Annotated in this window: 116 protein-coding genes and 4 pseudogenes (2 of these 120 running past the window's edge); 80 read left to right on the top strand and 40 right to left on the bottom strand. The window is 39.7% G+C overall.

The window, feature by feature from the left end:
• Positions 1-168, bottom strand: the beginning of a protein-coding gene (locus ACE1CA_RS19310) for a tetratricopeptide repeat protein (RefSeq protein ID WP_413281166.1). The gene continues 3,279 nt to the left of window position 1, outside the view; the window shows 168 of its 3,447 coding nt (coding positions 1-168); it begins with the start codon at positions 166-168; its stop codon lies off the left edge, out of view.
• A gap of 255 nt (positions 169-423) precedes the next feature.
• On the opposite strand from ACE1CA_RS19310, the gene ACE1CA_RS19305 reads away from it, so the two are divergent.
• From ACE1CA_RS19305 to ybiA, 3 genes are all read left to right on the top strand, one after another.
• Entirely contained in the window at positions 424-1,221 is a 798-nt protein-coding gene (locus ACE1CA_RS19305; protein WP_413281165.1) for a Uma2 family endonuclease, read from the top strand.
• A 95-nt stretch (positions 1,222-1,316) separates the two neighbouring features.
• Positions 1,317-2,237 carry an ADP-ribosylglycohydrolase family protein gene (locus ACE1CA_RS19300; RefSeq protein WP_413281164.1) on the top strand — a complete coding sequence of 307 codons (921 nt, stop codon included), beginning with the start codon at positions 1,317-1,319 and terminating at the stop codon, positions 2,235-2,237.
• 133 nt (positions 2,238-2,370) lie between these two features.
• Positions 2,371-2,811: a riboflavin biosynthesis intermediates N-glycosidase gene (gene ybiA / locus ACE1CA_RS19295; RefSeq protein WP_413281163.1), complete on the top strand. Its 441-nt coding sequence runs from the start codon at positions 2,371-2,373 to the stop codon at positions 2,809-2,811.
• A 510-nt stretch (positions 2,812-3,321) separates the two neighbouring features.
• Here ybiA and ACE1CA_RS19290 read toward each other — a convergent pair.
• Together ACE1CA_RS19290 and ACE1CA_RS19285 are read right to left on the bottom strand one after the other, a co-directional pair.
• A pseudogene (locus tag ACE1CA_RS19290) lies at positions 3,322-4,570 on the bottom strand (ISNCY family transposase).
• Positions 4,571-5,073: 503 nt separating this feature from the next.
• The gene (locus ACE1CA_RS19285) at positions 5,074-5,253 is read right to left on the bottom strand and encodes a hypothetical protein (RefSeq protein ID WP_413279548.1); all 180 of its coding nucleotides are present in this window, start codon (positions 5,251-5,253) and stop codon (positions 5,074-5,076) included.
• A gap of 790 nt (positions 5,254-6,043) precedes the next feature.
• Here ACE1CA_RS19285 and ACE1CA_RS19280 point away from each other — a divergent pair.
• The 17 genes and pseudogenes from ACE1CA_RS19280 (at position 6,044) to ACE1CA_RS19200 (ending at position 24,095) form a co-directional block, all read left to right on the top strand.
• Complete coding sequence (locus ACE1CA_RS19280; protein WP_193978763.1) at positions 6,044-6,400, top strand: carboxymuconolactone decarboxylase family protein; 357 nt, start codon at positions 6,044-6,046, stop codon at positions 6,398-6,400.
• 44 nt (positions 6,401-6,444) lie between these two features.
• A pseudogene (locus ACE1CA_RS19275) lies at positions 6,445-7,155 on the top strand (EthD domain-containing protein); the annotation flags it as partial.
• A 297-nt stretch (positions 7,156-7,452) separates the two neighbouring features.
• Positions 7,453-8,019: a hypothetical protein gene (locus ACE1CA_RS19270; protein ID WP_459563664.1), complete on the top strand. Its 567-nt coding sequence runs from the start codon at positions 7,453-7,455 to the stop codon at positions 8,017-8,019.
• Positions 8,020-8,152: 133 nt separating this feature from the next.
• A pseudogene (locus tag ACE1CA_RS19265) lies at positions 8,153-8,503 on the top strand (carboxymuconolactone decarboxylase family protein); the annotation flags it as partial.
• Positions 8,504-8,527: 24 nt separating this feature from the next.
• The gene (locus ACE1CA_RS19260) at positions 8,528-10,576 is read left to right on the top strand and encodes an EthD domain-containing protein (RefSeq protein ID WP_459563665.1); all 2,049 of its coding nucleotides are present in this window, start codon (positions 8,528-8,530) and stop codon (positions 10,574-10,576) included.
• A 55-nt stretch (positions 10,577-10,631) separates the two neighbouring features.
• Positions 10,632-11,393 (top strand): nuclear transport factor 2 family protein, encoded by a 762-nt coding sequence (locus ACE1CA_RS19255; RefSeq protein ID WP_413279551.1) that lies wholly within the window; start codon positions 10,632-10,634, stop codon positions 11,391-11,393.
• 90 nt (positions 11,394-11,483) lie between these two features.
• The gene (locus ACE1CA_RS19250; RefSeq protein WP_413279552.1) at positions 11,484-11,900 is read left to right on the top strand and encodes a nuclear transport factor 2 family protein; all 417 of its coding nucleotides are present in this window, start codon (positions 11,484-11,486) and stop codon (positions 11,898-11,900) included.
• A gap of 69 nt (positions 11,901-11,969) precedes the next feature.
• Complete coding sequence (locus ACE1CA_RS19245) at positions 11,970-13,535, top strand: hypothetical protein (protein WP_413279553.1); 1,566 nt, start codon at positions 11,970-11,972, stop codon at positions 13,533-13,535.
• A gap of 57 nt (positions 13,536-13,592) precedes the next feature.
• Positions 13,593-14,216: a DJ-1/PfpI family protein gene (locus ACE1CA_RS19240; RefSeq protein WP_413279554.1), complete on the top strand. Its 624-nt coding sequence runs from the start codon at positions 13,593-13,595 to the stop codon at positions 14,214-14,216.
• A gap of 65 nt (positions 14,217-14,281) precedes the next feature.
• A complete protein-coding gene (locus ACE1CA_RS19235) occupies positions 14,282-16,105 on the top strand; it encodes an AGE family epimerase/isomerase (protein ID WP_413279555.1) in 1,824 nt (607 codons plus the stop codon).
• Positions 16,106-16,194: 89 nt separating this feature from the next.
• Positions 16,195-16,590: an anti-sigma factor antagonist gene (locus ACE1CA_RS19230; protein ID WP_413279556.1), complete on the top strand. Its 396-nt coding sequence runs from the start codon at positions 16,195-16,197 to the stop codon at positions 16,588-16,590.
• A 368-nt stretch (positions 16,591-16,958) separates the two neighbouring features.
• Entirely contained in the window at positions 16,959-18,389 is a 1,431-nt protein-coding gene (locus ACE1CA_RS19225) for a PP2C family protein-serine/threonine phosphatase (protein ID WP_413279557.1), read from the top strand.
• A gap of 77 nt (positions 18,390-18,466) precedes the next feature.
• Complete coding sequence (gene glgX, locus ACE1CA_RS19220; RefSeq protein WP_413279558.1) at positions 18,467-20,590, top strand: glycogen debranching protein GlgX; 2,124 nt, start codon at positions 18,467-18,469, stop codon at positions 20,588-20,590.
• 186 nt (positions 20,591-20,776) lie between these two features.
• A complete protein-coding gene (locus ACE1CA_RS19215; RefSeq protein ID WP_413279559.1) occupies positions 20,777-21,115 on the top strand; it encodes an anti-sigma factor antagonist in 339 nt (112 codons plus the stop codon).
• Positions 21,116-21,188: 73 nt separating this feature from the next.
• Positions 21,189-21,608, top strand: coding sequence for an ATP-binding protein (locus ACE1CA_RS19210; RefSeq protein ID WP_413279560.1), 420 nt, complete (start codon positions 21,189-21,191; stop codon positions 21,606-21,608).
• Positions 21,609-21,910: 302 nt separating this feature from the next.
• Positions 21,911-23,341 carry a PP2C family protein-serine/threonine phosphatase gene (locus tag ACE1CA_RS19205; RefSeq protein ID WP_413279561.1) on the top strand — a complete coding sequence of 477 codons (1,431 nt, stop codon included), beginning with the start codon at positions 21,911-21,913 and terminating at the stop codon, positions 23,339-23,341.
• 67 nt (positions 23,342-23,408) lie between these two features.
• Entirely contained in the window at positions 23,409-24,095 is a 687-nt protein-coding gene (locus tag ACE1CA_RS19200; protein WP_413279562.1) for a tetratricopeptide repeat protein, read from the top strand.
• Positions 24,096-24,130: 35 nt separating this feature from the next.
• Here ACE1CA_RS19200 and ACE1CA_RS19195 read toward each other — a convergent pair whose 3' ends face one another.
• Both ACE1CA_RS19195 and ACE1CA_RS19190 read right to left on the bottom strand, forming a co-directional pair.
• The gene (locus ACE1CA_RS19195; protein WP_413279563.1) at positions 24,131-24,670 is read right to left on the bottom strand and encodes a hypothetical protein; all 540 of its coding nucleotides are present in this window, start codon (positions 24,668-24,670) and stop codon (positions 24,131-24,133) included.
• A gap of 1 nt (position 24,671) precedes the next feature.
• Positions 24,672-25,988: an AAA family ATPase gene (locus ACE1CA_RS19190; RefSeq protein WP_413279564.1), complete on the bottom strand. Its 1,317-nt coding sequence runs from the start codon at positions 25,986-25,988 to the stop codon at positions 24,672-24,674.
• A gap of 75 nt (positions 25,989-26,063) precedes the next feature.
• Between ACE1CA_RS19190 and ACE1CA_RS19185 the strand changes: the two genes are divergently transcribed.
• Positions 26,064-27,659 (top strand): Hsp70 family protein, encoded by a 1,596-nt coding sequence (locus tag ACE1CA_RS19185; protein WP_413279565.1) that lies wholly within the window; start codon positions 26,064-26,066, stop codon positions 27,657-27,659.
• A gap of 69 nt (positions 27,660-27,728) precedes the next feature.
• Here ACE1CA_RS19185 and ACE1CA_RS19180 read toward each other — a convergent pair whose 3' ends face one another.
• The 3 genes from ACE1CA_RS19180 to ACE1CA_RS19170 all read right to left on the bottom strand — a co-directional run bounded on the left by ACE1CA_RS19180 (position 27,729) and on the right by ACE1CA_RS19170 (position 30,010).
• Positions 27,729-28,214, bottom strand: coding sequence for a L,D-transpeptidase (locus ACE1CA_RS19180; RefSeq protein WP_413279566.1), 486 nt, complete (start codon positions 28,212-28,214; stop codon positions 27,729-27,731).
• Positions 28,215-28,344: 130 nt separating this feature from the next.
• Positions 28,345-29,217 carry an LPS biosynthesis glycosyltransferase gene (locus ACE1CA_RS19175; protein WP_413279567.1) on the bottom strand — a complete coding sequence of 291 codons (873 nt, stop codon included), beginning with the start codon at positions 29,215-29,217 and terminating at the stop codon, positions 28,345-28,347.
• A 46-nt stretch (positions 29,218-29,263) separates the two neighbouring features.
• Positions 29,264-30,010 carry a creatininase family protein gene (locus tag ACE1CA_RS19170; protein WP_413279568.1) on the bottom strand — a complete coding sequence of 249 codons (747 nt, stop codon included), beginning with the start codon at positions 30,008-30,010 and terminating at the stop codon, positions 29,264-29,266.
• A 97-nt stretch (positions 30,011-30,107) separates the two neighbouring features.
• Between ACE1CA_RS19170 and ACE1CA_RS19165 the strand changes: the two genes are divergently transcribed.
• From ACE1CA_RS19165 to ACE1CA_RS19125, 9 genes are all read left to right on the top strand, one after another.
• Positions 30,108-30,428: an ArsR/SmtB family transcription factor gene (locus tag ACE1CA_RS19165; RefSeq protein WP_413279569.1), complete on the top strand. Its 321-nt coding sequence runs from the start codon at positions 30,108-30,110 to the stop codon at positions 30,426-30,428.
• A 98-nt stretch (positions 30,429-30,526) separates the two neighbouring features.
• Complete coding sequence (locus tag ACE1CA_RS19160) at positions 30,527-31,549, top strand: PstS family phosphate ABC transporter substrate-binding protein (RefSeq protein ID WP_413279570.1); 1,023 nt, start codon at positions 30,527-30,529, stop codon at positions 31,547-31,549.
• A gap of 30 nt (positions 31,550-31,579) precedes the next feature.
• Positions 31,580-32,293, top strand: coding sequence for an MIP/aquaporin family protein (locus tag ACE1CA_RS19155; protein WP_413279571.1), 714 nt, complete (start codon positions 31,580-31,582; stop codon positions 32,291-32,293).
• 29 nt (positions 32,294-32,322) lie between these two features.
• A complete protein-coding gene (gene arsC / locus ACE1CA_RS19150; RefSeq protein WP_413279572.1) occupies positions 32,323-32,730 on the top strand; it encodes an arsenate reductase, glutathione/glutaredoxin type in 408 nt (135 codons plus the stop codon).
• A gap of 11 nt (positions 32,731-32,741) precedes the next feature.
• The gene (locus ACE1CA_RS19145) at positions 32,742-33,203 is read left to right on the top strand and encodes a phosphatase domain-containing putative toxin (protein ID WP_413279573.1); all 462 of its coding nucleotides are present in this window, start codon (positions 32,742-32,744) and stop codon (positions 33,201-33,203) included.
• Positions 33,200-34,585 carry an FAD-dependent oxidoreductase gene (locus ACE1CA_RS19140; protein WP_413279574.1) on the top strand — a complete coding sequence of 462 codons (1,386 nt, stop codon included), beginning with the start codon at positions 33,200-33,202 and terminating at the stop codon, positions 34,583-34,585. Before ACE1CA_RS19145 ends, ACE1CA_RS19140 begins: the two co-directional genes overlap by 4 nt.
• A 6-nt stretch (positions 34,586-34,591) precedes the next feature.
• Positions 34,592-35,260, top strand: a complete 669-nt coding sequence (gene arsH, locus ACE1CA_RS19135) for an arsenical resistance protein ArsH (protein ID WP_413279575.1) — start codon at positions 34,592-34,594, stop codon at positions 35,258-35,260.
• A gap of 238 nt (positions 35,261-35,498) precedes the next feature.
• Positions 35,499-35,741 (top strand): thioredoxin family protein, encoded by a 243-nt coding sequence (locus tag ACE1CA_RS19130; protein WP_413279576.1) that lies wholly within the window; start codon positions 35,499-35,501, stop codon positions 35,739-35,741.
• A 6-nt stretch (positions 35,742-35,747) separates the two neighbouring features.
• Entirely contained in the window at positions 35,748-36,737 is a 990-nt protein-coding gene (locus tag ACE1CA_RS19125) for a permease (protein ID WP_413279577.1), read from the top strand.
• A gap of 16 nt (positions 36,738-36,753) precedes the next feature.
• Here ACE1CA_RS19125 and ACE1CA_RS19120 read toward each other — a convergent pair whose 3' ends face one another.
• Entirely contained in the window at positions 36,754-37,362 is a 609-nt protein-coding gene (locus tag ACE1CA_RS19120) for a cyclin-dependent kinase inhibitor 3 family protein (protein ID WP_413279578.1), read from the bottom strand.
• Positions 37,363-37,607: 245 nt separating this feature from the next.
• On the opposite strand from ACE1CA_RS19120, the gene ACE1CA_RS19115 reads away from it, so the two are divergent.
• From ACE1CA_RS19115 to ACE1CA_RS19080, 8 genes are all read left to right on the top strand, one after another.
• On the top strand, positions 37,608-38,360 hold the full coding sequence (locus ACE1CA_RS19115) for a winged helix-turn-helix domain-containing protein (RefSeq protein ID WP_413279579.1): 753 nt from the start codon (positions 37,608-37,610) through the stop codon (positions 38,358-38,360).
• Positions 38,361-38,444: 84 nt separating this feature from the next.
• Positions 38,445-39,833 (top strand): ATP-binding protein, encoded by a 1,389-nt coding sequence (locus tag ACE1CA_RS19110; RefSeq protein ID WP_413279580.1) that lies wholly within the window; start codon positions 38,445-38,447, stop codon positions 39,831-39,833.
• 39 nt (positions 39,834-39,872) lie between these two features.
• Complete coding sequence (gene phoU, locus ACE1CA_RS19105) at positions 39,873-40,541, top strand: phosphate signaling complex protein PhoU (protein WP_413279581.1); 669 nt, start codon at positions 39,873-39,875, stop codon at positions 40,539-40,541.
• A gap of 181 nt (positions 40,542-40,722) precedes the next feature.
• A complete protein-coding gene (locus tag ACE1CA_RS19100; RefSeq protein ID WP_413279582.1) occupies positions 40,723-40,953 on the top strand; it encodes a translation initiation factor IF-2 in 231 nt (76 codons plus the stop codon).
• A gap of 175 nt (positions 40,954-41,128) precedes the next feature.
• On the top strand, positions 41,129-41,620 hold the full coding sequence (psbV, locus tag ACE1CA_RS19095; RefSeq protein WP_413279583.1) for a photosystem II cytochrome c-550: 492 nt from the start codon (positions 41,129-41,131) through the stop codon (positions 41,618-41,620).
• 282 nt (positions 41,621-41,902) lie between these two features.
• Positions 41,903-42,319, top strand: coding sequence for a plastocyanin (gene petE / locus ACE1CA_RS19090; protein ID WP_413279584.1), 417 nt, complete (start codon positions 41,903-41,905; stop codon positions 42,317-42,319).
• Positions 42,320-42,484: 165 nt separating this feature from the next.
• The gene (petJ, locus tag ACE1CA_RS19085; RefSeq protein WP_413279585.1) at positions 42,485-42,817 is read left to right on the top strand and encodes a cytochrome c6 PetJ; all 333 of its coding nucleotides are present in this window, start codon (positions 42,485-42,487) and stop codon (positions 42,815-42,817) included.
• 208 nt (positions 42,818-43,025) lie between these two features.
• Positions 43,026-43,739 carry a rhomboid family intramembrane serine protease gene (locus tag ACE1CA_RS19080; protein WP_413279586.1) on the top strand — a complete coding sequence of 238 codons (714 nt, stop codon included), beginning with the start codon at positions 43,026-43,028 and terminating at the stop codon, positions 43,737-43,739.
• Between the two features lie 47 nt (positions 43,740-43,786).
• Here the strand turns inward: ACE1CA_RS19080 and ACE1CA_RS19075 are convergent, their stop codons facing one another.
• The 7 genes from ACE1CA_RS19075 to ACE1CA_RS19045 form a co-directional block, all read right to left on the bottom strand.
• Entirely contained in the window at positions 43,787-45,976 is a 2,190-nt protein-coding gene (locus tag ACE1CA_RS19075; protein ID WP_413279587.1) for a GumC family protein, read from the bottom strand.
• Between the two features lie 98 nt (positions 45,977-46,074).
• Positions 46,075-47,331, bottom strand: a complete 1,257-nt coding sequence (locus ACE1CA_RS19070) for a polysaccharide biosynthesis/export family protein (RefSeq protein ID WP_413279588.1) — start codon at positions 47,329-47,331, stop codon at positions 46,075-46,077.
• A gap of 27 nt (positions 47,332-47,358) precedes the next feature.
• On the bottom strand, positions 47,359-48,048 hold the full coding sequence (locus ACE1CA_RS19065; RefSeq protein ID WP_413279589.1) for a cyanoexosortase B system-associated protein: 690 nt from the start codon (positions 48,046-48,048) through the stop codon (positions 47,359-47,361).
• Between the two features lie 113 nt (positions 48,049-48,161).
• Positions 48,162-49,082, bottom strand: a complete 921-nt coding sequence (gene crtB, locus ACE1CA_RS19060; protein WP_413279590.1) for a cyanoexosortase B — start codon at positions 49,080-49,082, stop codon at positions 48,162-48,164.
• A gap of 108 nt (positions 49,083-49,190) precedes the next feature.
• Entirely contained in the window at positions 49,191-50,336 is a 1,146-nt protein-coding gene (locus tag ACE1CA_RS19055; protein ID WP_413279591.1) for a DegT/DnrJ/EryC1/StrS family aminotransferase, read from the bottom strand.
• Positions 50,337-50,890: 554 nt separating this feature from the next.
• On the bottom strand, positions 50,891-52,597 hold the full coding sequence (locus tag ACE1CA_RS19050) for an IS1634 family transposase (RefSeq protein ID WP_486517450.1): 1,707 nt from the start codon (positions 52,595-52,597) through the stop codon (positions 50,891-50,893).
• 15 nt (positions 52,598-52,612) lie between these two features.
• Positions 52,613-53,005, bottom strand: coding sequence for a hypothetical protein (locus ACE1CA_RS19045; RefSeq protein ID WP_486517449.1), 393 nt, complete (start codon positions 53,003-53,005; stop codon positions 52,613-52,615).
• Positions 53,006-53,403: 398 nt separating this feature from the next.
• Here ACE1CA_RS19045 and ACE1CA_RS19040 point away from each other — a divergent pair, with 398 nt between their 5' ends.
• The 9 genes from ACE1CA_RS19040 (at position 53,404) to ACE1CA_RS19000 (ending at position 60,077) form a co-directional block, all read left to right on the top strand.
• Positions 53,404-54,516 (top strand): IS630 family transposase, encoded by a 1,113-nt coding sequence (locus tag ACE1CA_RS19040; protein WP_486517970.1) that lies wholly within the window; start codon positions 53,404-53,406, stop codon positions 54,514-54,516.
• A 164-nt stretch (positions 54,517-54,680) separates the two neighbouring features.
• Positions 54,681-55,553 carry a hypothetical protein gene (locus tag ACE1CA_RS19035; RefSeq protein WP_413279917.1) on the top strand — a complete coding sequence of 291 codons (873 nt, stop codon included), beginning with the start codon at positions 54,681-54,683 and terminating at the stop codon, positions 55,551-55,553.
• Positions 55,554-55,567: 14 nt separating this feature from the next.
• Positions 55,568-56,539, top strand: coding sequence for a hypothetical protein (locus ACE1CA_RS19030; RefSeq protein WP_413279918.1), 972 nt, complete (start codon positions 55,568-55,570; stop codon positions 56,537-56,539).
• Between the two features lie 12 nt (positions 56,540-56,551).
• On the top strand, positions 56,552-57,274 hold the full coding sequence (locus tag ACE1CA_RS19025; protein WP_413279919.1) for a flagellar basal body-associated FliL family protein: 723 nt from the start codon (positions 56,552-56,554) through the stop codon (positions 57,272-57,274).
• 68 nt (positions 57,275-57,342) lie between these two features.
• Positions 57,343-57,516: a hypothetical protein gene (locus ACE1CA_RS19020; protein WP_486517448.1), complete on the top strand. Its 174-nt coding sequence runs from the start codon at positions 57,343-57,345 to the stop codon at positions 57,514-57,516.
• 347 nt (positions 57,517-57,863) lie between these two features.
• On the top strand, positions 57,864-58,091 hold the full coding sequence (locus ACE1CA_RS19015) for a hypothetical protein (RefSeq protein ID WP_413279920.1): 228 nt from the start codon (positions 57,864-57,866) through the stop codon (positions 58,089-58,091).
• Positions 58,088-58,369 carry a type II toxin-antitoxin system RelE/ParE family toxin gene (locus ACE1CA_RS19010; protein ID WP_413279921.1) on the top strand — a complete coding sequence of 94 codons (282 nt, stop codon included), beginning with the start codon at positions 58,088-58,090 and terminating at the stop codon, positions 58,367-58,369. The genes ACE1CA_RS19015 and ACE1CA_RS19010 overlap by 4 nt, the downstream gene beginning before the upstream one ends.
• A gap of 202 nt (positions 58,370-58,571) precedes the next feature.
• Complete coding sequence (locus tag ACE1CA_RS19005) at positions 58,572-59,258, top strand: Uma2 family endonuclease (RefSeq protein WP_413279922.1); 687 nt, start codon at positions 58,572-58,574, stop codon at positions 59,256-59,258.
• Between the two features lie 78 nt (positions 59,259-59,336).
• A complete protein-coding gene (locus ACE1CA_RS19000) occupies positions 59,337-60,077 on the top strand; it encodes a Uma2 family endonuclease (protein ID WP_486517447.1) in 741 nt (246 codons plus the stop codon).
• A 254-nt stretch (positions 60,078-60,331) separates the two neighbouring features.
• On the opposite strand, the gene ACE1CA_RS18995 is transcribed toward ACE1CA_RS19000, so the two are convergent.
• A complete protein-coding gene (locus ACE1CA_RS18995) occupies positions 60,332-61,465 on the bottom strand; it encodes a geranylgeranyl reductase family protein (RefSeq protein ID WP_413279924.1) in 1,134 nt (377 codons plus the stop codon).
• A 512-nt stretch (positions 61,466-61,977) separates the two neighbouring features.
• Between ACE1CA_RS18995 and ACE1CA_RS18990 the strand changes: the two genes are divergently transcribed.
• Complete coding sequence (locus tag ACE1CA_RS18990) at positions 61,978-62,157, top strand: family 2 glycosyl transferase (protein WP_413279925.1); 180 nt, start codon at positions 61,978-61,980, stop codon at positions 62,155-62,157.
• Between the two features lie 26 nt (positions 62,158-62,183).
• Here ACE1CA_RS18990 and frr read toward each other — a convergent pair whose 3' ends face one another.
• Complete coding sequence (frr, locus tag ACE1CA_RS18985) at positions 62,184-62,732, bottom strand: ribosome recycling factor (protein WP_413279926.1); 549 nt, start codon at positions 62,730-62,732, stop codon at positions 62,184-62,186.
• Positions 62,719-63,447, bottom strand: a complete 729-nt coding sequence (gene pyrH, locus ACE1CA_RS18980) for a UMP kinase (RefSeq protein WP_413279927.1) — start codon at positions 63,445-63,447, stop codon at positions 62,719-62,721. The genes frr and pyrH overlap by 14 nt, the downstream gene beginning before the upstream one ends.
• A 197-nt stretch (positions 63,448-63,644) precedes the next feature.
• On the opposite strand from pyrH, the gene ACE1CA_RS18975 reads away from it, so the two are divergent.
• Positions 63,645-64,547: an alpha/beta fold hydrolase gene (locus ACE1CA_RS18975; RefSeq protein ID WP_413279928.1), complete on the top strand. Its 903-nt coding sequence runs from the start codon at positions 63,645-63,647 to the stop codon at positions 64,545-64,547.
• 62 nt (positions 64,548-64,609) lie between these two features.
• Here the strand turns inward: ACE1CA_RS18975 and ACE1CA_RS18970 are convergent, their stop codons facing one another.
• From ACE1CA_RS18970 to ACE1CA_RS18960, 3 genes are all read right to left on the bottom strand, one after another.
• A complete protein-coding gene (locus tag ACE1CA_RS18970) occupies positions 64,610-66,025 on the bottom strand; it encodes an LCP family protein (protein ID WP_413279929.1) in 1,416 nt (471 codons plus the stop codon).
• 337 nt (positions 66,026-66,362) lie between these two features.
• Positions 66,363-66,737: a hypothetical protein gene (locus ACE1CA_RS18965; RefSeq protein WP_413279930.1), complete on the bottom strand. Its 375-nt coding sequence runs from the start codon at positions 66,735-66,737 to the stop codon at positions 66,363-66,365.
• Positions 66,738-66,887: 150 nt separating this feature from the next.
• Positions 66,888-68,477 (bottom strand): S8 family serine peptidase, encoded by a 1,590-nt coding sequence (locus ACE1CA_RS18960; protein WP_413279931.1) that lies wholly within the window; start codon positions 68,475-68,477, stop codon positions 66,888-66,890.
• Between the two features lie 249 nt (positions 68,478-68,726).
• Here ACE1CA_RS18960 and rpe point away from each other — a divergent pair, with 249 nt between their 5' ends.
• The 4 genes from rpe (at position 68,727) to ACE1CA_RS18940 (ending at position 70,280) form a co-directional block, all read left to right on the top strand.
• Entirely contained in the window at positions 68,727-69,428 is a 702-nt protein-coding gene (gene rpe / locus ACE1CA_RS18955) for a ribulose-phosphate 3-epimerase (protein ID WP_413279932.1), read from the top strand.
• Between the two features lie 125 nt (positions 69,429-69,553).
• Positions 69,554-69,766 carry a DUF2283 domain-containing protein gene (locus ACE1CA_RS18950; protein WP_413279933.1) on the top strand — a complete coding sequence of 71 codons (213 nt, stop codon included), beginning with the start codon at positions 69,554-69,556 and terminating at the stop codon, positions 69,764-69,766.
• Between the two features lie 23 nt (positions 69,767-69,789).
• Positions 69,790-70,023, top strand: coding sequence for a hypothetical protein (locus tag ACE1CA_RS18945; RefSeq protein WP_413279934.1), 234 nt, complete (start codon positions 69,790-69,792; stop codon positions 70,021-70,023).
• Between the two features lie 56 nt (positions 70,024-70,079).
• Positions 70,080-70,280: a type II toxin-antitoxin system HicB family antitoxin gene (locus tag ACE1CA_RS18940; RefSeq protein WP_413279935.1), complete on the top strand. Its 201-nt coding sequence runs from the start codon at positions 70,080-70,082 to the stop codon at positions 70,278-70,280.
• Positions 70,281-70,282: 2 nt separating this feature from the next.
• Here ACE1CA_RS18940 and ACE1CA_RS18935 read toward each other — a convergent pair whose 3' ends face one another.
• From ACE1CA_RS18935 to ACE1CA_RS18895, 9 genes are all read right to left on the bottom strand, one after another.
• A complete protein-coding gene (locus tag ACE1CA_RS18935; RefSeq protein WP_413279936.1) occupies positions 70,283-71,065 on the bottom strand; it encodes a DUF4058 family protein in 783 nt (260 codons plus the stop codon).
• 87 nt (positions 71,066-71,152) lie between these two features.
• Positions 71,153-72,523 carry a diguanylate cyclase domain-containing protein gene (locus ACE1CA_RS18930; protein WP_413279937.1) on the bottom strand — a complete coding sequence of 457 codons (1,371 nt, stop codon included), beginning with the start codon at positions 72,521-72,523 and terminating at the stop codon, positions 71,153-71,155.
• Entirely contained in the window at positions 72,513-75,320 is a 2,808-nt protein-coding gene (locus tag ACE1CA_RS18925; protein WP_413279938.1) for a hybrid sensor histidine kinase/response regulator, read from the bottom strand. Before ACE1CA_RS18925 ends, ACE1CA_RS18930 begins: the two co-directional genes overlap by 11 nt.
• Entirely contained in the window at positions 75,298-77,955 is a 2,658-nt protein-coding gene (locus tag ACE1CA_RS18920; protein ID WP_413279939.1) for a hybrid sensor histidine kinase/response regulator, read from the bottom strand. Before ACE1CA_RS18920 ends, ACE1CA_RS18925 begins: the two co-directional genes overlap by 23 nt.
• 42 nt (positions 77,956-77,997) lie before the next feature.
• Positions 77,998-79,251, bottom strand: a complete 1,254-nt coding sequence (locus tag ACE1CA_RS18915; RefSeq protein WP_413279940.1) for an urea ABC transporter substrate-binding protein — start codon at positions 79,249-79,251, stop codon at positions 77,998-78,000.
• A 107-nt stretch (positions 79,252-79,358) separates the two neighbouring features.
• Positions 79,359-79,898 carry a hypothetical protein gene (locus ACE1CA_RS18910; protein ID WP_413279941.1) on the bottom strand — a complete coding sequence of 180 codons (540 nt, stop codon included), beginning with the start codon at positions 79,896-79,898 and terminating at the stop codon, positions 79,359-79,361.
• A gap of 317 nt (positions 79,899-80,215) precedes the next feature.
• A complete protein-coding gene (locus tag ACE1CA_RS18905) occupies positions 80,216-80,740 on the bottom strand; it encodes a hypothetical protein (RefSeq protein WP_413279942.1) in 525 nt (174 codons plus the stop codon).
• 22 nt (positions 80,741-80,762) lie between these two features.
• On the bottom strand, positions 80,763-81,197 hold the full coding sequence (locus tag ACE1CA_RS18900) for a hypothetical protein (RefSeq protein WP_413279943.1): 435 nt from the start codon (positions 81,195-81,197) through the stop codon (positions 80,763-80,765).
• Between the two features lie 86 nt (positions 81,198-81,283).
• Entirely contained in the window at positions 81,284-81,472 is a 189-nt protein-coding gene (locus ACE1CA_RS18895) for a CsbD family protein (RefSeq protein ID WP_413279944.1), read from the bottom strand.
• Positions 81,473-81,710: 238 nt separating this feature from the next.
• Between ACE1CA_RS18895 and uvrB the strand changes: the two genes are divergently transcribed.
• Complete coding sequence (gene uvrB / locus ACE1CA_RS18890) at positions 81,711-83,708, top strand: excinuclease ABC subunit UvrB (protein WP_413279945.1); 1,998 nt, start codon at positions 81,711-81,713, stop codon at positions 83,706-83,708.
• A gap of 63 nt (positions 83,709-83,771) precedes the next feature.
• Here uvrB and ACE1CA_RS18885 read toward each other — a convergent pair whose 3' ends face one another.
• The 3 genes from ACE1CA_RS18885 to ACE1CA_RS18875 form a co-directional block, all read right to left on the bottom strand.
• A complete protein-coding gene (locus ACE1CA_RS18885; RefSeq protein ID WP_413279946.1) occupies positions 83,772-84,200 on the bottom strand; it encodes a hypothetical protein in 429 nt (142 codons plus the stop codon).
• A 4-nt stretch (positions 84,201-84,204) separates the two neighbouring features.
• Complete coding sequence (locus ACE1CA_RS18880; protein WP_413279947.1) at positions 84,205-84,543, bottom strand: hypothetical protein; 339 nt, start codon at positions 84,541-84,543, stop codon at positions 84,205-84,207.
• 61 nt (positions 84,544-84,604) lie between these two features.
• Complete coding sequence (locus tag ACE1CA_RS18875; protein ID WP_413279948.1) at positions 84,605-84,958, bottom strand: hypothetical protein; 354 nt, start codon at positions 84,956-84,958, stop codon at positions 84,605-84,607.
• 159 nt (positions 84,959-85,117) lie between these two features.
• On the opposite strand from ACE1CA_RS18875, the gene ACE1CA_RS18870 reads away from it, so the two are divergent.
• Both ACE1CA_RS18870 and ACE1CA_RS18865 read left to right on the top strand, forming a co-directional pair.
• Positions 85,118-85,612, top strand: coding sequence for a helix-turn-helix transcriptional regulator (locus ACE1CA_RS18870; protein WP_413279949.1), 495 nt, complete (start codon positions 85,118-85,120; stop codon positions 85,610-85,612).
• Positions 85,613-85,654: 42 nt separating this feature from the next.
• Complete coding sequence (locus ACE1CA_RS18865; RefSeq protein WP_413279950.1) at positions 85,655-85,939, top strand: DUF433 domain-containing protein; 285 nt, start codon at positions 85,655-85,657, stop codon at positions 85,937-85,939.
• 151 nt (positions 85,940-86,090) lie between these two features.
• Here the strand turns inward: ACE1CA_RS18865 and ACE1CA_RS18860 are convergent, their stop codons facing one another.
• From ACE1CA_RS18860 to ACE1CA_RS18850, 3 genes are all read right to left on the bottom strand, one after another.
• On the bottom strand, positions 86,091-87,434 hold the full coding sequence (locus ACE1CA_RS18860; RefSeq protein ID WP_413279951.1) for a cytochrome P450: 1,344 nt from the start codon (positions 87,432-87,434) through the stop codon (positions 86,091-86,093).
• A 187-nt stretch (positions 87,435-87,621) separates the two neighbouring features.
• The gene (locus ACE1CA_RS18855; protein WP_413279952.1) at positions 87,622-88,995 is read right to left on the bottom strand and encodes a cytochrome P450; all 1,374 of its coding nucleotides are present in this window, start codon (positions 88,993-88,995) and stop codon (positions 87,622-87,624) included.
• A gap of 128 nt (positions 88,996-89,123) precedes the next feature.
• Positions 89,124-90,509: a cytochrome P450 gene (locus ACE1CA_RS18850; protein WP_413279953.1), complete on the bottom strand. Its 1,386-nt coding sequence runs from the start codon at positions 90,507-90,509 to the stop codon at positions 89,124-89,126.
• 184 nt (positions 90,510-90,693) lie between these two features.
• Between ACE1CA_RS18850 and ACE1CA_RS18845 the strand changes: the two genes are divergently transcribed.
• From ACE1CA_RS18845 to ACE1CA_RS18770, 16 genes are all read left to right on the top strand, one after another.
• Positions 90,694-92,934, top strand: a complete 2,241-nt coding sequence (locus ACE1CA_RS18845; protein ID WP_413279954.1) for a phosphoketolase family protein — start codon at positions 90,694-90,696, stop codon at positions 92,932-92,934.
• Between the two features lie 402 nt (positions 92,935-93,336).
• Positions 93,337-94,248: an Rpn family recombination-promoting nuclease/putative transposase gene (locus ACE1CA_RS18840; RefSeq protein WP_486517446.1), complete on the top strand. Its 912-nt coding sequence runs from the start codon at positions 93,337-93,339 to the stop codon at positions 94,246-94,248.
• Between the two features lie 151 nt (positions 94,249-94,399).
• Complete coding sequence (locus ACE1CA_RS18835) at positions 94,400-95,563, top strand: HNH endonuclease (RefSeq protein WP_413278331.1); 1,164 nt, start codon at positions 94,400-94,402, stop codon at positions 95,561-95,563.
• 303 nt (positions 95,564-95,866) lie between these two features.
• A complete protein-coding gene (locus tag ACE1CA_RS18830) occupies positions 95,867-96,337 on the top strand; it encodes a Panacea domain-containing protein (RefSeq protein WP_413278330.1) in 471 nt (156 codons plus the stop codon).
• Positions 96,338-96,565: 228 nt separating this feature from the next.
• Positions 96,566-96,808: a hypothetical protein gene (locus tag ACE1CA_RS18825; protein ID WP_413278329.1), complete on the top strand. Its 243-nt coding sequence runs from the start codon at positions 96,566-96,568 to the stop codon at positions 96,806-96,808.
• A 23-nt stretch (positions 96,809-96,831) separates the two neighbouring features.
• Complete coding sequence (locus tag ACE1CA_RS18820; protein WP_486517445.1) at positions 96,832-96,957, top strand: hypothetical protein; 126 nt, start codon at positions 96,832-96,834, stop codon at positions 96,955-96,957.
• 170 nt (positions 96,958-97,127) lie between these two features.
• Positions 97,128-98,069, top strand: a complete 942-nt coding sequence (locus ACE1CA_RS18815) for an Rpn family recombination-promoting nuclease/putative transposase (protein WP_486517444.1) — start codon at positions 97,128-97,130, stop codon at positions 98,067-98,069.
• A gap of 373 nt (positions 98,070-98,442) precedes the next feature.
• The gene (locus ACE1CA_RS18810) at positions 98,443-98,676 is read left to right on the top strand and encodes a hypothetical protein (RefSeq protein WP_413281794.1); all 234 of its coding nucleotides are present in this window, start codon (positions 98,443-98,445) and stop codon (positions 98,674-98,676) included.
• A 281-nt stretch (positions 98,677-98,957) separates the two neighbouring features.
• Entirely contained in the window at positions 98,958-99,209 is a 252-nt protein-coding gene (locus tag ACE1CA_RS18805; RefSeq protein ID WP_413281795.1) for a hypothetical protein, read from the top strand.
• Between the two features lie 41 nt (positions 99,210-99,250).
• Entirely contained in the window at positions 99,251-99,616 is a 366-nt protein-coding gene (locus tag ACE1CA_RS18800; protein WP_413281796.1) for a YkvA family protein, read from the top strand.
• A gap of 103 nt (positions 99,617-99,719) precedes the next feature.
• A complete protein-coding gene (locus ACE1CA_RS18795) occupies positions 99,720-100,064 on the top strand; it encodes an MliC family protein (protein WP_413281797.1) in 345 nt (114 codons plus the stop codon).
• 112 nt (positions 100,065-100,176) lie between these two features.
• Complete coding sequence (locus ACE1CA_RS18790) at positions 100,177-100,848, top strand: hypothetical protein (RefSeq protein ID WP_413281798.1); 672 nt, start codon at positions 100,177-100,179, stop codon at positions 100,846-100,848.
• Entirely contained in the window at positions 100,841-101,524 is a 684-nt protein-coding gene (locus ACE1CA_RS18785) for a hypothetical protein (RefSeq protein ID WP_413281799.1), read from the top strand. Before ACE1CA_RS18790 ends, ACE1CA_RS18785 begins: the two co-directional genes overlap by 8 nt.
• 8 nt (positions 101,525-101,532) lie before the next feature.
• The gene (locus ACE1CA_RS18780) at positions 101,533-102,918 is read left to right on the top strand and encodes a four-carbon acid sugar kinase family protein (RefSeq protein ID WP_413281800.1); all 1,386 of its coding nucleotides are present in this window, start codon (positions 101,533-101,535) and stop codon (positions 102,916-102,918) included.
• Between the two features lie 223 nt (positions 102,919-103,141).
• Entirely contained in the window at positions 103,142-104,155 is a 1,014-nt protein-coding gene (locus tag ACE1CA_RS18775) for a hypothetical protein (RefSeq protein ID WP_413281801.1), read from the top strand.
• On the top strand, positions 104,131-104,547 hold the full coding sequence (locus ACE1CA_RS18770) for a mCpol domain-containing protein (protein ID WP_486517443.1): 417 nt from the start codon (positions 104,131-104,133) through the stop codon (positions 104,545-104,547). Before ACE1CA_RS18775 ends, ACE1CA_RS18770 begins: the two co-directional genes overlap by 25 nt.
• A gap of 16 nt (positions 104,548-104,563) precedes the next feature.
• On the opposite strand, the pseudogene ACE1CA_RS18765 reads toward ACE1CA_RS18770, so the two are convergent.
• A pseudogene (locus tag ACE1CA_RS18765) lies at positions 104,564-104,769 on the bottom strand (hypothetical protein).
• A 103-nt stretch (positions 104,770-104,872) separates the two neighbouring features.
• On the opposite strand from ACE1CA_RS18765, the gene ACE1CA_RS18760 reads away from it, so the two are divergent.
• Complete coding sequence (locus tag ACE1CA_RS18760) at positions 104,873-105,103, top strand: helix-turn-helix domain-containing protein (protein ID WP_413281804.1); 231 nt, start codon at positions 104,873-104,875, stop codon at positions 105,101-105,103.
• A 2-nt stretch (positions 105,104-105,105) separates the two neighbouring features.
• Complete coding sequence (locus tag ACE1CA_RS18755) at positions 105,106-105,648, top strand: type I restriction endonuclease (protein WP_413281805.1); 543 nt, start codon at positions 105,106-105,108, stop codon at positions 105,646-105,648.
• Here the strand turns inward: ACE1CA_RS18755 and ACE1CA_RS18750 are convergent.
• A complete protein-coding gene (locus tag ACE1CA_RS18750; protein ID WP_413281806.1) occupies positions 105,638-106,957 on the bottom strand; it encodes a site-specific DNA-methyltransferase in 1,320 nt (439 codons plus the stop codon). The genes ACE1CA_RS18755 and ACE1CA_RS18750 overlap by 11 nt on opposite strands.
• Before the next feature lie 299 nt (positions 106,958-107,256).
• Between ACE1CA_RS18750 and ACE1CA_RS18745 the strand changes: the two genes are divergently transcribed.
• On the top strand, positions 107,257-109,170 hold the full coding sequence (locus ACE1CA_RS18745) for a transketolase C-terminal domain-containing protein (RefSeq protein WP_413281807.1): 1,914 nt from the start codon (positions 107,257-107,259) through the stop codon (positions 109,168-109,170).
• A gap of 246 nt (positions 109,171-109,416) precedes the next feature.
• Here ACE1CA_RS18745 and ACE1CA_RS18740 read toward each other — a convergent pair whose 3' ends face one another.
• Positions 109,417-110,022: a hypothetical protein gene (locus ACE1CA_RS18740; protein ID WP_413281808.1), complete on the bottom strand. Its 606-nt coding sequence runs from the start codon at positions 110,020-110,022 to the stop codon at positions 109,417-109,419.
• Positions 110,023-110,154: 132 nt separating this feature from the next.
• Here ACE1CA_RS18740 and minC point away from each other — a divergent pair, with 132 nt between their 5' ends.
• The 5 genes from minC to ACE1CA_RS18715 form a co-directional block, all read left to right on the top strand.
• Entirely contained in the window at positions 110,155-111,009 is an 855-nt protein-coding gene (gene minC, locus ACE1CA_RS18735; RefSeq protein ID WP_413281809.1) for a septum site-determining protein MinC, read from the top strand.
• A 55-nt stretch (positions 111,010-111,064) separates the two neighbouring features.
• A complete protein-coding gene (gene minD, locus ACE1CA_RS18730; protein ID WP_413281810.1) occupies positions 111,065-111,871 on the top strand; it encodes a septum site-determining protein MinD in 807 nt (268 codons plus the stop codon).
• A gap of 138 nt (positions 111,872-112,009) precedes the next feature.
• Positions 112,010-112,447 (top strand): cell division topological specificity factor MinE, encoded by a 438-nt coding sequence (gene minE / locus ACE1CA_RS18725; RefSeq protein ID WP_413281811.1) that lies wholly within the window; start codon positions 112,010-112,012, stop codon positions 112,445-112,447.
• Between the two features lie 17 nt (positions 112,448-112,464).
• Positions 112,465-113,343 carry a sugar phosphate nucleotidyltransferase gene (locus tag ACE1CA_RS18720; protein ID WP_413281812.1) on the top strand — a complete coding sequence of 293 codons (879 nt, stop codon included), beginning with the start codon at positions 112,465-112,467 and terminating at the stop codon, positions 113,341-113,343.
• A gap of 178 nt (positions 113,344-113,521) precedes the next feature.
• On the top strand, positions 113,522-114,834 hold the 5' portion of the coding sequence (locus ACE1CA_RS18715) for a hypothetical protein (protein WP_486517442.1). 70 nt of this gene lie beyond the right edge of the window; only the first 1,313 of its 1,383 coding nucleotides appear in the window; the start codon lies at positions 113,522-113,524; its stop codon lies beyond the right edge, outside the window.

The following is a 114,834-nucleotide window of genomic DNA, read 5'->3' as shown; positions in this document are numbered from 1 at the left end:
AATCCCTTGCTGGAAGAATTGCTCTACCTCAGCTTCCTGTTCACTATTCGTCTGCGCCAAAACTTTTGGCACTGGCAAACTTGTCAACGAATAGAAACTAATAGAAGTATCTGCAACAACAGTGAGTAAAGCAATAACTGTAGCAATTCCGAGTTTTGGTAAACGCATGGTGGTTAATTAAAAAGCTCCTCAGTGGCATATATATCTAGCACCTGATAACCTATGCAGTTAAAAAGATTTTCCCAACCCAATATAATTCATCAACTCGTCTCTGTCATCCCTTACCTAATCCGTTAACCTAGCAATATATACATAACCTTTGCCAAATCCACTCTCATCTAAATCATGGTACAAACTCCCCCAAAAATCAGCTATATAATAAAGTAATTCCAACTCATTTTCTATGTGAATTACCTTAAACTTATGACCGAAATATTTACTAAATCTGATATACCTCCAGCATTTCCAGACCATACTCAACTACCAGAATCAGACGGTACATTCGTGAAGAATTTCCAAGAACATCCCCAGTGTATTATTCTCACTGAATCAATTACTCCTGTCTTGCAAAACTTACATCCAGATGGACAATATTGTATTGGTCAAGATTGCGGAATTTACTGGCGAGAAACTGAACCACCGGAAAAAGGTGCTGAAGCGCCAGATTGGTTTTATGTCCCTGGAGTACCACCAAGATTAGAAGGACAAATTCGACGTTCTTACGTATTTTGGCGCGAGTATACACCGCCAATGATTGCTATTGAATTAGCTAGTGGAAATGGCGAAGAAGAACGAGATGCAACTCCTTTATCTCGCACAGGAGAAGGTACTCGTCCCGGTAAATTTTGGGTTTATCAACAAATTATTCGCATTCCCTATTACGCCATTTATGAAGTGAATAATGGCAAATTGGAAGTCTATCATTTAACTGATTTTACTTACCGGAAAATTCCCCCAAATGAAAGAGGTCATTACCCAATTTTACCAATGGGTGTGGAATTAGGACTTTGGCAAGGAACTTTTTTAAATAACCCGGAACAACTTTGGTTACGCTGGTGGGATTTAGATGGTAATTTGTTACTTGTAGGTCAAGAAATTGCAGAATTAGAAAGACAACGTGCTGAACAAGAAAGACAACGTGCTGAACTAGCAGAAAGAAAAGCTGCAATTTTAGCCGAAAGGTTGAGGGAATTGGGTGTCGATCCAGATGTGGATCTTTAGAGAGAAAATAAATGAAGATTAGTTCGTTGTTCCCACTTCAGTGGGAAAAGCGCTGAAGCGCTTACAACAAACCTATTTTTTGCTTAAAAAATCAAATGGAAAAAATTACTAGATATCGTGGTTGTCTACTGGGTTTAGCAGTTGGTGATGCTGTAGGAACAACTTTGGAATTTAAACCACCAGGAACCTTTACACCGATTAATGATATGGTGGGAGGTGGGCCATTTGGACTAATACCGGGACAGTGGACAGATGATACTTCAATGGCGCTTTGTTTAGCGGAAAGTTTGATTGAAAAAAAGGGATTCGATCCGGTTCATCAACTGCAAAAGTATGTGCAATGGTATCGTCAAGGATATCTCAGTAGCACTGGAGAATGTTTCGATATTGGCAATACTGTTCAACAAGGACTTTGGCGGTTTGAAGATACAGGGGAACCTTTTTGTGGTTCTACAAATCCTAGAAATGCGGGAAATGGTTCGATTATGAGGTTAGCACCTGTACCGCTGTTTTATGCTGCTAATTTTGAAGAGGCGATCGCCAAATCCCAAGACAGTTCTCGCACCACTCACGGCGCTGCTACCGCTGTTGATGCTTGTCGATATTTAGCTACTTTAATTGTTGGCGCAATTAACGGAATTAGTAAAAAAAAATTGCTCGGAACTCGCTATTTTCCCATTCCTAACTATTGGGAAAATCACCCATTAGTAGCAGAAATTGACGAAATTGCTACAGGTTCTTTCAAACATCGCCAACCCCCAGAAATTAAAGGAATAGGTTACGTAGTCAAATCTTTAGAAGCGGCATTGTGGGCATTTTATCACAGTAATTCCTTTGCTGAAGGTTGTTTGTTAGCTGTCAATTTAGGCGATGATGCTGATACAACTGGCGCAGTTTATGGGCAGTTAGCTGGGGCGTTTTATGGAGAAGAAGGAATACCAAAAACTTGGCGAGAAAAGATAGCTAAATATGATTTAATTGTGTCAATGGCAGAACAAATTTTTGCTTTAAGTTAAGTTGGTAGTGATAAGTTTCAAACTTTTAGATCCCCCTAAATCCCCCTTACCAAGGGGGACTTTAAGTCCGGTTCCCCCCTTAGTAAGCTAGGGGGAATCTAATCAACAATATTTGTAACTTTTAGGATCATATATGCCAATTTATTTTTACGACATTGATGAAAAACCATTCGGCTGTTTTTCTAACTTTTCTCGTCATGGTTTTGAACTTGATGGCGAGTGGTGGAAAACTAGCGAACATTACTTTCAATCACAAAAGTTTGTCGGTACACCTTACGTAGAACAAATTCGCAAGTTACCTACCCCAAAAGCTGCTTTTGATTTTGCCCGTAGTCATCAAAGCGAAGTACGTTCTGACTGGAAAATGGTGAGAGATGATATTATGCGAAAAGCAGTGGAACGGAAATTTGAATTTAACTCGGAAATTCGCGCAATCTTACTTGCTACTGGCGATGTTTTACTGGTAGAAGATTCACCAGTTGATAGTTATTGGGGTTGTGGAAGCGATCGCCAAGGTAAAAATATGCTGGGTAAAATTCTCATGGAAGTGAGAGAAAATTTACGCAAGCGTTAGGGATATAAATAATTTACTTAATAACTATTTAACTTTATGAGCATTAATTATCTAATTGATAGTTATTCACAATAGTAAATTGAATTAGGTAACTTAAAGAAAATTATTATAAAATGCTATAACTCTTATGGTAAATCTTTAACAATAATGAATAACTTTGAGGAAAACAAGCTGCATAAAGTTTTATCAGCAATTCTCATTTTGAAAGAAAATCAGAGAAAATTCCCTTACTTAAATAGAGAACTTCTGTCGAAGCATTGTTTTTTGACAGATAATTATCATCCGATGCTGAAGATAGACAGATTTTCAGAAATTTGTCCATAAAAAATCGATTTCAACTGATAAATCCCGATGAAATTCTCAACAACTTTTTAGTTTTTTTTCATAAATAACTTTCAGTTCCTCTTTCAATATATTGACATTTTTAACTAGAATTTACTTTTTTTAATGGGACATATTCGGTGAGAATAAATGAGAACAACTCCACCCAACTCGGAAACCAAATAAATTTTAATAGGGTACGAATATCATTAAAGAAAGAAGTCCGAGTTACTAATAGCTCACGAATCTTTTGATAGGTGTAATTAACTAAATCCAAAACAGTATGAAATAAAAAAGCTAGTAAATTCAAAGACAATAAGAACTCGCACAAATGATTTTGACCATGACCAAAGTTATGCTCTAAATTATAGCCGTGATTTTTCAGAACGTTATTGCCTTCGTTCTCAACTTTCCATCTGCTGCGCCCAGCTTTGACAATTTCTTCAACATTATTTTCAGTGATTTTATGATTAGTGATCCAATTATTTTGGTAGATAATTTTCTGTGTTTTCTCCTCAATAACAGTCACTTCGCACCAATTAACTTCCAGACTTGAGTCTTCATCTTTTAAGGGAACTCTAGAAGCATAACGATAACGATAAATTAGATTTTTTCGCCCAGACCATTGTTTCTTTTCAACGGTGGTAACTTCTCCACTTCTTTCTAAAAACTCTAGCCATTCATATAAAGTTTTATGTGAATTTTCCAGACAAACAAAAATAAAATTATACCCTTGTTTTAGAGCTAATTCACAAATAGGTTGGTGAGAATATAAGTCATCCCCTAAAAGGGTTACAGGATAACCATACTTATTTTGATTATTTTTATTTAACCATCTTTTTACCGCCGCATTTTCACAATCTTGCTTTTGATATCCATCGGGTTTTTTAATAAATTCTGGTTCTAAATTAATTACTTGTTTTTGATTAGGAGAAACCACTATAGGTGTGACACAGCCATGAAAATAAGTTGTCGTTCCATTTCGATGATTACGACAATTACAATGAGGGCAATTAATTTTTGATGATGAAAAATATTCTGTGCCATCTAACGCCACTAAAATTCCTCCATTTAAGTAGAGGAACTTGTTCAAAACTCCCTTTGACTCTAACCATTGATAGACTTTTTGAAAAGTCATAGACAGAGTAGTTGCTGGCACTGGATCTAACAGGTTTCTTATTTGATTATCTCCGGGAATTTTCCCAATTGAAAATAAACTTTCAGCATTATCTTTTCCCTTATTGCTTTTCATTAAACGTTGATGGTCTAAAAAAGATGGTGACTGCGTAAAAAACACTGAAAACGCCGCCATCACTGCATCTTCTACCCGATATTTGGTATTATTTCCCGGCTTCCTTTCATCGGGTAAGTCATGTAATTCTTCACGGAGAAATTGGATTAATTCAGAAATTTCAAGGGTCGCTGCTTTTTGGGTCATCTTGGAATAATTTGACGCGAGTTGAGGATGCTAGCTCACCAATTTTACCTTAGCTGACAATAATTATAAATTTTTATTTCCGTTGAATTTTCTTTTCTCAAAACCGAACTATTTTCCTGACTTTCCCCCTTCGTTGTTAGCCAATTCCCGCCAATAAATTGAGTATTTATACTTGATTTATTGGGTCAAATGTTTTTTAGCCATAGCTTCGCTCGCCGCAAGCATCGCCTCTCTCTAAAAAACTAGTTATTTTGTACTATATTTTGAATTTCAAAATGGAGGTTAATACTCTGTTTATTTCAAAATGAGAATTGCTGAAGTTTTATGTAGAAACTAGGTAGGTATTAAATTGTAGCTGAAAAAACATCGGGTAATAAGGAGGAAAAATAAAAGTGTGGTTTTGCAATAAAATCTTTCTGCTTGTCCTGTAACTTTTGCAATCCAAGCTACAGGAATTGATACTTAGTAAGGCTTGTTACTCTTGCCTTTTGTCCACCTGTGGACTAAACTATTGCATTAATAATTTTTTGATGTACTAAACCTAAAAAGGCGATCGCAAAATTTATAGATAAGTGATAGAAATCACTGCGATCGGTTGAATAATCCCAGATGCTAGAGCCAGTGAAAAACTTATCTCCTAGCACGAAATAAAATGTAAATTGTAGATCACAAATTTTTTCCAAAAATTTCCTGAATTGAGGGTGTGAGGATTGTAGTTTGTTGCTCGATGTGGAAATGAGGAGACAATAATGCTGTGAGTAAAATTCTCAAGACTAATTCAATGTTGGCTGCTTTACCAGTTATACTCAACCTTAATAGCATCTGCCCAGCTTGAATCAGTATAAAGAACTTAAAAGCAGGCAATCTTAACCCAATTAGCAAGCGAAATTCTGCTGTCTGTCTGACAAAGAAGAAAACCAATTTTTATTCCAGTACAAAAACTTAGTTAGCCGGAATAAATCTATAACTATGGATAGATAGAGCAGATAAACTTGCACAAAAAATAGATCCTACCATTGTTAGCAACCTCATACACTAAGGAAAATAAATTCTCGATTTCCCTAAAACTTCCCGATTTATTTGAATACTTCAAGTAAAGTGCAGTTAGCAATCAGGAGCAGCATGGAAACACAGTCTATCAGAAGCTTGAAAGAGGCTATTGAAGAACGACATTTGTTACTGCCCAAATTAGAGAAATCTTCCAGATTCTAGAACATTTAGATATTTACTGTTTGTTGCCCCTTGGTTATGCAGCTGAACCATTTAAACTATATGGAGGACGCTTTAACCTTGAGCAAGTTTGTTACAGCGAAAGCTACGGTGAAATCTTCAAACTTTAGAAATTTTTAAGTTTTTTACTTCCCATTATTTGCCAATATAACCAACGAAAGAGCAAATAATAAACATCATTATCTGGTGTTTTATAATTGGCAAATAAAGCAAAAAGTAACTGTTCCCAACAAGTGTGAAAGTATGATGACAACGCCTTACAAAAATGCTGTATTGGACGATAAAGAACTACAAGCAGCTTTGAGTCAAATTAACCCAAAATTCGGTGATTTTGTGACTCGCGTAGCAGGAGAAGCTTGGGGTTTGCCATTAATCGATCAAAAAACCAAAGCTTTAATTACCGTCGCTGTTGATGTAGTAATTCAAGACCAAGTAGGGCCAGGAAGCCCTTTTGGAGCGCACGTTAATATGGCGATGAAACAAGGAGCAACACGCGCTGAAATTGAAGAATTACTGTTATTTATGTGCGTCTATGCAGGCTTCAATAAAGTAGCGGGTTGCTTTGGGGCATTGAATGAAATTTTAGGTTCGCAATCCTAAGTAAAGTTAAATTCAGTTTCTTGTAAGTGACATCAATTACGCTTATGCTGTTAGCAAAACAATCACTAGAATCAACGATTACTAAGGCTGATTATTCAGCACGCGATCGCGAAGGAAAAGTTGCCTTTTACGTGCTGTTGTGGAAAAGAAAAGGCATCAGCTTAGAACTTTTTGATGATTATTGGCGAAATGTTCACGGCCCCGTTTGTGCGAGGTTGCCGGGACAACATCAATATTGGCAATTTCACGTTGCCCAAAATGAAGGCGGTTTGTGGCCTAGTTTAGGTGGTTTGGTGCAAGCTTCTCCAGAAGATGAACAATTTCATGGAATAGCTGAGTTAACTTTTAGAAGCGAACAAGACCGTCAAACTTGGTTTACATCTGCTGCCATTTTGATGGATGACGAGCACAATATCTTTAGTAAAGCGATCGGATATAACAGCAGTCCTGGGAATTCTATTACTTATGTCGATCGCATTGATAACGGCGTTCCCAACGGCAAAGTTGAAGCCGAAAAATTCCACGTCATGGTGAGAAAAGCTGATGGCGCAAGCGTAGAAGAATTTCGCAGATACATGAAAGACACTTTTGCGCCCGCCATTGCTAAACATCCCAGAGTCGTAAAATTCCGCCTTCATTTATTTGATGAAGTCGATCTTTCTCGCCCAGATGCAGCAGGAGTAGCTCATTCTGAACCCAGAGAAAAATCTTATGATGCGGCTTTTGAAATTGCTTTTTGGAATCGTTTAGACTTGGAAATAGTTTTAAACTCTCCAGAATGTCAAGTAATAGTTAAAGACCTGCCTAAATATGTGAAAGCTGTTAGACCATTCCCCGAAAGAACAGCTTACGCATTCGTTTATAACGACGAAATGACCTTAGCAGGACAACGCAGTTCTTCAGTCGCAGAATTAATTTCTAACATCGGTGCAACCAACCAATTACAGAAGGATATCGAATCACTTATGCTCTATCAACAACTAAATTCCACCACTACAAATGGCAATGCTTCCGGTAACGGACATCAAACTTCTCAAAATGGGCAAACAGCAGTGAGAAAGCGCCAAAATTATTACAAAGACCTCTCAGCAGACTATTCTCGCCCCGGACTTGTTAGCTCTTATGTTGCCAAAAAACTGATTGAAGATGCCGAAAGATATGTGGCAATGAAAGAGCGATTTCTGCCAGAAATTGGCCCCAATTACACCTTAGAACAAATTGAAAGAGAAAACAGAGAATGGTGGCCTACTCACTGTGAAGCTTTGCGCCAAGGCAGAGGCGATATCTTAACAGGTGAATATCGCGATGACCTAGTTTATTTGTGTCAAGATGGGCCTTATTTTGGCTTGGATCAACAAAAAGAACGGGAAAAACATTGGTGGGCTTTAATTGCCCAACCGGGGGTAACAATGTGTTGGCCGATCGTGATGTTTCACGGCGAAGTTACATACTTTGAATGGAAGTGTGTAGACGACGAAACTAACGAAACTCTTGCCAAAGGAAATGTTACTTGGGTACGTCGCGGACATCGCGGAGCTTGTTACTTGAAAACCGAACAATTGACTTTCTATCGTGATGTTTACGCACCCAATGAATTGATTCAATTAATCACCACATAGGGGAGATGGGGAGATGGGGAAATGGGGAGATGGGGAGAGATCTAGAACTAAAAACTCCCCCCAGTCCCCAATCCCCAATCCCCAGTCCCCAGTCTCAACTCAAAACTAAAAACTTTTTTAATCACCGCCTAAGATGACAAATAACCAACCTTATAAAAATGCGGTTTTAGATGACAAAGAACTGCAAGATGGTTTAAAAAAAATTAATCCAAAGTTTGGTGACTTTGTTACTCGCGTAGCTGGTGAAGCTTGGGGTTTGCCGTTAATTGACCAAAAGACTAAAGCGTTAATTACGATCGCAATAGACATAGTTAATCAAAGCCATAATGGTCCCGGCAACCCCTTCCCTGCACACATAGATATGGCTCTCAAACAGGGAGCAACTCGCGAAGAAATCGAAGAATTACTATTATTTATGTGCGTTTACGCGGGATTTAATAAAGTTGCAGGTTGCTTCGGAACACTTAAGGAAATTTTTGGGAAATCCGGCGAACAGGGGACGGCAGAAATGACACCTGATTATGCAACACGCGATCGCCAAGGAACAGTCGCTTTTTACGCTCTTTTGTGGAAAAAGAAAGAGCTAAACACAGCACTTTTCAGTGATTATTGGAGGAATGTTAACGGCTCATTAGGAGCAACATTACCAGGTCAATATCAAAATTGGCAACATCATTTAGATCCGCAACCGATCGATATTTGGCCTAGTTTAAATGGGATTAAATCAACTGCTACAGAAACCGATCGCTGTGATGGGATTGCTGAAGTAACTTTTGCTAGTGAGAGCGATCGACAAACTTATTTTCAATCAGCTTATTTGCTGGAAAATGACGGACAGAATTTGTTTAGTAAAGCAGTTGGATATACTACTAGTCCGGGAAATTCGATTACTTATGTCGATCGCATCGAAAAAGGCGATTTTAATGGAGCAATAGACGCAATTAAACTCCATGTTTTAATTAAAAAAACTGATGGTGCAAGTTTGGCAGAATTTCGCCAATATATGAGCGATACCTTTGCTCCAGCTATCAGCAAAAATGCAGGAGTTTTAAAATTTAGGTTGCATTTATTTGACCCTCGTCCAAACCCTCCCAGCGATCCACATTATGAACCACCGGAAAAGCAATATCAAGCAGCTTTTGAAATTGCTTTTGCTGACCATCATGAAATGCAGCAATTTTTTACATCACCAGACTATTTAGCTGCCACTAAAGATCAGGGAAAGTATATCAAAGAAATTAACGTTCTACCAGAACGAGCTACTTACACCTTTGTTTATGAAGGGCAAATTACTCAATTAGGAAAAGGTAGTTCCAGGGTAACAGAAATGATTGCAAATGTTGGTACAAATAATTACAATTCTGATTCGCCTTTAAGCAATACTCATCAAAACGGAAAATCTAGTTTAGCGCAACACCTCCAAGGTGTACAACACTTCGGAATTACTGTAGACGATATGGAAAAAGCCATAGAGTTTTATACCGAAGTCTTGGGGGGAAAAATTGCGATCGGAGGCAACGGATTTTATGGCGAAGACCTGCATAATCTCCTCTTCCAAAAAGATGAATTAGAAGCCATTCAAAAAGGTATCGACCCCCGCAGTATTGGCGTTCCCAACATCAGAGATAATACCAAAGAATCACTAGATGTTCGGTTTATTTCTTTTGGCAATACTTGTGTAGAAGTGATTCACTTCCGCGATGCCAAACTATCACATAAAGCCCCCAATGTTTTCAGCAAAGTACCTTCTTCCGTTGGTTTTGCGAACGTCCCTCATATCTCTTTCCACGTTAAAGATGATATAGATTTAAATCAGTTCGCCCAAATGTTAGAAGACGAATGTCAAAAGCGGGGAATGACCAATGTTGTAGTTAACAAAACCATTCACGTTAACTCAGAAACCGAAAGAAGAAAAGCCGGACTTTCCTTTGCTAAAACTGAATTTCCCGGAGATTTCGACGGGTGGGCATTATTTTATTGCAAAGGGCCAAATGGCGAACAATTAGAATTTAACCAAGTCAGAAGAACCGCATTAAAAAACTTCAAACGAGCACAACAAGAATACAACCAACAAACAGACAGAAACTTTCCTTGGGCATCAGACGCTATTAGGGAGAATGGAACTATGATGACAGCAACAGCAACCAAATGGGAATGGCCTCATACTAAGAAATGGCCCAATTTTTTCGGCTCAAAAATTGATATTCTCAAGCAACTTTTCCTTGCTGGTGAAGCGATGAATGTCAACAATTTTGTAGAATTCTTTACAGAAGATTGCCTCTATCAATTCGGTAATTTCCCAGTAGTTCGCAGCAAACAAGGAATTAAAGATTCTTCCACAGGTTTCTTAGAAAAATGTGAAGGATTGCACCACCACATTAAAAATATGTGGCAACTTTCCGAAGAATTAGTAATTATCGAAATGGAAGTTACCTACATTCGTCATGATGGCAAAGTGTTTACCTTGCCTTGTGCTGATACCGTGCGTTTTCAAGGCGACAAAATCAGCGAATTAAGGATTTTTATGGATATCATGCCCATGTTTACTACTCCATAAATCCTAAAAATTAAAGCAGTATTTGCGAGAAAAATAGTAACGACACGGAGGAATTATGACTACTACAATGTTTCCCGGAACTAGAGCAGCGATCGTCAAAAATTTGATTGGGTTGTTTGAAAGAATGGATGTAGATACAGCCCTGACTAACTTTACTGAAGACGCACATTACCGCTTTGGAAACTATCCTCCTGCTATTGGCAAAAAAGCCATTCGGGAAGCAACAATGGCAAGTCATCTTGACTATATCAAAGGTATTTCTTTTGATATTAAATCCATGTGGGAAAATGCCGATTCAGTAATCTGTGAATTGGAAATTAACTACATTCGTAATGATGGCAGCGTGCTGACACTTCCTTGCACAGATATTTTCCGCATGGAAGGCGACAAAGTGAAGGAAATGTTGGTTTATATGGACCCATCTCCTTTATTTGTTGCACCGGAAACTAAGCAAGAAACAATTTTAGATGTTGCCAAGCGCTTGATTGCAGCTGTAGAAGCAAATAACGTGGAAGAATATGTTACTTATTTCGCTCCCGATGGGGCTTACAAAATTGCCAATAATCCCCCAATAATCGGCCCTCAAGCTATCAAAGACTTCGCCATACCAATTATGGGAATGTTCAGCAAAGTTTCCCATGATGTGCATAATATGTGGCAAGTGGATGCCAACACGGTAACAGTAGAATTAGATGTTACTTACTTCCGCAAAGATGGCAAGGTCTTTAAGTTTCCTTGTTTGAATATTATTCGTTTCCAAGGCAACAAAGTTCAGGAATATCAAGCTTTCCTAGATGCTAATCCCGCTTTTTCATAAGCAAAAGCCCGGTTTCTGTAGTAGATTATCAACCAAAAAAATCAATTAAGAAACCGGGCTTTTATTCACCAGTCCTAACAGATAAAGAGAATGACTGAACAGCAGGATATACTAAGCGGAAAAAGTTCGACATCTGTAATTTTTCCGGGAGATAGGGCGAATATTGTCCAACGGTTTTTAACTACTACTAGAACCGCTGATGAATTTGCCTCTTACTTTACTGAAGACGCATCTTTTCGATTTGCTAATGCGCCAGAAGTTGTCGGACGTAAAGCGATCCATGAATCTTCAGTTGCTTTCCGCCAAAAACTGAAATCCGTCACCCACGATATTAAATCAATGTGGGAAATGGGAGATGTTGTTGTTTGTGAAATGGAAGTTACTTACACTCGACATGATGGCAAAACCTTGAAAATTCCTTGCTGTGATATTATCCGATTTGATGAGATAAATTTGATTCGATCGCTGCAAGCATTTCTAGATATTAGCCCCTTGTTTAGTTCCTAATTTCTGACAAAATTCGTCACTAATCCAGATCGATCGACATCAACAAAACTTGAGCGAAAAAACACTGCCATGACAAATTTTATAATTGCGCCACAAGACGATCCCAGTCGTCCAGCGGTCTATACATCCGGGGATTTATATACCTTACTGGCTACCTCGCCAGAAACTAACTTTGCATACAACGCCTTTGATTTCTTTGCTCCAGTTGGAGGTGGACCACGACCTCATTTTCACGGTTATGAACATGAGACGTTTTATATAGTGGATGGAGAATTTAATTTTTCATTTGGTAACGAAGTTGGCATACCCAACAGTCCAAATCAAGTTCTTTTAGATTCTTTACCCGAAGGAACTTTTATTTTCGGGCCAAGATTAAGACCTCATGGTTGGAGTAACCCCGACTCAACCGCAGCAAATTCAGGTACAAATCCAGGGGCTCGGATTCTCTCAGTAACTACTCCGGGAGGGCTAGATCTTTTCTTTCAATATGCAGGTCAGCCAGTAGTTGACAGAAATCAGCCGATTCCACCCCCGTTTCCAGGTGTTGACCCTAAACAATTAGAATTTGCTTTGTTAACAAATAGTGGTCTACCATTTCCAGGCTATACACCACCTACCAATGTTGATTATTTATTGGTGTTACCAGAAGACGCATCTGCGGAATTAACATCCAGAATACAGAACACAGTGGCAGGGGTTGATAATCTACAATTGTGGAGTTTTAACCAAAGACCGAAATATATAGGGCCTTTTGGAATTGAATACACTTCTTTAGCCAACTTTCAAGAAACGACTGGTGAATTTTCCTACTCTCAGTTTTCCTTAGCACCGCAACCGCCTAATATTTTTCCTACTCCAGTCACTAGTGAACGCTATCAAGCTTTGTTTGTGAAAGATGGGGTATTAACTATCAATATTGATGGGCAAATTCAGGTAGCACAAGCAAACACTTTTATTGGAGTAGCACCAGGTCAGTCCTATTCTATTGCTAACTTTGGCAACCAAACAGTAAAAGCTTTATCGGTCGATATACCCCCATTTTCTCAAACAATAATTGGTAGTCTTAGTGATGACTATCTAACTTTTAACGGTGGAGATAATGTATTTGGTGCTGAGGGTAATGATGTCATAGTTTCCCAAAAAGTTCTCGGTGGAAATACTATCAATGGGAATCAAGGCAACGATATGATCGTCGGCTACGAAAACGACATTCTCATGGGTGGTAAAAATGACGATATAATCATGACTGACTCAGGCAAAGGTAACAACCGTCTTTTAGGTCAATTGGGTAACGATATCCTAATAGCTGGTAGCGGCGACTTCTTAAATGGGGGAGAAGGGTCAGATTTGTTTATAGTTGCTAATGGAACAAGACCAACAGCAACTAATACTGTTGAAGACTTCCAAGTAGGTGTTGATAAGATTAGTATTAGGGGAATTCCTGAAGTCACATCAATTAATAATTTGAAATTGATGTCTACGCCAGATCTAGGAAGCACTGCTATTTATACTGCCGATCAAGATTTCTTCAGATTTGAGAACGGACAGTTAATCATTTTAAATGTGCAGCCACTAGCAATTATCCAAAACCTTTTGTTCACTAGCTTAACTGCTAATGACTTCGTTTTTTCCTAGTCCAAGCAGGAATTTTGTTTCTAGTTCTAAATTAAACCTCCAAGGAGTCATCAAATTATGACACAAAGTAAAGGTAAAATCGGCGTACTCATTGAAGAACATTTTGACCCAACTGAGTATAAAAAGTTCAATGAATACTTCCCGCAACAAGGTTATGAAGTGGAATATATCTCTCATTTGTGGGGTCAACCTTCATTGACTTTTGGTTCTAATCCCGAAAATGATCAAATTGAATTTCATGTCACTGTAACTACGGAAGTTAATGATATCGATCCGGCAGATTATAAAGGGATAATTTGCATTGGCGCTTATGCAATGGATCGATTGAGATATCAGGTGAATGTCAAGAAAGGCGAGAAAAATCAAGCGCCAGCAGTGGCATTTATCAGAAAAGCTATGGATGCGGGAAATGTGAAAGTTGGGACAATTTGCCATAGCTTGTGGTTGTTATGTGCCGATCGCGATTTGCTCACAAATCGTAAAGTGACTTGCGCCCATAACATTGTTTGTGATGTGGAAAATGCGGGGGCGGATGTGGTTTTTGACGGTGAAGTAACGGCAGATTTAGTTATTGATGACAATTTGATTACTGGGAAACATCCTGGAGTAGTCGATGAGTTCATGGCAGCTTTTGTTGCCGAAATTGAAAAAACGGAAAAAGCCCAAACCGTAGCGGTTTAAAATGCAAATTCTGCTGATTATTTAGCTTTAGCAACTTTGTTCAATTATCTTTGGAGAAGATGCCAATGGAACGCATGAATTTTACTTTTTCTGACACTATTGGTGGGTATGTTACTCACTTCGATCGCCATAATAAATGCTTCGGCATCAAAACATCCGATGGGCGAGAATATACTGCATATTTAACACCGACAGCTTGGGGAAGAATTGCTCAAAATCTAGGTGAATCTTACATCGATGCTACCCAAAGATTGGCGGAATTACTCACACCCGGACAACATATTTTTGCTTATGGCGTGTTCTATCCTCAAGGAGACGGACACAAATTTGAAGTGAAATCTTTTGTGTTTCCCGGAGAAGCACCTAATAAATATCGCCACGAAGAACCAGATTGGTGGGTAACACAAATTAAATCCCTCGCAGATTGTTATTTAAAATGGCAATTTGGTTATCCCGAAACAGAAATCGATTATCATAACTATCGCACCATGCTAAATTTAGCTGGTACAAAAAAACCTGATGATTATCTGCAAGAAACTGATACGATTTCTCGCATGGTTTATGGGTTAGCTTCTGCTTATTTACTAACCGGAGAAGACCGCTTTTTAGAAGCTGCGGAAAAAGGTACTAATTACCTGCGAGACCACATGAGGTTTTATGATACTGAAGAAGATTTAATTTACTGGTATCACGGGATTAAAGTTACAGGAAATCGGGAACAAAAATTGCTGGTTTCTGAGTTTAGCGACGACTATGATTGTATCCCAGCTTACGAACAAATTTATGCTTTAGCTGGACCAATTCAAACTTACAGAATTACTGGCGATCCTCGAATTTTAAAAGATGCGGAAATGACAGTAGATTTGTTTGACAAATTCTACTTAGATAAAGAGCAAGGCGGCTATTTTTCGCACATCGATCCGATTACTTTAGATCCTCGTGCTGAATCTTTGGGACGTAACCGAGCTCGGAAAAATTGGAACTCTGTGGGCGATCATGCTCCAGCTTATTTGATTAACTTGTGGTTGGCAACTGGCGAGCAAAAGTATGCTGATATGTTGGAGTATACTTTTGACACGATCGAGAAATATTTCCCAGATTACGAAAATAGCCCATTTGTTCAGGAAAAATTCCACGAAGATTGGAGCAAAGATCAAGAATGGGGATGGCAACAAAACCGCGCTGTTGTGGGGCATAACTTAAAAATTGCCTGGAATTTAATGCGGATGCAAAGCTTAAAAGCTAAGGACAATTATGTAGCTTTGGCAGAAAAAATTGCTCAGTTAATGCCAGATGTGGGTAGCGATAAACAACGCGGTGGTTGGTATGATGTGGTAGAACGGGTGTTAGCACCTGGAGAAGAACATTACCGTTTTGTGTGGCACGATCGCAAAGCTTGGTGGCAACAAGAACAAGCAATTTTAGCTTACTTAATTCTCAACGGTACGCTAAAAAATTCAGAATACTTACGCCATGCCCGTGAAGCTTCTGCATTCTACAATTCTCACTTTCTCGATCATGATGACGGTGGGGTATACTTCAATACTTTGGCAAATGGCCTGCCTTTCTTAATGGGTACAGAACGCTTTAAAGGCAGTCACTCCATGAGTGCTTATCACTCAACTGAACTTTGCTATTTGTCAGCTGTTTATCAGAATTTGCTGATCTTCAAATACCCAATGGACTTTTACTTTAAGCCCATGCCTGGAGCATTTAAAGATAATATCTTGCGGGTTTCGCCAGATATTTTACCTGCGGGAAGTATTAGTATCGGTCAAGTGTGGATCGATGATGAACCGTACAGCAATTTTGATGCGGAAGCTTTGACAGTGAAATTACCAGATACTCAGGAACAGGTCAAAGTGAAGGTGCAAATTACCCCTCACTAGAAAGAGAAACTTGGATTTATGATGGCAAGTTGAACTAATTTTTAATTTGCCATCTACAATCAACTGTTGACGATTCATCAAAAAACAAGATGGACATTACTATTAAAGATTCCCAAAATGTAACAGTCGTTGAATTAGTTGGCGAAATTGATGCGAGTACAGCACCCGATGTTCAGAAAGAGGTTTTACCTTTAGCGCAGTCGGGAAATAAAATTCTTCTCGATATGAGCAAAGTTCCGTACACATCTAGCGCTGGGTTACGATTCTTACTCTCTCTGAGTCGGCAGGTAACTGCTCAGAACGGTCAGCTGGTGCTGGTGGGAGTTTCTGAAGAAATTCAGGATACTATGTCGGTGACTGGATTCCTCGATTTCTTCACCTTATCTGATGACCAAGAGGAAGGATTACAAACACTTTCTGACAAACAAACACCGGATACTTCTCGCCAAGACAAAGCTAAAGGTTCCAAGGCTGAACGATCGTAGAAGGGCTAAGGAAGAAAAGTTCAATAACTGTATAGGTGGGAATACTCCAATGCAACATAGGTGCTACGGCAATGCTAGTGATTAATTCTTTCGGAGTTCCCCCCTTGAGTAAGGGGGGTTAGGGGGAATCTAACGCTTTGATTACTAAGTTTTATCCCCCCAACCCCCCTTGAGTAAGGGGAGTTAGGGGGGATCTAACGCTTTGATTACTAAGTTTTGATCCCCCCAACCCCCCTTAATAAGGGGGGCTAAGAAAGAGCAAATTGAGTTATTAGCCTTAGCACCTATGTCAAGAGTCGCAAGCACGATCGCCTCTGCTTCAGGAATAATAAAGATCTAACGAAAAAATATAACGGCTGAAGCGGTTTATGGATGCTCAGATTCAATCTATCGAAAATTTATTAGAGCAAATGGCAGCACTGCAAAAAGAAGTAGCGGAATTAAAAATTGCCAAACTCGCCCTAGAAGCCCAAAATCGGATGCAGGAAAATCTGCTGAATATGGCAGAAAGTCCCAAGCCAGAGGAAATGCTGGCAAGTATCCTCCAGCAGGCTTTTGAAATTTCCTGCAAACTAACAGGGGCGGAAAGTGGTTGTTTGGTGTTTTTAAATGCTAACGGTGCTGTACAACAGAGCATCCCCAAAGAGGAAGATTTAACTCCTGTGCAGTTGATTCTCACCAGTCCAATGTACATTGATTGGGCTAATAGTCATCACCAAGTAATCCCGATCGCAGATGTCCAACAAATCGAAGGTTTGCGATCGCTCTTTGATCATTCCTCCCTGCGCTCAATGCTCAGTATACCCATCCTCAGAAAGGGAAAATTACTCGGTGTCCTGACTTTAATGCACTCTCAGCCGGGATATTTCGGCACTGTAATTGCTGAGTTCATGCAGTCAGTAACTAGGCAAATCGCCCTGGCTACAGAGTACGCTCGCTGTTATGAGGAACTAGACAACTATTCCCATAAACTCAAACAAGAACTAGAAAGAGCTAGAGAAATTCAGCGAGATTTTCTGCCCAATCCAATGATAAGCGTTCCAGGATGGGAATTTGTGGCTTGTTTCTATCCCGCACGTCAAGTAGCTGGCGATTTCTACGATACTTTCCGGTTTCCTGATGGTTCAATTGGTTTAGTTGTCGGAGATGTTTGCGATAAAGGAGTGGGAGCAGCTTTATTTATGGGCTTGTTCCGCAGTTTATTGCGGATTTTTTCTGGTTATTATTCCTTCCAAGTACCGAGCCAAACTGATGAAGTTTTGGCAAATAGTGAAGTAGAAGTAGCGGAAGTTCCACCCAATACAGTCAAAATAATTGATGCACTGAAGGCGATCGTCCTAACTAACAATTACATAGCCCAAAATCACGAACGTTTATGTATGTTCGCCACCATCTTTTTCGGAGTACTAAATCCTACAACTGGCATACTTACTTACATTAATGGTGGGCACGTACCGCCAATTATTAAACGTGCTTCTGGTACTTTAGAACGTCTCAAACCAACAGGCCCAGCCGTTGGCACAATTTATAACATTGATTACGAAGTTAAACGAGTGCAACTAGAACCGGGAGATATTGTTCTCAGTTTCTCAGATGGTGTTCCAGATGCCCGTTCTTCAGAAAATGTTCCCTTTACAGAACAGCGATTGCTCTCACTATTAGAAGAACCTGTTCCCTCTGCTGTTTCTTTGGTGGAGCGACTCAAAACTGAGATCCGATCTCATATCGCCGAAGCCGATCCTTTTGACGATATTACAGTATTAGCTGTGCGACACAATTTACCATTAACAACAAATTAAAGGAGTAAAATTTCTGATTTGCAGCGATCGTCCATTGTTCTTTAATGTTTAACTAACCAAACTAATGCTCAACCTTTATGGACATAAGAATTGATAGTCATCCTACTCACACTTACGGAAAATTTAAACTGCGTACTGGGCGACCTTTCCCCTTTGGTGCAACGATCGTCCCTGGTGGAGTCAACTTCTCAATTTTTTCCTCCCACGCCAAATCCTGTACTTTAGTGCTATTCAAAAAGCACGCTAAAGAACCAATGGCGGAAATTCCCTTTCCTGACGAATTCAGGATTGGTAATGTTTTTTGCATGATTGTATTCGATTTAGATTACGAAAATATCGAATATGGTTATCGCATGGAAGGGCTTTTTAATCCGAAAGAAGGTCATTGGTTTGACCCCGGTAAAATTCTCATGGACCCTTATGCCAAAATCATTGGCGGTCGAGATGTTTGGGGAGTAATTCCTGATTGGGATGATATTTATCATCATCGTGCTAGAATCGCTCCCGATGATTTTGACTGGGAAAATGACCGACCTTTAGAGATTCCCCCGGAAGATTTAATTATTTACGAAATGCACGTTCGTAGTTTTACTCGCCACCCTTCGTCGCAGGTCAAACATCCGGGAACTTTTGCGGCAATTCGGGATAAAATTCCTTACTTGAAAGAGTTGGGTGTTAATGCGATCGAACTAATGCCCATCTACGAATTTGACGAGTTTGAAAATTCTCGTCCTAATCCCAATAACCCTGATGAATTACTAGTAAATTATTGGGGTTATAGTACCGTTGGTTTCTTTGCCCCAAAAGCGGGATATGCGGCAACTGGAAAATTGGGAATGCAGGTAGATGAATTAAAAGCATTAATTAAAGACCTGCATAAAAACGGAATTGAAGTAATTCTGGATGTGGTATTTAACCACACGGCAGAAGGCAATGAGTATGGCCCAACAATTTCTTTGCGAGGAATTGATAACAAAACTTACTATATGCTGACACCAGAAGGTTATTACTTCAATTTCAGTGGTTGCGGCAATACTTTAAATTGCAATAATCCGATCGTGCGGAATATTGTACTAGACTGTCTGCGCTACTGGGCAAGTGAATACCACATCGACGGATTCCGCTTTGACCTTGCTTCTATTTTAGGGCGCGATCCTTGGGGTGCTCCTTTGGCAAATCCACCCTTATTGGAAACTCTCGCTTTTGACCCCATTTTGGCAAAATGCAAACTAATTGCTGAAGCTTGGGATGCAGGCGGACTTTACCAAGTTGGTTCTTTCCCCGCTTACGGACGTTGGGCGGAGTGGAATGGCAAATATCGGGATGGGATTCGCAAGTTCCTCAAAGGCGATGCAGGGCGAGTGGGCGACATGGCACAACGCCTGCAAGGTTCGCCAGACCTTTACGCTTGGGAAGGTCGAGGCCCTGCCACTTCGATTAATTTTATTACTGCCCACGATGGTTTTACCTTAGCTGATTTGGTTTCCTACAACGGCAAGCACAATGAAGCTAACGGGGAAAACAATCGGGACGGTTCTAACGATAACGATAGTTGGAACTGTGGCGCAGAAGGTTGGACGGACAATCCAGGGATTAATGCTTTGCGTCAACGGCAAATGAAAAATGCTGTGGCGATGCTGATGGTGTCTACTGGTGTGCCGATGATTTTAATGGGCGATGAAGTAGGACGTTCTCAGAATGGGAACAATAACACTTACTGTCACGACAATGAATTAAACTGGCTGGATTGGTCGCTTTTGGAGAAAAATGCTGATTTATTCCGCTTTTTCAAATATTGCATCGCTTTCCGCAACGCCCACCCAGTATTGAGGAGTAAGTATCACTTTAGCAATCGGGATTACAAGAATAGTGGCTACGCCGATATTACTTGGCATGGAACTCAAGCTTGGAATGCTGATTGGTCTAATTCTAGTCGAGTGCTGGCTTTTATGTTGTGTGGAAAACACGCGAAGTCGGGAATGCTAGAGGATAACTATGTTTACGTGGCGATGAATATGCACTGGGACACCCATTGGTTTGAAGTTCCTGGGTTAAGAAATGGCATGAAATGGCACGTTTTTGCTAATACTGCTGTTGCTTCTCCTGGTGATATTTGTGAACCGGGTCAGGAACCGTTGTTAGAAAATCAATCGGGTTTGTTGGTGGGCGATCGATCGGTCGTTATCCTCGTCGGCAAGTAATAATTCCGACTCAATGTAAAACAGGACATTTTAGGGAAGGAAACAGGAAACAGAGAATAAATATTTCTTTTGCCTGGTTCCGGTAATAGTTGGCAGCTTAATAATTTGCCGCCAACTAAAGGCAGAATTTTAATTTTTCGCTCTGGTTTCATTACTGAACAATCAGCTAAATAACAGGAGAAAATCATGACTTTTAGTGCAATTTTGGAAATTGAAGAACCTACTGCTACAATCACATTAGAAGGTGCATTGGATGCCAGTACTGCACCAATTTTTAAGGCAGAAGTTGAGAAAGCTATTGCTACTGAAAATGTGAAAAATTTGGTTTTAGAAATGGAAAAATTGGAGTATATGGCAAGTGCTGGGTTGCGGGTACTACTTTTCGCTACCCAAAAAAAGGGCAAAGATATAGATAAAATTTATGTGGTTAATCCACAGGAAGGGGTGCTGGAAACTTTGGAAAAAACTGGAGTTATCCAAAGTTTGGAAGTGGTTGACGATTTGAAGGAAATAGAAAAAGTATAAATTACTGTTTGTTAGTGGTTGGTAATGGGAACAATAGAACTAACCACTAATTATTACACCCAAAAGTTATGCTATGGAACAATTAACTGTACCCGGAACTTTAGACTCTTTGAGTAAAATTTCTAAATATGTCTTGTCAGCTGCTTCTGCTGCTGGATTGGATAAGAAAGCATCTTATAGATTGCGTTTAGCAGTGGATGAGATTGCTACGAATGTGATTAGCTACGGTTATGAAGACGCTAAAATTCAAGGAAATTTGGATTTACAAGCTAAGATTGATGATTCTAGTTTGACAATTTTAATGGAAGATAATGCTGCTGCTTTCGATCCGACAACCAAATTTATGCTAGAAGAAGAGTCAATTAATCTACCAATGGAACAAAGAGCGATCGGAGGATTGGGAGTTTATTTGGCAATTCAAGGTGTCGATCGCTTTATGTATGAGAGAATTGGCGATCGCAATCGCAATATTTTTGTCGTCAATCGCCATTAATTATTGATAGAGATTGGGGTGCAGGGTAGTAGGAGATTTTTCTACTACCTCTTCTACAAAATAATAACTATGATGAGAAAATCATAACAATTATCATTGCCGATTCTGCGCTATTGTTCGATCGCTATCAAAAAGTACCCCAAATAAATTAGATTTACCACGATCGGGAACGGGAAATAGGTAGACTGGAATTGTATCTTGCTATAACGTCGATCGATTTGTGGAGTAACTAGTATAAAATCGCGATCGCTGGATTTTTATCATCAATAAAAAGACAAATAGAATCAGAGGCAAAAGCGAGTATGATCGTGCAAAAACAATCCATAGAACAACTACAGCAAGAACTAGAATCTTTGCGCCGGGAAGTAAATGAACTCAGGACTGCACAAGCTGCTCACCATGCTCAAAGTGAACTATTAGAAAACTTGGTAGCAATGGCGCGGTCTTCATCGGAAAAGGAAGTGCTCACAGCCACTTTAAAAAATACTATGGATCTCTCTACTCGACTCACTGGCGCACAAAGAGGTAGTTTGTTTATTTACAACAGTCATGGCGCTGTAGTTAATAGTATTTTGACTCGTGACGGTGCTACCCCAGAGGAAAGTACTAAACTAATTGGTTTAGTTTTGAAGGATGGACTAGCAGGTTGGGTAAGTCGTCATCGGAAAATAGGACTAATTTATGATACGGAAAAGGATGATCGCTGGGTAGACCTACCCAATCAACCTTATGTAGTAGGTTCAGCATTAGCTGTCCCTATCCTCCGAGGCGACAGGTTATTGGGTGTTATTACATTACTACACTCTCAAAGCGAACACTTTACCCCCGAACACGCTCATTTGATGGAAGTAACAGCCGATCAAATCGCTTTGGCTTTAGAAAATGTCCAACTCTACACCAAATTAGATACTACGAAAAAAGCACTAGAAAATGAATTAGAAAAAGGCAAACAAATTCAAAAAGACTTTTTGCCTGAAAAGCTAATTCAACCTCCTGGATGGGAAATTGCTGCTTACTTTTCTCCAGCAAGAGATGTGGCTGGTGATTTCTATGATGCGTTTGAACTTCCGGGCGGATATATAGGTTTAGTAATCGCTGATGTTTGCGACAAAGGCGTAGGTGCAGCACTATTTATGGCGTTGTTCCGCAGTTTAATTCGGATCTTTTCCGGTCAAATTCAATTACAAGAATCAGATGTAGTAAATGCTGAATTCTCAAAAAATTGTCCAATTAATCCACACCAAGCTGATTATTTAGCCGAAATTGATGCCTTAAAAGCGGTGTCGTTAACTAACAATTATATCGCTAAAATTCACTGTCAACTATGTATGTTTGCCACCATGTTTTTTGGGGTATTGAATCCTCAAACAGGTGTCCTAACATATATTAATGGCGGTCATGAATTTCCCATAATTATTGGTAAAGAGGGAATTAAAAAACGTCTATCAAAAACCGGGCCAGCCGTAGGCATGATGGAAAATGTTAAGTTTAAAGTTGAACAAGTGCAGTTAGAACAAGGTGATATTCTCTTATCCTACACAGATGGTGTGCCAGAAGCTCATAGTCTAACAGGGGAGTTTTTTAAGGAAAAAAATCTCTTAGCTTTGGTAGAACAACCAGCATCTTCTGTTGATGCTTTGCTGAAGCGGGTAGAAGAAAATTTGTGGTTACACATTGGAGAGGCACCACAATTTGATGATATTACAATGTTGGCAGTACGTTGGGTAGATTGACCTCTGTCAAGCTATACTGTAACAGAGGATTTTGGCTTTGGTTCGTAGTTGTTAAATATAAAAATCAATGTTACGGAGATTGAGTGTCATTGTCATAACTATTGCTACTCTCAACCCACAAATGAGTTGGGCAATGAATGCTGAAGAGTATCGATTGCTGGGAATAAAGTATCAGCAACAGGAGAGGTATTCAGAGGCGATCGATGTAATGCAAAAAGCCGTAAAACTACAACCTAAGAATATTAACGGGCGAGTATTACTAGGCTGGACTCAACACCTGGCTGGTCAGGAAGATGCGGCAACAAAAACTCTGGTAGAAACCTTTTGCCTCGATCCCTTTTATGTGCGAAATCTAAATGCTTTGGGTATTGTACATCTGGTTAGTGGTAGGTTATTTGAAGCGGCAGCGACTCATATTTGGGCGGTCGTCCTTAAACCCGATAACGAAATTGCTTACTACAATCTCAGTTTGACGATGGAACGTCTTAAGAAGTATCCTTGGGCAATTGGTAACGCTAAGAGAGCTAGTCAACTGGAGCCAAATAATCCTCATCCCCTAGTTGCTTTAGCGATCGCTTACTGGGGACAGGGCGATCGCACCCAAGCCAAAAAAGCATTTAGACAAGCCATTGCCCTAGACGGACGCTACAGAAACACAGAATTTCTCAATCACCTCAAAAAAGCAGGATTTAGCCCCACCCAAATCCAAACCACAAAACAGATTTTACAAAATCTAAAAAATAGGACTCTCTGAATAAATTTATGGGAAAATGCTTTTAGCACTTCATTTTATTTGGTGTAAAATCCTAGCATTCTTTCCAGTTCTGCTGCTGCGCCACTTTCTAACCAAGAAATTGCTTGTTCTTCTGGCTTAGCAGGATTAACCCAGACAATATTTCGGAGTTCTTCCACTTGTTCAGCTGCTTGATGAAAATATTTTCTGACTTTTTCATCAAGGGAAACTATAATTTTATCTGTCACCAGTGCTGCTTCAATCAAAAGTAAATCTTTAACCATTGCTTCGCGTTGGTTGTCGAATTCGGTAAAATCTTCAACTCCTTTCCATAATTCCTCATTTATTACAATATCGTTGCGATATTCCAGCTTCTTTTTTGCTACCATTGTGCGAAGCCATGTACGAGAAAAATTTGATTGATGTTTATCCCATTCTTTTCGGATATCTGGTGTCATCACAACTCGATGAGAGATATTCAAAACAGCAAGCAAAAAATCACGACAGTCTTTTGATTTACCGATCGCACTCTCTCCACCAGCAGAACGCGCAACAGAAGCATCAATTACTAGCAGCTTAGAGACTTTTTCTATCATCTTAATTATTGATCAACCGAGCCTCTGCTGCATCCAAATAACGACTTTCTAATTTCAAAGAAACATCGCTAAAATCTTCGGGCCAATCTCCAAAAGCTCCCGCTGCATCTAAATCAGTACTGCTAACTTCTGTAACCCCATCTTCTCGTCGTTTAAACCAATGAAGTTTTACCAAATCAGGCGATAATTTCCCCTCTGCAACTAAAGATTGAACTGCTAATAAAAGCAGTTCGCTGTGAGTTTCTAAAACTACTCTGACACCACGATTTGCTGCATCAGTTAATATTTCCGCCAAAGCAACTTGAGCACGGGGATGCAAGTGAATTTCTGGTTGTTCTAGGTAAACTAATTGTCCCAATTCTGCTACCAGTAAAGCAACTAAAACAGGTAAAGTTTGTGATACACCTAAACCAACATCCGCAATACTAACCATATCACTTGCTTCACTACTACGAGGTAAACGACCTACTCGCAATTCAATTTGTACATCGTTCAGCTGTTTAGCATCGACTTTCCAAGTTAATCCTAGTTTTTCTAAATTTGATTCTAATTCTTTCAGTCGATCGTCTTCTGTATTTTGCCAATGACTGATTACGCTGGCAACATAATTCTCAAAAGTACCAGGAAACTCCTGACCAACAGCTGTGGTATTGTAAGTCCGTTCGGGATTTCCTCTTAACCCAGGAACGTGGATTAAACGGCGAATTTGTTGTTGAAAATCGCTAGAAAATTTGGAAATAAAAGAAATAAATGAACCGATGCCTTGTTGAAATTCAAGGAAACCGCGCACTCTACTCACGTTCCATTCAAATGGATATTTGTTTTGGAGCCAATGTGGAATTATTGTGAGTAAATCTTCATGAGTCATTTCTGGTGAAATAGTGAAGTCAGCAACATAATATCCATCGCTGTCATCTACATGATAGGTTGATTCAATAACTTGAATACCTTGCTTTTTTTGCTTCGTAAATTTACTAATTAAGAAATTACCAAGTAAGTCAATCTTGATAGTAAAAGTTTCAGTATGATTTTTTCCAGACAATTTGGATAAAAGCTGATCTGCTGAAGTAAATTTAACATTAGGGCCATTGAGTAGCAGCGCACCTGGATCATAGCTGGCTTCCAGAGTTTGCTTTAGTAGCAGTAATGGCTGCATAATACTGGACTTGCCTGAACTATTGGCACCTGCAAGAATTGTTAGGGGACGAACTTCGATGCTGCACTCTTCGTAAAGAGACTTATAGCCATGTACTGAAATGCGATCGATTCCCCGTCCAGAAACTATAAAACCATTTTTTGAGGAATTTGATTCGCTCATAATGTTGTGTTTGTGTTTGGGCTGCTAAATACCATAATATGATTTAAACCTAATTCATTGATTGAATTTAGCTGAATGGCGATCGCAATTGATTTTGGTACTAGCAACACTGTAATTACTCGCTGGAACCCTGTCACCCAGCAACCAGAAACTTTGAATTTACCGGGAATTTCTGTCACTTTGGCACAAAATCCGCCCTTAATTCCCAGTTTGCTTTATGTTGAAGATGCTTACGCTGGTAAAGTTGTAGTTGGACAAGCGGTGCGCGATCGGGGTTTGGATGTTAAAACTGACCCTCGCTTTTTCCGCAGTTTTAAACGAGGAATAGGTGCAGATATTCAAGGTTTTCTCCCTGAATTAGATGGGCAAATTGTTACTTTTGAAAAAGTCGGACAATGGTTTCTCACTAATATTATTGAAAAGTTACAAGAAACTTTACCCGATGTCGGTCAATCTTTAATATTAACTGTTCCGGTTGATAGCTTTGAAGCTTATCGTAATTGGTTAGGTGAAGTATGTAAAACTTTGCCAGTAGAACAAGTGCGGATTCTAGATGAACCAACCGCAGCAGCTTTAGGTTATGGAATGAAGGATCAACAAATTATTTTAGTTGTTGATTTTGGTGGGGGAACGCTGGATCTTTCCTTGGTACGTTTGGATAGTACCGCTGCTAAAAAAACTGTAGGTTTTATTTTGAAATGGGGGCAAAAATCCCTAGCAGAAAATTCCGGGCAAAAGGTAAAAACTGCCCGTGTTATCGCTAAAGCTGGGCAAAATTTAGGCGGTACAGATATTGATAATTGGTTGGTTGATTACTTTGTTAAAACGCAGGGAATAGAAGCGACACCGTTAACAACTCGTTTGGCAGAAAAGTTGAAAATTCAGCTTTCTTTGCAAAGACAGGCAAGTGAGGTTTATTTTGATGATGAAACCTTTGAAAGTTACGAGTTGGAATTAGACCGCGATCGCTTTGAAACCATCCTTAAAGAACAACAATTTTTTGATAAATTGGATGATTCCATGACGCAAGTTTTGCAACAAGCAAGGCGACAAGGGATCGAAGTTACTGATATTGATGCAGTTTTGTTAGTCGGTGGAACAGTACAAATTCCCGCAGTACAAACTTGGATACAGCAATATTTTGATGTAACAAAGATTCGCTGTGAAAAACCTTTTGAAGCGATCGCGCAAGGTGCCTTACAACTCACTCAAGGTATCGAATTAAAAGACTTTCTTTATCACAGTTACGGCATTCGTTATTGGGATCGCAAACAGAATCGCCATAATTGGCATTCTCTCATTAAAGAAGGGCAACCTTATCCGATGAGCGAACCTGTAGAATTATTGTTGGGCGCTTCTGTGGAAAATCAACCCAGCATCGAATTAATTATTGGCGAATTAGGCACGCAAACTGGGGCTACTGAAGTTTACTTTGATGGCGATCGCTTAGTCACCCGAAATCTCGCCAGTGGAGAAACCCAAGTCAAACCTTTAAACGATCGCGAAGGTGCAAGAACGATCGCCCAACTAACACCACCTGGATATCCGGGAAGCGATCGAATTAAACTGTTGCTTCAAGTTGATGGCGATCGCTTTTTAAGAATTACTGTCGAAGATTTATTTACCAAACAAATCTTATTAGAAAATCAGCCAGTAGTTCAACTTAGTTAATCATATAAAATTGAATTGTAGAGACGTTTCATGAAACGTCTCTATGAGGATTTTAGGACTCCTAAGTTCCTAACGGCGAATTACCACTTTTGTTCCTGGACCCGCCCAATTAAATAATTTTCGGGCTTGACTGACTGGTAAATTAATGCAGCCATGACTAACTGGTGTACCAAAACGATTATGCCAATAAGCGCCATGAATCGCATAGCCTCCAGAATAAAACATAGTAAAAGGAACATTAGGAGCAACATATCCCGGTCCCCGCATCGTTTTATAGCGATACTTTGTTTGAATTGCGTAAGTACCGACACGAGTAGGAGTAGAACGCTTACCACTAGAAATAGGGATTGAGTAAATTCTTCTGCCATTTTGCCAAGCATATAAACGTTGACTGGATAGGTTAACTTCAATCCAACGACCTGAAACATTTCCGCTTGACTTTGATGTAGCCGAAGTAGGTACAGACCAAGCAAATAAACTAGTGATAAATAACGCTAAACTTACCCAAAAAACACTTGAACGACGTAACCAAGTTAAACGAATGATTGTTTTCATAAATTGACTTCCTCCTAAAAATTAGATTAGTACAAAAACTTAAAAAAGCAAATGAAAATTAAAAACTGAATCTTAACAAATTGCAAAGCCAAAGGATGATAATTTTTAACTTCCTTTGGCTTATTTACACTTATAGATGCAACGATAACTGCCTGCGAATAGCAAAACTAATCAATCTCGTTGGTACGCTAGAACCTTGAATTACAGGAATTCGTAAATATTTACCCAGTAATAATCGAGCAATTCCTTTAAAACGAGCTTGAATTCTTGCAATTAATAAATTCTCTTTTCCTCCCCTTTCTTCTGAAGCATAGAAAGGCAAAAATGCTAATTTTCCATATAAAACATCGGCTCGATGAGTTTTGCTCAAACCGTTTTTATAATGTTCTAAATTCGGCAAACCTCCATGTTCGCCATAATTCCGAAATGGTATGTAATTTTTTAAGGCTTTTTGTCTGAGAAATTTATCGATATCTGAATCCCAAGATGAGTAAGCATTTGTTCCGTATTTTTGGTTAATTTCTTCTGCTAATTCAATCAAATATTTTGCTGCTAATGGGGTGACAATATAGGCAACTGTAGAAACAGAAAACCCTTCAGCATAGCCTTTTTCTGAAACGCTGTAAACTTGGGAAGCGCAAGTGTATAACCAGGAAATTCCGACATCATTTTGATGAAGATCGAATGGTAAGGGAAGTTTACCAAAATCAACTACGGGAACAAAATCTGCTTCAATAACCAAAGTTGGTTTGTCTTCTTGAATTGCTTTTTCCCAAGCATTACAGTGATTCATCAAGCAGAGATAACTGCGAGAATAATTTTGATATTCTGGCTTGTGTTGTTGCCTAAGAACTTCGTATTGAAATTTTTCTTTACTTAAGATTTTTTCAAGTAATTCAGTTGGTTCTTTGTAGGCAATAATGAAGACTTTGCCGATCGAATCAACCAGCTGATTAGATTCACTTAGTTTGGTGGTAGGAGCGATCGCGTTCATACTAACCATGATAAACCTATTAAAAGTATAACCTCGAAAAATCAAAGGTCAACCCTTACTCAGCATTTAAAAATTCCAAATACCCATTACTTAACTCTTTCACCGCTAAATCATAAAATTGCTTTCCATGTTCCGGTGTCGCTAAAGCTGGGTTAGATCCCATCCTTCCATCTGGGTAATGTTTGCGAAAATCAACAGCACCATATATGGGGTGTCCCTTGCCAACTTCTTCCGCAAGTTGCCCTTGTTTAATTGCTTCTGGATAAACAAATTGAGTCACAGCTACTTCACTGGGAGTGGCATGAGAACCTTCTCGATCGCCATACAATTCCTTAGCTAATTTATAAACAGAACCACACATAAACCAGTTAGCAATTTGGCATTTTACTTGCTCATGATTTTTGATATTTAAATCTGCTAAATGAGCATAAGTTTCGGCAAAAGCGGCTTTCATTGTAGCAATATTTCCGCCATGTCCGTTAATAAAAAACAACTTAGTAAATCCGGCTTTTGCTAAACAAGTTACATAGTCTTTAATTAATAGAATCATCGTACTCGGACGCAAGCTAATTGTACCAGGAAAACCTGTATGATGTAACGCCATTCCCACATTAATAGTCGGCCCAACCATTGCCTTAATTTCTTCGCCAACACCTTTAGCGATCGCTTCGGCACAAATCGCATCCGTACCAATTAATCCTGTTGGCCCATGTTGTTCTGTAGAACCAATTGGCATTATTATGCCCGTAGAGTTTTCTAAATAAGCTTCTACTTCTATCCAAGTGCTTAAATGTAACAGCATTCCCAGTTGTCAATTGTTTTACAGATTTAATTCTAAAGAAATATTGCTGAAAGTGGCAAAAAAAGTTTAAGATTAGATGATGTATTAAAAAAAATTGATGGTACAGTCTTCCCTCATACCTACCCAAATCAGTGCCGGGTTTCATGCCTTGTCTGAGCCCTTGCGTTTGCAAATCATTGACTTACTGCAACACAGAGAATTGTGTGTCTGTGAATTATGCGAACAGCTAGAAGTCAGTCAATCTAAACTCTCATTTCACCTGAAAACCCTGAAAGAAGCGGGTTTGGTTCGTTCTCAGCAACAAGGACGCTGGATTTATTACAGCCTGAATTTGTCTAAATTTGTGGTTTTAGAGCAGTATTTGGCAGATTATCGCCGCTTTAGTTCGATCGCTCCCGCCCGCACCTGCCAGCAGTAAACCGCGATCGTCAAGTTTTGTTTAAATGTACTTGACAAATCAATTTTTTTTGAAATGATGGTTATTACCCCTTACATAATTTGACTGGGGGAGGCAAAATGAAAGTAACCGAAAAGCCCCAAGTTTTTAGATTAGGAACATTTGCTTTAATCGTCGGTGTAGCTGCGTTATTGAACTCATGTTCTCAGGTACAATCGCAGCAGAAACCAATTAAAATTGATGGTTCGAGTACGGTTTATCCGATTACGAATGCGATCGCCAAAAATTACCAAACAACCAATCCCAATGCCAAAGTAGAAACAGCTTTTTCTGGGACTACGGGAGGGTTAAGAAAATTCTGTGCCAAAGAAATAGATATTGCCGATGCTTCCCGTCCAATTAATGCCCAAGAGATGCAAACTTGCAATCAAGCTGGGGTAAGATTTATTGAATTACCCGTTGCTTTTGATGCTTTAACAATAGTAGTTAATCCGCAAAATACTTGGGCAAAAGATATCACTGTAGCCGAGTTAAAAAGAATTTGGGAACCAGCAGCAGAAGGTAAAATTACTAATTGGAATCAAGTAAGACCCGGATGGCCCGATCGACCTTTAAATTTATTTGGGCCTGGTAAAGATTCGGGGACATTTGATTATTTTACCGAAGCCGTAGTTGGCAAAGTTGATGCTAGTCGTAACGATTATACAGCTAGCGAAGATGACGAAGTAATTGCCAAAGGAGTAATCGCAGATCCTAATGCTTTAGGATATTTTGGATTAGCGTATTACGAAGATAATCCAGGTAAGTTAAAAGCAGTTCCAGTTAATAGTGGAAAAGGAGCGATCGCACCTTCTTTAAAAAATGTAGAAGCCAGTCAATATCAACCTTTAGCCCGTCCTTTATTTATTTACGTTAATGCTAAATCTGCCCAAGATAATCCGGCATTAAGAGACTTTGTAAAATTCTACATCAAGAATGCGCCAGAAACAGTAAAAGCTGTAGGTTATGTACCTTTACCAGAAGAAGGTTATCACCTGGCAGACGTGCATTTTAATCGAGCAAAAGTAGGAACAGTATTTGATGGTAAAGCCCAGCTAGATTTAACATTAGCTGAGTTATTACGCAAACAAGCGAAATTCTAGTTCCTAGAGGAACAAAGCAAGGTAAAAAGAATGGTAAAAATAGGTTTTTCCAAAGGTTTGAGGAGCAGAATTTCTTACTGTTGGCGAGAAGTATTAGTAGAAGCGATCGGCACCTTCATTCTAGTATTTGCTGGAACTGGAGCAGTAATGGTAAACCAGATTAGTAAAGGCGCAATAACTCATTTAGGAATTAGCTTTGTGTTTGGCGCAGTAGTAGCAGCATTAATTTATGGATTAGCTCATATTAGTGGCGCACATTTTAACCCAGCGGTAACTTTAGGATTTACCGCAACTGGGGTTTTTTCTAAACACAAAGTCCTGCCTTATATTCTGGCGCAATTATCAGGAGCGATCGCCGCCTCCGCAGTATTACGTTTAAGTTTTGGTAGAATTGCCAAACTCGGAGCTACTTTACCTTTAAATGGAAACTGGTCGCAATCTTTAGTCTTAGAAACCATTCTTACCTTCATATTAATGTTTGTGATTTTAGGCTCAGGATTCGATCGCCGAGCCCCCATAGGTTTTGCGGGAATAGCGATCGGATTAACCGTAGGATTAGAAGCAGCATTTATGGGGCCAATTACCGGAGCAAGTATGAATCCGGCGCGATCGTTTGGCCCCGCTTTTATTGGAGGATTTTGGCAAGACCATTGGATTTATTGGATCGCACCAATTTTAGGAGCACAATTAGCCGTAATTATCTATCGACAGATTTCCAACAACTTTCAGGACTTTTCGGATTAGATGAAATACTTAACAGGAGGATCGGGATAATGAAAAAAGTGATGTTTGTTTGTAAGAAAAACTCAGCCCGATCGCAAATGGCAGAAGGATTTGCCAAGCAACTTGGAGTTGGTTTAATTGAAGTTACCAGTTCTGGACTAGAAGCTTCTCAAGTTAGACCAGAAGCGATCGCCACAATGAAAGATGCAGGAGTAGATATTAGCCATCAAACCTCAAAAGCCTTAAGTGAATTTAAACCTGAAAATTTCGATGTCGTGATTTCCCTTTGTGGATGTGGTGTAAATCTTCCCCCCCAATGGCTAACAAGAGAAGTATTTGAAGATTGGCAATTAGACGATCCAGCCGAACAACCAGAGATTTTCCCCAGAGTGCGGGATGAGATTCGCGATCGAGTAGTTCGTCTGATTGAAACCTTACAAGTTTCCTCTGTTGCATAGGTATGTCTCTAATGGAAGAAACACAGCCAATTCTAGAAAACCTTTGGTGGGTGATTCCGGGAAAATTAGCCGGAGTACGGAAACCTCTGCCAGAGGAAATTGAGCAACTCAAAGCAGCGGGAATTGGAGCGATCGTTTCCGTAATGGATGACCCTTCAAATCTTGACTTGTACGAACAGGCAAACCTCGATTACCGCTGGCTACCCACAAAAGGCGGAAATGCTCCCACTGTAGAACAGATTCAAGCACTTCAAGCCTTCATCGAGCAGCAAAATCAATTAGGCAAAGCTGTTGCAGTGCATTGTACTAGTGGCAATCGCCGGACAGGAACAATGCTCGCAGCCTATCTGATTCTGACAGGCACTCCGTATGATGATGCAATGCAGATTATCCAAACCGCCAATCCCAATGCTGAGTTACGAGAGGCTCAACTCACCTTTTTGCAGTCGTTAGCGGGAAAAACATCAACATGACTCAATTACTGATCGTCGGTGGTAGCGATGCAGGAATCAGTGCTGCTTTACGCGCCAAAGAGCTAGACTCTACGGTTACTCCAATCATCGTCATGGCAGATGATTTTCCCAACTTCAGTATCTGTGGGTTGCCGTTCTTCCTGAGCGGTGAAGTCGCAGACTGGCGAAATTTGGCACACCGGACAAAAGAAGATATCACTCTGGCAGGAATTCAACTGCTAACTAATCACACCGCTACAGCAATTCGTCCTCAAGAAAAAGTTGTTATTGCTGTTGATATAGAAGGAAACGAAAAACTGCTGACATACGATCGCCTGCTCGTTGGGACAGGAGCCTTATCAAACCGTCCCCATATTGCAGGGATTGATTTACCGGGAGTGTATTTTCTGCGTTGGATGGCAGATAGTTTTGCTGTAGAGAAACACATCGCCCAGTTCCATCCAAAATCTGCGGTTATTGTGGGGGGTGGTTATATCGGCTTGGAAATGGCAGATGCTTTAGTGTTACGTGGATTGAATGTAACGCTAGTTGAACACAATCCAAGCGTTCTCAAAACCGTCGATCCCAGCTTAGGAGAAATGGTTCGGGCTGAACTCCAACGACATCAGGTAACGGTGGCAACAGGGGTGTCGCTCGAAACCATTCAACAACAAGGGAATCAGCTAAAAGTTTTTGGCTCCAATGGGTTTGAGGCGATCGCAGATTTAGTTTTGGTTGCTGTTGGTGCCAAACCAAATACTCATCTAGCTCAAACCGCTGGCATTGAGTTGGGGATGACAGGGGCTATTCGAGTAAATCGAAAGATGGAAACCAATCTCCCAGACATCTATGCAGCTGGTGATTGTGTAGAAACTTGGCATCGTGTTCTCAACCAAAATAGTTACCTGCCTCTTGGTACTACTGCCCATAAGCAAGGTCGGGTAGCAGGTGCAAACGCAGTGGGTGGCAATCAAGAATTTGCTGGCTCCTTGGGTACGCAGGTGGTTAAAATCTTTGACTTAGCAGTTGCCCGTACAGGACTGCGCGATCGGGAAGCATTAGCAGCAGGCTTTGACCCATTAACAGTGGAGTCAGAGGTTTGGGATCACAAGGTTTATTACCCAGGAGCGCACCAACTCCGAATTCGGGTCACGGGCGATCGCCAAACGGGAAAGCTGCTCGGTGCTCAAATTGCAGGGCATTACCAGGGTGAAGTTGCCAAAAGAGTTGATATTTATGCCACTGCCTTGTTTCATGGCATGACCGTTGAAGCGATAAACGAGATCGACCTCAGTTATACCCCTCCTTTAGGGAGTCCTTGGGATGCGGTGCAAATGAGCGCCCAAGCTTGGAGTAAAGCCTCACATAACGTGATTTCTGTTCCTGAATCTGTCCGCAGCTAAAATCCTATGACCACGTTTGACCATCCTCCGAGAATTCTGTTTCTTTATGGTTCCTTGCGCGATCGTTCTTACAGCCGTTTATTAGCCGAAGAAGCGGCTCGAATTATTCAGGAGTTTGGCGCAGAGGTAAAGTTTTTCGATCCGCGAGAACTACCGATTTACGGCAGCGTTCCTGATACTCATCCCAAAGTGCAGGAGCTACGGGCATTAAGCCAGTGGTCTGAGGGACAGGTTTGGTCTAGCCCCGAACTACACGGTCAAATTAGCGGTATCATGAAAAACCAAATTGACTGGATTCCTCTAAGTATTGGAGCAATCAGACCAACTCAAGGAAGAACTTTAGCCGTCATGCAGGTGAGTGGTGGTTCTCAATCTTTCAATGCGGTAAATACACTTCGCATTTTAGGGCGCTGGATGCGGATGTTCACGATTCCAAATCAATCTTCCGTAGCAAAAGCTTACCAAGAGTTTAATGAAGATGGAACGATGAAAGATTCTTCATATCGCGATCGCGTCGTCGATGTCATGGAAGAACTTTTTAAGTTTACTTTGCTATTGCGAGGAGAGGTGGATTATTTGTGCGATCGCTACAGTGAGCGAAAAGAAAAAGGCACTCAAGAAACAATGACTGACATTAGCAAAGCGATCGATAGAGTCAATCTTAGCCGAATCTAATCAAACTCAATCCCTAAACTGATACTCTCTTTTTTGCTTCTTCTTTAGCTAAATTTGACTAATACAAAATCCGCCTTAAATACCCCCTAATTCTTTAGTCCGCGTAGGCGGACTTTGTTTGTGTAGCAGCGATTTCAATCGCCCAATCATCTTCATTACAAAATAATGAAAAACCCTCTATAACCAATTAGTTAAAAGGTATAATAAAAAAGTAATTCAACACCTAAGCTTCACAACTATGACTAACATCAAAGTAGAAATTCTAGGTTCCGGCTGCAAAAAATGTCATCAATTAGAAGAAAACGCCAAAAAAGCCATAACTGACTTAGGAATTACCGCCGAACTTGACCATATAACCGATCAAATTGAAATAGTCAAACGGGGAGTAATGTCCACCCCAGCATTAGCAGTAAATGGCAAAGTAGTCAGCAAAGGAAAAGTAATTTCACCCGAAGAAATCAAGCCATTATTGCAAGTGTAAACTCAAATGTTCGATCCATTTTATCCCTTCGACTGGTTAGCCAGCCAAATAGTTACGAAATTATTCGGCTTATCCTTAGAAACACATTTAGGCGCAAGCCTGCATTTTTTCCTTTACGACGTTCCCAAAGTTCTCACATTGCTGCTAGTCATAAGCTTTATAGTGGGGACAGTGCAAACCTTCTTAGAACCGGAAAAAGTGCGATATTGGTTAGGAGGGAAACGCACGATTTGGGGCAATTCTTTAGCTGCTGGAATTGGCATTGTTACACCATTTTGTTCTTGTTCGGCAGTTCCTTTATTTATGGGATTTTTAGAAGCAGGAGTTCCATTAGGAGTAACATTTTCCTATTTAATTTCCGCGCCGATGGTGAACGAAGTTGCGGTAATATTACTTTGGGGATTATTTGGTTTTAAAGTCACTTTGATTTATATTGGATTTGGGGTGATTTTAGCGATCGCAGCCGGATACACAATCGGCCTACTAAAACTAGAAAACTGGGTAGAACCCTTCGTTTGGGAACTGCAAAAAACCCGACAAAACCAAGAACTAGACCAAACAGAAACCGAAAAACCCTTAACTTGGAAACAGAGAATTGCCCAAGGACAATATTCCGCCACCGAAATCTTTAAAACCGTATCGCCTTATGTAGTTGGAGGAATAGCAATTGGTGCAGCAATTCACGGTTATGCCCCAGCAGACATGATTACCAAATGGGCAGGAAATAACAACCCATTCGCCGTTCCCATTGCCACATTAATTGGCGTTCCCTTATATGCGAATATTGCCGGAGTTTTACCAATTACAGAAGCCTTAGTCAGCAAAGGAATGTCATTAGGAACAGTACTTTCCTTCACAATGGCAGTCACCGCCCTTTCCTTGCCAGAAATCGTAATTTTACGTAAAGTCTTACGTCCCCAATTACTAGCCGTATTCATTTCCCTAGTAACTGTAGGTATTATCAGTATTGGTTATCTTTTTAACGCCTTATTGTAACAGTAGATTTACAGATCTATTGAGAATATTTTGAACTTTGGTCTTGGAGAATTTCTCGTCGATCGGAATTCCATATTCTTTGGCAAAGAGTCACAAACTTTTGCTGCTCCTTGGTTTCAATTGCTCCTGCTTGCACAGTGCGTACTAACCGGATAGCTTCAGACGGTTCATAGCCCAAACGCACCAGACAGCAAGCTACAACTGTACCAGTACGACCTAATCCACCCCGACAATGAGTTACCACTGTCTGTCCGGCACGAACTGCATCTAACAAAACCTCTATAAACGTTGTGAAATCTGCGATCGAACAAGGAATACCTAAATCTACAATAGGGAACCAGATTGTCTTCATCCCCATTGTTTCTGCCCTTGGCAATAAATCAGTAATTTTGGCTGTTTCTAATTCAGCTTTAACTAGCAAGCAGACCAGTAAATCAGTCTGATATTCCTGCTTGAGACGATTTAGGTCAATATCAAGGTTTCGCTTCCATTGAACATTTAAACCCACCCCCTTTTTCCCCGGAGCGATCGTCAAGCCAATTCGCCCTGGTAGCTTCAAAATATCGCTATTCACAAATGCTACTTGGATGGGGCTAGTTTCAGATGTCTCAATTGCTTGGCTCATAGCACCTCAAAATCAATTGAAAATTTTGGAGCATAACTCTATCGTATAAAAAAAAATTGATATGTCAACTTTGTTGTAGCATTTATTGAACAATCTTTATTTCAAATAATATTGATTTAAGCCTTATCTTGGTAAAAAAATCCTCAACCCGAATTCAATTCGGAAATTTTCCTGTGCTTCTCCCTTGACAAGCACCGATCGCGCTATTGTTTGGATGGAACAAGTCAGCACAAACTTTCTCAATCATGTTTTCCCTTGAGATAGCTCAAAATCCATCAGGAACCGAAATCGGGCAAAAAAGACGCATCCTAGTAGTAGAAGACGAAGACCTGATTCGTGAAATGCTAGTCATGGCGTTACAGGAACAAGACTACGAAGTACTCACAGCCGCTGACGGACAAAAAGCCGTTAGTATCCTGCAAAACGCCAGCAACGACATCGGAGAATCATTCATTGACTTGGTAGTGTTAGACATCATGCTACCCCTAGTCAATGGATTAGATATTTGTCGGTTACTCCGTCGTCAAGGTAATCCAGTCCCCATTTTAATTCTCAGTGCCAAAGGCAGCGAAACCGATCGCGTACTAGGCTTAGAAGTAGGCGCAGACGACTACCTAACAAAACCCTTCAGTATGCGGGAATTTGTCGCCCGTTGTCGTGCATTACTCCGTCGTCAACGCCTCAGCGGGTTAGCACAGCCACCAATCTTGCAGTATAAAGACATTACACTCTATCCCCAAGAATGTCGTGTCTTACTGCGCGGAGAAGAAATCAACCTTGCCCCCAAAGAATTCCGCATCCTAGAATTATTTATGAGCTATCCTCGGCGCGTCTGGTCGCGAGAACAACTACTCGACCAAGTTTGGGGCCCAGATTTTGTTGGTGATAGTAAAACCGTCGATGTCCATATTCGCTGGATGCGGGAAAAATTGGAAAAAGATCCTAGTCGCCCAGAATACATTATTACCATTCGGGGTTTTGGTTATCGATTTGGATAGTTGTTATTTTTTGGGGATTCGGTTGATATGTTGATATGTGGTTAGTTGATAGTTATCATTGGTCGCTAGCCATCGATCGCTCAAATGCCTATTGTTGAAATTCTAATTGGTTTATTAATAGGATTGGCAATTTCTTTGTTCTGGCGAATGCGCTTTAATCGACGCTTAAAGCAATTATTGCTATCTCTGGAAGTATCTGATACTGACTCTGCTTTATCTATAATTTCTCGTTTGCGTCGGGGAGTGGCTTTAGTAAATCAACATCGCCAACTACTAGAAAGTGAAATCCAAACTTGGGAAACTATCCTCCAAGCAGCACCCAGCGGCTTTCTCATGGTGGATGAAGAAAATCAGCTGATTTGGTGTAACGAACAAGCAAGGCAGATGTTAAACATAGATAGGTGGGAACCTGGACAAGTGCGCTTGCTACTAGAATTAGTCCGTTCCTACGAACTCGACGTATTGATCGATCGAACTCGTCATCAACAACAACCAATCAAGCAAGAATGGGTATTTCATCCAACTTACTCGAACCCAGAAGCCATACGTCCCGATCCACAGGCTAACACGGTACTTGCTGGTGCAGCTGGTGCGATCGCAGAAACCACAGAATATCAAGAACGCCTCAAACCCAAATCCCTCACCATCCGAGCCACCAGTTTACCCTTATCCAATGGGCGAGTCGGAGTATTCTTAGAAAATCGGCAAGCCTTAGTCGAACTTTCCCAAGCCCAGGATCGCTGGGTGTCAGATTTAGCACATGAACTGAGAACGCCCCTCACCTCGATTCGCTTAGTAGCAGAAGCTTTACACGATCGTCTAGAACCACCTTTAAGCCGTTGGGTAGAACGTTTACTTCCAGAAGTTAATCGGCTGATCAACTTAGTACAAGATTGGTTAGAACTAGGTCAACTGGAAACCGACTCTAGCAATAAGCTGCGCTATCAACCCTTAGACTTGCGATCGTTAATCAACGCTGTTTGGCAAAGTTTAGAACCTTTGCATAACGCCAAAAAACTCCATTTGACTTATTTTGGCCCAGAACCCCTACAAATTGAAGGTGATGAGTCTCGCCTATACCGAGTCTTTTTAAATATTCTCGATAACAGCATTAAATATAGTCCAGAAGATGGAGAAATTAGAATTGAATTCAACATCTCTCCTCAGATAGATATTACTAAAGTTGTAGAGATTAATATTATAGATTGTGGCCCTGGCTTTCCTGAATCAGACCTACCGTTTGTTTTTGAAAGACTTTATCGAGGAGATCCTTCTCGAAAAAGACAAGCAGCTTCTTCCTTAGAACAAGAAAGCACGATAAAATCTAGTACAACGGGTAGTGGTTTAGGTTTAGCGATCGTCCGCCAAATCATCCTAGCTCACGGTGGTTCCGTCACAGCCAAAAATCATCCCCAAACCGGAGGAGCTTGGCTAAAAATAGAATTACCTTATCAAAAATCTGTAACCTATTAGAATTTACGTAATCACACCTTATTTGGTAGATAAATTAGGGTGAACTCCTCTCCTTTTAACCCCCCACCCGAACGCATCAGCTTTGAGCGCAGTCTAAGGCGCTTAGAACGTGATGTCTTACGCATGGGTGCATTAGTAGAACAATCTTTCCGTCTCTCTCATCAATCCCTATTCAACCGAGACTTAGCCGCAGCAGAATCGATCCCCTTAATTGATAAACAAATTGACCAACTCTACCGCCAAATAGAATTAGACTGTGCTGCTCTAATCACCTTACAAGCACCAGTAGCCCAAGACGTGCGCCTACTAAGTGCTTATATGCAATTAGTCCGAGATTTAGAACGAATTGGCGACTATGCTAAAGATTTAGCCGAAATTTCCATCAAACTCTTTCCTTATCCACCCCATGCCTATTTAGCAGAAATCACTGCCATGTCCCATCAAGCTCAAGCAATGTTAGCTATGAGCTTAGTAGCCTTAGCTGACTTAGACGCAGAAGCTGGAAGACAAGTCAAACAAGAAGATGATGTAGTCGATATCGCCTACGAAACCTTTTACCAACGCCTAGCCGGACAACGCGACATCAAAGGCGTAATAGAACCAATATTATTATTAGTCTTAGTTATCCGTCACCTAGAACGCATGGCAGACCACGCCACCAACATCGGTCAAAGGGTCGCTTACATTGTCACTGGACATCGCTCTTGATGGGGGACTGGGGATTGGGGACTGGGGACTGGGACAAGGGTGAGTTTTGAGTTTTGAGTTTTGAGTTTTAAGTTATTAATTCAAATTCTCCCAAAACTGGAACTTTTTAATTCAGCCTTAGAAAAGGTGCCGCTCAGTGGCATCATTATGAGAGAGACTCAATCTTTTGTAAAAAACCAGTATGGGTTTTGCTAATCTGTCAATAGCCGAAATCGCAGCGGACTATGACACTGCTGTTACAGAAGTGTTCCAAATTTGCGATCGATTAGGCATTCCTTACAAAAATCCCCAGACTCGTTTGGCTCTGGAGGATGCTAAGGCAATCATTTCCGAAATTATGGCTCAAAGCCAAGACTCAGGCACTAACCACCAGGAAGATTTATTCTCGGACAACCAGAATACAAATTCTTGAGTAGCTAATGTTAAGCCTGGGACAGCTTCTGAGCCAAAGTCACCCAGTCAAACCTAATCAATGGTAAACAGAACTGCTGCGCTCAACTGTTTAGATAATACAGTTTGCCAGAGTTCGCTGAGATTGAGTCCTAAATAAATTACAATCACGCTCGCCTTATTGTTTTGGGAGAACAATGCTAAAAAAATATTTCTGGCTTGCTGTGGCTACCCTGATTTTCACCTTTCAAATGATGGTGGGTAGTGCTTTTGCCACTGAACTCGATGTAGAAACCCGTACAGTACCTAAGAATGCACAAGGCGATACGATCGTACTAAGTCCAAAACAGGTGGAGAAAGGCAAACGCCTGTTCAATAATGTCTGCTCTCAATGTCACAATGGTGGGATTACCAAAACTGACCCGAACGTAGGTCTAGAACCAGAAGCTCTGGCTTTGGCAACCCCACCTCGTAACAATATCGAAAGCTTGGTGGATTATATGAAAAATCCTACTAGCTACGATGGAGAAATTCCGATCGCAGAAATTCACCCCAGTAAGAAGAGTAGTGACATTTTCACAGAAATGCGCGATCTTACAGATGACGATCTCGAAGCGATCGCCGGACACATTCTAATTCAACCAAAAATTGTCGGCGTTAGATGGGGCGGTGGCAAAATCTATTTCTAAACCCACTCTCCATTAGCACAAAAACCAAAATCAAAAGTCAAAAGAAAGAGAAAATATTATCACTAACTTTTTCTTTTGGCTTTCCCACTTGCAGAAAAAACTCAGGTTAAAACACCCAATTAATCGGCATTTGGTAAAGATTTTTTCCGTCTGGTAACTACAATTCCAGACTCATCCCTTTAAATCGCTGGCAAAATTTAAGATTATTCCAGCAAAAACGTCCACTTGCTTGGTATTTTAATTTAAGGAAACCAAGTTCACTGGTAATCTCAGGAGAAGATTATGAAATTTATGTCTGCAATTTGGCGGCGCTTGAGTTTAGCATTATTGACTATGGTATTAGTCGCCAGTAGCTTCCTGTTGATGACCTCCCCCGCAGCTGCGGAAACCGTCACCATCAAAATGGGCGCAGATAATGGAATGCTAAAGTTTGAGCCATCTAAAGTGACTATCAAACCAGGAGACACTGTAGAGTGGGTAAACAACAAAGTTCCTCCCCACAACGTAGTTTTCGATCCAAAGAAAAACCCTGCTAAGAGTGCAGCTTTAGCAAAATCCCTGTCTAACACTAAACTGGCTATGAACCGAGGTGACAAAATTACAGCAACATTTCCTGCTGATGCTCCTGCTGGTGAGTACACCTACTTCTGCCAACCTCACCAAGGCGCAGGTATGATTGGCAAAATTACTGTTGAATAACCACAGTAGTTTCACCCATTAACTTACATTGCCTGCTAGTAGCAAAGACGGCAAACTTTGTGCTTCTCTATGGTTCACTAAAGTAAAGCATTTGTCAGCAGCATAAAATGTTCTTGGGCAATAATTTTACAGCTTGCTGAGTCGGTTAAGCCAAGGAGAAACACATTGAAAAAATTAGTCACAGTTTTATTGCTAACTACGGCAATATTAACTTTTGCTTTTAGTCGTCCTGCACTAGCAGGAGATGCAATTGTCGGGTCTAAAATCTTTAGCGCTAATTGCTCTGCCTGCCATTTGGGTGGAAATAATGTAATTATGGCTAATAAAACCCTGAAGAAAGAAGCTTTAGAGAAGTATAATATGAATTCTCTAAAAGCTATTACTAAACAGATAAAAAAAGGCAAAAATGCCATGCCAGCTTTTGGTGGTCGTCTTTCGGATAAACAAATTGAAGATGTCGCTACTTATGTGTTACAGCAAGCTCAAAAGGGTTGGTAGAGTATTGGTCATTTAGCTTAATTTAGTTAGCAAATTTACATAGGTTTTGCTTGAAGCAGTAACCTTTTCCCTTAGTTTGGTTTTTCCTTCTAAGGGCTATTTTTTGAGTTTTGAGGATGTAATATTCCATTACTCACCCGGAGTTAGAAGACAGTACCGCAAAAGGTGGGATATCCTTCAACTAAATGCTTGTCAAGGAAAAGTAACAATGGTACCCCTTCGTGATGAAAATCCGACTGTAATCACTCCTTATGTGACTTATGGGCTGATTATTGCTAATATTCTGGCTTTTGTATATGAATTGAGTTTACCACCGCAGCAATTACAAAGCTTTTTTCATTTAGCAGCAGTAGTACCAAGAGAACTGAGTGCTAGTTTCGCTGGTGTGGCAACAAATCAACCAGTGCCAGAATGGACAACATTAATTACTTCTCAATTTCTCCATGCTGGTTTTGCTCATTTGATTGGTAATATGTTGTTTTTGTGGATTTTTGGTAATAATGTGGAAGAAGCTTTAGGTCATGTGAAGTTTCTGATTTTTTATTTAGCTTGTGGGGTATTAGCGGGGTTGGCGCAGTGGTTTTTTGCCATGCAATCGGGGATTCCTTCTTTGGGTGCGTCAGGTGCGATCGCTGGAGTTTTAGGAGCTTACATTCTCAAATATCCAAATGCTAGAATCCTCACATTTTTTGGATATTTCTTATTTTATGTTCCAGCTTTCTTCTTCTTAGGTCTTTGGTTTGTGCAACAAGCATTTTACGGTATTGCTAGTTTACAAACTCCAGCAAATGTGGGCATGGAAAGCGGAGGAATCGCTTACTGGGCACACGCTGGGGGCTTTGTGTTTGGCGCAATTTTAGCACCTATTTTAGGTTTATTTGCCAATCAATCTCGCAACCAATCTAACTTTGAACAGTTTTAGTGACGCTGTTCTATTGCAGCACCCAGTCCCCAATCCTCAAAGCAATTTTATTTGGTTGGCACTTTGACTTCTTCCGGTTCCTCTTCCTCTGTTAAATTTTGGGTTTCTGGTTCTGTCGCCATGAATTTTTGTTCTGTTAATAGAGGAGTTTTGCCGATCGCCATATCCGTACCATTAATAATGCCACCCAAGAACGTAATATCTTCCGATTCTGTTAATTGTTGTGCGGCTTCAGCGAACATACTCTCCACAGTGTAGCCCGGTCGAGCTACTAATATCATGCCATCAGTCATTGGTTCCAAGACAAAGGCATCGTTGCAAATACTCAAAGCCGGAGCATCAATAAACACCATATCAAAGCGACCGCGCACATCTTCTAATAAGCGACGGAACTCGCTAGATTCAAGAACCGATGCTGGTTGTTGGATTGGGCCAGGACTTGGTGCTAAGTATAAATTTTCTACCTCTGGCACCAACCGGATACAATCGCTCCAGTTACCGTAGTAACGAAGAGGTTCGATCGAGGCATCAGGATCGGGAGCAACTTTAACACTTCTGGCGAGAGAGGGCGATCGCAAATCTGCCTCAACAATCAAAGTCCGTTTACCTGCACGGGCGGAAGCGATCGCCAAATTATAAGCACTCACGCTCTTTCCTTCCTCATTAGTCACGCTAGTTAATAAAATTACCTTCACCGGATCTTCACTAGCACGACGCAAATTAGTCCGTAACCGTTCGTAAGGCTCCAAATAAGGTGAATGCGGCTCTAAAATAATCGGCGTTTCTCCTAAATCTGGGTCAGGAATCGCTATATAAGGCAAAATTCCCAGCACAACTATATCTCGCTGTACCATTGCAGCGCGGATATCCTCCATAGTTTGGAATACGCCACCCAAAGCACCCAAAAGAAAAATAATAGCCCCACCGACAACAATTCCCACCAAACCTCCAGCCCCAATAATGATAATCGGATTCGTGGTTTCCTTCGCTAACTTATTAACTTGCGCCTCACCCTCTGGAATCCAACTACTAACCGTCTCCGCCTCTGCCGTTTGAGCATCTGCCAAACTTGCTTGCATTTGGCTATAGACATTTTGCTTAAGTTGCAACTTCTCCTGTAACCTGGCTTGCTCTAACTGCTTGTTAGGAATCGTAGCGTATTCCCGTCTTAACCTTTGTTCTTCCTGCGCCAAAGCCTTTTGTTGCTCGCTCAAGGTTTCTCTTTGAGTTTGCAAGGCTACCAATTGATTAGCTAATGCTTGCCTAGCCGGATCGAGATTACTATCTTGGCGAATTTCATTAGCACTTTGTAGTGGTGCTGCTATACCGTTACCGCCAATCACTTCGGAAGCACGTTGTTTGAGCAATTCCTCATAAGATTGGATCTGTTTTTGAAGTTGAATAATATTTGGATGTTTTGGTCGCAAATCTTTCTTGAGAATTTCCAGCTGAGATTCTGCTTGGTAAATTTGCACTCGCAAATTAGCAATAATTGGGTCAGCACTGAGAGCAGAAGAAGCATAAGCTTGGTCTGGGTTTAATCCTAACCTCTGTTGTAAACTAGCTATTTGAGTATCAGTACCTTGGATTTGAAGTTGTAAAGCAGACTGCTGTCCTTGGCTAGCCAAAATCGATTGCACCAAACTACCATTTTTGGCAGCCAATAAAACTGAACCTTCTTGTTTAGTATATTGCTCTAAATTCCGTTCTGCTTGTCTCAGTTCTCTTTCTACCAAAGGTAAACGTTTGTTAATCTCGCTAATAATAGTCGTTAAGCGAGTCGTATTGATTTTACGGCTATATTTACTTGCCTGTTCTAGTACATTGTTAACTACAGCTTGAGCCCGTTTTTCATTTGTATCGATGTAGCTAACAGTTATTCTAGGCGGTGGTGGCGTTTCACCTCTCCCTACTGAGGGTTTAGGTATATTAATATTTAGTTTTTTTAGTAATTGTTTTACCTCTACTTTTGTTTCCTGCGCCACTGATGTAATTACATCGCTATTTTTGATCAATTTTGGGGTGGCTACTGGCTGTTGAATGTCAGATGCTGTTTTGGAAAAAACTACGGTTGGGGGATTAGTAATCAGAACTCCTTCAGCTTGGTATTCTGTTGGAGGTACTGGTTGTTTGGCAACTACAAAGGATGCCCCCGTAACTAACACAGCTGCGGCTAATCCAGTCCATTTATGTTGGTTAAAGGCGATGAGATAGCGTTTAACAATTGGTAAAGTCATAATGAATTGCTGTTTTATTTAAAGATTTTTTTGGGGTAATTTTTATTTGTTAATCTACTAATCATTATCTTTAATAATATCTCTGTATTCCAGTTCTTTTAGTTGCCACCGGAGGGGCGGAACAGATTGGTAGCATTATCGGTTAATTCTTGGAAGAAGAGGAGAAATCCTAAAATATCACGGAAAGGTTGGGTAAAGATGTTCAGGGCGAAAGTAATTCTGCCTACTAGGTTGCGACCTATGACTATGACATCGTTATTTTGGAGGGGAATATTTTGGGAAGCGTCGCCAAAGAGGGCGCGTTTGGCGTTGAGTTCTCGAACGATCGCTCTTCCTCTTTCTCGATCGAACCTAATTACAGCTACACTTTCTATATCAGTACCTTGTAAAGACACTCCAGCCGCAGTGAAGGCATCCAAAAAGGTACTCCCATTAGCAACATTAAGATTACCCACTGTTTGGTTAGGATAACTCAAAATCCGAATATTAATCGTTGGTTGGACTAAGTTGGAAGTGGCTACTAGTTGACGATTGTAATTTTGCTCGGTTCCTACTTGCAGTCTTGGTATTATTATTGCATCGCCATCTTCTAAACGCAGGTCGGGAATTGGTTCTCCTGCTACTAAGGGAGTAAACAAATCTACTCTTTGTTCAATAAAAGACCCATCTACCAAGAAACGACGAATTAGTACTTGTCGTAAGTCAGCTTGAGTGGTGCTACCTCCTGCTGTTAGTAAGGCGGTGGAAACGCGGGGTAAAGCGCCCAGACCATAAAGACCAGGGCGGACTACTTCACCAGTTACGGAGATTTGTACGGGACGTTGGCTGGCTAATCCGACTGTGACTATAGGATTAATGACGAATTGATTGTAAGCAGCACGAATTTTTTCTGTGGCTTCTTCTATGGTTAGACCTCTGACTGATAGATTGCCGACTAATGGTAGGATGATATTTCCTTCTGGCCCTACAGCTGCTTGGACGCTGAGTTCGGGAAATCTGGGGACTGCGATCGTAAGAACATCGCTAGAACCTAACCGATAAGGTCTAAACTGGGGATTGGCTCTAAAAGGTTGGGGTGTCTCCTGAAGTTCAAAGGGAACTACTGGTATGGTAATCGGTGCTTGGGGAGTCAAGGGGGTGGCTGATGGTTCTACCCTTTGGGTTTGTTGGGTTAGCAAAAATCGCCCAGACAAGGTTACACGAGATATTTGTTCCCTGTTCCCGATTATTTCTCTTCCCCAGCTTTTTTGCTCAAACCACGACAGAGAACTAGCGGTAAGCAATAAGGTACTGCTGGTATAAATTCCCAGAATCGAGATTGCTTTGAACTGTTGCGGAAAGAACGCTCCTTTCATGTTGGCGAAATTTTAACTTTTCTTTCTTTACAATGAGGTAGACATGAGTGCAGTTTGCACGGCTTGACCCAAAGATTTAGCCTGGGGTAATACTGGTTCGATGTCGCCCAAGGGTTCTATGGGAATTTGGATGCTAACTGCGACCCAAGGAACGCGCTTTCCTTGCCATTGGGCAATTTGGTCTGACCAAAACCAATTGGCTGGGTCTGGGCTTCCTCCAGAATACCAAGCGTACCATTGTAATACGGCAAAGGTTTGTTGCCGATTCCAACCGCGAAAGTATTGGGCTTTGACTGTGGTCGGTTGTGGGTGTTGGCTTGTTGGGGGTATGGTAAACTGTACGGTACGATCGCGATCGGTTTGCCAATGTTGAAACCCTTCCACATCTACCCATTGCACCTGCGGTTGGTCTTTATCATCTTTTTGTGGACGTAACAAGAGAATTGCCGTAGTTTGAGGGTCAATTTGCACTTCTTGGTACAGCCATTTTTCCCGACTGACTAATACTTCTTTGCTATTTTTGCTTTGCCATCCCGGAATTTCTAATCCTTTTTGGCGAATCTGTCTCATTTGAGAAATAGTTGTCACTGGCAGTGGTTTTTCCCAAGACCAATGTTTTTGCAAATATCCGGGAACTGCTCCTACTAAGAGTAAAATTATCAGGAATAGGAGCAAGATAATTTGGTTAAACTTAATATTTTGTTTGGTGAGTTTCATCAACATGGGTAAGAGAAAGTTTTAAGTTTTGAGTTTTGAGTTCAGGAGAAATAAAGATTTACTAGATTTCTTGATTAATCCTGAATCTCAACTGAATCAATAAATCCCAATAATTAATCCTGTTCATCATGAGAAGCAATAAATCCCGATCGAGTTTCTGGTTCATCAGAGTCAATGGGAAAATATTTTTCCATGAGGTTGATTAAAATAACTAATGTGCCTAACATACAGGCGGAGTAGATATCACCACCGCTACCTTCATGTAACCATTTGAAGGCTTGTTCGTTACCTGTACCGTGAAAATATGTTAGCAATGTGTTGCGGATGATGTTGGCAATCACGCTGATTAAGGCGGCGCTGCCTAAAAAGATAATGCTGCGAGTGAGCGATCGCCAAACTCCCGTCCAATAAAGTAACATTAAACCTACATACAAACTGGTAAATAACATTTTTAACCCAGCACAGTGCGGTGCAACTTCTACAATTTGTCCACCTACATATAAATTAATTTCTTCTACCACTACCGGAACGCCAAATTGTGTCAAAATAAAACCAGCAACCGCTGCAATAAAACTTTGCAGCGGTAAGGCATAAGGTTCAATTAAGTAAGGAATTTGGTTAGGAGTGGCTAACAGCACAAACACTAAAGGGAATGCTTGTAATTTTAATCCGGGAATACCTTTTAACCACAAACAAACTCCCGTTAAAATTATCGGCAATGATAAGTTAACAAAGTCAGTTAAACCACTCACATAAAAGATGCCGCCAATAATTAAAAACCCAACTGCTAAAGGATGGAATTTGTCTGGTAAGCGATGCCATTTTTTTCGATTTAACCAGACTATATAGGCAGCAAAAGGTATACCGATTAAGCCATGACTAAAATATTCATGAATAATGCCGATATCTTTTTTTAGCCAGCCTTCGTACCAATGCCACAATAGCGGTAAATACATTAGTGCTAGAACAGCTGATATGGCAATCAAGACTAAGTTATTCTCAATTTTATGACGAAGTGTTAGCTTTGTTTGCATAATTTATCATTGGTTGTTTGTCATTTGTCATTTGTTGTTAGTTAGTTAGGAAATTGGTAATTAAAAAGAAAAAATTCTGCTAACTACCAACTACCAACTACCAATCAATTAGCTAGCACCCAATATTTTAGCGATCGCATCCACAACTTGCTTAACCTGATTTTGACTCAAACCTGGGTACATTGGCAAGGAGAGAATTTGTTTTGCGAGTGTTTCCGCAACGGGGAAATCTCCTTCTTGATACCCTAAATATTTATAAGCGGGTTGCAGATGGCAAGGTATGGGATAATGGACACCTGTTTGAATCCCAATATCTGCTAAATTGGTTTGTAAGGTTTCTCGATTAACGGGACAGTTTTCTGTAATCCGCACAACATAAAGATGATAAATATGTCCCGTTTGACTGTGATTTTGAATTGGAATAATTCCTTTGTTTTGTAGTGGTGCGAAAAGTGAATCGTATTCTTTAGCTGCGGTGTTGCGTTGCGAATTCCATTGATTTAAATGTGGTAACTTCACATTCAGTACTGCGGCTTGTATAGTATCAAGACGACTGTTAGTACCGTATTCTGTGTGAACATATTTTTGTGGGGCTCCGTAGTTGCGTAACGATCGCAATTTTTGTGCTACTTCTGCATCGTTAGTAACAACTATTCCCCCATCTCCCACTGCGCCTAAATTTTTACTCGGATAAAAGCTAAAAGCGGCTGCTTTACCAATACTTCCAGCTATATAACCTTCTCTTTGAGCTAAATGTGCTTGAGCAGCATCTTCAAAAATTAGCAAATTATGAGCAGCAGCGAAATCTTGTAATTGTTGAGGCGAAACTACTTGACCGTAGAGGTGGACTGGTAAAATGACTTTAGTTTTAGGAGTAACAGCTTTTTCGGCAGCTGTCAAGTCAATTAAAGCGGTTTCCGGGTCACAATCGACTAAAATTGGGGTGGCTTGGGCGTGGAGTACACCAATTAAGGTGGCAATAAAAGTGTTGGCTGGTAAAATTACTTCATCACCTGGTTTGATGCCACAAGCTTGTAGTCCTAGTGCGATCGCATCGGTTCCACAAGCTACCCCAACTGCATATTGTACACCGCAGGCTGTGGCAAAGGCTGTTTCAAATTCGGCTACTGCTTTTCCTAATATAAAATCTCCTTTCTGGAGTACACTTTGAATCGCCTGTTCGATTTGACTTTGAATTGGTTGGTGTTGCAGAGTTAGATCTACGAAAGGAATTTTGACTGCGGTGTTAACCATAAATTTGCTTCAGGGCTTAACAATAGTTAGGTGTTAAAAAGCCACCTAATTTAGTTATCGACTATCTTGGTGATTTTGCCTAGTATAAAATAGTAAAGAGTTGATAAATTTGTGTATTAATTTTTAATATCTTTACGGATTTTTAGAGAATGAGTGATTTTTGGCGATCGAGCTTTGCGAATGTCGCTGCTAAATATAAATAGCAGCTGTTCAGGTTGCTAATTTATCACTACCTTTGATAAACAGCGATGAAATTTCAGTGAACAGTTGTGCCTTGTTTCGGCAAAAGTCTAGTATTTTTTCGGAGGTGATTTAGTGACTGTACGTTCGCTCATTTTTGAAGGGTAAGAGTAATTAATAGCTTACTGCGTAAGGTTTCAAGGTAATTGTGGATCGGATTAAAACCATCACCATGTAATACTTGGCAAAGGTAGAGCAGATTGACGTAGTATTACACGGTACGAAGTCAGTCAAATCGCAGAAAAGACTGTGAACCTACAGGTTTTCGGTGTAATACACGGGGGAGTGCTGATTTTATAGGGGGTAAGACGTAATTAGGTCTTAATGTGCAATGAATCTAGCTGATAGAGAGATTCTGGCATTTTCATCAGTGCCAGAATCTGTTTTTGAAGCTCGGAGAGCGGCGTGATGAAAATGGTAGAGTCAGGAAGGTGATAGAGAGTAAGGTGACAAAAAGCCCGAAGCATTCGCTCCGCAGATGGGCGATTGGTTTTTCGCTTTGGATTGCCGTCATAAAGACCAGCCAAAGATTGTTGCGTTTGCTGGAGAGCCTTCCGTACCATAAACTCCATCAAGGTAAATACGCGCAAAGCTATATTCAAAATGAACATTAAGCCAGTAATTCGGTCTTCATTTTGGAAGTAAATGGGTAGGGCTGGCAAGGAACCTCTTTTAAAACGGTGAAACCCACGTTCCAAGAGCCATTCATCCCGGTAATACATGACAGCTTGTGGTAGGGTCAGTCGAGTGGTCGGGGCGTTAGTGACATACAGTCGCCATCCGGCCAAGGTTTCTGAAAGCTTAATCGCATCATCAATCTGCTGGATATGAAGTTGAAGAGAAATACTAGTTACTTCCTCAGTCGGAGAATTTTTTGATGGTCGTCCCCGTCCTACAGGGCGAGTTTCAAAGATGATTTCTTCTGTAATCGTGGTTGAGAAAAAATCGTTGACCCGATAGCGCTTGAGAATGTTTTCTACTTTATGGCCCAGTTGCTCCCGGTCGTTACCCGGCTTCTTTTCTAATTTATCCAGAGCAGCTCTAGCCGTCAATATGCGTTGCTGTTGACCACGGATGGCAGAAGCCGCAAGGCTTTGGGAATAAACTACCAAGTAGCGTTCTAGCCAACGTACCCACTTGTGGGTTTCTTCGTTGAACCAAAACTTGCCTAACTCTACTTCAAAACCCTTTCCCACAGCAGGTTCTTCTTCGTCTTGTCGCGGTAAACGAATGGACACTGTTTCTGCTGGTGGGGAGAGTACCCACTGTTTGAGATATTGGGGGTGTTGTCCACTCATGGGTACAGGGAAGCAATAAACACCTCCATTGGCAGCAATTTGGGCGCGAGTTGCCATCGAGCCAGCTTTACAATCAGCGATGAAGACAAAATTTTTGTGTCCCATCACCTTTGCCATTTGTTCCCAGGTCGGAAAATATAATGGGTCATCAGCGCCATTACCTTCTAGGGTCGCACTGAGCAGTGGCATTCCCATCGGGTCGAGGGTTGCCAGTAATTGACGGTATTGCAATAAGTCTGGACGCTTGTCTTTGGAGTACCCATGATGCAGTAGACTTTCTTGTGCTGATTCTCCCTGTTGATGATTCACACTAAAACTAGTTGTATCAGCTCGTGCCACTTCTGTCGGTAATTCGTAGGCCCGAATCAGATGTCGTCCTAATTTTACTTCTATTTCCCGCCTTGCCTCTGACTGCTTACCTAACTCTTCAACTACCCTTGCCAATCGGTCATCAGTAGTATCTTTTTCCTTGAGCGACCACCCCGTACTTAACTCTAAAATCTGTTGGTGTGCCTGAACCCAGGCTTCCACAGCAGACAACCGATGGTCTGACTGGGTAATTATATATGTTAATAACAATACACTCAATTGTCCGTAGCTGAGTCCTTTGTGGTTTCCATGTGGTGGAGTGAGTTTTTGGTCAATACATTTGGCTATTTCCATCTGTTTGAGCCATTCCACAATCAATGGAATATCGTCTATTCGCTCGGAACTTATTTCCACTGTTTTTCCTGTGATCTATTCAGACTCTTGTGTATCCTGGTGAGTCAGTGCCGCAATAAAATGATTCAGGGCTTTGAGTGCTGCTTTGTAGCCTGGAGCTTGCTTACCTAACTTTAATTGTACTAAAACTTGGTCACGTAAAGTTTCCAGTATTGCCACGGAGCGCGGCCTAATCGCCAGTTCCGCCACCGTAGTTTGGGCTTGATCTCTGGGCTCTAGTGTCCATGTAATACTTGGGCTAGCATTGTCTCTCATCACCTGTTCCAAGTAATCTGCTCTCGTCATACATAAGCATTCAGCAGCTATCCCCAAAGCCTTCCAGGTTTCATCAGTTACCCTTAAAGAGCGCACTTGACGGTAATCATCGTCTTTGAGTGCGAACTTGCCTTGAATGTCCCGCTTCCACATTACTCTTATCCCTTGTATTACATCGTTAAACTAACCAAGCCTTCCCCAAGTATTACACGGTATCACCACCATGCGCTCCACAATCACCTTGAAACTTTACACAGTAAGCTATTAATTCTTCTCACCCTTCAAAAATGAGCGAACGTACAGTTAGTGAGTAAACTCCAAGTTTTCGTTTTCAAAAATGATAATTTCTAACCAAAATTTAGGTTTCTTTCATTACTTCTTCAATAGCATCCTCAATTTCTGCGATCGCTACATCGGCTCGATCGGACTTAGAGTAAATCAATAGTAAGGAAACAAAATGGGGAGACACTAACTGATAAATTAATCGATAAGCTGTTAATCATTTAAATAGGGTAAAATGGAAAAGTCAACCGAGCAAAATGAGTCAGGGAATGCCAGCAAAGAATCATCTGAGTTTAGAACAAGTAGAGAAGCTACAAAAAGCCCTAAAAGATGAAGAAAATGGAAACATTAGAGAAAGAATTCTGATGTTACTGTTGCTAAATGATGGAAAAACTCAAGGTAAAATAGCGGAATTTCTGGGCTGTTCAATAAATAAAGTATCTTATTGGTGCGTACATGGAGATCCAGATAATCTGGAAAGCCTAGTGGATGAAAGGATGAAGGGGAATCATCAAAAAGCCACAGATAAATATAGAGAAATATTATTAGAGACAGTAGATAAAGAACCCAAAGAATTAGGATACGAATTTGGCAGATGGACAGCAGAAAGATTAGCAACATATTTAGCAGAAACGACAGGAATAAAATTAAGTGGGTCGCAAGTTAGGAGAATATTAGAGAAAAAAAAGTTCGTTTACCTCTGGGCGAAGTACAGCTTAGAGGGAAAGCGAGAGCCGGAAAAAAGAAAAGAATTTAAAAAGAAGATAACCGAATATTTAAAAATAGAAAAAGATAACCCAGAACGTTTACAAGTATGGTTTTGGGACGAAAGCGGTTTTAGTTTAAGCGTGATAAAAAGAAAGAATTGGTGTAAGAAAGGTAGCCGAAAAGAGGTGAGGGGAGAGCGAAGAAAGGGTCGGATTAATGTAATGGGAGGGCTGAGGTATTCCGACAAGAAAAGGTTTGTGGAGTTTCTGGATAAAAGCAATTCAGAAAGTTTTTATCAAGTGCTAAAACTGTTTTATCAAGAATTGATTGCTGAATGGGTAGCTGCTGGCAATGAAGCCGATGAATTTGCGGAAAAAGGAGCCAAAATAGTGATAATTCTAGATAATGCTAGTTTCCACAAAAAAGCTGAATATCTCCAGAAAATTGCTGCCGAAATGCCCAATATTCATTTAGAGTTTCTCCCCAAATATAGCCCGGATTATAACTTAATTGAATTAGTTTGGCATTCAGCAAAAGAATTTATTGCTAATCGACTATTTAAATCAATCGAAGAATTAGAATATTTATTGCATCAACTTTTAAATGAAGGACAGTTAATTATTAAATGGGAGCGAAAACTTAAAAATAAAGGTAATGCTCTTATCCCTGTTTAAATGCTTAACAGCTTAACATTAATTCTTTAGACCAAAAATCATCATCACTTTGCCAAGATAGAATAACCGCAATCCAAAATCAGGTAAATTTTGAGTTAGCAAAAGCATACGAGGCTTTAGGTCAATCTACAAAGAGTGAAAATGATTCTAGAATATTTGTACCGTTGTTTAATCAACTATGGAAAAAGCTTACAAATGATCTAGAGGAACTACTTAAGGAACTGAGAAAGAATCGTGATGAGGTAGATATCGATTTTAAAGCTCAGGTAGATGCAGCAATCCAAGCTTGTCGAGATGATACGGGAATACCATCTATTGAACAGATTGAGGAAAGGAACAATATTGAAGGTGGCTATCCGATTGCTTACGGAAAATATCTGAATGAAATTCGCGCCCATTTATCAGAAAAATTCTTATCTTTGGACGAAGGATTAAAACGCTCGCTAAATCGCGTAAAATCTCAAGTAGCAGAAGTATTGATTTCTCAAGTTGGTTTAGGAAATTTGACAGAAGCAAGAGGGGCAGAATTTATAAATGCGATCGCCATTCAATTACCTGAAGAGTTGATACCAGGACAAAAGAGTAAAATCAAGTTCGGCTTTAAACTTTTAGCTGAATTTGAGCTTTCTTATCGAGGATTAGTTCAGCATCGAATAAGGCAACATTTGGATGGACTTACTCCTAATGAGCCAGTTACTAAGCGACTTAGTAAATCACCTAATGCACAGCAAGTTTTGAGTTGTTTAAAAACGGCTCATGCAGAAGCAGTTTATAAATGTGGAAATGCTTTGGAAGAATTGCTTTGTGAACCAAGCCAAGCTGCTTTTGCCATTGTCGAAGAATTTCTCGATCGCATACTTCGTGCAGCAGATGTGAAAGATGAATGGCAAATTTTTCTCGATGATGTGAAAGTTGAAGTATGGTCAAAAGAATTTTTGCCACTACGCCAACTTTATCAACTGCGGCGGGAGTGGCTAAACTCAGTTGAGCAAGTAGAAAGTGCTAATCAATTAGACTGTTTACGATTTTTGAATTAACTAAGGATACTCAGATGCGCGAACTTAAAATTACTATGTTTGGCCCCAGGTATGTTGGGAAAACTAGCCTCTTGACAGCTATGTATCAGCAATTAGAGGATAAAAATCGTCATATTAGTATCCAACTTACGCCTGATTTAAATACTTCCTCAACTTTAGGCGAACGTTTGGCTGAACTGAAAAGTTTAAGCGAAGATTTTGACGCTAGTAAGGGTATAGCTTCGAGTGAAGCAGCAGCAGGGCCGAATTCACTGCGTTCTTTCATTTTTGATTTAGGAAAAAAGGGTACTAAGCCATCTTTACGGCTTCATTTTCAGGATTATCCAGGTGGCTACATTCTTACTAAGGATAAGGAAGAACAGGAATTTATTAAAAAGCTTCTGACTGAATGTGTTGCAGTCCTAATTGCTATTGATGCTCCTTCTATTATGGAGGATAAGGGTAAATGGCATCAGCATAGAAACAGGTCGTATGAAATAACTGACTGGTTCAAAAGGTATTATGTAGATATCAAGTCACCACGCCTTGTGATACTTGCACCAGTTAAGTGTGAAACTTACCTACAAGATTCAAAGTCTGCTCTTAAATTACTGCAACGAATCAAGCAAGAGTATGCTAATTTACTTGCTTTTTTTAAAGCTGATCTTCTGGTATCAAAAGTAGCAGTAGTCGTTACACCTGTTCAGACCGTAGGTAATGTTTTTTTCTCTCGTATTGAAGTGATTAATGGACAACCCCATTTTTTCTTTTCCAAGCAGGATTATGAGGCTGAATACAATCCACAGGATGCTGAACAGCCGCTTAAATACCTTTTGAGGTTTTTATTAAAAATCCATATCCAAGGACAATGGGGAATGTTCAATTTCATTCGTGATTTATTTGGGCTAGATAATGAGCTTAAGGAAGTAGCCAGGGAATTTGCCAAAGATTGTAAAACAACTGGTGGGTTTGAAGTCATCCAAGGTAAAAATTGGTTAAATATTTGAGAGGATGTGACAATGAATGCTGATATTTATGTTCAAAGTTGTGGTATTGCTCAGGAACATGACTACCACTGGCGCAAGATTATTAACAATGAAAATCAACCAAGAGAAATTCCGCTCATTTTAAAAGAAGCAATCCGAATTGAAAAAGGATCTACAGTCCGAATTACTGATAAGTATAATAGTCAAAAACCATCAGTAGTTTTGGCAAATCATAAAGGCAAATTGCTTTTGCTATTAACTGCTCTTGAAGCAATGCAACGAACAAAGATTTACGGACGGCAAGTAAGAAATTCTATAGCATTAGTAACTATTCATTCTCCTGAGAATGAACAGGCATTACGTGAGATTGTTAATTTTGCTGAACAGGACTGGGAATCAGTCAGAAGGGCTATTGACGAAGCTGTTACTACTAATAGTGAAAATGGGTTTGAAGTTAATCGGGAATTGATAGAACAAAATCTGCTAATTAACAAGCTAGAGAATTCTGGAAATAGTTCATCTATAAAGCCAAATGTATTTTCCTGGGAAATGTCTGACAAGGCAGAAGAAGGTAGTAACCAAAGTAAAAAAAAATTAATGTTTCTGGGGATGATAGCAATACTCCTGATAGTGGGGACAATAATCGCATTCCTAATAATAAAACCCCAGACGGAGGAGAAGCCCCAAAGAATCCCAATTCCACAAAGCCTGATCAGCCCCCAACCGCCGATTCCAGTAACTACCTTACAACAATAATTAGTCAAACAATCAACCAAGTAGTTACAAGAGTTAGCACAACGAAAACTCAAGGTGAAATTATTGCTATGGCAGCCCCAATTCTCTTTCAGTTGTCAGATGAGCAACGAGAACAATTGCTATGTATTGCTAAATTCCTACTCCGTCACAAAGAACCAAATTTGTCTGATAAGGAGTCAGAGCTTTTGGAAAAATACTCTGATCTGGTTCAACAAATTAAAGGATCTGGTTCAACAAATTAAAGACCTGCCTAAAATCTAGTCAACAATTTAGTAGTTTATTTATTAAAGGGGTGAGATCGATCGCCCCCACCCTCCCCCAAAACCTAAACTAACAAAGTATCCAACTTATACTGGTTAGCAAATTGCGATATGCCTACGGCAGGCTACGCCAACGCACTTCCCCAACATACCAATCATCTAATTATGCTTTTGTAACCAGTTATTTAAGCGATCGCGTGAAATATCCCCATTCCACACAAAAACTTTTGGGCAACGTCCTGAATCCTGCATTAATCTGCTATTCATTGACAACCTGAAAAAATTTCCTCTAAAATTAGATTGAATAATATTAAATTACTATAAAAACCATGACAGAACCAAATGTAAAAACCTCAACTTTTCAGCAAGCAATTGACGTTATAGAAACTTTATCCTTAGAAGATCAAGAGATTCTGATAGATATTATCCAAAAACGGATTAGAGAACAAAAAAGAAAACAACTATTGCAAGATATCGCTGAAGTTGAAGCTGAGTATGCAGAAGGAAACGTAAAATTCGGAACTGTGGATGATTTCTTAGCGGAGTTAGACAAGTGAAAAAAATAACTTGGACTCCTAAATCAATCCGCAATTTTAAGAGTTTAGTGCGTCGAAATCCGCAACTGCGACTTCTGATAGAGGAAACTTTACGAATACTAGCTTCAGATCCATTTTACCCTACTTTGCGGACTCATAAACTTCAAGGGGATTTATCTAACGTATGGTCTTGTTCCATTGACTATAGTTATCGTATTCTGTTTAAATTTGTCACAGATGCCGATGGAGAAGATGCAATTTTATTAATCAAAATTGGCGATCACGATGAAGTTTATTAGATGACTGTAAGGCTTTAATCGAAGTATCAGCATCCAAATGTAACAGAGGACTAGACATTGTAAGTTGATTCTAAAGCTACTTCAGATGCGATCGCTTCATCTATTTCTTGCCGATGTTGCCCATAAAAAGCCAGAACAATATTTACCTGTTCCTCACTCAGATCGGTAAGATAGTTATAACCTAATGTCAGGTAGAATCGTCATGGTCAAAACACCATCACAACAAGAAACAATTCCCTTTTTAGTAAATGGCGACAAGCTGAACCGCTATGAATTTGAGCGCCGCTACAACGCCACGCCTAACTTGAAAAAAGCCGAATTAATTGAAGGACTTGTTTATATGGCTGCCGCACTCCGTTTTAAAAGTCATAGTCAACCTCATGCTTGGATTCTTGTCTGGTTGGGAACTTATGCAGTCGTAACGCCTGGAGTAGAATTAGGAATTGAACCGAGTGTGCGGCTAGATGTGGATAACGAACCTCAACCAGATGCAGTTCTTTTCATCACACCAGAAGCAGGAGGTCAAGCAAAATTAAGTGAGGATGATTATATTGAAGGTGCGCCAGAATTAGTTGTGGAAATTGCTGCTAGTAGTGTTGCGATCGATCTTCATGCTAAAAAACAAGCTTATCGCCGTAATGGAGTTAAAGAATATATTGTTTGGCAAGTTCTCGATCGCAAATTGAGTTGGTTTTATTTAGAACAAGGCGAATATTTAGAATTATCACCCAATACTCAGGGAATTTTTCAAAGTCAAGTTTTTCCAGGTTTGTGGTTAGCAGTTACGGAATTGTTAACTGGGAATATGCAGCAGGTACTGACTGTTTTACAAGCAGGTTTACAATCTCCCGAACGGGCGGTATTTATTGAAAAATTAAGCAGCAAATAATCCGTTTTTTTCATTAATAATCTATCCCGATGTTCGGGAAATGTTAATATTAAAATACCTGAAGAGAGGACAAGTAGTATGGTACAACAAATACCAACTGAAACCAAACCAATAATTATTTATCCCGACAGCGATGGTCAACCAATGTCAGATAATACTAAACAATTCCGCTGGATTGTCACTATCAAAGAAAACTTAGAAATTTTGTTTACTAATAATCCAGAAGTATTTGTTGCAGGGGATTTGCTTTGGTATCCAGTTGAAGGTGACAATAAAACCCGTGTAGCACCTGATGCAATGGTAGTGTTTGGTAGACCGAAAGGAGACAGAGGTTCTTACAAACAATGGTTAGAAAATAACATCCCTCCCCAAGTTGTGTTTGAAATTTTATCTCCAAGCAACACAATCAAAGAAATGTCCAAAAAAATGCTCTTTTATCAACAGTATGGAGTTGAGGAATATTATATTTACGATCCTGATGAAGTGGAATTAACTGGATTGATACGTTCGGGAGATAGATTAGCAGAAATTGAGGCAATTAATGGTTGGGTAAGTCCGCGATTGGGGATAAAATTTGTGTTAAATTCTGATACGTTAGAGATTTTTCGTCCCGACGGACAGCGATTTTTTACTTCTGTGGAATTGGATCGATTAAGAGAACAGGAATGCCAACGGGCTGAGGAGGAACGTCAACGGGCTGAGGAAGAACGTCAACGGGCTGAGGAAGAACGTCAACGGGCCGATCGAGAATACCAAAGGGCGGAAAAATTGGCAGCTAAGTTACGTGAATTGGGAATCGATCCAGATTTAGTAGATTGAACAAATGTGGGGAAGACAAACCCAATAACTTTTGCGAAATAGGGTGGCTCTCCCGTAATCATGGTGATAAGTAAACCTAATTAATTAGTCAAGTGCTTACTCCACAAGGTTTCCCAGTCCCTAGTCCCCAGTCCCCAGTCCCTAAAACCAGAGTTTTCCACCACAAGTACGGGAGAGCCGCATCAAATACGCCACCTTAATTTTAGAGACCCCCGACTTCTTTGAGAGGTCGGGGATCTAATGAATCTATAGAATTAGCGTCCCATTCCTGGAATTAAACCAGCAGTCAAACGTTTTACTGCTTTACCAGCAATTTCGCTATAACGCTGTTGTCCGCACAAGATTTTTACCATGATTTCCGTTGCGGCTGGACGTTTGACACCAACTTTGTAACCAACTTTGGGGACGCGGTAAAATGCACCCGCTAAACGTTGCGCCCACACCATATCACTGCCCCATTCTTTGTTGACAGTTTCGGTATATTCTTCTAAGGCATTGATATCACCACCAATAGCCCGATCGATCGCTTCCGCTGCTTTCATCCCAGTAAACATTGCCGGACGAATACCTTCAGCGGTAAAAGGATCGACCACGCAAGCAGCTTCTCCAGCTAACAAGGCGTTTTGAGTATGTAATTTTTGATTTCCATCCCACAAAGCTAAGGGATGCTCAAATTGCTTAGAATTGTTCAGATCTAAACCAAAACCCTGACAGTATTTTGTCAAAATACTCTTAAAATCTGGATGTTCGTCACCTTGGAATGTACCAGTACCGATCGAATAACCATTTGATTTCGGGAAATTCCAAATATAGCCTTTTTTTGTACTCCCGAAGTCAAAGTGAATTTTTGGTTCTGCTTCTACGAGGTTACTGGTTTCCACTTCTAAAGCCCCTGCCGAACGCTTTTTCCCTTCCTTAAAGCCCAACCATTTCCTCATCGGCCCTTTTGCGCCATCGGCAGCGATCAAGTAGCGACCTTCCACTGGGCCATTAGCAGTGTTTACTTGCCAGCGATCGCCTTTAAATTCAATTCCCGTTACTTCAGTATTATCACGGAGTTCTGCGCCCTGTTTTTGTGCTTGTTGAACTAAAAAATGATCGAACACATCTCGACGAACCACCCAGATAGGCTCGGCATCTTCAATTTTTACCTCCATAGGATCTTGCATTTCCCATGTGTAGCAAAGCTTACTTATTTTTAAAGAGATTGCCGGAGTAAAATCAAAATCAAACCATTGGGCGATCGCGGGAGACACGCCACCACCACAAGGTTTGTAACGAGGTAAACTTTCCTTTTCCAAAATTAAAACCGACCTACCACGCTTTGCTAAATGATAAGCCGCCGTTCCACCTGCTGGGCCAGCACCGACAATAATGCAATCAAACATAGCGCAAAAATTAGCTCCTCAATTAGTTAGGATATAAATTCTGACCAACTTCCCAGGTCATCCTCTTCATCGGAGTTTAACAGGATTTTATTTAGTATTGCCACTGAAATTTAACTAGGTTTGTTGTTTTAGTTACTTAAACAACTGGCTGGATAATTTCTAGATTATTCGCATTTTTTCTAATTCTCCCAGAATTTACTGAACGTAAATAACACAGCTTTCTATCCTAGAGGGGTAACACCCTCTGTAATTTCAAATAGCATATAATTACTTACTTCTACTGATTACAAATTTTCTGTAAAGAGCCTAGTATGAACTATGAAGTTTCTGTAAAGTAAGGAGTTAATATTCAAGGGACTTTTATTTCTAAAAAACTTGCCTTGACTCAAAAGCAGCAGTTAAATAATTGAAAATTAAAATTTCAAAGACAGAAAACTAACTACTGAGTAAACAAACAAAATTGCTCTCATTATCCCTCTGTTCCCCTGTTCCTTTTATTTGAGGATAAAAAGATGATTTGGGAAGTTTGTATTCGCTATGCTAACGGTAAGGAAAAAGTTCTCCGTTCTTACAGAAATCGGGAAAAAGCGCTGCGTTGTGTAGATGCAATATATAACACCTGGGGCTATCCACTACACTTGGCTTATATTGTGCGTGCAGGTGATGCCCAACAGATGTTTCAGACAGCTTAACTTAAATGATTTCTAGCTCAATTGCTTTAGACTGTGGTAATATCTTTCTCCTTCTCTGCAAATAATTCTTCAATTTTGGCAATATATTTGTCAGTCCATTTTTGAACCTTATCTTGGTTATCTTTAGCTTGATCTTCAGATAATTCACCGCCTTTTTCTTGCTTACGAATCGCATCAACAGCGTCGCGCCGGATATTGCGAATCGCAACTCTGCCTTCTTCAGCGTATTTAGCAGCTAACTTGACCAATTCTTTGCGACGATCGCTAGTCAATGGTGGAATATTCAAGCGAATTAGCGAACCATCATTGCTAGGAGTTAAGCCAATATCTGACAGAGAAATTGCCTTTTCAATCAGATTTAAACTAGAGCGATCGTAAGGTTGAATATTAATCGTACTAGCATCAGGAGTACTGATATTCGCCAGAGATTTTATAGACGTTGGTGTGCCGTAATATTCCACCATCACTTTATCCAAAAGTGAAGCATTAGCGCGTCCAGTGCGGATAGTGTTGAAAGAGCGTTGAGTTGCTTCAACAGCCTTCTGCATACGTTCTTCAACTTCAGGTAACTTCATATAATCCTCCCACAATGGTACCGATTTTTTCTCCCATCACAGCCCGACGAATATTTCCTCGAACTCCCAGGTCAAATACAATAATCGGAATATTGTTTTCTTTACAAAGGGCGATCGCAGTACTATCCATCACTCGTAAATCTTGAGTCAAAACGTGAGTGTAGTTCAAACTATGATAGCGACGAGCTTGAGGATTGATATATGGATCGGAATCGTAAATCCCGTCAACTTTGGTGGCTTTAAAAATTACATCAGCATTGATTTCCGCTGCTCTTAAGGCAGCTGTAGTATCAGTAGTGAAGAAAGGATTTCCCGAACCTGCACCAAAAATTACTACTCGTCCTTTTTCCAAGTGACGAATAGCGCGTCTGCGGATGTAAGGTTCTGCGACTTCCTGCATGGCGATCGCAGTTTGCACTCGCGTTGGCACATTAATTTGTTCCAACGCATCCTGCAAAGTCATCGCATTCATCACCGTAGCAATCATGCCAATATAGTCTGCTGTAGCCCGATCCATGCCTCGCGCCGCCCCTTTCACGCCTCGAAAGATGTTGCCACCACCGACGACGATCGCCACCTGTACGCCCGTGCTGACTACTTCTGCCACTTCAGAGGCGATTTCCTGAACGACTTGGGGATCGATGCCATAGCCGAGATCGCCCATGAGGGCTTCACCGCTCAGCTTCAGTAAAATCCGCTGGTATGCTGTACCCATGAAATGACTTATGGTTGCAATTAAAAATAGTATCCAATTAAAGATAACAGTACAAGTGACATTTTGGGTCAAGTTGGTAGTGGGTAGTTGGTAATTGGTAGTTGGAATCCGATTACCTACTACCTACTACCTACTAAATTAAGTTATTTATCTAATTGTTCACAATATAGAGAGTGATTGCTTTTCCTAATAATTTCATGACTAGCTCTATTTCCATCTCAACTGTGACAACTCAAACTTGGACTTGGCGAGGTTTTCCCATCTGTTACCAAGCACAAGGCAACCAAGGGCCTGCTATAGTTTTAATACATGGATTTGGGGCTTCTTGGGCGCACTGGCGGAAAAATATTCCCGAACTGGCGCAAAATGCGCGAGTTTTTGCCATTGACTTAATTGGTTTTGGGAGTTCGGCAAAACCTGCACCGGGAAAGGAAATTAATTATACTTTTGAAACTTGGGCGCAGCAAATTGGCGATTTTTGTCGAGAAGTGGTTGGCGAACCAGCTTTTTTGGTGGGTAATTCGATCGGCTGTATAGTAGCAATGCAAGCGGCTGTAGACTTTCCCGAACTGGTGAGAGGAGTAGCTTTGCTCAACTGTTCTTTACGATTGTTGCACGATCGCAAACGCGCCACCCTACCCTGGCATCGTCGTTCCGGTGCGCCGATCGTCCAAAAAATCTTAGCATTCAGATTAATCGGGCAATTATTCTTTAGTCAAATCGCCAAACCGAAAGTAGTCAAAAAAATTCTCCTGCAAGCTTACAAACGTCCCGAAGCAGTCACAGACGAACTAGTAGATATGCTAATGGCACCAGCCTTAGATCCCGGTGCAGTCGATGTATTTTTAGCATTTACTCGCTATTCTCAAGGGCCATTACCAGAAGATTTGTTACCAATTTTGCCTTGTTCCGCAATTATTTTATGGGGAACAGATGACCCTTGGGAACCGATCGATCTCGGAAGAGAATTAGCCAAATACCCCCAAGTAGAAAAATTTATTCCCTTAGAAGGTTTAGGTCACTGTCCCCAAGACGAAGCACCAGAATTAGTCAATCCCATTCTAATTGATTGGATTTGGCAAAAAACTCAAGTTATTTAATAACGTAGTAGGTAGTAGGAATCCCATTACCAACTACCTACTACCAACTACCAACTACCAACTTATTGAGATGATTGTTGTTGTTGTACCCAATCTGTACCAATCAAAATAGTGATATCAGAGTTGAGGTAGCCAGTACTTTCTACACGCACCTCGCCAATTTCCAATGCTTGACGAATAGCTTCAGCCGCTTGATTATCTCCTTTTTGAGCGAGAATGCGGGTTTCGTTTAAAGTTTCTGTCCAAGATTCGGTAACTTGAACATTTCGATAACCTGCTTTTCGCAACTTTCTTACTAAAGCATTCACTGATTCTGAATTACCAGTGCTGTCTTTAATCGCTATTTTTACACTACTAAAGTTACTGCTAGACTTATCTTTTAGTTCCGATTCATCTGATTCATTAGCAGGAGCTAAATATTGACTAACTAATTGAGAAATTCCTCTACGGTTAGGCAACCAATAGCTTGCATCATATTCTCCTTCATTACTAAACTGTCCTGGTACTAATAACATTTGAGCATCAGAACGATTCATTTTGACACCAAAACCGACTAAAGCAACTAATTCTTCAACAGATAGATTAGTGTCAATGTGAGATTGAATAACGCGAAGAATTTCTGGTAATCTAGCTAAAGTTACGGGATTTAGAGCTTGTTCCATTAAAGCTCTCATCACCATTTGTTGCCGTTGGACTCGACCAATATCTCCGAGTTTGTCGTGGCGAAAGCGGAGGAAATTTTGGGTTTGAGCGCCGTCGAGGTGTTGTTTTCCGGCTTTAAAATCGATGTAAAGGTGTTGGGTATTGTCGGTATATTTCATGTCGAAAGGTACATGAATAGTGACTCCACCTAAAGCATCGATCAGTTTTTCTACGCCTTGAACGTTGATGCGGATATAGCGATCGATCCTAATATCTGCTAGTAAACTACTTACAGTTTTCGCACTCAGAGCAGGGCCACCATGAGTATTAGCCGCATTAATTTTAGCCACACCTAATCCTTCTATATAAGTGCGGGTATCACGAGGTATAGAAAGAATAATTAACTTTTTGGTTTGCGGATTAAACCGCAATAAAAGCATCGTATCAGATAAACCTTCAAAAGAGTTGAGTACGGGTTCGTACCCTCCCAATGCTGGGTCTGGTTTTTCTCCCAAATCTGAAGGTAAAACTTTAATCCCCAAAACCAAAATATTTACAGGTCGAGTTAACTCTGGCAACTTCAGGTTAGTTGTGGAGATATTGCCTTGAGAAAACACAGCGGCTTCTTCAGGGCTCAGACGACTCTGCATTAACGGTGTTGTCGAAAGCGATACTGCCAACAAAGCTCCTGCGGTTGCTGACAGCATTGCTACACCAGTTAAACTAAATCCTAGCCATAGCCAACGTAGCTGGCTAATTTTGGACGGGTGTGAACCAATTTTCTGCACAGTTTCTTGCTTTTGAGAGAATAAACTGGAAATTTTTTTAGTTGGCACTAGCTTCCTCACACGAAAAATTAGCTGTCTTTAAAGTTACTCACACCTGACGATAGAAATAATCATACAAGTATCTACTACCTGGGAGAGCAAAGCTCAGGGTAATAAATTTTATCAGTAGTAGTTTGAGGTTGAGTAATGATTGGTGCTACGCTCAGGCTACGCCAACGCATAATCCCGATCGTAATTTTAGTATTGATTTGGGTTGGACATTAGCTCAGATCTGGCACCATTCTCAACAAGCCTGGAAAAACCGGGTTTCTTGAGGGAAAATATATGGTTTCAGGGTTAGCTATTTGCAAGAAACCCGGTTTTTAGCCCTGGTGCCAGATCTGAGTTAGGGCAGATGTTTACGAACTACCCTTTCGGAGATGCGCGTAATGAGAGGTAAGCGCAAAGATTGGCGTTGCCACAACCGAAACATTAACCAGGTACTTACCAAAAAGTAACCAGAAGTAAATAAACTATTGGTTACTAACAGAGGCAGTTTCCAAGATTCGGAAGAATCTGCTCCGGCTGCCAATAAAATGTAACCTAAGAGCCAACCAAAAGCTAGAGTTACGGATAATCTACTAGCAGCCATTTCCTCTCTACCAGCTTGGCGACAGTACAATGTCCAGAGGGACGGAAATACGCCAAATACAGGGATTAAGTACAAAAACAACTGTAATTGCTTCAAGTCAGAATTTTCAAAAGGATTAGTTTTTCTCATATTTTTGGTGATTAGTGATTAGGGATTGGGGACTGGGAGGAAGAAGTGGGGGGAGTTGAAGAGGTAGGGGGGTGGGGAGGTAGGGGGATGGGGGAAGTTTCTAGTTCTAGATCTCTCCCCATCTCCCCATCTCCCCATCTCCCCATTTTCCTACTTAGCGGGTACAGTCCACCAAGCTAGGGCGTAGGATTGAGTAGGTTCGTTGACTTGTTTGCGGTGTTGGACGCGAATTTTGTAACGACCTGTTTTGGGTATGGGACAGAAGATGTGTTCTGTGCTGTCAGTTTCGCTGATGGAAGCACAGGTGTAAGTGTTAGTGTTGTTACTGTCTGCGGGAATTAAGTAAAGGTCGAGGTTATTTAAACCTTGGTCTTTAAAAATTTCCCCTGTATCATATTGCCCATTTTTGTTGGCATCGTTTAACTCTACTAAGCGATCCCACGCTAAAGTTAATGAAACGTAGCTTCCTTGTTGTAAGGGTTTTTCTAGTACATAATCTACTGAGGCGTTAGTATCTACTTTGTCGTAATCCCAACCTATGGGGGAGACTTTTTGGGATGGTTTCCATTGTCCGCCTTTGAATTGTTGATAGGCGCGGAAGGCGTTTAGCTGACCTGTACCCATTTGCATATCTAAGGGAATTTTGGGGTCTTTGTAAGCGTCGGATTCTAGCCAGGTTCGGTTGCCTTTGTCGGCGATCGTTTTGTTCATTCCCAATAATAAACCGTCGCCTTTGTCTTTAAGTTTGTCGGTGGAGTTGAGTAGTATGGCTTTGGTGACTTGGTGACGACGGGAGTCGAGACTCCAGTTGGGTTGTTTGGTACGGAGTTGGCGATCGCCAAACTCTTGCAACAAAGCTACTGTGGCGGTAACATGAGGTGTTGCTAAACTAGTGCCGCTAACTTTTTGGATCGTGCCTTCGATATTCAAAATGCTGATATCATGTCCGGGGGCAACTAAACCAATAGCACGCCGAGGCCCTAAGTTAATTTCCTTTCCTGCCAGACGACGCACGACAGAAGCCGAACTTTCCCCAATGTTGGCAAAGTCTACTTTAGAAAAAATGCCTTTGACGCGCTTGGTAAAGGCAACATTAATGCCATTAAAGTTATCAGTGGGAATGGGTATACCGCCTCGTCCTTGATTTCCAGCGATTAAGTAAAGTACATCATGCGTTCGAGCCGACCAATCAATACACTGAGTTAACAGGGCGTTACCATCTAAAACTGCTTGGGGGCGGGGGTCTCGTTCTAAAGATTCGCCAAAACTGAAGTTAATCGCACGCAAGTCTCCGCCATTCTGTTGCGCGAGATACTGAGAGGCGAGACATTCTTCTGGTTGTCCGCCTTTTTCCATTGGCCCGATAGCTGAGGAATACAATCTTGCGCCTGGGGCAACTCCGGGAAGTGCTTTAGCGCTACTAATCATCATTCCCGCAACGCCATAAGCGTGGGGGTCTACATCAGTGTCGGTTTTGGCTGGATTGTCGCGCCAGAAAACTCGCGTTACTTGAACTAATGTGGGGTTGCGATTTGCGGCTTTGTCTATACCGAAGAGTCCGGGACGACCGATTTCTACTTGCCCAATGGCAATTTTCCGACCAATCAAATTGTAGGGAGGATTGTGAAGCCGAATGGCATCAATACCAGATTCTCCGACTGAGGAGCCGTCTAAGGCTAGGGCTGTGGCACTGATGCAGCTAGCACTTAAACCGAAAATAATCCACGCCTTTTTTTTCATCTGTTGTCGTATTAACAAGTCTATTAATTTTAGATTTTAGATTTTAGTTTTTGGATTAGCTGTCACTCGACTGGATTGGGCTTAGAATTAGAACTTTTGAAGGAGACAGGAGTAAATCCCTATAAATAAATTTAGGAGATTGAAACCTTTTTTGACCTTCTGCCTTCTGCTTTCTGCCTTCTGCCTTTATTTGGTCACATTTTGTTAAAATGCTTACAACGCAGGACGCTCCGAGAGGATTTTTCACAGATGACCCAAACGCACAAGCCAATTGTTGTTGCTCCCTCAATCTTATCAGCGGATTTTAGCCGTCTGGGAGAGGAGATTCGCGCTGTAGATGCTGCTGGCGCTGATTGGATTCACGTTGATGTAATGGATGGTCGGTTTGTTCCGAATATTACGATCGGTCCGTTAATTGTCGAAGCGGTTCGCCCATGCACTCAAAAGCCTTTGGATGTGCATTTGATGATTGTGGAACCGGAAAAGTATGTAGAGGATTTTGCTAAGGCGGGTGCTGATATTATCTCAGTACACGCTGAACATAATGCTTCTCCGCATTTGCACCGTACTTTGGGTCAAATTAAGGAGTTAGATAAGCAAGCTGGTGTGGTTCTGAATCCTTCGACTCCTTTAGAGTTAATTGAGTATGTGCTGGATCTTTGCGATTTGGTACTGATTATGAGTGTTAACCCTGGTTTTGGTGGTCAAAGTTTTATTCCGGGTGTGATTCCCAAAATTCAGAAGTTACGTCAAATGTGTGACGAACGGGGTTTAGATCCTTGGATTGAGGTTGATGGTGGTTTGAAGGGTAATAATACTTGGCAGGTTTTGGAAGCTGGGGCGAATGCGATCGTTGCTGGTTCTGCTGTGTTTAAAGCCAAGGATTATGCTGAAGCGATTACTGGTATTCGCAATAGTAAGCGTCCGACTCCTGAATTAGCAAAGGTTTAAGTTTTAACTTAAAAAATCAATAGTTAAAAATTTTCTAGTTTTGGCTAGCTGTCGAGAAATTGCAGCTAGCATTTTTTTAGGGGAACTTTGAAATGATCGTCAAATTCTTTTAAGGAAAACCTAAGATGAAAATTACCTACGATCCTAGATATAACATTGCTTATATCAGCTTGCAAGAAAAGACGGCACAGGTAGAAACAATTCAAGTTAGCGAAGAAATGAATGTAGATATAGCACCAGATGGAACTATTTACGGTATTGAGTTACTCAACGCCAACCAGCAATTAGCAGCTGATAATCAAGGAAAGGTGATTGTTGTCAATGAAGCATTGGGCTAATCTTCTGAGATTAAAATAGCACTATGAAAGCTTACGAATTTACCCCCAAAGTTACCAATGAGGGAAAACTTAATTGTACCGAAGAGATTTTAAAACAATTGCCGCCTAACCAAGAATTAAAGGTGATTGTTTTAGTGAATGAACTAACAAAGTTAGAAGAAGATGAAGCAGCAGAAAGAGATGATTGGCATGATCTTGCGGCTGAACAATTTTTTGCTGACTATAACGAAGAAGATGCCATCTACGACGATGTTTAAATAAGGAAGATAACAGATTTAGTAGTAGACAAACAAGAAAAATGAGGATTTGTCAAATGAAACAATTTAAAATCATTGTCGAAAAACATCCTGATGGTTATGTTGCTTATCCTCTGGGGATTAAAGGTGCTGTAGTTGGTCAAGGTGACACTTATGAAGAGGCTTTAGCTGATGTAAATTCGGCTATTCGTTGTTACATAGAAATTTTTGGTAAAGAAATGCTAGAAGATGATCCACCAGCGATCGATTATTATTAAAATTAACGCAATCCTTTTTCTTTAAGCAGTTCATCTGCCCAAATTTTATCTTCTGATTTGAGAGGTGGTACTGGTTCAATAGTGTAGTCGATCGCCATATCAAATCTAGCGCGATTGTAAACTCCAATTAATAAACTTTGTAAATCTACCAATGGTTCTGTATCTCCCGATCGCAAAGGTAACAGAAATTTAGGAATCTCTTGCCGCACGCTAAAAGCATACAATTGAGCTTGGGGACGACGATTACCTCGACACACTAAAATTCGATAGTCTGAGGGTGGTATTTTAGTTAAAATTCGCATTGGTTTTCCGCGTCTAAGTAAGTCAATTTCTACCAAGTTTGTCGGACTGCTTAATACTTCTCGACGCTTATTTTCATATTCATCTCTTCCCTTTCCTGCACGTTTGTTGCTGGGAGAAATGAGTTCGATCGCTGTGACAACATACCCAGTTTCTACTTCTCTAATTTCTAAATAACCTTCTCTCTTTTCCTCTGGTAATGGTATTGTGACTGTAGTAGCTTCGGCTTGTGCAGGTAAGGTTGCAATGGATGAAGTTTGGGTTGGGGTTGCAGTTTGGGAATATACAGACACATCAGGAATGCCTATCATAACAGATTCTTCTCCGTCACTCAGATAGGTGCGTTTTTCAATAGCTACTCGATATTGAAGACTGAGATTAGGTTCTATTGCATCTGCGATCGCAGTAATCAAGCGATGATGTACTTCTGACCACAGTTGAGGATTTTCTAAATAAGGATTCATCCCTGGAAATGGAGAAGGCATTTTAGTACCTCGCTTGGAGTAATTTGTATTTCGATCTTACTGTTGGATTAACTAATAAGAGGAATTTTTGACAGGATCTAATCAAATTTAGGAATTTATACTGAAGCGATCGCGTCCCTCTTCTTTAGCTTTATATAAAGCTTTATCTGCATTACCTATTAGTATGTCTGGTTGCATTTCCAAATTGGGTATAAATGAAGAAATACCCAAACTAACTGTAACAATTTTCTTCACGTTTGATTGTGCATGGGGAATTGCCAAATCATTAATTGCTTGCTGAATCTTTTGTGCTACCTGAATCCCTCCTTGTAAACTTGTATTTGGCAAAAGTATAGCAAATTCTTCACCACCATAACGGGCAACTAAATCTGCTGGACGACGAACTATTTTTTGTAATGTTTGGGCTATTTTCAATAGACAATCGTCACCTGCAAGATGCCCATAGTAATCGTTATACAATTTGAATTTATCAACATCTAATAAAATCAGTGTCAAAGGTTGGTTTTCTCTAGCGAGGCGTTTCCATTCTGCTTGCAGTCGTTCACTAAAACCGCGTCGGTTAGCTATGTGAGTTAAACCATCCTGATTCGCCAGTTCTTGTAATTTTTGATTGGCTTCTTGGAGAGCCAATTCTATGTTTTTACGTTCCGTAATATCCCGGATAGTAATCGCAAAACCATCGCCTAATTTTACGGCTATAAAGTGATACCAACAAGAGTCTCCTGATTCATAGTAAAAGTCCCGTTCTAGAGGGTTGCCTGTTTCGACAACTTTAACTAAACTATTAAATATTTCTGGCTGTATAATTTTCAACAATTTTTTTAGCATTAATTTGCCAATCATCTCTTCACGGGTGCGTTGAAAAGCTCTGGCAATTACCGGGTTAACAACTAAACAACGAAAATCTTTAATATCTCCGGTTTCAGGATTACGAACAGCTTGCATTGCGGCAATGCCATCGAGCGAACTATTCAAAACACTAGCAAGTAAAGCTCTCGATTGATAAAGTACTTCTTCTGCTTCTTTGCGTTTAATATTTTCTTGTTCTAAAAGTCTTTGCTGACGTTGAATAGTTAACTGATTTTCCAGACGTGCTACGACTTCTTCAATTTGAAATGGTTTGGTGATGTAGTCTATCGCCCCTAAATTAAAGGCGGTTACTTTATCGAAAACGTCATCTAATGCACTGATGAAAATTACGGGAATGCTGCGTAAATTCTCATCGGCTTTGAGAATTCTACAGACTTCATAACCATCCATTTCTGGCATTTTGATATCTAAAAGTATAATATCTGGAGGCTTCACTTTGACGGTTTTTAGTGCCATCCGCCCACTGGTGACACTGCGAACAGTGAAGCCAAGTTTGAGGAGTGCTTCGCTTAGTAATTGTAGATTTTCTAACAGATCGTCTACTATCAGAATATTACCTTTATTTTGGTTTTCAGAATCAGGATTCATCGGTTATTAGGGGTGCAACTAAATTAACTATATGCTCAAATTCAAATTCACGGGTAAGTTTTGTCAGTGATTGTATTAATTTAATTTCTGTTTGGGGAATTTGTTGTACTAGTTGTAAAACTTGATTGGTATCGGCTTCAAGTGCGGCTTCATATATTTGATTAATCCATTCTTGAGGCATACAAGTTAGTTGTGTTGAGGTTAATACTGTTTCAATGAATTTTTCTGAAGTTGACAATGCGGTTTCAGCATAGATATATTTGACTCCTAAATGTTTGGCTAAAGTGTCAAAAATAGTGTATTCCATAAAGGGTTTGCGAACAAAGTCATCGCAGCCAGCGGAAAGGACGATCGCTCTTTCTTCTTCTAAAACACTAGCAGTTAAAGCAATCACCGCAGTTGCATTGCCTTTGGTGGTGGATTTAATCTGTTTTGTGGCTTCGTAACCGTCCATCACAGGCATTCTCATGTCCATGAAAATTAAGTGAGGTTCCCATTCATCCCAGATGGCGATCGCTTCTTTACCATTACTCGCTTCTTTGAGTTCAAATCCCAAAGGAGAGAGCAACTTAATTAATAATTGACGATTAATTACTTTATCATCTACTGTGAGAATTTTATAGGTTGATTGATGGGGTACAAGTCCGAGAACTTTGGGATGTTCTTCTGTAGGATTGCTAACGGTTTGTTGTGCGAGTTTTGCTTGAATATAGAATGAAAAAGTTGTACCTTTTCCTAATTCACTTTCCACTGTAATATCTCCGCCCATGAGTTGCACAAATTTGCGGCTAATTGCTAAACCTAAACCTGTTCCTTCTTGCATTTCCTTTCCGGCTTGCGCTTGGCTAAAAGCATCAAATAGTTTGGGTAATTCCCCAGGTGCAATTCCCACTCCGGTATCCCGAATTCGGAAATGGAGATGAAACACATCTGCGGTTTCTCGATCTCCCAGAAAAACATTGAGATTAACTTGACCAACCTTGGTAAATTTGATGGCATTACTAAGTAAATTAATTAACACCTGGCGGAGTTTTATTTCATCTGTGCAGATATAGCGGGGAACATTTTCTGTGCGCTGAAAACTCAAGTTTAAGCCTGCATTAGTGGCGCGTAAATGCAGCATATCTTCTAAATCATCGAGTAAGCAATGGAGATCGAAATCGTAAGGATTGAGCGTAGTTTTGCCAGCTTCAATTTTAGATAAGTCAAGGATATTATTAATTAATGTGAGTAAATATTCCCCACTATGATAGATAATTCCGGCATTTTCGGATTGGTCAATGGGAATATTTTTTGCTCTCAACATTAATTGAGAAAAACCGAGAATTGCATTTAATGGCGATCGCAATTCGTGACTCATGTTAGAAATAAAAGTACTTTTCGCTTGATTGGCTACCTCGGCTTTTTCTTTGGCAATAACTAACTCAGCCGTGCGTTCTTTTACCCGCTGTTCTAAGGTGTCAAAAGATGTTTGTAATTGACTAGCCATACTATTAAATGAACGAGCTAGACTAGCGACTTCTGCAATATTTTGAACTTCTGCGATCGCTACTGTCTCAGATTCCTGCCACTTACCAATTGCTAAAGCTTGACTGGCGCGATTTAAGCGCTGAATTGGATTACTAATCCAACGAGCAGTGAGAATCCCAATACCTGTGGCAATCAGCAGAGTAATTATGGAAAGTAAAACTGTTAATCTGGCATTGGCGTGAATTTCTGCCATCAAGTCAGAATCGGGAATTACTGTTACCAATAACCAATCTAAACCGTATCGATCGCGATAAGGTTCAATGTGAGTAAACAGAGTTTTCCTGTCAAATGGAACTTGGAAGTTAACCGCTGTTTGAATTTGGTGAAGAGCGCTATATTTCGCTTGCAATTTGTTGGCGATCGCTCTTGTCCAAGCATCCTGACTTTTGCTAATGGGTAAGCGAGTTGGATCTCCCCCTTTCGGTTTCAAAAATGGGGTTTCTAAGGTTGATGTGGCTACTATATTGCCAGCGCGATCGATGATAAATGCTTTTCCTGAAGGAGAGAATTTCAGATTATTTAAAAATACCCCAATCTCATCTAATGTAATGCCAGAGTTGAAAACACCCTGAAGTTTTTGGGTACGATCGTAAACTGGAATTACCGCGTGAATACCTAATGCTGGTAACGCTATTCGATAAACAAAAATTGGCGACCAAGATTGTTTTTTAGCTGTTTTTGCTGTAGTATACCAAATTCTTTCTCGAACATTAATTGGAGTCGTCAGAGCTAATCTCTTAGGTCTGCCTTGATTGTCAACTAAATAATATTTACGTTTGGTGACATCTGGAAGCCGGATTCCAAAAAAACATATTGTACCTACCTCAACTTTTTCTCCCGCAATCTTACTGGCTACTTTCGCTAACTTCTTGTTGGAAAGGCGGAAGTAACCTACCTGTTCTCCCTGTTCGTTAACAAATGTAGTTTCTGTTAGGAACGGAGATAAATTTATTTGTTGCCAGAGATAGTTTCTTGTTTGCTCTAAGTCCTTAAGGTTGAGAATACCTTCTTGGAAAGCTTGATTATTAATTGTTAATGGTTGCTGGTGAGTTTGTAATAAGACATCCAGATGTTCCTGTACTCGTTTTGCTGCTTGACTCATCACCTGATTTGCCAAGTTTTCTACTGCCGTTTGTCCGCTACGATAGGAAAGATAACCAACCAATCCTACTGCTGTAATAATTGGCGAAACAAAGAGGACAATTAGCACTAATCTTAGGGAGATTTGGCGAGATTTTAGGGGTTTATTGGTGCGATCGCTCATCATAAAGTATCAATGGTTCGGCTAGGTCAATCAATTGTTCAAATTTAAATTTACGAGCAATTTTTGTCAGCGATTGGATGAGAAAACTGTTACTTTCAGGAATTTTTTCTATCAGTTTTATGACTTCATTGGTGTTAGCTTCGAGTGCGGCTTCATAAAGTTGAGTAATCCATTCTTGAGACATACAAGTTAGTTGTGTGGATGTTAATACTGTTTCGGTTAACTCTTTTGCTGACGCTTGTTTGGTGTCTGCATAGATAAATTTGACTCCTAAATGTTTGGCTAAAGTGTCAAAAATAGTGTATTCCATAAAGGGTTTGCGAACAAAGTCATCGCAGCCAGCGGAAAGGACGATCGCTCTCTCTTCTTCTAAAGCACTTGCGGTAAAAGCAATTACCGCAGTTGCATTACCTTTAGTGGTGGATTTTATCTGTTTTGTGGCTTCATAACCATCCATAATTGGCATTCTCATGTCCATGAATATTAAATGAGGTTCCCATTCATTCCAAATGGCGATCGCTTCCATTCCATTACTAGCTTCTTTGAGTTCAAATCCCAAAGGAGCGAGCAGTTTAATTAATAATTGGCGATTAATTACTTTATCATCTACTATAAGAATTTTATAGGTTGATTGATTGGGTGCGAGCCCTAAAACTTTGGGTTGTTCTTCGAGCGGATTAGTAACTGCTTGTTGACTCAGTTTGGCTTGAATATAAAATTGGAAAGTTGTGCCTTTTCCTAATTCGCTTTCGACGGTAATATCTCCACCCATTAGTTGGATAAATTTGTGACTTATTGCTAAACCTAAGCCTGTTCCTTCTTGCATTTCTTTTCCAGCTTGTGCTTGAGTGAAAGCATCAAATAGTTTGGGTAGTTCCGCAGGTGCAATTCCGACTCCGGTATCCCGAATTTGGAAATGGAGATTAAACACATCTATAGCTTCCTGCTCTCCGGCAAAAACACTGAGAACAATTTCACCAACCTCGGTAAATTTGATGGCATTGCTGAGTAAATTAATTAAAACTTGCCGCAGTTTTATTTCATCTGTGCAGATATAGCGGGGAACATTTTCTGTGCGTTCAAAGCGCAACTTTAAGCCAGCATTACTAGCACGTAAATGCAGCATATCTTCTAAATCATCGAGCAAACGATGCAGGTCAAAATCTTTTGGATTGAGGGTAGTTTTCCCGGCTTCAATTTTGGAAAGGTCGAGAATATTATTAATTAGAGTTAGCAAGTATTCTCCACTGTGATAAATGATTCCGGCATTTTCGTATTGTTCAGATGGCAGATTTTTGGTGCGTAACATTAGTTGGGAAAAACCAAGAATTGCATTTAATGGCGATCGCAATTCGTGACTCATGTTAGAAATAAAAGTACTTTTCGCTTGATTCGCTACTTCGGCTTTTTCTTTGGCAATGACTAATTCAGCGGTGCGTTCTTTTACCCGCTGTTCTAATGTGTCAAAAGATGTTTGTAACTCTTTTGCCATGCGCTTAAAAGATTCTGCTAAAGTTGCCAATTCATAAATCCCATTGTGGATAAAATCGGGTGTTTGTTTACTCAGATTACCTTGAGCAAATTCTTGGACAATTTCCGTAAGCTTAACCACAGGTTTGGAAATTGATTTGGCAACTAAAATAGCTGCTAAAATTACCGCTATAATTGTGATTATACATAAAATAACTACAATATTTTTCAAAGTTTTAAGAGAATTAAAAGCTTCTTCAGTATCCATTTTGACTAGCAATCCAGCATTCAAAGATGGCAAATATCTCCAAGCAGAAATAGTTTCTTTTTGACGATAATCAGTAGTTATAGCAATGCCTTTAATCCCATAAACTGCTTGAGCGAGGGGTTCTAAATTTTGCTCGTTAATACTTACAACTCTTTGAAAAGCTGCTTTCTGATCGTGTCGAGTTGGGGAGAGAAAAACTATGTGTTTATTGACTAAAGAACCGACTATTGTTTCTCCTGTTTTACCTAAACCGTTATAATCATTTACTACTTGATTAAATTCTTGATTGTTCAGTTGTAGTATTACCACACCAATAATCAAATTACCTTTAAAAACTGGCGCAGCAATAAAAGCTGCGGGTTCCTTGGTGGTGCGATCGAAACTAAAATTAGAAATTTGCACTTGCATCAAAGTTTTGGCGCGATCGAACACTTTAGCTATTTCGTAATTTTTCTCAGTCTTGTTTTTATAGCTCAAATTTTTGCCGCGCTTCACTGAAAAAACTATATCGCCATGTTCCGACAATAAAAGAATATCAGAATAGCCAAATATATCCAGATAATTACTTAAAAATTTTCGATACTGGCGATCGATTTGGTGATATTTATCAGAGTCGATTTGTGAGTTGTGTAAAACTTTTTGATATTCTTCGATCGCATTCACAATATTAGGTATTTGGGAAATCGTAATTGCATTTTTCTGCCTTTCATTAATATAATTATTGAGACGATTAGCTTTACTATCAGCAATTGAACCTAAATTATTATTAACCTCTTTTCTTAAAGAACTGCTAGCAATATAATATGTCATAAACGTAACAAGACTGAGGGGCAATAGCGCAATTACTAAAAACCACAAGAGTAAATTATTGACAATTTTATTAGTTCTTGATTGTTGCATAATCTCAATGTTGCCAAGCATCAACTGACATTATTACTTAAATTAACTAGGATTAGCCCAATTTTTTCTCCAACCTAGATAAAGAGATTTAAGAAATGTTTCCCATTCAGTTTTAGAACGGGATATAGGATATGGCAAAGGCGGAATTGGTTTATCTGAATTCCAGACAATTTTAAATTGCCCATCTGCTTTTATTTTACCTACTCTAACAGTTTTCCAAGTATGTTGATTATTCGCATCTATATAAACAATACCTTCTGGGGCTTTAAAACTTTGCTCTTTGATATACTTGCGAATAGTGTTAACATTGTCTTCACCTCCATCTCTAACCGCTTGCGCCCATAAATAAACACCATAGTATGCTGCTTCCATTGGATCGGAAGTAACTCGATTTTTACCATATTTTTGTTTAAAATTTTTGACAAATCTTTGATTCGTTTTATCCTCAATACTTTGGAAGTAATTCCAAACTGCATAATCACCAACTACATATTGTTTAGGTAAATAACTTAATTCTTGTTCGGCAAAACTAAAAGAAATTGTGGGAATTTTATTAGGAGTAATCCCTGCTTTTCTCAATTTTTCAAAAAAAGCTATATTACTATCTCCATTGATGGTATTCAAGATCGCATCAGGTTGGGTATTTACAATTTTTTGGATCGTATTTTCCACATTTTTTCTGCCAGGTATTATATACTCTTCACCAAGAATTTTACCTTGTAAAGCAGTTACTTGATCCTTAATAATTGCATTGGCTGTGTGCGGAAAAACGGTATCAGATCCTACTAAGAAAAACCGTTTACCTAACGTATCAATAGCCCACTTAACACCAGGAATAATTTGTTGGTTTGGTGCTGCACCTGTATAAATTATGTTAGGTGATTGTTCTAACCCTTCATACTGGACAGGATAAATGAGCAAATGATTATATTTTTCAAAGATAGGTTTGACTGTTTTCCGGCTAGCAGAAGTCCAACAGCCAAATACAGTCACAACTTTTTCTTTGGTAATTAATCGTTCAGCTTGTTTAGCAAATACTTGACTATTTGATTTACCATCAACAATAATTGGCTGAATTTTTTTACCTAAAACTCCGCCTTTTTGATTAATTTCCTCAATGGCAAGTAAGCTAGCATCAACAACGGATTTTTCACTAATTGCCATTGTGCCAGTTAAGGAATGTAAAATGCCAACTTTAATAGTTTGATTATGAGCTTGAATTTGATAAGGAATCCATAATGATATTGCTATTCCTAATCCAAAAGCTATGAGGATAAGTAGTTTTTTTTTGTTCATGCTATGGAATTGTCATCAACTTAATAAGTTGGAAGATTAAACTATAAAAAACCCAGTTTCGGGGTGAAACCGGGAGCAATCTAAAAGAGAGGATGTTAGGTTGCAATCTAATCGATATAACCCATAAGATTGCCAGCATCCTGATCTTCATTGTCTGCAACGGGACGATTTCCAGATAAAAGAATGGTTTCGGAAATGTGCAGATTACTAGCCATAATAGGACGCATTCCAGAAGAGTTCATCATTTCTGCAACTTTCAAAGTGCTAACGCCAATAGGACGCATTCCAGAGGAGTTCATCATTTCTGCAACTTGAAAATCACTGATGCCAACGGGACGCATTCCAGAGGAATTGATCATTTCTGCAACTTTTAAATCGCTGGCGGCGATCGGACGAATTCCAGAGGAATTGATAGTTTCCTGGACTACTAACCCAGGTGCAGAAATTGGACGGGTGGTAATAGCAGCTGACTCTTGATTTTTTCCAGCAACCGCTAGTTTGGTTGAAGTTTCTGATTCCATATTTGGGGTTTCACCTTCTTTTGGCTCTGTCGTTGTTTTTTTCCCGTTGACTTTAGGAGTTTTTTCGCTCTCGCTGCCCTCGGTCTTGCCATTATCATTTGTTTTGGCTGTACTGGTAGCGCTCATAACCTAACTCCTCTAAATTATTAAGGGACTTTGCTTATATTGGGGGAAAATCTAAACCACAGGTTTTTACTTTTGATCTGAGTTTACTTCAAAAAATATTATAAAGCTATAAATATCTTTAATTGTGAAGTATAAATAAATTTATATATGTGAATTTATGTTAATTAAAATCCGGCGACTGAAGTCGTGGCTACACAAACAAAGTCCGCCTTCGCGGACTGCACGATCGAAGAAACAAAAAAGGCGACCTAGTTGTTGCCAGATCGTCTTGATCCCTCTTGTTCTTGCTCTCAAACGAGTACAGGTGGCGAAGAGTTTTAGGAACGGCGATCGCTCAACCACTTAGCGGCGACGATACCGAGTACGCCAACAACTAAGGGGTTGCTGAGGAATTTCATGATTCCGGGTTTTTCGGCTAAAACGTCACGGAAAATATCAGGGTGAGAGTGATAAGCGAAAGAAGCTAATTTGGCAACGTCGTCTGCATTCATGCGACTGGCGTGGTGGGTGGAAAGTGCCAATTGTTGCTCTAAATCTCGATCGCTCAATCCCCGTTCTTTCAACTTTTTGAGAAATTCTTTGGCTACATCGTCGCGTTCGTTGGGTTTAATTTGGGCGATCGCATTTCTTAATTCTGGTTCCAATTGGGTGGGAGGAATGCGATCGTGTTGCAAAGATTGACCGAATAATTGGCGACGTTCATCTACTGTAGAACGTTGAGCAAAATCATCAAAATTTTCGTATTCTCTGGAAGGATCGCTAGGTAAATCCTTCATCGATTCAACGTTACCTTGAGCCAAATCGTTCATAATTTGACGTTTGTATTCATCGCTGCTTGGCATAATTTTTTTCTCCATTTATGATTTACGATTCGTAGCGTATTTGTTGCGATTGCTGATCGTATTTACCAGTCAAAATCAATTTTTTATCTGGTGCGTAAACTAAAACTGTTAAATCCTGATTGGGAAAATTCTGGTGAAAACCTTGAAGTAAAGAACTAGCTAAAGGTCTAACTTCATTCGGTTTAACTTGAGAGGTAATTACCACACCCAATTTATTGTTGTCACGCACATAAGCATCCTTGACTAATCCTTTGCTTTGGCGGACTACCCAATTGCCAAATTGTTGACCGGAAGCTGTCGAACCTCGTTCGATTTGGTTGTAGGGAACACTACTATTTGCAGGTAGTTGAGGTCTTTGTGTAGCTACTGAACTGCCACTACAAGCAGTGGTAATGGTCAGGATTAATGCTAAAGTTAGAGCCGTGAGAATTTGACGGCTTCTTTGTAAAAATTGCAAGGTTTTTCCCTCCTTTCACAGCAGGTTTTTCAATGTTTAAAAAGGTCTAGATGTGATTTTTCCAGACCTTTTTGTTAGGTTAGGTTTTAGGCGCGATCGATTGTTTCTTTCGCTTTATCTTTCAGGTCTTCACCAGCGTGACGAGCTTGTGCTTCAGCTTGTTTTGCTTTACCTTCAGCTTTATCTTCGGGATCGCCAGTTACGTTACCCATTGCTTCTTGTGCTTTGCCTTCTAAGTTTTTGCCTGTGGCTTTTGCTCTATCTTCTAAACTCATGATAACTTCCTCTCTTTTACTGAACTTTTCACAGATTAACTATTAAGCTTCTCTGTTTTTTTTACTACATTTTTAATTTAGGAATAATTCAGCCGATAAACCTCTGACCAAGGGTATATTATTAAGTTGTTAATTCTGATACTCATGGCTTATGCTTTAAGAGGTAGATGTTATAATTTAAGTTTTTAAACCACATTAAGTAGAAGATAAAATAAAAGAGTCACTGTTAAAAAGATTTATGAGCCAATTTAGTCTGCAAGCCAAGTTTCAGCCAAAGGGTGATCAGCCACAGGCGATCGCTGATTTGAGCAAGTATATTTTAGCTGGTAATCGTTACCAAACTTTGCTAGGTGCGACAGGGACGGGAAAAACATTTACCATTGCTTCCACAATTGAAAAGGTGGGAAAACCGACCTTAGTTTTAGCACATAACAAAACTTTAGCAGCGCAATTGTGCAATGAGTTACGAGAATTTTTCCCAGAGAATGCAGTTGAGTATTTTATCAGTTACTACGATTATTATCAACCAGAAGCTTACATTCCGGTTACGGATACTTACATTGAAAAAAGTGCGGCAATTAATGATGAGATTGATATGTTGCGTCACTCAGCAACGAGGTCACTTTTTGAACGCAAAGATGTAATTGTGGTAGCTTCAATTAGCTGCATTTACGGCTTAGGAATTCCTTCAGAATATCTAAAAGCCGCAATTCCTTTTCGCGTTGGAGAGGAAATTAATCAAAGGCAAATTTTGCGAGATTTAGCATCAGTTCAATATAACCGAAACGATACGGAAATTGGCAGGGGACGTTTCCGAGTTCGCGGAGATGTGTTAGAAATTGGCCCAGCTTATGAAGATCGAATTATTCGGGTAGAATTCTTTGGTGATGAAGTTGATGCAATTCGTTATGTTGACCCGGTAACAGGGGAAATTCTGCAAAGTTTAGAAGCGATAAATGTTTATCCGGCGCGTCACTTTGTTACACCTGATGAACAATTGGAAGCTGCTTGTAATGCGATCGAAGATGAATTAAAAGCACAATTAGCCGAATTAGAAAAAGCCGGAAAATTATTAGAAGCGCAAAGATTAGATCAGCGCACTCGCTACGATTTAGAAATGTTGCGAGAAGTAGGATATTGCAACGGCGTAGAAAATTACTCGCGACATTTAGCCGGAAGATTTCCCGGAGAACCGCCAGAATGTTTAATTGATTATTTCCCGAAAGATTGGCTATTAGTAATTGATGAATCTCACGTTACTGTGCCACAAATTCGGGGAATGTATAATGGCGACCAAGCACGAAAAAAGGTGTTAATTGAACATGGTTTTCGCCTTCCCAGTGCGGCAGATAATCGACCTTTGAAAGCCGAAGAATTTTGGCAAAAAGTTAATCAATGCGTGTTTGTTTCTGCAACTCCAGGAAATTGGGAAGTTGAGATTTCCGAAAATCGAATTGTCGAACAAATAATTAGACCAACGGGAGTACTAGATCCTGAAGTTTTTGTCCGTCCAACTGAAGGGCAAATTGATGATTTGTTGGGCGAAATTAAAGACCGAGTGAAGCTGCAAGAACGGGTTTTAGTGACAACTTTAACCAAGCGAATGGCAGAAGATTTGACCGAGTATTTGCAAGAAAGAGGAATTAGAGTTCGTTACTTGCACTCAGAAATTCAATCAATTGAGCGAATTGAAATTTTACAAGATTTGCGAAAAGGTGATTATGATGTTTTGATTGGGGTGAATTTGTTGCGGGAAGGTTTGGATTTACCAGAGGTTTCTTTGGTGGCAATTTTAGATGCAGATAAAGAGGGTTTCTTAAGGGCGGAACGTTCGTTAATTCAAACAATTGGAAGGGCGGCGCGTCACATTCGGGGACAGGCGATTTTGTATGCTGATAATTTAACTGATAGCATGGCAAAAGCGATCGAAGAAACCGAAAGAAGACGCGGAATTCAAATGGCATATAACAAAATGCACAACATTACACCGCAACCAATTATCAAAAAGTCAGGAAATTCGATTTTGGCTTTTTTAGAAGTTTCCCGCAGGTTAAATTCTCAACAGTTAGAAACTGCATATCAACAGTCGGATGATTTATCTTTAGAAGAGGTTCCAGAGTTGATTACGCAGTTAGAAATGCAGATGAAAGATGCAGCGAAAAAGCTAGAGTTTGAGGAGGCGGCTAAATTGCGCGATCGCATCAAACATCTACGCGATAAACTGATTGGGCATTAAAACGTAGGGTGCGTTAGCGCTAGCGTAACGCACCGCACAGCTAGCTAAACTGTTTAAAATTAGTTAAGAAGCCTCAACCATCAGTATTTTTTGGGTGTACAATATTGTTAAAATACCCAAATCTTTAAAATATTCTTTACTGGTTTCTTGAGATTGCTCGCTACTTTTTAATGCTGATATAGCTAGTTCCCAAATCATTTCCTCAATAACTTTCCAGAGTTCTTCAGTAACCAAGTAACATCTAGAGTTTGGATGTAGGAGATTTTTAGCACCTGTACCTAATAATTTTTCAAGCTTTGGCTCGTTAGCACTAATATAGGTACTGATTTCTTCGATGGGTTCAAAAACCAAGCTATAAATAGTTTCGTCAATTTCTGATTTCTCTTTCCCCAGAAGTGCTACTAATGTTCTCAAAATATCCTCATAATTAAACTTTTCGATGGTTTTAACATCAAAGCACTTAATTCGTTGAAAGTGAAGACTTTGCCCCATATTTTTACTTCCTGGCTTGCTTAATGTATGCAACTAATTCCGGTAAGCTATTTACTTTTTCCAAAGCTTCAATCAGCCTATCTACTGAATCACAATCATAATATTGTATATCTACACCAGGACAATCTTCTTTTAGCTTTTCTAAGATTTCTTTGTTACTACTGTCAAGACGATTAACAGGAAATATATAACGAAATCCACTAGGTTGCTGACGTTTCAATAAGTTTTTAGCGTCGCTTGTCCAAATTTTCAGGCTGTTGTTATTGATCGGGCCATCCGTATTTCCGGGGGAAGATTTACACTCATAAATGTACTTTCCCTGTGTATAATGTGTGGGTTCCATTTGATTGCTCTCAATGCTATGTAAAGGTTGCTAAAATTTGGTGGTGTCTGTTCAGAAAAAATTAAGCTGCTTTTCTACGGAAATGAGCCTTAACAGTAAATGTATTACCTGATTTGCTAACTCGACTATGTTGTGAAATAGCAATAATTTCACCATTTAATAATCCTCGAATTAAGTCATCTGCTTTTGTAGACAAAGCTACAAAATCTGTGCAGCGTTCGTTATCTTTTAAATTATCTACGTAATCAACACCGGGTTTCATCCCAAACTGTTGCATTAAATCTTTCATAAGTGATTTAAAAGTTTGATCAATAACTGTCCCTTTTTGAACAGCCTTTAATTCTTTCCAATCTGGTAACATTTCCAGTGCTTGACTTAAAGCTGTTTTAATCCGCTCAATTCCAAATGTTGACATAGATAACCTCTGATTAGTATGTATTAGCTTTGCTTGGTAGTAACTTTTACAACCTTGCCTTATTCGATAATAAGTTAGTTAAACCTCAGCTGTTACTAAGCCTTGGCTGTAAGTTAAGCTAGGATTTGGCTAGGAAAAATTTTCTGAAGAACCTTTGTCATGCCATCTACTAACGAACAATTTACCGAAGCGGCTAACCACTGGGACTTGGAGACGCTATATACAGATTTAGCCTCAGCTAAGGGAAAGCGCCTGACACCCACTGAGAAACTGCACCTGCGGGGCTTGCTTTGCGGTTACAGTCCTGCTGAAATAGCTCAAATACTCCATAAAAGCATTAAGGGTGTTGAAAGCGAAGTATGTACTACTTTATATCCTTATGTAAAAAATCTTTTGGGTAAATGTAATGAAAAAGTAGAAAACTGGCGAAATATTTGCGAATGGCTGGAAGAAGCAGGTTATAAATCCAATTTGTATCTTCAACATCAAGTAAGTGATTCTTTACCTGTAAATACATGGGTAAAGATAGGCAGTATAAGTATTGAGAAAGATAAAATAATGATAATTGGCATCTGCATCCAAAACCAAGCAAACACACAATCCTCACAAACACCAAAGCAAGAGCTAAATTTTGACGATAATCATAACAACTAAATTTTTACGCCTATATTAACTGTATAAGATGAGGCTATTACTATGCAAACTCAGGTAAACATTGGAACATTGATTAGTAGTTCTCCAGAAATACATGGAGGATGCCCTATTATTACCGGAACAGGAGTCACTGTACGGCGAATTGCTGCTGATTATAAAATGGGATTGAGTGCGGAGGAAATTGTTAAAGAAATACCTCATTTAACTCTGGCGCAGGTTTATGCAGCATTAGCTTATTATCATGCTAACCAAGTAGAAATTGACTCTGATTTGGCGTTTCAACAGGCAGAAGCAGAGAGATTAGAAGCTGAATATAAGGCTTTTTAGAACAATAGAATTATGGGTTTGCGATCGCATCAAGAAGCATCTACGCGATAAACTGATTGGGCATTAGATAATTTGGGGGCGATCGCACAACCATTTGCGCGATCGATCCATTCGGCTTAAATTTTGTGGAATGGTGCGTTACTAACGCACCCTAATTTTTATTTTTGATTACTATTCTTACACCACCTTTTGGCCCTAATGTAAATCCGCGACGAATCGGTTTAACAGGAGTTTTGTCTGCCAGAGATAGCTGCCAATTTGCTAAAATTGTTGCTAGAACAATCTTCATTTCATAAGGCGCTAAGGCAATACCAATACAGCGACGAGTACCACCGCCAAAGGGTAAAAATTCATAAGGGGAAAATTGCCTTTCTAAAAAGCGTTCTGGTTTAAATTTTTCTGGTTCTGGGTATAAGTCTTCCCGGCGATGAGTTAAGTAAATACAAGGTGCGATCGATGTCCCTACTTCAAATTCCCGATCCATAATTTTGACCGGAGACTGAGCAACTCTACCAAAGGTAATAAAAAGAATCGGATAAATTCGCAGAGTTTCATTGCAAACTGCTGTTAAATATGGGAGTTTAGCAATTAGATTTGGATCGGGATTTTCTCCTAAACTATCAATTTCATGCAATAATTTATCTAACACTCCCGGTACATGATGAATTGAGTATAATGCCCAGGCTAAAGAAGTCGCTGTAGTCTCATGTCCTGCGACTAAAAGAGTTAGTAATTCATCATGTAATTCTGCATCAGTCATTGGATTTCCGGCTTCATCTTTGGCTGACATTAGCAGCGAAAGAATATCCTTTCGTGATGGATCGAAATTTGCTCGCCGTTCGTGAATTTCTGCCATTAAAAGTTCGGTAATTTGTTCTTGGCGACGGAGGAATTTACTCCAAGGACTCCACGAACCTAAATCTTTTTGTAATTGGGGAAAGAACAGCAAGGCAGAATTAACGGGAGAACTGATATTATCGAGCATTTCACATAACAGATCCCGTAATTTTTGATTGCGTTCTCCTTCATCTAAACCAAAAACTGCTTTTAAAATCACCCGCAAAGTAATTTCTTGCATGACATCTCGGACAATGAAAGTTTGTCCGCTTTGCCAATCTTTGGTGACTGCTAAGGTAATATCTTTAATTAATTCCCCATAGCTACGAATGTTTTCCCCATGAAATGGAGGCAATAATAGCTGACGTTCTCGTTTGTGGCGATCGCCATCCATTAACATTAAAGAATAATGTCCTACCAAAGGTTTAGCTAATTCGTTAGCTTTACTACTAGCAAACTGTCTATAATCAGCAGTGAAAACTTCTTTAATTGCTTGGGGGTTGGTTAAAAATACGATCGGGCGACAATTTGTACCTACCCTTAATGTGAACATTTCACCATAACGCTTGGCAGAATCATCCATTAATCCTAATGGATCGGCTATCCATTGAAATAATTGCACGATTCCCGGAGTTTTGGGGCTTTGAGGTAGTTTCATAAAGGTTTTATTTTGAGTTTTATATAGTCTGCATCGAAGCTAAGGTAAGCAAGGGAGATTTGCGATCGCTCTTAAGAGTGAAAAACTTCGGCTAGAGTTTTGAAAACTGAGAATTGTCAATAAAAAAATAAAATTGACAATTCCCGATTTACGGAGTGATTCCTGCCAAAATCCTCAATTTTCCTAGTTAACCAGACACAGCTTCCAAAGTACGCGACTTCATCTTTCGCTCACCTTTTACTACCATTTGAATGCTGCGATTTGGTGCTGACACCAAACCTCGCCGTTTAGATTGCACTTCACCATTATCGATCAGTTCTAATTCTAAACGTGACAGTATTTCCACAAGTGCTATTTTCATTTCAAATTGGGCAAAGGCAAAACCAATGCAACGTCTCGCGCCACCACCAAAAGGCAAAAATTCATAAGGCGAATATTGCCTTTCCAAAAATCTTTCTGGCTTAAACTTCTCTGGTTCGGGATAAATATCCTCGCGACGGTGAGTGAGATAAATTGAACCCATCAGAACTGCACCTGGTTGAATATCGTAACCCGCTAAGGATAAAGGTACTTTCGCCCTCCTGGGAAAGGTTAATATTCCAACTGGGTAAATCCGCAAAGTTTCACAGTAAACAGCATTAAGATAAGGTAATTTGAAAATAGTAGTGTAATCTGGATTTTCACCCAAACTATCGAGTTCTTCCAACAGTTTTTCCCGCACGGTTGGTATTTTGTGAATCCAGTACAAAGCCCAGGCTAATGCTGTGGCAGTGGTTTCGTGACCTGCAAATAACAAAGTCATTAATTCATCACGCAATTCTTCATCAGTCATTGGCTGTCCTGCTTCATCTCTAGCTGCTACTAGCAAGCTGAGAACATCAGTGCGTGACGGGTCTGGATTTTCCCGACATTCCCGAATTTCTTGGTAGAGGATATCGTCTATTTCTCGCCTGATACGCAGAAATTGTTGCCAAGGATTTAGGGAACCGAAAATATTTCGCAAAGCTGGAAAATATAGCATTGCAACTGTAAGTGGAGAACTGGTTCGTTCCAGCATTTCACTGAACAGTTGCTCTAACTTTTGAGCGCGATCGCCTTCATACACACCAAACACCGCTTCGACGATCGTCCGCATCGTAATAGTTTGGGTAGAAGAACGGACGCAGAAGGGTTTGCCGATCTCCCACTGACTCATGATTTGTTTTGTGATGTTGGCGATCGTATCCCCATAATTTCGGATTCTTTCGCCATGAAAACTCGGCATCATTAGCTGGCGTTGGCGTTGGTGACTAGCACCACTGAGCATAATCAATGACTTTTTTCCCAACGAATGCTCAAAAAGACTGTTCAAGTCTCCCGGAGCTTCAAAATCTTTTGTATCCCCTGCTAATATTTGCCCCAGGGCTTGCGGGTTACTGACGATTACGATCTCCCTAGACAATTGCAAGCGGAAGATATCGCCGTAGCGTTTATAGCACTCTTCCATGAATGACATGGGAGTGAAGATCCACCGAAGCAACTGTATCAAAGCTGGGCTTTTTGGGGTCTTTGGTAGTGTCATTGTTTTAAGTTTTATTCTTGATATATGGTAAAGGCGATCAATAACTGATAATAGTTGAAAAGGGATTGAAAATGACTAAATCTCAATCTTCAATCCCCGATGCTGCTTTTTTAATTTACTAGCAACCATTAACTAGTAACAGCTTCCAAAGTCCGAGACTTAACTGTACGCTCACCCTTAACTAATAATCGAATACTACGATTTTGTGCTGTCACCAAACCCCGACGTACAGGTTTAATTTCAGTATTATCAGCTAGTTCCAAATCCAAACTTGAAAGTACTTTCGCTAATACCATTTTCATCTCAAATTGAGCAAAAGCAAAACCAATACAGCGACGTGCGCCAGCACCAAAAGGCAAAAATTCATAAGGCGAAAATAGCCGTTCTAAAAATCTTTCTGGTTTAAATTTTTCCGGTTCGGGATATAAATCCTCACGCCGATGAGTCAGATAAATCGAACCTACTAAAATTGTTCCTGGTTGCAAATCGTAACCCACTAAATTTACAGGTTCTTTCACTACTCTTGGAAAAGTCAGCATTCCCACAGGATAAATTCTCATAGTTTCGCAGTAAACTGCATTGAGATAAGGTAATTTTAAAATAGCGTTGCAGTCTGGATTCTCGCCTAAAGTATCCAATTCTGCTAATAATTTTTCCCGGACTTCTGGGAATTTATGAATCCAGTAGAATGCCCAAGCTAAGGCAGTTGCAGTAGTTTCATGACCTGCGGTTAACAAAGTCATCAATTCATCGCGTAACTCTTCATCAGTCATCGCTTCTCCTGCTTCATCTCTTGCTGCCATTAGCAAGTTGAGAATGTCTGTGCGCGATCGGTCGAAATTTGCTCTTCGTTCCCCAATTTCCTGATAAATAAGTTTGTCAATTTGTTCCCTAATCCGAAGAAATTTACCCCAAGGACTCCAAGCACCCAAATCTTTTTGTAAGAAGGGAAAATAAAATAAAGTAACGCTAAACGAAGAACTCGTTTGATCGAGTAATTCGCTTAAGAGTTTCTCCAACTGTTGAGCGCGTGGGCCATCATATAAACCAAACACCGCTTGCATAATCACTCGCAGAGTAATCGCTTGAGTCGAAGTTCGCACAGAAAAAGACTTGCCTACTTGCCACTGACTCATGATTTCTTCTGTCACCTTGGCAATTGTTTCGGCATAAGTTCGCATTCGATCGCCATGAAAAGGAGGCATCATCAACTGACGCTGCCGCTGATGTTGTGCGCCACCAAGGGTAATCACAGATTGCTTTCCCAAAAAAGCTTCAAAAATTATGTTCGTTTCACCTGGGGCGGCAAACTGTTTTCCTGTATCATTGCTCAAAATCTGCTGAAGCGCTTTGGGGTTGCTGACATACACTAAAGGGTCAAATGCCGTGCCTAGTCGCATAGTGAAAATGTCGCCGTAGCGTTTGGCGCACTCTTCCATGTACTGCATCGGGCGAAAAACCCATTGGAGTGTTTGTACGAAGGTTGGACTTTGGGGGCCTTGTAGTTGTTTCATTGTCTCTGCTGTAGATGATTTTTGCAACTTCAACTAACTTAACCTAACTAATTTTTCTATGCCTCTCATTTGACATAGTTATCTTTGCAACTTCTCAGGCTGAAATTTTGACAACCTAAAAGTTGTAAAATTTTTGTTAACTAAATCGAGTAAATTCGATCTTAATACTAATAAGGAACTCAGCATGACTGCAACCACGCCAAAAGCAACTTCAGCATTTCCCGATTTTTGTGAAGGTATTCAATATTTTGGGGAAGCGCTACCAAATTTTGAAACTTATGGTAAAACACCTGCAATTGCTGAGGGAAAAACAGCAATTTCCGATCCTAGTGATGCTAATGCAATTTATCAAACTCTTTTGTTAGCTGATGCTTTGCGTTATTTAACTTTACAAATTACCGGATCGAAAGCTTCTGGACACCCAGGCGGTTTTGCCAGTTCTGCGGAAGCTCATGCAGCATTAATTATGCTGGGCTACAAGAATATTATCACCGAAGTTGGACACCACGCCCCAGGCTTTTATAGTTCGATGTTTCTCGATCGCTCTTTGGAAGACATGGACATTTATAATGTGCAACAATTGCGCGATCGATTCCGCGAAAAACACGGTCTTTTAGGACATCTTTCGGGTTATATTCCCGGCATTCTCGCACCTGCTGGCCCTTTAGGACAAGGGCAACATTTTGCAATGGCAGCTGCACTATTGCACAGAGACAAACTTTTCCCGTTTACGATGGGTGATGGTGGCATGGGCGAACCTTACCCAATGAGCAGTATGGCACATTTCAACACTGCTTTTGGCGGAGTTACTAACTTTTTACCCGTGTTAATTTGGAATGGTTACAGTCAGGAACATCACAGCATGGTTTCCACGAAAACCAATGCGGAAATGTTGGATTATTGGCGCGGAAATGGTTTTGCAGAAGTGATTTTAATTGATGCGAAAGATTTTGACGATCGTAATCAAACAGGCGATTATATAGATAGCACTGCCTTTTCTTTTGATCAACGTCTTGCATTTACCAAAGCAGTATTAGAAGGTGTTGATAAAGCGGCAAAATCTGCTTTTAGTGGCAAATTAACTGCATTTATTATCAAACAATTAAAAGGTGCAGGAGTTCACGCACGCGGCGCAAAATCTCATAACCTTTATCCCAAAGATACTTTAGATGCACCCCACATTGTTAATGCTTTGAAAGGTCGAGCATTAACAGCGGAAACCTGGCAATTAGTCAGAACAAATTGCGAACGTGCTGGTGGTGGTCCGGCGGCGAAAACAGCTGTGACAGAATTTGAATTACCATTGCCAGAATTAGGACAATTGCCTTTAGAAGAATATCCTGTTGGCGGAGATCCGAAAGTTGCAACTACCGCAATGGGTGTTTTAGTGGGTAAGGTTGGATTGAGCGATCGAACATTTTTAGTCACCAACGCTGATGGCAACGAAGCATCAGGAATTGCCAACATTAACCAAGCATTAAAAATCATTCACCCCACCACAGATGACCTTTACAACCAATCACCAAACGGTCAAGTTTACGAACCTTTGAGTGAAGATGCTTGTGCAGGTTTGGCAGTTGGATTATCTTTAATGGGTGCCAGAACTTTATGGTGTTCTTACGAATCTTTTGCCATCAATGGTTTACCAATTTGGCAAACTGTTACTCAAGCAATGGCAGAATTACGCCGTCAAACTCCTTCCACAATTACCTTATTTACTGCTGGTGCATTAGAGCAAGGACGCAACGGTTGGACACACCAACGCCCGGAAATTGAAGCATATTTTGCGGCAATGATGCGAAATGGCAATGTGTTCCCATTATTCCCACCTGATGCTAACAGTATTCAAGCCTGTTATGAGTGGGCTTTAACCACAAAAAACAAGGGAATTGTGATTACTGCAAGTAAATCACCTTTACCAATTCGCACTACTTTTGAACAAACACGCCAAGGTTTAAAAGATGGCGCAGTCGTGTTGCATGAAGTCGATCCCCCCCAAACCCCCCTTAATCAAGGGGGGAGTAAGAAAGTTGTGTTTGCAGTTGTGGGCGATATGACATTAATGCCAGTATTTGAAGCGGCAACTTTCTTAGAAAATGAAGGTATTGGCGCGAAGATTGTTTCTATTATCAATCCCCGCCGTTTGTATCGTCCAACTGATGTTGCTTGGGATACTTGTTCGGAAGCAGATGGTGAATTTTTGAGCGATGAAAAGTTTGCCGAAATCTTTGATGGAGATGCGTTAATTGGTGTAACTGGTGGCGCTTCTGGAATGTTAGAACCTATTATGTTACGCAGTAATTCTAAACGCGATACTTTCGCTTGGAAGCGGGGAGAAACTACTGCTTCTGCTGGTGAATTAATGGCGTTTAATGGGTTGACTGCTTCGGCGTTGACTAAGAGAGCGATCGAATTAATCCACTAAGTTTTTTAACTTTTGAAAATGCCCCCGCCTGGGTTTCCGGGTGGGGGCTGATATTATGTCCGATCGATCAGCCATAATATTCTTAATCCAAAACCCTGTAGAGACGTTATATATAACGTCTCTACATTATAGGTAATTAACCGGATATGATATGACAATTAGCAGAAAAGGAGATAAAATTTAGTTGGAAATACTTTTTTAGATTCAATTGTTGAAAAGTTACCCCTATATCTGATGGCGATTGAAATCGCGTCTACACAAACAAAGTCCGCCTACGCGGACTAAAGAATAACCAGGGTATTTAACCCAGTTTGGTATTAAAGTTTATCTGAAAAAATCCATTCAGTGCGATCGCAATAAAATTCCTACTACCGATTACCAGGCTAAAAAGGGAGAAAAAAAATGAGATTTATCAGTCCCAAGGTCGATTATGCCTTTAAAAAAATCTTTGGTTCCTCACAAAGTCAAGTAATTTTAATCAGCTTTCTCAATGCGATTATTTATGAAGGCGAGAAAGTCATTCAATCCTTAACAATCGTTAACCCCTATAATCCCGGTCAAGTTCTCAGCTTAAAAGAAACTTATTTAGATGTCAAAGCCATTTTAAATGATGGCTCAGTTGTACTCATAGAAATGCAAATAGCGCGAGTGACTGCTTTCAGCAAAAGGGTGATTTATAATGTGGGGAAAGCTTATACAAATCAATTAGGAGTTGGCGAAAACTATTTTCGTCTTACCCCAGTAATTGGCGTGACGATCGTCGATTTTATCCTATTTAACCAAACTGAGGATGTAATCACTCAATTTGTGTTTCAGGAGAAGACAAAAAAATTTGCCTATCCCGATCCTGAATTGCAGCTAATATTTATAGAGTTACCGAAATTTAAGAAAGATTTATCGGAGTTAACAAGTTTAAGCGATCGGTGGATTTATTTTATTAAAGAAGCAGTAACTTTGCAGGAAATCCCAGAAAGATTAGGAGAAGTCAGCGAAATCGAGCTAGCATTAAATATTGCCAATCAAGCAAACATGACAGTAGACGAATTAGAATTAGTAGAGCGGCGAGCGATGATTCTACAAGATGAGAGAGGGCGACTGACTTATGCTATGGAAGAAAGCAGAGAACAAGGGCGCGTCACGGAAGCGATCGCTTTAGTTATGCGTTTACTGAAAAAGCGTTTTGGAGAAATTTCCGAGGTAATAACCAGTCAAATTGAAAACTTATCTGTTCAAAATGTGGAAAATTTAGCAGAAGATTTATTAGATTTTAACAGTTTTTCAGATTTGGAAAGATGGTTGCAGAGGCGTATTTAGTGCTTATGGATTGACTTTAATTTTGATATAATTGTGATTATTACTATTCAAGGTAATATTAGCTCTCAATCTGCCAGAAAACGTTAGCAACTTATTTGTTTAAAAAAGAGTTAGCAAGCCTAGAAACTTAAGGGTTATCGGTTGATTTCTAATGACTAGATGGGATGACTTGAAACTAAAATTAATAGAACGAGATGGCTCCACCTGTTCTATCTGTGGAAAGACTTTGCTCATGGACTTGCGGCTCTTGCGGATCGAGCATATAAAACCAGTTAGTCGTGGGGGAAAATCTGATTTAGACAATTTAAGAATTGTTTGTCCAGAATGCAATTTTTATGTCACAGATTTACGTGAATATGAATTTGTTGACTATTTAGTTTGCTTACTACGAATGAATAGCACTTTTTCAGAAGTTCAGCAGGAGATTTCGCTTGGTTATGGGCAAGCAGCTTATGCTAAAAGGATTGATATCTTTGCACAGGAAATTAAGAATAATAACTGGAGTGAAGTTTATATAGAGTGCAAGTCTCAAAGAGGTTTTAGTCTTAGGCGGATTGAAGATATGCTGACTCAACTTAAAACATATCACACTCTTATTGAAGGGAAAAGATTAGCACTTGCATTTCCAGGAACTTTACCTAAGAAAACCATTGAAGCTATAGAAGCTCAAGGAATAGAAGTTTGGGATATTCCATTTTTGAGCCAACGCTTTGAGAATGAAATTCCTTATGTTGAACATCCTGTTTTTCAGCCTATCCTGCTAGCTGCTCTTGCAAAAAAACAACAATCGCCAGAAGAAATACTTATTCAGAAATTAAGAAATTGCCAACCCGGTAAAGAAGATTGGTCAAAGTATCAAAAAATAATTGGCGAAATTTTAGAACGTCTTTTCTGTCCACCTTTATCTACTCCTATCTCAGAACGTTCGGATGCAGAACAAGTAAATCGGCGTGATTATATTCTTACAAATTATGCTGAATCAGGATTTTGGCATTTTTTACGAACAACCTATCAAGCTGATTACATTGTGGTTGATGCTAAGAACTACAAAAATGATGTAGGTAAGAAGGAAGCTCTTCAAATTGCAAATTATCTCAAACCTCATGGGGCTGGTCTCTTTGGCATTATATTTTGTCGTGATAGCATCGATAATGGCTGTGAATGTACTTTAAGGGAACAGTGGACAATTCATAGAAAGCTAATTATTGTTGTCTCAGACAGAGATGTTGAGCAAATGCTGCTCAATAAATCCTCCAATGGTCCACCAGAGGAAATAATTAAACAGAAAATTGAGGATTTCCGACTTTCAATGTGAGGTAATAAAGAAGATAGCTAACAAGCTTGCTGCACCAGAAAGAAGTCAGTTTGTTGGTGAAGTGTAAAGGTTGCCTGCATCCGGTGAGTGGGAATGTTAGACCGCATTAAGAGATGATTCCTGCACCATTTCCTCTATTTTAGGATTGATCGCTATCATTTTATGAATAATTTTTAGTGCATCATTTGTCATCGTTATTTTCTGTTTACTCTCCAGTTAAGTTTACGATAAAATTGTTCAAAGTGGAAACATTAGATAGTTGGCAATACACGCACACTGATGAAAATCAAAGAGGACTTTAATATGATTTCTGAAAATCTTACAAAAATTATCAGCCTAATCATTCTCCATCATAGAGAAGTTTTTCAAGAAAGCCTAACACCGATGAAACTGCAAAAGCTTTGTTATTATGTCCAAGGTATTTATCTGGCTACTCACGATGGAGAAGCACTATTTGAAGAAGATTTTGAAGCTTGGACTTATGAGCCTGTGATTCGTGCTTTGTATGATAAATTCAAGGATTATGGATGGAAAAGCATTCAAGAAGAATTTGAGTTTCCCGAACTAGAACCAGAAAAAATAGAGTTTATCAAACAAATTGTAGAAGCTTACGGACGATATGATGGCGCAGCTTTAGCTACTATGACTCATCGTGAAGATCCTTGGCTAGATGCTAGAAAAGGTTTGTCTGAAACTGAAGGTTCTAATGCCTTAATACCTAAAGATTCGATGAAGAATTTCTTTGAGAGAAAGCTGGCAGCTTATGTAGGCTAATCCCAATATGTACAAGAAAAACATGGAAAACTGGAAAAAATTATGGAAGATATTGGCGCTTGGGAGGACGATCGCACCGATGAAGAAATCATTAAAGAAATTTATGAAAGCCGTAGTTTTTCTAATCGAGGAATGCTTTAAAGGAATGGGTTGAAGAGTGCGATCGCCCTCTCCAACTGTAGAATCATTGTAGTTTACGATAAAATTGTCCAAACAGGAGGGCTTATTATGAAAGGACATCATAAATTTAACGAATTAATTAAAGATATTTCACCAGAACGACAAGCTAAAATTGAGGAAAAAATAGCACAACTCAAGCAAAAAATGCCAACTCAACAAGTACAACATAAAGAAACAGCCAAAATTGATGTGCGAAAATTATCTGGAATGTTGTATGAAGAAGGTAGAAAAGCTATTTCTTTAGAAGAAATGGAAGAAGCGATTTCTGAGTGTGCAAGAGAGTCAGCTTGAAAGGACTGGATACTATCGAACACATGAAATCTGGTAATGCAGATTTTTCCGACTACCTAATTACCCGACTCAATCAACTAGCTGGATGCCAAGAAACTGCTTCTTTTGATGCTAAATTGGGTCGTGTAGAAGGGGTCAAATTGCTATGAAATGCTTTTCAAATTGCTCTTTCCGTTTAATTGCTCGATCGATATCATTTGCGATCTTGTTTTAACCATAATATTGCTATAATAAAAATGCCTAACAAGTGAAAAATAATTCCTTCCCTATCCAAAATAAATGCCAAACCAAAAAGTGCGATCAAATTAGGAGAAAAAAAATGAGATTTATCAGTCCCAAGGTCGATTATGCCTTTAAAAAAATCTTTGGTTCCTCACAAAGTCAAGTAATTTTAATCAGCTTTCTCAATGCGATTATTTATGAAGGCGAGAAAGTCATTCAATCCTTAACAATCGTTAACCCCTATAATCCCGGTCAAGTTCTCAGCTTAAAAGAAACTTATTTAGATGTCAAAGCCATTTTAAATGATGGCTCAGTTGTACTCATAGAAATGCAAATAGCGCGAGTGACTGCTTTCAGCAAAAGGGTGATTTATAATGTGGGGAAAGCTTATACAAATCAATTAGGAGTTGGCGAAAACTATTTTCGTCTTACCCCAGTAATTGGCGTGACGATCGTCGATTTTATCCTATTTAACCAAACTGAGGATGTAATCACTCAATTTGTGTTTCAGGAGAAGACAAAAAAATTTGCCTATCCCGATCCTGAATTGCAGCTAATATTTATAGAGTTACCGAAATTTAAGAAAGATTTATCGGAGTTAACAAGTTTAAGCGATCGATGGATTTATTTTATTAAAGAAGCAGTAACTTTGCAGGAAATCCCAGAAAAATTAGGAGAAGTCAGCGAGATCGAATTAGCATTAAATATTGCCAATCAAGCGAATATGACAGTAGAAGAATTAGAATCAGTAGAGCGGCGAGCGATGATTCTACAAGATGAGAGAGGGCGACTGACTTATGCTATAGAACAAGGCAGAGAACAAGGCAGAGAACAAGGCAGAGAACAAGGGCGCATCACGGAAGCGATCGCTTTAGTTATGCGTTTACTGAAAAAGCGTTTTGGAGAAATTTCCGAGGTAATAACTAGCCAAATTGAAAATTTATCTGTGCAAAATTTGGAAAATTTAGCAGAAGATTTATTAGATTTTAATAGTTTGTCAGATTTGGAAAGATGGTTGGAAAGGCGGTATGTGGGTTAAACTAGGTAGGAGTAATTATTAATTAACTTACAAAAGAGCTCCTCAAAAAAGAGACAAATTATGACATCCCAATCAGATAACATTGACGTTCAGCACATATGGCACAAAGAACTTTAGAAGCAATGCGAGATTTGATTGAAGAATTGAGACAAGAACGTGGTGGTTAGAGGAAGCAAGAAGCCAAACTGCTTTCATTAATTACAAATTAGAAATTTATATGCCTAAATATACGTATAATATCCAGATAAGTTAATTTTTATAAGCTTCTATTTCTTTGGATAGATTAACAAACAGAGCATAATAATACCCTACGAAAGAGGAATATGCTTGATAAACTCTCTTAAGATCAATGTAAAAGCAAAGGAGAGTAATTATGTTAAAACTTCGTCCAAAGCGTCCAAAAGCAGCGCCAGAAAAAGATCCAAATCTTCGACCTTATACCGATCCAAATCCTGCGACTTACAAAGATCCTAATGTTGAGCCTTACACCGATCGTGAACCGAAAATTTTTGAAGATCCTAACGTAGAACCTTACGTCAGTTCCGATCCTAAACCCTATCAAAATCCTAATGTAGACCCCTATGTAAATTCAGAATTACAAAGCTAATTCTGCTTGCTAAATTTAGGAAAGTTTGGATTTGCTCTTTCCAGCGATCGCACTCTTCATCATCGTTAATATTAGCGATCGCTAAAACTATACAATTTTTCCGTCAACTATCAAAAGTAATAATTTTCAATTCAATCAAATTTATTTACTTCATCTATAAGTATGATTTTTAGTTTTTAACTTTGGGAAGAAACCATTTGCTTTTAAGTTAAGCTAAGGTTAACAATACACCCTTTTGAAAAACAGGAAGGGAAAATTTTGTTAATAAGCGAGGTTAAGTCATGAATATTGAATCACTAGTCGATGGAACTATTAAAAAAGCATCCCAAGTTGTAGAAGAGGTAAAAGAACAAGCTGAAGATAAAGTATTAGAACCTGGGAAAAAAGCTTTAAAGCAAGCTGAAAAAGAAGCGAATAAGGTAGAGAAAAAAGCTAAAAAAGAAACGAAAAAAGCTGAGAAAGAAGCTAAAAAAGCAGCTAAAAAAGCTAAAAAAAAACAACAAAAAGCTCTCAAACAGTTAACGCCGAGTTAGATGGTGCTGGTGAGAATTTGAAAAATCTAGGCAGCAAACCAGTGCAATTAGTTGCTTCAGTCTTAAGTGGTGCAATTAAAGATGTTAAAAAAGGCAAAATCCCTAAAAAAATCCATCTGGATGACTTTCTTAGTAATCTTAAATCCACAGTGGGGAATTTGCCTTTTAGCAAAGATGCGATCGCCATGTATTATTGCATGAAAGACTCAGAAACACCAACCTATGTTAAAGGTATAATTGCTGCTGCCTTAGCTTATTTATTCTTACCAGAAGATGCTATACCAGATTGGATAGCAGGACTTGGTTTTACTGATGATTTGGTTGTGATGACAACGGCACTTGCAGCTATCAGCGGTAATATTACGGAAGAACATCGGCAAAAAGCCGAAGAATTTTTTGAGGCTTAGTTTGGATTAGCTAAATATTTCCTAAGAAATTACCCACTTTTGGCAAAAGCGATCGTAAGCTAGAGTAGTAACTTAAAACTGCGGTGTGCAGGTGCGTAAAGTTATGAAAACAATCAAATTCGCAGCTTTTCTACTACCAGCAGTTGTGGCGATCGCCAGTTTACCAGCAACCGCCGAACAACAGCAAGTCTACCGCTATCAATGCCACAACGGTAAAACCTTTGAAGCAGAATATTCACCGGAAACAGCACAACTTAAGTTAGGTGAAAATGAAACCTTAACTCTCAAGCAAGTTCCCTCTGGTTCTGGTGTTCGTTATACTGACGATCGGACTACTCTTTTTACCAAAGGAAATGAAGCATTTATCCAAGTCGAAAATCAAGTGGTTTTTGACAGTTGTGTAGCTCAAGATACGACTAATGAAAGACGTATTCGCGCCCTTTGGTAAATGTTTTGCTCAATAAATAAAGGGTTAACTAAAATTAATAGTTAACCCCTATATTATAACCATAAGATTACATAAAATAGTATTGCCTTCTATGATTAAACACTGGCAACGAATGAAAAAAACACATACAGTGATGCAGCCTGATTTACAGGGTTTAGAAATTACTAAAGGAGAGTTAAAAGCCCTTAGTGGCATAAGTGTAAATGCAGTAATTAGACCTTTTAAATTGCGGAAAGTGTTTCAGGAAGTTTTCACTTCAATTGTGGTTTTAGTATTACTGATACTCAGTTGTTTATTACTAATTTTATGTTTTCCAACTTACCGAATAATATTAATTATCATTCATTTATTTTTTGCTATTGCTTTAGTATTTGAAGATTTCAAAAAAATATTTATAACTCGAAAAAATAAGCATTTTGTTAGTTTAATTGACGACGTAGAACGATATAATTCAGTAATTAAAAGCATCGATATTAATGACCAAATTGAAGCGGCTGGAAATCCGGGAGTAAAATTAAAAGATAGAGAACGAGTCATCCAAGCTTTGCGGTTAACGCGAGAAGATATAGTCCGTGCTTTAAAAACAGAAAAAATTATCAGAGAAAACCAAGCATTTATTAATTTAAATCCCGATCTATTTGCTAATAACTTAAAAGCTTTAACTGCATTACAGGTAGATGAGAAAGCAAGCGAATACGGCAGAATTTTAAATGAAGCATTACAGATTGGTATGAGTATTCAAGATGAAATGAAACATTTAAAGGGTGAGCAATTTAATGAGTAGAAGCAACTTTTTACAGCAGGATTTATTGGGCTTAGAAATTTCTGTCGGGGAAATCAAACATTTAACTGGAATTGACCCTGAAGATATTTTTCGACCTTCGACTTTGCGGGAATCTAGTAAGAAATGGACATTTTGGTTAAATGAAATTTCTATTGCCTTAGCGCTGACACCAATTCTTTTGGGAGTTGTTTATGTATTTATTATTTTACCTGCCAGAGGCGCATCATTAAAATGGGCAATTTTGTTGATGGTTTTATTTCCCATTGTCATCGTAGTTGGGCGGTTGATTTGGTTAAAAAAGCATAGTCCAGACTTACTAGTAAACTTGCTAGACGAAATTGATAAATATCACGCCGTTGTCAAAGCGATAGATATCAAATACCAACTGGAAACAGTCAGCGACTCCAGCAGTAGTTTAGACGAGAGAAAAAAAGTGATTGCTGCATTGCAACTGACGCGAGAAGATTTGGTGCGGGCGTTGAAGAGCGATCGCATTTTGCGCGAAAATAAACACTTACTCCCCACTAACACCGAACTTTTAACCAACAACCTAGCAGCACTACAAGCCTTACAAATCAATGCTAACGCCAACGAATATGGAAGATTACTCAACGAGTCTGTGCAAATTAGCCTTACTGTACAAGAAGAAATGAGAAAATTGCTAAATCAGCGTTAAAGTGAAAAATGTCCAGCAAACCTAAAATTATTGTCCTCGATGATGACCCCACTGGCTCGCAAACCGTCCACAGCTGTTTGTTGTTGACACGCTGGGATGTAGACACCTTGCGACTGGGGTTAACAGACGACTCGCCAATCTTCTTTGTTTTAACCAACACCAGGGCACTAACACCAGAAGCAGCGGCGCAAGTCACGCGAGAAGTTTGCCATAACCTGAAAATTGCCATAGAAGCAGAAAAGATTCAAGATTTTCTCGTCGTCAGTCGTTCCGACTCCACCTTACGGGGACATTATCCCGTAGAAACGGATGTAATTGCGGAAGAACTGGGCCCTTTTGACGCACATTTTCTCGTTCCCGCATTTTTCGAGGGTGGTCGAATCACGATCGACAGCGTACACTATTTGATAGTTAACGGCGTTCCTACTCCAGTCCATCAAACCGAATTTGCCAAAGATTCCGTTTTCGCCTATCATCACAGTTACTTGCCGATGTACGTCGAAGAAAAAACCAAAGGCAGAATTTCCGCAAATACGGTAGTCAGATTTCTTTTAAAAGACATTCCCAAGGGAAGTGTAGACAGATTAATGCAACTTTCGGGAAATCAATGTGGCGTTGTCGATGGCGAAACTCAAGCAGATTTAAACAAGTTCGCCGCTGACATTCTCACCGCAGCAAGTCAAGGGAAACGTTTTCTCTTTCGCAGTGCTGCCAGCATTTTAACAGCATTAGCGGCTTTGCCTCCGCAACCGATCGCCGCTGAAGATATGGCAGAATATGTCAGAGAAGGGAAACCAGGCGCAGTAATAGTTGGTTCCCATGTGAAGAAAACAACCGAACAATTGGAAAAACTCTTACAAGAACCCGGTATTGTAGGAATTGAAGTAGACGTTTCTCACTTATTAGATGATGATCCCCCCCTACCCCCCCTTACCAAGGGGGGAGAAACAGTTTCCCCCCTTGGTAAGGGGGGACAAAGGGGGGATCATCGTGCAGCTTTGTTAGAAAAGACATTGCAAACTGTGCGTAATGTTCACAACGAAGGGAAAACTCCCGTAGTTTACACCAGTCGTCAAGAACTCACCTTTCCCGACACCGAAACTCGGTTAAAATTTGGCGTAGAAGTTTCCAGTTTACTAATGGATATAGTGCGAGGTTTACCCAAAGATATTGGTTTTTTAATCAGTAAAGGTGGGATTACCTCAAACGATGTTTTAAGTACAGGTTTAGCTTTAACATCAGCAAGATTGTTAGGGCAAATTTTAGCAGGTTGTTCAATGGTAAGAACCCCGGAAAACCATCCCCAATTTCCCAACTTACCAGTAGTTTTGTTCCCCGGAAATGTAGGAGACGCTGATGCTTTAGCCACAGTTTATCGCCGATTATCAAAATAACCCCAAATTTCGTAGGGTGCGTTAGTGCAACGTAACGCACCCTTCCTTATAATAAATTTGATATAGGATGAAATGACCAACAGTTGTGTTAGATCGCATTTTATGAGACAATAGCTGAATTAGTAAATATTTAAAACCATTCACGTTGTCTATTACGGCTTAATTGAAATAAAAGAATAGGCTGAGCGTGGAAAACTTATGAGCAAGGCAAAGAGTTAGCAATATGGCTGTTTTATATACCTGTGGGAATACAAATCTTAACACTGTCAAGCTTGTAGCAATCGCTATCAAAACCTTAACTGAACAAAATGGAAGCCTTCCTATATCAAAAGTTGTCCTTTTTTCATCAACTGAAACGCTAAAAGATAATCTTTTTACTGAGCAAGTCAAAATATACGAACAATTTTTAGGACATATCAGAATAGAGCAAGTTCGTTTAACTAGTGATGGACTCGGTACAACTGAAGATTTTACCGCAGTCTTTAGAGAAGATGCCTATAAATATGTAGATCTTACCAATGGTCAAAAGGCTGTCACTGCTCAACTTTACCTTACTGCTAGTTTGCTAAGAATAAATAATATTTACTACATCTCTTTGCTGTTTCCACCCTCAGAAATACCTGAAAATCCAGTGTGGGGACAACACTATGAATATGTTAAATTGCCCCCTTTTACAGGAATTTCAAACCTCTCTCGATTGAGTTACTTTGATCTAATCTTTTATCTTGAAGAAATTGAGACAATATTTGTTGGAGTTAATGAAAATTCTTTTCTCTACAAAATAAGCAAGGATTTGAGAAAAAGTATATTTTCTTTTTTTCAAGGTGACAATTTTCGTAGCGCAGTGGCAGATGCAACGACCTCTAGTGAAGTATTTATCAACGAACTTCTATATTTTCTAATAAGTTACTCACCAGCACAAAAATTTGCTAATGATTTCGAGATTGATTTAGTGAGACAAAAAGATCCACTAGGAGCCATTACGTTTTTCTTTAGACAATATTCTGAGAAAAGCAGTAAGCAAAGAGGTTATATTGATAAGGATTTAGAATCAATATTAACGGTTCCCGGTCTACTAACACCCTTGAGAATGTTTAGAAATATTTCGGCTCATGCAGGGATATCACACCATAAGTTTGAGGCTAATGAAGTCAGAGTTTGTATAAATTTAGCTTTAGAAATCTTTCGATGTGCAAAAGCTAGTGAAGCATTTTGGAAAAGGCTTTTGGCACGATGATTATAGAAACATTTTTTATAGCAGTTGATGGCGATTTGGTAGGTAGAAAGATAGAGAAACTGATTATATCTAGTGAACTAGATGAGTTAGTCACCTACAGTCATTTAATCAATGAATCTGTTAACAAGATGCGTTCATTTTCTGAAAATATTGGTGGAAAGACTTACTTGCAAGGTGGCGATAATCTCTTAGTTGAAGTAGCAGATTATCAGGCTTTTGTAGAACAAATTATTTCTAGTCGAGCAGAGATGGCTGCATCATTTTCTGTAGGTATTGGTAGAAACGCTGTCGAGGCTTATTTAGCTTTAAAATTTGCTAAGTCGGCAGGGCGTGGGTTAATTATTTTAGTTGAAGTTATAGATGGGAAGTATCAATTCAAGCATATTGCCTAATCGCACTCATCTGGGTTCATTTGATTACTCTTGTCGATCGCAAACGCAACAAAGATAAAAATTCTGCCAATTCCACAAGTCCTTCTGCTTCCTGTCGTTCTGCTTGAGAGACAATGTATTGCCTTCATCTTGACGATCTAACAAAAATTGTAAGCGTGCTTGTACTGCTTGGGGAAGTTGGAAATGGGTAAGTTCGATCGGAATCTCAACGATTTCAGGCATAGCGCAGTTAGCTTAATCAAAAACTTTGCTTTAGCTTTATTTTAGGCGAAGCTGATTACGGTAAGCTAACAATTAATCATCTAAAAATAGAAAGTCAGCAGTCATGGATAACAGAGTAAAAGCTTTTGGACTGCGAGTTCGTTATTTCAGAAAACGTTTAGGAATATCACAAGATGATCTCGCAGATAAAGCTAATCTGCACCGAACATACGTTGGTGCTGTTGAAAGAGGTGAAAGAAACATTAGTTTGCTCAATATACTGCGGTTAGCTGATGCTCTTCATGTTACAGCTAAAGAACTATTTGACAAAGATATTGATAACCAGGAGCATTGAAAGTGATAGATGAAACCAGACTACTTGAACTAGCGATAACTAATCTTAGGAAAGTCCTAGAATTTAACCCATACAAAAGTTATCCAGGTATAAATAATCGGGAGGAATTTAAACAATTAATAGCACGCGATCCAGCTTTTGGTACTTTAGGATTAGATGACGAGAGATACATTATTGCTAGGGTAGACGGATTAATCAAAAAAGATAAGTTTAATCAGCGAATTCCTCAAGCTTGGATAGATTATCAAGGAATAGGTTTTGAAGTCCGTTCTTGCTATCAAATTGGTGATTCAAAAAGAATTCAAGCTGACTATGATATGTCTTTAGCATTGAAATCTTACAATATTCTACCTGTAATGTTAGTTTTTTGCAACACCTCTCTAAGAAGTCCCTTAGTTAGATTATCTAAGAGTTGGGAGCTTTACCAAGGGATGAGTAGCTTTAATTTAGTCGAATCAATCACTGGTTTCAACCTCTACAACTTCTTAGAGAATAATTCTCAGATTCTCAAAGCAGAAATAGATAATATTCTTTCTAACTTCTAATGCAAACAGCTGTCTCATAAAGCCGTTTTTTCCCTCCTCTCTTTCTAAAAGAGATGATTTTTTCGACTTCAAACCCTTCATGTCTGAAAAGTTTACCTAAGATAGATTCAGTAAATATTTCCACACCTGAAAGTCTAGAATTTCCGACGATATATGCACCCCGAAATCTAGTTGCCTTAATTTCCTTGAGCAATTTTATGTGTTTCCACATATCAATAAAGTATTTTGTAGCGTAATTACACATCAAAATACTTTTATTTTTCAGTTCTTCGTAATAGCAAAGATAGGATTTAATTTCCTCTGGAACTTCCAGCAATTCATTCTGTAAAATGGATGTAGCTCTACCCCAAGTTCCACCCACTGCCTGTAAGTCTATTTCTGTGGCTTGTCTCACATTATCTAAAACTTCCATAAAGTGCAATTGTGGTCTAGTTTGATGAACGTAACTATAACGATTTGGATAAGGAGGTGATGTAATTATAAAATCAACAGGATGATTAATTTGTTGCAGCAAATTAGTAGTTGAGTTGCCTAATTTAATTGAGCCAAGTTCAGAAAATAAGATTTCTTCGCTATTCAGATTCATTAAATCATCATGTATTATCCTTAAATTAAGACTTACCTCGTAAATAACATCAATTTCTCTTTTATGCTCATCATCAAAAGTAATTGTTGGGTGATTTCGGTGAATATTTGCACAATCTAAACAGGCTTTGTTTAACGCTAACCATACATAATTTTTAATGGGGAAGTATTCCGGTTTTAACATGACTTGACGACAGATAATCAAATCTTTGAGAGCATACTTTCTCCACCATCTAAATACATTGTGAATAATCGGAATATTTGTATTAAAGGCAGTGACAACATCTTCAAGAGATGATTCTTTGTATTGCTCGATCGCACTAGATACTTCCGTCAGGTATTTCTCAAATAAATGAAGATGACTTGTATTCCACTGCAAAGATTTACTACCAACTTGTTGCAATAATGGGTTAATTTCAATTCCGATCGTTTTTATTCCCTTTTTTTGGCACTCTATAGATGTTGTCCCTCTACCGCTAAAGGGATCGACTACAAAATGCTCTCTAGTAATTTGAAATTCCTTCATCAAAAATCTTACTAAACCTGGTGAATAACTTGGAGTCAGCCGATACCATCTATGCACAGATTCAACTTGTCCAGCTTTGAAGGTAATATCCCCAATATCTACTTCCTGATAATCAAAACCAGACTCTCGAATATTCCGATGAAAACACTTTTCATTATTGTCGATATCTAGCTCAAATAGTGATAGCTGTTGAAACATAAGTACTATTTTAAATATGCTACTTAAAAGTAGCATATTTTACTTGACAGGACAAGACTAGGACTTAGGCACAATTGTGATATTTCTTTAACCATTACAGTGGAGAGGGTGCGTTACGCTATCACTAACGCACCCTACTAACTAACTAGTCCCCAGTCCCCAGTCCCCAGTCCCCAGTCCCTAATTTTCCCATCAACTCTTGGCATAAGTCCCCCTAACCATTACTCTTTGTTGTAGGTGGATGCCAGTAAAAAATTGTGCTTGTCCACTGCCCTCACCAACATTCAGGAAAATTAAACATGACTGTCGCTCAAGTTCGCTTTCCCATTAACCTTGACGCTTACAAACGGATAACACTGGATGCTTCAAATCCTACTTTAACGGATGAACAACGGGAGGCTCTAAGAGCTAATATACAGCTTTGCCGTGATGCGATCGTCTTTTTCACAGCCACAGGTGCAGCACGCGGAGTTGGCGGACACACTGGCGGCCCTTACGATACAGTACCAGAAGTAATGATCCTGGATGCTTTATTCCGGGGTGCAGCTGATAAATTTGTCCCCATCTTTTTTGATGAAGCAGGACACCGCGTAGCTACTCAATATTTAATGGCAGTATTAAATGGCGATATGCCAGCAGAACAGCTGACTCGCTACCGGGAAGCACACGCCAAACTACCCGGACACCCAGAACTCGGACTCACCCCCGGAGTAAAATTTAGTTCCGGTAGACTAGGGCATATGTGGCCTTATGTTAACGGTGTGGCAATGGCTCATCCCGGTAAAGTAGTATTTTGTTTGGGTTCTGATGGTTCTCAGCAAGAAGGGAATGATGCCGAAGCTGCACGTTTGGCGGTAGGGCAGGGTTTGAATGTCAAACTGATTTTAGATGATAATGATGTAACGATCGCCGGACACCCTTCCAACTACCTCCCTGGTTTCAGCGTTGCCAAAACTTTAGCAGGACACGGACTAACAATTTTAGAAGGCGACGGCGAAGATATTGATGATTTATATCGTCGCATCTGTGAAGCTATCAATACTGATGGCCCTGTGGCAGTTGTCAACAAGCGTCCTATGTGTGTGGGAATTGAAGGTTTAGAAGGTTCCACTCACGGACATGATGTAATTTCCGTCAAGTTAGCCCTACAATATTTAGAATCTCGCGGTTTAACTGATGCTGTAGATTTCCTGAAAAATGTTGTTGCACCTAAAAACGATTACACCTTCATTGGTTCTAGCGACAAATTGGGTTCTAACCGCAATGTTTTCGGAGATGCAGTAGTTTCTGTTCTCAGTAAATTTACTCCAGAAGAACGCAAAGAAAAAGTAGTTTGTATTGATAGTGATTTGGAAGGTTCTTGTGGGTTGAAAAAAATCCATGATGCTTATCCAGAAATCTTCGTTGCTGCGGGAATTATGGAACGGGGAAATATCTCAGCAGCAGCGGGTTTTGGCATGGAAGAAGGCAAGCAAGGAATTATGGGAACTTTCAGCGCCTTCTTAGAAATGTGTATTTCCGAAATCACAATGGCGCGGTTAAATTATTCTAACTTGCTTTGCCATTTCTCCCATTCCGGTATTGACGATATGGCAGATAATACCTGTCACTTCGGTTTAAACAATATGTTTGCCGATAATGGGTTAGATGATGGTTACGAAACTCGGTTATATTTCCCTGCTGATGCTAACCAAATGACTGCTTGTGTGGAGTCAGTGTTTTTCGATCGAGGTTTGCGCTTTATCTTCTCCACTCGTTCCAAAGTACCAATGATTCTTGATGGTAATGGTAACGAATTATTTGGCGGAGATTACAAGTTTGTTTCGGGGAAAGATGAGGTGATCCGCGAAGGTTCTGCGGGTTATATTATCAGTTTTGGTGATACTTTGTATCGTTCTTTAGATGCGGTGGAACGGTTGAAGCAAGAAGGTATTGATGTGGGTTTAATTAATAAACCTACTTTAAATGTTGTTGATGAGGAAATGTTGGCGAAAGTTGGCAAAGCGCCTTTCGTTTTAGTGGTAGAATCTTTCAATCGTCGCACTGGTTTAGGTAGTCGTTTGGGTTCCTGGTTGCTAGAACGAGGTTTGACTCCGAAGTATGGTTATTTAGGAGTTCACCAAGAAGGTTGCGGCGGTTTGTGGGAACAGTTCCCTTACCAAGGTATCGATCCTTCGGGAATTATGGCTAAGGTGAAAGAGTTAGTCGGTTAATTTTTGGGGACTGGGTACTGGGGACTGGGGATTGGGAAAAAGTTGTTTTCTCTCCTTAGTTGTGAGTATCTTGCAAAAGTCGAGATGTTTCATTGATTAATCTGCGTTCTAAGAATTTAAGATTAGTGAGAACCCCGACTTCTTGGAAGTTGGGGTTCTATGTATTCGTGAATAAAATTTTTTTTGAACCGCGAAGGACGCGAAGGACACGAAGGAAAGAGAAAGAAGAAGCGAAAAAGATAAAAATTAGTTAATTTGTACAAAGGCATTTAATAAACCAAGAAGTTCTTCAATTGGTGTGAGGTAGCGATCGCTAAAATCGATGAAAACTTCTAAATCAGAGGTGAGAGCTAAAAACCGCCAAACTTGACCTGTAGTGACTGTGCCATAAACGGTTTTTTTGTCAAGGTTCGAGTTGCGGCGATTAACTAAATAAGCAGCATACATCGTGGCAATACATTGAGCCAAACCCTCATTAATATTTTCGTTTTTAGCTTCAATTACTGCAATAACTGGGGTTTTGATCGTTAGTTTATCTGTGTTGTTTGTCAACAGAAAATCAACGAATCCATTCAGTCCAAGACTGGGATCTGCTGTAAAATTTTTGCCGGAAAACAATGAAACTTGAGGGTTGATTGTGACGATTTCACTCAAAATGGGAGCAATTAAATATTCAGAACGGGCTTTTTCTGTATTAATGGCAGTAGCAAGCGGTACAAATCGATGTAAAGCTTGTTTTAAGAATTCTGTTGGGGCGATCGGTTCAAAATCAATCAATTTCTCAACGGAACGAGGCGTACTAATACCTAAAGAAACTAGTTGATCTAATGATGTGAAATCGCTATAAGCCATAGTGGGGTGTGGGGTGTGGGGTGTGGGGAAGAGGGAAAAACTCTGCCCAATGAGTAATGACAAATGACTAATGACCCTCTAAGTTCTACTATACTTGTTTAGTTATCCCTTGCTGCTAGAGCTTTGAGGTACATGACAGTCGATTCTTCTATTACTTCGGCATTGGAAAAGTTTCCTGAAACTCCAGAGGAAGCAGTTTCACCAACCGCAATGGAGACGATTACTCAGAGTCAATTTGGTGCTGAGTCTGTTAGTCCGTTGCAAGTTCACCTGAAAGCTGAGTCAGGAAAGCTGTTGTTAATTTTGCCAGCGCAAACAGAACCAAAGGAAGCACCTGCTGTTTGGTCAGACCTTTGGTTACAACTTAAACAGCGTTTAGGTGCTGGAGAAAGGTTTTGGGAACTAAATACTCCGGTACATTTAATTGCGGAAAGTTGGTTGTTGGATGGAAGACAGTTACAAGAGATTGCTGAGGCACTCTCAGAAAGTAGACTGGTGTTGAAAGTAGTTCAAACTAATCGCCGTCAAACTGCGGTTGCTGCTGCTGCTGCTGGTTATTCGGTGGAACAGGATTCTGCGATCGCCTATATTAATCAAAATCAGCTAACTCCAACTACACCCGGACAACCTTTTTTAGAACCGCTTTATTTGGAAACAACTTTACGTTCTGGAGTAGAAATTCGTCACCCTGGAACTGTGATTATTTTGGGAGATGTTAATCCTGGTAGTTCGATAATTGCTGATGGTGACATTATAGTTTGGGGTCGTCTGCGTGGTGTGGTTCACGCTGGCGCAAGGGGTAAGCGCGAATGCTTAATTATGGCATTGCAAATGGAACCAACTCAACTTCGGATCGCTGATTTTGTCGCCAGAGCACCGGAAAATCCCCCAGCACAATTTTCTCCAGAAGTCGCTTATGTGACTGATGAAGGAAAAGGAATTCGCATTGCAAAAGCACTAGGTTTTCAACGACCCGATCTTTCTTAAACTCATTGAAATTCCCTCGACTAACAACTACCTATTACCAATTTACTAAGTTATTATGGCGCGAATTATTGTTGTTACTTCTGGCAAAGGAGGGGTGGGAAAAACTACCTCTACTGCTAATATTGGCATGGCTTTGGCTTCTCGCGGAAATAAAATAGTGGTTTTGGATGCCGATTTTGGTTTGCGAAATTTGGATTTGTTGTTAGGTTTAGAAAACCGGATTGTTAATACGGCTTTAGATGTAATGTCGGGTGAATGTACGCTGGAAGATGCTTTAGTAAAGGATAAGCGTCAGCCAAATTTGTCGTTGCTTCCAGCGGCGCAAAATCGTACTAAAGATGCGGTAAATCCCGATCAAATGAGGCAGTTAGTTACTGAGTTGGCGCAGAAATATGACTATGTGTTGATCGACTGTCCGGCGGGAATTGAAATGGGGTTTAAAAATGCAATTATTGCGGCGAAAGAAGCGGTAATTGTGACTACACCAGAAATTTCGGCTGTCCGCGATGCTGACAGGGTAATTGGTCTTTTAGAAGCACATAGTATTAAGAGAATTCATTTAATTGTTAACCGAATTCGTCCAGCAATGGTACAGGCAAATAATATGATGTCTGTGCAAGATGTGCAGGAAATTTTGGCGATTCCCATATTAGGGATTGTCCCGGATGATGAGAAGGTAATTGTTTCGACAAATAAAGGTGAACCTTTGGTTTTGAGTGGGAAGAATTCTTTGGCGGCGATCGCTTATCACAATATTGCGCGTCGATTAGAAGGAGAAAAAGTTCCTTTTCTCACTTTAGAAACTCCTCCAGAGGGTTTATGGGAACGGTTGCATCGCTTTTTTCGCAAAAAAGAGGACTAGTCTAAATTACTAGTTTCTCTTCTCTTTCTCTCCCCAAGGGATTGAGAAGTTGGAGATAATAGATTATTAACGATCTGGGAAAATTTTTACTTTAAAAATCAAGAATATCTAATTTTATTCTCTCTTGGGTAAAGTATTATGCTCAATGAATTTTTGGACAAATTATTTTCATGGCGAAGCGATAATAATAGCCGTGATGAGGTGAAACGGCGATTAAAATTGGTTCTGGCGCACGATCGCACCGGACTTTCTCCCCAAGATTTAGAGGAAATGCGACAGGGGATTATAGAAGTAATTTCTCGCTATGTTGAACTTGAAAGCGAGGAGTTGGTATTTTCTATTGAAAATAATGAAAGGTCTTCGGCTTTAATTGCTAATTTACCAATTCGTCGGGTAAAAAAAGAAAATAAGGAAGATGAAGAACCGCCAGAAATCAAAGAAGAAATAGAAAACAAGGAAGATGAAGAATCGCCAGAAACCAAAGAAGAAATAGAAAATAAAAAAGACCAAGAAGAAATAGAAAATCAAGAAGATAAAGAAGAAAATGACAAATCACAAATGACAAATGACCAATAACTAATCAACAATAAATTATGAAACCAAAATACGCTATTATTCCTTTAGCAGGACTTGCTTCTCGATTATATCCAGCAACTAAAGTTCTTCCCAAAGCATTGTTACCAATTCCGGGAAGAGACGGAACATTGCGTCCAGTTGTAGATTGGATTGTGCGGGAAGCTTCAAATAGTAATGTGGAACAAATAATATTAGTATTGTCTCCGCGTGATGGGGAATTAATTATCCGGTATTTTACAGAACCACCAACGGAAAATTTAGAAACTGTTGCGGGAAAACGAATTTTAAATGCTTGGAATGATTTAAAGGGGTTAGGCGATCGCTTACAGTACATTTATCAACAAGAACCTGGTGGTTTTGGTGATGCAATATTGCAAGCAAAAGAAATAGTTGGTTCGGAAACTTTTGTCATCCTTTTGGGAGATCATCTTTACAAGTCCTATTCTCCTATTTCTTGCATCCAACAAGTGCTTAATGTCGGACTAGAATTTGGCAAAGGTGTACTAGGAGTTTGTCGGCGCAATGAATCAGAAATTCACCAATTAGGAGTTTTGGGAGTGCGTGCAATTCCCAACCAAGCTACGATTTATGAATTAACTGATATGCGCGAAAAACCTTCTCTCAATACAGAAACAGCTACGCTGCGGATTCCGGGAACTAAACCTCATCAATATTTTTGCATTTTAGGAATTTATTTACTTCCTGGTAAATTCATGGAGTATTTAGAGAATGCTAAAAAACAGCAATCTTCTGGAGAATTGGATCTTTCAGCAGCATTGCAAACTTGGATTAGTAAAGACGGTGGTTTGGCTTTTGAAGTTGCAGGTAACTTTTTTGATGTGGGTACGCCAGGAAATTTCCGGGATACAGTTATTGGTTTTTCAGAATTCTTTTAAAACTGCATAGGTACGATTATTCCAGATATATCTAAGATTACTAACGCAATTAGGTAGTTGTGCTGTCTTTGCTGTTCTTACTACTGGGATAGCGCTGAAGCGCAACAACATACTTATTATTTATATAGGGGGTGAGACAATTGTAAGTGTGATTAAATGTGGATTAAATGAAGCAATTATGGTAGCTGCATCAAAATACTGGAAATTGGTGAGGCTTGATGCTACAGGTAGGCGCAAAGTTGAGGAGATTGAGTCTGCTAAGGCATTTTTTCAAGCTCAATTTTCCACATTGTTAAGTCAAGCAGAAACGGACGATCGCACAATTCAAAATCGTCTGTTACACTTGCTGCATGAAAGCGATCGATCTGCGTTAGCGGAAGGTTGTTTGCGCTGTTTTATTTCTAATAAAATCGAACAAATTTGCATTCAACTAGAAGCACAATTTGGTAAAAATCATGGTTTTACACGCGACGATTTATTCTCTTTTGTCTTAGATGATGTTTCCCCTAAGCGAGTTAAACCTATCGCTGATGGAGAAAATTTTCAATACAAATCTCTGGCGACGGAAATCTTAGAAACTTTTGATTGTCACAAGGGGAGTTTTAATAGCTGGATTACTAGATTAGTCAAACATCATCGAGAATTGAATGCTTTTTTATTGCAGCATGGTGTTTACTTAGTCAGCGATTGGGCAATTTTAAATGATACTACTAATAAACAGTTACAACGCATTTTTTTAGAATTTCATCATTTAACATCTGGAGAAATTCAGCAATTTAGTTTACTCTTGGAAACTTACCATGCTGTTTATCGTCGAGATAGATTAAAGTTGCGTCAAACAGGAGGAAAAGGTGGACAATGTTTACCACCGACAAGTTCCCAAATTGCTGAGATGATCTCATATTTTCAGATTAAATCTGGTATTCAGTTACAATCTGGACAAATGATGAATCAATTCCGAAATATGGCAGATAAGTTACGAGAATATCGAATTTACATACGCGGAGGTATTGCTAAAACTGAACCTTTATATTGTGGAGAAAATTTTAATTTAGAAAGTGTTAGTCAAGAGGAGGAAGAAACTGAGTTTTTAACTGCTTACAGAAGAGCTTTTCACAGTTGTTTAGATAAGTCTTTAGAGTCAGCAATTAGCGATCGCTTAAAGCGCACTTCCCGACAAAAAAATTACAGTAGTCAGCAGTTTATTTTTGGGATTCATTTGTTTCATTGTCAACAATTATCTATGAGTAAAATCGCTGGTTTAATTGGACTAGAACAAGAGTATCAAGTTAGCCGTTTACTTAAATTAAAAGAATTTCGTGCTGATGTCCGTCAACGAATGTTAAAGTACTTGCATGATAGCGTTTTGCAACAAGCAATTGCTTACACAAATCCCGATCTTCTACCCCAATTGGAACAGAAAATTGATGTTGCTCTTGACGAACAAATTACACAATTAATTAATGAAGCAGAAGCAGAATCTACTACTCC

It is taken from the genome of Floridaenema evergladense BLCC-F167 (assembly GCF_041929205.2).
GTDB classification, from domain to species: Bacteria; Cyanobacteriota; Cyanobacteriia; order Cyanobacteriales; family Aerosakkonemataceae; genus Floridanema; species Floridanema evergladense.
Note: the sequence above shows the minus strand (reverse complement) of the source record. Positions and strands in the feature narration are given on the sequence as shown.

What these genes read in the sequence shown, in the direction of transcription:
- ACE1CA_RS18850 (WP_413279953.1), bottom strand. Translation starts at nt 90,509, where the DNA reads ATGAAACAACTACAAGGCCCCCAAAGTCCAACCTTCGTACAAACACTC.
- ACE1CA_RS18880 (WP_413279947.1), bottom strand. Translation starts at nt 84,543, where the DNA reads ATGGAACCCACACATTATACACAGGGAAAGTACATTTATGAGTGTAAA.
- ACE1CA_RS19175 (WP_413279567.1), bottom strand. Translation starts at nt 29,217, where the DNA reads ATGGTTAGTATGAACGCGATCGCTCCTACCACCAAACTAAGTGAATCT.
- ACE1CA_RS19070 (WP_413279588.1), bottom strand. Translation starts at nt 47,331, where the DNA reads ATGAAAGGAGCGTTCTTTCCGCAACAGTTCAAAGCAATCTCGATTCTG.
- ACE1CA_RS19000 (WP_486517447.1), top strand. Translation starts at nt 59,337, where the DNA reads ATGGTACAACAAATACCAACTGAAACCAAACCAATAATTATTTATCCC.
- ACE1CA_RS19300 (WP_413281164.1), top strand. Translation starts at nt 1,317, where the DNA reads ATGGAAAAAATTACTAGATATCGTGGTTGTCTACTGGGTTTAGCAGTT.
- ACE1CA_RS18930 (WP_413279937.1), bottom strand. Translation starts at nt 72,523, where the DNA reads ATGAATCCTGATTCTGAAAACCAAAATAAAGGTAATATTCTGATAGTA.
- ACE1CA_RS18745 (WP_413281807.1), top strand. Translation starts at nt 107,257, where the DNA reads ATGACTGTCGCTCAAGTTCGCTTTCCCATTAACCTTGACGCTTACAAA.
- ACE1CA_RS18875 (WP_413279948.1), bottom strand. Translation starts at nt 84,958, where the DNA reads ATGTCAACATTTGGAATTGAGCGGATTAAAACAGCTTTAAGTCAAGCA.
- ACE1CA_RS18860 (WP_413279951.1), bottom strand. Translation starts at nt 87,434, where the DNA reads ATGAAACTACCTCAAAGCCCCAAAACTCCGGGAATCGTGCAATTATTT.
- ACE1CA_RS18835 (WP_413278331.1), top strand. Translation starts at nt 94,400, where the DNA reads ATGACTAGATGGGATGACTTGAAACTAAAATTAATAGAACGAGATGGC.
- ACE1CA_RS19240 (WP_413279554.1), top strand. Translation starts at nt 13,593, where the DNA reads ATGACACAAAGTAAAGGTAAAATCGGCGTACTCATTGAAGAACATTTT.
- ACE1CA_RS18825 (WP_413278329.1), top strand. Translation starts at nt 96,566, where the DNA reads ATGAAAGGACATCATAAATTTAACGAATTAATTAAAGATATTTCACCA.
- ACE1CA_RS19180 (WP_413279566.1), bottom strand. Translation starts at nt 28,214, where the DNA reads ATGAAAACAATCATTCGTTTAACTTGGTTACGTCGTTCAAGTGTTTTT.
- ACE1CA_RS18840 (WP_486517446.1), top strand. Translation starts at nt 93,337, where the DNA reads ATGAGATTTATCAGTCCCAAGGTCGATTATGCCTTTAAAAAAATCTTT.
- ACE1CA_RS19140 (WP_413279574.1), top strand. Translation starts at nt 33,200, where the DNA reads ATGACTCAATTACTGATCGTCGGTGGTAGCGATGCAGGAATCAGTGCT.
- ACE1CA_RS19210 (WP_413279560.1), top strand. Translation starts at nt 21,189, where the DNA reads ATGGAACAATTAACTGTACCCGGAACTTTAGACTCTTTGAGTAAAATT.
- ACE1CA_RS19255 (WP_413279551.1), top strand. Translation starts at nt 10,632, where the DNA reads ATGACTACTACAATGTTTCCCGGAACTAGAGCAGCGATCGTCAAAAAT.
- ACE1CA_RS19025 (WP_413279919.1), top strand. Translation starts at nt 56,552, where the DNA reads ATGAATGCTGATATTTATGTTCAAAGTTGTGGTATTGCTCAGGAACAT.
- ACE1CA_RS19100 (WP_413279582.1), top strand. Translation starts at nt 40,723, where the DNA reads ATGGGTTTTGCTAATCTGTCAATAGCCGAAATCGCAGCGGACTATGAC.
- ACE1CA_RS19075 (WP_413279587.1), bottom strand. Translation starts at nt 45,976, where the DNA reads ATGACTTTACCAATTGTTAAACGCTATCTCATCGCCTTTAACCAACAT.
- ACE1CA_RS18795 (WP_413281797.1), top strand. Translation starts at nt 99,720, where the DNA reads ATGAAAACAATCAAATTCGCAGCTTTTCTACTACCAGCAGTTGTGGCG.
- ACE1CA_RS18995 (WP_413279924.1), bottom strand. Translation starts at nt 61,465, where the DNA reads ATGTTTGATTGCATTATTGTCGGTGCTGGCCCAGCAGGTGGAACGGCG.
- ACE1CA_RS19005 (WP_413279922.1), top strand. Translation starts at nt 58,572, where the DNA reads ATGGTCAAAACACCATCACAACAAGAAACAATTCCCTTTTTAGTAAAT.
- ACE1CA_RS19165 (WP_413279569.1), top strand. Translation starts at nt 30,108, where the DNA reads ATGGTACAGTCTTCCCTCATACCTACCCAAATCAGTGCCGGGTTTCAT.
- frr (WP_413279926.1), bottom strand. Translation starts at nt 62,732, where the DNA reads ATGAAGTTACCTGAAGTTGAAGAACGTATGCAGAAGGCTGTTGAAGCA.
- ACE1CA_RS18830 (WP_413278330.1), top strand. Translation starts at nt 95,867, where the DNA reads ATGATTTCTGAAAATCTTACAAAAATTATCAGCCTAATCATTCTCCAT.
- ACE1CA_RS19080 (WP_413279586.1), top strand. Translation starts at nt 43,026, where the DNA reads ATGGTACCCCTTCGTGATGAAAATCCGACTGTAATCACTCCTTATGTG.
- ACE1CA_RS19185 (WP_413279565.1), top strand. Translation starts at nt 26,064, where the DNA reads ATGGCGATCGCAATTGATTTTGGTACTAGCAACACTGTAATTACTCGC.
- ACE1CA_RS19215 (WP_413279559.1), top strand. Translation starts at nt 20,777, where the DNA reads ATGACTTTTAGTGCAATTTTGGAAATTGAAGAACCTACTGCTACAATC.
- ACE1CA_RS18910 (WP_413279941.1), bottom strand. Translation starts at nt 79,898, where the DNA reads ATGAGCGCTACCAGTACAGCCAAAACAAATGATAATGGCAAGACCGAG.
- minE (WP_413281811.1), top strand. Translation starts at nt 112,010, where the DNA reads ATGCTCAATGAATTTTTGGACAAATTATTTTCATGGCGAAGCGATAAT.
- ACE1CA_RS19030 (WP_413279918.1), top strand. Translation starts at nt 55,568, where the DNA reads ATGCGCGAACTTAAAATTACTATGTTTGGCCCCAGGTATGTTGGGAAA.
- ACE1CA_RS18775 (WP_413281801.1), top strand. Translation starts at nt 103,142, where the DNA reads ATGGCTGTTTTATATACCTGTGGGAATACAAATCTTAACACTGTCAAG.
- ACE1CA_RS18805 (WP_413281795.1), top strand. Translation starts at nt 98,958, where the DNA reads ATGAATATTGAATCACTAGTCGATGGAACTATTAAAAAAGCATCCCAA.
- petE (WP_413279584.1), top strand. Translation starts at nt 41,903, where the DNA reads ATGAAATTTATGTCTGCAATTTGGCGGCGCTTGAGTTTAGCATTATTG.
- ACE1CA_RS19230 (WP_413279556.1), top strand. Translation starts at nt 16,195, where the DNA reads ATGGACATTACTATTAAAGATTCCCAAAATGTAACAGTCGTTGAATTA.
- ACE1CA_RS18865 (WP_413279950.1), top strand. Translation starts at nt 85,655, where the DNA reads ATGCAAACTCAGGTAAACATTGGAACATTGATTAGTAGTTCTCCAGAA.
- ACE1CA_RS18965 (WP_413279930.1), bottom strand. Translation starts at nt 66,737, where the DNA reads ATGAGAAAAACTAATCCTTTTGAAAATTCTGACTTGAAGCAATTACAG.
- ACE1CA_RS18740 (WP_413281808.1), bottom strand. Translation starts at nt 110,022, where the DNA reads ATGGCTTATAGCGATTTCACATCATTAGATCAACTAGTTTCTTTAGGT.
- ACE1CA_RS18750 (WP_413281806.1), bottom strand. Translation starts at nt 106,957, where the DNA reads ATGTTTCAACAGCTATCACTATTTGAGCTAGATATCGACAATAATGAA.
- ACE1CA_RS19045 (WP_486517449.1), bottom strand. Translation starts at nt 53,005, where the DNA reads ATGTGGAAGCGGGACATTCAAGGCAAGTTCGCACTCAAAGACGATGAT.
- ACE1CA_RS18935 (WP_413279936.1), bottom strand. Translation starts at nt 71,065, where the DNA reads ATGCCTTCTCCATTTCCAGGGATGAATCCTTATTTAGAAAATCCTCAA.
- ACE1CA_RS18990 (WP_413279925.1), top strand. Translation starts at nt 61,978, where the DNA reads ATGATTTGGGAAGTTTGTATTCGCTATGCTAACGGTAAGGAAAAAGTT.
- ACE1CA_RS19260 (WP_459563665.1), top strand. Translation starts at nt 8,528, where the DNA reads ATGACACCTGATTATGCAACACGCGATCGCCAAGGAACAGTCGCTTTT.
- glgX (WP_413279558.1), top strand. Translation starts at nt 18,467, where the DNA reads ATGGACATAAGAATTGATAGTCATCCTACTCACACTTACGGAAAATTT.
- ACE1CA_RS19200 (WP_413279562.1), top strand. Translation starts at nt 23,409, where the DNA reads ATGTTACGGAGATTGAGTGTCATTGTCATAACTATTGCTACTCTCAAC.
- crtB (WP_413279590.1), bottom strand. Translation starts at nt 49,082, where the DNA reads ATGCAAACAAAGCTAACACTTCGTCATAAAATTGAGAATAACTTAGTC.
- ACE1CA_RS19245 (WP_413279553.1), top strand. Translation starts at nt 11,970, where the DNA reads ATGACAAATTTTATAATTGCGCCACAAGACGATCCCAGTCGTCCAGCG.
- ACE1CA_RS19235 (WP_413279555.1), top strand. Translation starts at nt 14,282, where the DNA reads ATGGAACGCATGAATTTTACTTTTTCTGACACTATTGGTGGGTATGTT.
- ACE1CA_RS18925 (WP_413279938.1), bottom strand. Translation starts at nt 75,320, where the DNA reads ATGATGAGCGATCGCACCAATAAACCCCTAAAATCTCGCCAAATCTCC.
- ACE1CA_RS19280 (WP_193978763.1), top strand. Translation starts at nt 6,044, where the DNA reads ATGATGACAACGCCTTACAAAAATGCTGTATTGGACGATAAAGAACTA.
- ACE1CA_RS19020 (WP_486517448.1), top strand. Translation starts at nt 57,343, where the DNA reads ATGGCAGCCCCAATTCTCTTTCAGTTGTCAGATGAGCAACGAGAACAA.
- ACE1CA_RS18975 (WP_413279928.1), top strand. Translation starts at nt 63,645, where the DNA reads ATGACTAGCTCTATTTCCATCTCAACTGTGACAACTCAAACTTGGACT.
- ACE1CA_RS18960 (WP_413279931.1), bottom strand. Translation starts at nt 68,477, where the DNA reads ATGAAAAAAAAGGCGTGGATTATTTTCGGTTTAAGTGCTAGCTGCATC.
- ybiA (WP_413281163.1), top strand. Translation starts at nt 2,371, where the DNA reads ATGCCAATTTATTTTTACGACATTGATGAAAAACCATTCGGCTGTTTT.
- ACE1CA_RS19170 (WP_413279568.1), bottom strand. Translation starts at nt 30,010, where the DNA reads ATGCTGTTACATTTAAGCACTTGGATAGAAGTAGAAGCTTATTTAGAA.
- ACE1CA_RS19065 (WP_413279589.1), bottom strand. Translation starts at nt 48,048, where the DNA reads ATGAAACTCACCAAACAAAATATTAAGTTTAACCAAATTATCTTGCTC.
- ACE1CA_RS19205 (WP_413279561.1), top strand. Translation starts at nt 21,911, where the DNA reads ATGATCGTGCAAAAACAATCCATAGAACAACTACAGCAAGAACTAGAA.
- ACE1CA_RS18720 (WP_413281812.1), top strand. Translation starts at nt 112,465, where the DNA reads ATGAAACCAAAATACGCTATTATTCCTTTAGCAGGACTTGCTTCTCGA.
- ACE1CA_RS18855 (WP_413279952.1), bottom strand. Translation starts at nt 88,995, where the DNA reads ATGACACTACCAAAGACCCCAAAAAGCCCAGCTTTGATACAGTTGCTT.
- ACE1CA_RS19110 (WP_413279580.1), top strand. Translation starts at nt 38,445, where the DNA reads ATGCCTATTGTTGAAATTCTAATTGGTTTATTAATAGGATTGGCAATT.
- ACE1CA_RS19250 (WP_413279552.1), top strand. Translation starts at nt 11,484, where the DNA reads ATGACTGAACAGCAGGATATACTAAGCGGAAAAAGTTCGACATCTGTA.
- ACE1CA_RS18915 (WP_413279940.1), bottom strand. Translation starts at nt 79,251, where the DNA reads ATGAACAAAAAAAAACTACTTATCCTCATAGCTTTTGGATTAGGAATA.
- arsC (WP_413279572.1), top strand. Translation starts at nt 32,323, where the DNA reads ATGAAAAAAGTGATGTTTGTTTGTAAGAAAAACTCAGCCCGATCGCAA.
- ACE1CA_RS19145 (WP_413279573.1), top strand. Translation starts at nt 32,742, where the DNA reads ATGGAAGAAACACAGCCAATTCTAGAAAACCTTTGGTGGGTGATTCCG.
- ACE1CA_RS18950 (WP_413279933.1), top strand. Translation starts at nt 69,554, where the DNA reads ATGAAAATTACCTACGATCCTAGATATAACATTGCTTATATCAGCTTG.
- ACE1CA_RS19055 (WP_413279591.1), bottom strand. Translation starts at nt 50,336, where the DNA reads ATGGTTAACACCGCAGTCAAAATTCCTTTCGTAGATCTAACTCTGCAA.
- ACE1CA_RS18760 (WP_413281804.1), top strand. Translation starts at nt 104,873, where the DNA reads ATGGATAACAGAGTAAAAGCTTTTGGACTGCGAGTTCGTTATTTCAGA.
- ACE1CA_RS18790 (WP_413281798.1), top strand. Translation starts at nt 100,177, where the DNA reads ATGAAAAAAACACATACAGTGATGCAGCCTGATTTACAGGGTTTAGAA.
- ACE1CA_RS18920 (WP_413279939.1), bottom strand. Translation starts at nt 77,955, where the DNA reads ATGCAACAATCAAGAACTAATAAAATTGTCAATAATTTACTCTTGTGG.
- ACE1CA_RS18785 (WP_413281799.1), top strand. Translation starts at nt 100,841, where the DNA reads ATGAGTAGAAGCAACTTTTTACAGCAGGATTTATTGGGCTTAGAAATT.
- ACE1CA_RS18885 (WP_413279946.1), bottom strand. Translation starts at nt 84,200, where the DNA reads ATGGGGCAAAGTCTTCACTTTCAACGAATTAAGTGCTTTGATGTTAAA.
- minC (WP_413281809.1), top strand. Translation starts at nt 110,155, where the DNA reads ATGACAGTCGATTCTTCTATTACTTCGGCATTGGAAAAGTTTCCTGAA.
- minD (WP_413281810.1), top strand. Translation starts at nt 111,065, where the DNA reads ATGGCGCGAATTATTGTTGTTACTTCTGGCAAAGGAGGGGTGGGAAAA.
- ACE1CA_RS19120 (WP_413279578.1), bottom strand. Translation starts at nt 37,362, where the DNA reads ATGAGCCAAGCAATTGAGACATCTGAAACTAGCCCCATCCAAGTAGCA.
- ACE1CA_RS19225 (WP_413279557.1), top strand. Translation starts at nt 16,959, where the DNA reads ATGGATGCTCAGATTCAATCTATCGAAAATTTATTAGAGCAAATGGCA.
- ACE1CA_RS19015 (WP_413279920.1), top strand. Translation starts at nt 57,864, where the DNA reads ATGACAGAACCAAATGTAAAAACCTCAACTTTTCAGCAAGCAATTGAC.
- ACE1CA_RS19305 (WP_413281165.1), top strand. Translation starts at nt 424, where the DNA reads ATGACCGAAATATTTACTAAATCTGATATACCTCCAGCATTTCCAGAC.
- ACE1CA_RS19195 (WP_413279563.1), bottom strand. Translation starts at nt 24,670, where the DNA reads ATGATAGAAAAAGTCTCTAAGCTGCTAGTAATTGATGCTTCTGTTGCG.
- ACE1CA_RS18820 (WP_486517445.1), top strand. Translation starts at nt 96,832, where the DNA reads ATGAAATCTGGTAATGCAGATTTTTCCGACTACCTAATTACCCGACTC.
- ACE1CA_RS18905 (WP_413279942.1), bottom strand. Translation starts at nt 80,740, where the DNA reads ATGCCAAGCAGCGATGAATACAAACGTCAAATTATGAACGATTTGGCT.
- ACE1CA_RS18870 (WP_413279949.1), top strand. Translation starts at nt 85,118, where the DNA reads ATGCCATCTACTAACGAACAATTTACCGAAGCGGCTAACCACTGGGAC.
- ACE1CA_RS19115 (WP_413279579.1), top strand. Translation starts at nt 37,608, where the DNA reads ATGTTTTCCCTTGAGATAGCTCAAAATCCATCAGGAACCGAAATCGGG.
- ACE1CA_RS18945 (WP_413279934.1), top strand. Translation starts at nt 69,790, where the DNA reads ATGAAAGCTTACGAATTTACCCCCAAAGTTACCAATGAGGGAAAACTT.
- ACE1CA_RS18815 (WP_486517444.1), top strand. Translation starts at nt 97,128, where the DNA reads ATGAGATTTATCAGTCCCAAGGTCGATTATGCCTTTAAAAAAATCTTT.
- ACE1CA_RS18895 (WP_413279944.1), bottom strand. Translation starts at nt 81,472, where the DNA reads ATGAGTTTAGAAGATAGAGCAAAAGCCACAGGCAAAAACTTAGAAGGC.
- ACE1CA_RS19125 (WP_413279577.1), top strand. Translation starts at nt 35,748, where the DNA reads ATGTTCGATCCATTTTATCCCTTCGACTGGTTAGCCAGCCAAATAGTT.
- psbV (WP_413279583.1), top strand. Translation starts at nt 41,129, where the DNA reads ATGCTAAAAAAATATTTCTGGCTTGCTGTGGCTACCCTGATTTTCACC.
- ACE1CA_RS18940 (WP_413279935.1), top strand. Translation starts at nt 70,080, where the DNA reads ATGAAACAATTTAAAATCATTGTCGAAAAACATCCTGATGGTTATGTT.
- arsH (WP_413279575.1), top strand. Translation starts at nt 34,592, where the DNA reads ATGACCACGTTTGACCATCCTCCGAGAATTCTGTTTCTTTATGGTTCC.
- ACE1CA_RS19155 (WP_413279571.1), top strand. Translation starts at nt 31,580, where the DNA reads ATGGTAAAAATAGGTTTTTCCAAAGGTTTGAGGAGCAGAATTTCTTAC.
- ACE1CA_RS19040 (WP_486517970.1), top strand. Translation starts at nt 53,404, where the DNA reads ATGCCAGCAAAGAATCATCTGAGTTTAGAACAAGTAGAGAAGCTACAA.
- ACE1CA_RS18780 (WP_413281800.1), top strand. Translation starts at nt 101,533, where the DNA reads ATGTCCAGCAAACCTAAAATTATTGTCCTCGATGATGACCCCACTGGC.
- ACE1CA_RS19130 (WP_413279576.1), top strand. Translation starts at nt 35,499, where the DNA reads ATGACTAACATCAAAGTAGAAATTCTAGGTTCCGGCTGCAAAAAATGT.
- ACE1CA_RS19190 (WP_413279564.1), bottom strand. Translation starts at nt 25,988, where the DNA reads ATGAGCGAATCAAATTCCTCAAAAAATGGTTTTATAGTTTCTGGACGG.
- ACE1CA_RS18845 (WP_413279954.1), top strand. Translation starts at nt 90,694, where the DNA reads ATGACTGCAACCACGCCAAAAGCAACTTCAGCATTTCCCGATTTTTGT.
- uvrB (WP_413279945.1), top strand. Translation starts at nt 81,711, where the DNA reads ATGAGCCAATTTAGTCTGCAAGCCAAGTTTCAGCCAAAGGGTGATCAG.
- ACE1CA_RS18810 (WP_413281794.1), top strand. Translation starts at nt 98,443, where the DNA reads ATGTTAAAACTTCGTCCAAAGCGTCCAAAAGCAGCGCCAGAAAAAGAT.
- rpe (WP_413279932.1), top strand. Translation starts at nt 68,727, where the DNA reads ATGACCCAAACGCACAAGCCAATTGTTGTTGCTCCCTCAATCTTATCA.
- pyrH (WP_413279927.1), bottom strand. Translation starts at nt 63,447, where the DNA reads ATGGGTACAGCATACCAGCGGATTTTACTGAAGCTGAGCGGTGAAGCC.
- ACE1CA_RS19160 (WP_413279570.1), top strand. Translation starts at nt 30,527, where the DNA reads ATGAAAGTAACCGAAAAGCCCCAAGTTTTTAGATTAGGAACATTTGCT.